The sequence below is a fragment of the Halorubellus salinus genome, assembly GCF_020567525.1.
GTDB classification, from domain to species: domain Archaea; phylum Halobacteriota; class Halobacteria; order Halobacteriales; family Natrialbaceae; genus Halorubellus; species Halorubellus salinus.
Genome location: NZ_JAJCVI010000003.1, coordinates 454,871 through 566,166 on the forward strand (window position 1 = coordinate 454,871; position 111,296 = coordinate 566,166).

General features: G+C 67.5%; 116 protein-coding genes (2 of these 116 running past the window's edge). 67 read left to right on the plus strand and 49 right to left on the minus strand.

The genetic code is table 11. From position 1 onward, the window contains the following. Positions 1-2,131 carry the 5' portion of a PAS domain S-box protein gene (locus tag LI336_RS10490; protein WP_227133079.1) on the minus strand. The gene continues 890 nt to the left of window position 1, outside the view, so 2,131 of the gene's 3,021 nt are visible here — the first part of the coding sequence; its start codon is at positions 2,129-2,131; the stop codon falls past the left edge of the window. 224 nt (positions 2,132-2,355) lie between these two features. Here LI336_RS10490 and LI336_RS10495 point away from each other — a divergent pair, with 224 nt between their 5' ends. The 3 genes from LI336_RS10495 (at position 2,356) to LI336_RS10505 (ending at position 3,894) form a co-directional block, all read left to right on the plus strand. Next, entirely contained in the window at positions 2,356-2,703 is a 348-nt protein-coding gene (locus tag LI336_RS10495) for a DUF7344 domain-containing protein (protein WP_227133080.1), read from the plus strand. Between the two features lie 216 nt (positions 2,704-2,919). Beyond that, complete coding sequence (locus LI336_RS10500) at positions 2,920-3,351, plus strand: universal stress protein (protein ID WP_227133081.1); 432 nt, start codon at positions 2,920-2,922, stop codon at positions 3,349-3,351. A gap of 96 nt (positions 3,352-3,447) precedes the next feature. After that, positions 3,448-3,894, plus strand: a complete 447-nt coding sequence (locus LI336_RS10505; protein WP_227133082.1) for a universal stress protein — start codon at positions 3,448-3,450, stop codon at positions 3,892-3,894. A 190-nt stretch (positions 3,895-4,084) separates the two neighbouring features. Here the strand turns inward: LI336_RS10505 and LI336_RS10510 are convergent, their stop codons facing one another. The 5 genes from LI336_RS10510 to LI336_RS10530 form a co-directional block, all read right to left on the minus strand. Next, positions 4,085-4,735 (minus strand): hypothetical protein, encoded by a 651-nt coding sequence (locus tag LI336_RS10510; protein WP_227133083.1) that lies wholly within the window; start codon positions 4,733-4,735, stop codon positions 4,085-4,087. A gap of 157 nt (positions 4,736-4,892) precedes the next feature. Beyond that, positions 4,893-5,042 carry a DUF7557 family protein gene (locus LI336_RS10515; RefSeq protein ID WP_227133084.1) on the minus strand — a complete coding sequence of 50 codons (150 nt, stop codon included), beginning with the start codon at positions 5,040-5,042 and terminating at the stop codon, positions 4,893-4,895. A gap of 81 nt (positions 5,043-5,123) precedes the next feature. Continuing rightward, entirely contained in the window at positions 5,124-5,513 is a 390-nt protein-coding gene (locus tag LI336_RS10520) for a DUF7344 domain-containing protein (RefSeq protein WP_227133085.1), read from the minus strand. A 223-nt stretch (positions 5,514-5,736) separates the two neighbouring features. Then, a complete protein-coding gene (locus tag LI336_RS10525) occupies positions 5,737-6,036 on the minus strand; it encodes a HalOD1 output domain-containing protein (protein ID WP_227133086.1) in 300 nt (99 codons plus the stop codon). Between the two features lie 204 nt (positions 6,037-6,240). Further along, positions 6,241-6,408 (minus strand): hypothetical protein, encoded by a 168-nt coding sequence (locus LI336_RS10530; protein ID WP_227133087.1) that lies wholly within the window; start codon positions 6,406-6,408, stop codon positions 6,241-6,243. Positions 6,409-6,571: 163 nt separating this feature from the next. Here LI336_RS10530 and LI336_RS10535 point away from each other — a divergent pair, with 163 nt between their 5' ends. After that, positions 6,572-7,543 (plus strand): transcription initiation factor IIB, encoded by a 972-nt coding sequence (locus LI336_RS10535; RefSeq protein WP_227133088.1) that lies wholly within the window; start codon positions 6,572-6,574, stop codon positions 7,541-7,543. A gap of 137 nt (positions 7,544-7,680) precedes the next feature. Next, positions 7,681-8,163, plus strand: a complete 483-nt coding sequence (locus LI336_RS10540) for an Lrp/AsnC family transcriptional regulator (protein ID WP_227133089.1) — start codon at positions 7,681-7,683, stop codon at positions 8,161-8,163. Positions 8,164-8,185: 22 nt separating this feature from the next. On the opposite strand, the gene LI336_RS10545 is transcribed toward LI336_RS10540, so the two are convergent. After that, a complete protein-coding gene (locus LI336_RS10545; protein ID WP_227133090.1) occupies positions 8,186-9,202 on the minus strand; it encodes an amidohydrolase family protein in 1,017 nt (338 codons plus the stop codon). 326 nt (positions 9,203-9,528) lie between these two features. Between LI336_RS10545 and LI336_RS10550 the strand changes: the two genes are divergently transcribed. The 5 genes from LI336_RS10550 (at position 9,529) to LI336_RS10570 (ending at position 16,161) form a co-directional block, all read left to right on the plus strand. After that, positions 9,529-11,016, plus strand: coding sequence for a proton-conducting transporter transmembrane domain-containing protein (locus tag LI336_RS10550; protein WP_227133091.1), 1,488 nt, complete (start codon positions 9,529-9,531; stop codon positions 11,014-11,016). Further along, positions 11,006-13,438 (plus strand): DUF2309 domain-containing protein, encoded by a 2,433-nt coding sequence (locus LI336_RS10555; RefSeq protein WP_227133092.1) that lies wholly within the window; start codon positions 11,006-11,008, stop codon positions 13,436-13,438. Before LI336_RS10550 ends, LI336_RS10555 begins: the two co-directional genes overlap by 11 nt. Positions 13,439-13,618: 180 nt before the next feature. Beyond that, positions 13,619-13,987, plus strand: coding sequence for a DUF7344 domain-containing protein (locus tag LI336_RS10560; protein ID WP_227133093.1), 369 nt, complete (start codon positions 13,619-13,621; stop codon positions 13,985-13,987). Positions 13,988-14,411: 424 nt separating this feature from the next. Then, positions 14,412-15,242: a TrmB family transcriptional regulator gene (locus tag LI336_RS10565; protein WP_227133094.1), complete on the plus strand. Its 831-nt coding sequence runs from the start codon at positions 14,412-14,414 to the stop codon at positions 15,240-15,242. A 322-nt stretch (positions 15,243-15,564) separates the two neighbouring features. Continuing rightward, positions 15,565-16,161 (plus strand): hypothetical protein, encoded by a 597-nt coding sequence (locus tag LI336_RS10570; protein WP_227133095.1) that lies wholly within the window; start codon positions 15,565-15,567, stop codon positions 16,159-16,161. 148 nt (positions 16,162-16,309) lie between these two features. Here the strand turns inward: LI336_RS10570 and LI336_RS10575 are convergent, their stop codons facing one another. Beyond that, positions 16,310-17,116 (minus strand): TrmB family transcriptional regulator, encoded by an 807-nt coding sequence (locus LI336_RS10575; RefSeq protein ID WP_227133096.1) that lies wholly within the window; start codon positions 17,114-17,116, stop codon positions 16,310-16,312. Positions 17,117-17,504: 388 nt separating this feature from the next. On the opposite strand from LI336_RS10575, the gene LI336_RS10580 reads away from it, so the two are divergent. After that, entirely contained in the window at positions 17,505-18,305 is an 801-nt protein-coding gene (locus tag LI336_RS10580) for a TrmB family transcriptional regulator (RefSeq protein WP_227133097.1), read from the plus strand. 351 nt (positions 18,306-18,656) lie between these two features. Here the strand turns inward: LI336_RS10580 and LI336_RS10585 are convergent, their stop codons facing one another. Then, on the minus strand, positions 18,657-19,985 hold the full coding sequence (locus LI336_RS10585; protein ID WP_227133098.1) for a metallophosphoesterase: 1,329 nt from the start codon (positions 19,983-19,985) through the stop codon (positions 18,657-18,659). A gap of 473 nt (positions 19,986-20,458) precedes the next feature. Between LI336_RS10585 and LI336_RS10590 the strand changes: the two genes are divergently transcribed. The 4 genes from LI336_RS10590 (at position 20,459) to LI336_RS10605 (ending at position 24,969) form a co-directional block, all read left to right on the plus strand. After that, a complete protein-coding gene (locus LI336_RS10590) occupies positions 20,459-20,929 on the plus strand; it encodes a DUF1269 domain-containing protein (protein WP_368408372.1) in 471 nt (156 codons plus the stop codon). A 101-nt stretch (positions 20,930-21,030) separates the two neighbouring features. Continuing rightward, positions 21,031-22,368, plus strand: coding sequence for a TIGR00341 family protein (locus tag LI336_RS10595; protein WP_227133100.1), 1,338 nt, complete (start codon positions 21,031-21,033; stop codon positions 22,366-22,368). Further along, positions 22,365-24,023 (plus strand): MFS transporter, encoded by a 1,659-nt coding sequence (locus tag LI336_RS10600; RefSeq protein WP_227133101.1) that lies wholly within the window; start codon positions 22,365-22,367, stop codon positions 24,021-24,023. The genes LI336_RS10595 and LI336_RS10600 overlap by 4 nt, the downstream gene beginning before the upstream one ends. Before the next feature lie 61 nt (positions 24,024-24,084). Continuing rightward, positions 24,085-24,969 (plus strand): mechanosensitive ion channel family protein, encoded by an 885-nt coding sequence (locus tag LI336_RS10605; protein ID WP_227133102.1) that lies wholly within the window; start codon positions 24,085-24,087, stop codon positions 24,967-24,969. 201 nt (positions 24,970-25,170) lie between these two features. Here LI336_RS10605 and LI336_RS10610 read toward each other — a convergent pair whose 3' ends face one another. Genes LI336_RS10610 through LI336_RS10620 form a run of 3 tightly spaced genes read right to left on the minus strand, consistent with a single transcriptional unit; the run spans position 25,171 to position 26,648 of the window. Next, the gene (locus tag LI336_RS10610; protein WP_227133103.1) at positions 25,171-25,839 is read right to left on the minus strand and encodes a DUF2238 domain-containing protein; all 669 of its coding nucleotides are present in this window, start codon (positions 25,837-25,839) and stop codon (positions 25,171-25,173) included. Beyond that, positions 25,836-26,441, minus strand: a complete 606-nt coding sequence (locus LI336_RS10615) for a hypothetical protein (RefSeq protein WP_227133104.1) — start codon at positions 26,439-26,441, stop codon at positions 25,836-25,838. The genes LI336_RS10610 and LI336_RS10615 overlap by 4 nt, the downstream gene beginning before the upstream one ends. 12 nt (positions 26,442-26,453) lie before the next feature. Next, on the minus strand, positions 26,454-26,648 hold the full coding sequence (locus LI336_RS10620; protein ID WP_227133105.1) for a hypothetical protein: 195 nt from the start codon (positions 26,646-26,648) through the stop codon (positions 26,454-26,456). Positions 26,649-27,099: 451 nt separating this feature from the next. Between LI336_RS10620 and LI336_RS10625 the strand changes: the two genes are divergently transcribed. Continuing rightward, on the plus strand, positions 27,100-27,387 hold the full coding sequence (locus tag LI336_RS10625; RefSeq protein ID WP_227133106.1) for a hypothetical protein: 288 nt from the start codon (positions 27,100-27,102) through the stop codon (positions 27,385-27,387). A gap of 3 nt (positions 27,388-27,390) precedes the next feature. Continuing rightward, on the plus strand, positions 27,391-27,912 hold the full coding sequence (locus LI336_RS10630) for a winged helix-turn-helix transcriptional regulator (RefSeq protein WP_227133107.1): 522 nt from the start codon (positions 27,391-27,393) through the stop codon (positions 27,910-27,912). On the opposite strand, the gene LI336_RS10635 is transcribed toward LI336_RS10630, so the two are convergent. The 4 genes from LI336_RS10635 to LI336_RS10650 are packed head-to-tail and all read right to left on the minus strand — an operon-like array spanning position 27,909 to position 29,917. Beyond that, on the minus strand, positions 27,909-28,451 hold the full coding sequence (locus tag LI336_RS10635) for a DUF8596 domain-containing protein (protein ID WP_227133108.1): 543 nt from the start codon (positions 28,449-28,451) through the stop codon (positions 27,909-27,911). The two genes, LI336_RS10630 and LI336_RS10635, sit on opposite strands and share 4 nt — an antisense overlap. Continuing rightward, entirely contained in the window at positions 28,451-28,738 is a 288-nt protein-coding gene (locus LI336_RS10640) for a thrombospondin type 3 repeat-containing protein (RefSeq protein ID WP_049934559.1), read from the minus strand. The genes LI336_RS10635 and LI336_RS10640 overlap by 1 nt, the downstream gene beginning before the upstream one ends. Then, positions 28,722-29,591 carry an FAD:protein FMN transferase gene (locus LI336_RS10645; RefSeq protein ID WP_227133109.1) on the minus strand — a complete coding sequence of 290 codons (870 nt, stop codon included), beginning with the start codon at positions 29,589-29,591 and terminating at the stop codon, positions 28,722-28,724. Before LI336_RS10645 ends, LI336_RS10640 begins: the two co-directional genes overlap by 17 nt. 5 nt (positions 29,592-29,596) lie before the next feature. Further along, on the minus strand, positions 29,597-29,917 hold the full coding sequence (locus LI336_RS10650) for a hypothetical protein (RefSeq protein WP_227133110.1): 321 nt from the start codon (positions 29,915-29,917) through the stop codon (positions 29,597-29,599). A 417-nt stretch (positions 29,918-30,334) separates the two neighbouring features. On the opposite strand from LI336_RS10650, the gene LI336_RS10655 reads away from it, so the two are divergent. The 7 genes from LI336_RS10655 (at position 30,335) to LI336_RS10685 (ending at position 37,844) form a co-directional block, all read left to right on the plus strand. Next, the gene (locus LI336_RS10655) at positions 30,335-30,934 is read left to right on the plus strand and encodes a hypothetical protein (protein WP_227133111.1); all 600 of its coding nucleotides are present in this window, start codon (positions 30,335-30,337) and stop codon (positions 30,932-30,934) included. An 89-nt stretch (positions 30,935-31,023) separates the two neighbouring features. Then, positions 31,024-32,742 carry a transposase gene (locus LI336_RS10660; protein WP_227133112.1) on the plus strand — a complete coding sequence of 573 codons (1,719 nt, stop codon included), beginning with the start codon at positions 31,024-31,026 and terminating at the stop codon, positions 32,740-32,742. A 415-nt stretch (positions 32,743-33,157) separates the two neighbouring features. After that, a complete protein-coding gene (locus LI336_RS10665) occupies positions 33,158-33,298 on the plus strand; it encodes a hypothetical protein (RefSeq protein WP_227133113.1) in 141 nt (46 codons plus the stop codon). A 439-nt stretch (positions 33,299-33,737) separates the two neighbouring features. Then, the gene (locus LI336_RS10670; RefSeq protein ID WP_227133114.1) at positions 33,738-34,391 is read left to right on the plus strand and encodes a hypothetical protein; all 654 of its coding nucleotides are present in this window, start codon (positions 33,738-33,740) and stop codon (positions 34,389-34,391) included. Positions 34,392-35,002: 611 nt separating this feature from the next. Further along, positions 35,003-36,607 (plus strand): transposase, encoded by a 1,605-nt coding sequence (locus LI336_RS10675; RefSeq protein ID WP_227133115.1) that lies wholly within the window; start codon positions 35,003-35,005, stop codon positions 36,605-36,607. Positions 36,608-37,114: 507 nt separating this feature from the next. Beyond that, complete coding sequence (locus LI336_RS10680; RefSeq protein ID WP_227133116.1) at positions 37,115-37,360, plus strand: BolA/IbaG family iron-sulfur metabolism protein; 246 nt, start codon at positions 37,115-37,117, stop codon at positions 37,358-37,360. Between the two features lie 142 nt (positions 37,361-37,502). Beyond that, on the plus strand, positions 37,503-37,844 hold the full coding sequence (locus LI336_RS10685; RefSeq protein WP_227133117.1) for a glutaredoxin family protein: 342 nt from the start codon (positions 37,503-37,505) through the stop codon (positions 37,842-37,844). 57 nt (positions 37,845-37,901) lie between these two features. Here the strand turns inward: LI336_RS10685 and LI336_RS10690 are convergent, their stop codons facing one another. The 3 genes from LI336_RS10690 to LI336_RS10700 form a co-directional block, all read right to left on the minus strand. Next, on the minus strand, positions 37,902-38,933 hold the full coding sequence (locus LI336_RS10690; RefSeq protein ID WP_227133118.1) for a histidine kinase N-terminal 7TM domain-containing protein: 1,032 nt from the start codon (positions 38,931-38,933) through the stop codon (positions 37,902-37,904). 117 nt (positions 38,934-39,050) lie between these two features. Further along, the gene (locus LI336_RS10695) at positions 39,051-40,061 is read right to left on the minus strand and encodes an NADP-dependent oxidoreductase (RefSeq protein ID WP_227133119.1); all 1,011 of its coding nucleotides are present in this window, start codon (positions 40,059-40,061) and stop codon (positions 39,051-39,053) included. Positions 40,062-40,148: 87 nt separating this feature from the next. Further along, on the minus strand, positions 40,149-40,385 hold the full coding sequence (locus LI336_RS10700; protein ID WP_227133120.1) for a hypothetical protein: 237 nt from the start codon (positions 40,383-40,385) through the stop codon (positions 40,149-40,151). A gap of 215 nt (positions 40,386-40,600) precedes the next feature. Between LI336_RS10700 and LI336_RS10705 the strand changes: the two genes are divergently transcribed. The 3 genes from LI336_RS10705 (at position 40,601) to LI336_RS10715 (ending at position 43,223) form a co-directional block, all read left to right on the plus strand. Beyond that, entirely contained in the window at positions 40,601-41,824 is a 1,224-nt protein-coding gene (locus LI336_RS10705) for a tyrosine-type recombinase/integrase (protein WP_227133121.1), read from the plus strand. A gap of 3 nt (positions 41,825-41,827) precedes the next feature. Then, positions 41,828-42,838, plus strand: a complete 1,011-nt coding sequence (locus LI336_RS10710; RefSeq protein ID WP_227133122.1) for a calcium/sodium antiporter — start codon at positions 41,828-41,830, stop codon at positions 42,836-42,838. Positions 42,839-43,025: 187 nt separating this feature from the next. Further along, entirely contained in the window at positions 43,026-43,223 is a 198-nt protein-coding gene (locus tag LI336_RS10715; protein ID WP_227133123.1) for a hypothetical protein, read from the plus strand. A gap of 29 nt (positions 43,224-43,252) precedes the next feature. Here the strand turns inward: LI336_RS10715 and LI336_RS10720 are convergent, their stop codons facing one another. From LI336_RS10720 to LI336_RS10755, 8 genes are all read right to left on the minus strand, one after another. Beyond that, positions 43,253-44,293: a hypothetical protein gene (locus LI336_RS10720; protein WP_227133124.1), complete on the minus strand. Its 1,041-nt coding sequence runs from the start codon at positions 44,291-44,293 to the stop codon at positions 43,253-43,255. A gap of 296 nt (positions 44,294-44,589) precedes the next feature. Further along, positions 44,590-45,168: a VIT1/CCC1 transporter family protein gene (locus tag LI336_RS10725; RefSeq protein WP_227133125.1), complete on the minus strand. Its 579-nt coding sequence runs from the start codon at positions 45,166-45,168 to the stop codon at positions 44,590-44,592. Positions 45,169-45,172: 4 nt separating this feature from the next. Further along, positions 45,173-45,466 carry a DUF211 domain-containing protein gene (locus tag LI336_RS10730; RefSeq protein WP_227133126.1) on the minus strand — a complete coding sequence of 98 codons (294 nt, stop codon included), beginning with the start codon at positions 45,464-45,466 and terminating at the stop codon, positions 45,173-45,175. Positions 45,467-45,537: 71 nt separating this feature from the next. Beyond that, on the minus strand, positions 45,538-46,455 hold the full coding sequence (locus LI336_RS10735) for an archaellin/type IV pilin N-terminal domain-containing protein (protein WP_227133127.1): 918 nt from the start codon (positions 46,453-46,455) through the stop codon (positions 45,538-45,540). Positions 46,456-46,556: 101 nt separating this feature from the next. Continuing rightward, complete coding sequence (locus LI336_RS10740) at positions 46,557-47,078, minus strand: hypothetical protein (protein ID WP_227133128.1); 522 nt, start codon at positions 47,076-47,078, stop codon at positions 46,557-46,559. A 187-nt stretch (positions 47,079-47,265) separates the two neighbouring features. Further along, complete coding sequence (locus LI336_RS10745) at positions 47,266-48,048, minus strand: helix-turn-helix transcriptional regulator (protein ID WP_227133129.1); 783 nt, start codon at positions 48,046-48,048, stop codon at positions 47,266-47,268. A gap of 61 nt (positions 48,049-48,109) precedes the next feature. Then, positions 48,110-48,313 (minus strand): hypothetical protein, encoded by a 204-nt coding sequence (locus tag LI336_RS10750; protein WP_227133130.1) that lies wholly within the window; start codon positions 48,311-48,313, stop codon positions 48,110-48,112. A 128-nt stretch (positions 48,314-48,441) separates the two neighbouring features. Then, complete coding sequence (locus tag LI336_RS10755) at positions 48,442-50,769, minus strand: DEAD/DEAH box helicase (protein ID WP_227133211.1); 2,328 nt, start codon at positions 50,767-50,769, stop codon at positions 48,442-48,444. 128 nt (positions 50,770-50,897) lie between these two features. On the opposite strand from LI336_RS10755, the gene LI336_RS10760 reads away from it, so the two are divergent. Both LI336_RS10760 and LI336_RS10765 read left to right on the plus strand, forming a co-directional pair. Continuing rightward, positions 50,898-52,058, plus strand: coding sequence for an AI-2E family transporter (locus LI336_RS10760; RefSeq protein WP_227133131.1), 1,161 nt, complete (start codon positions 50,898-50,900; stop codon positions 52,056-52,058). A 504-nt stretch (positions 52,059-52,562) separates the two neighbouring features. Beyond that, positions 52,563-53,075: a hypothetical protein gene (locus LI336_RS10765; RefSeq protein ID WP_227133132.1), complete on the plus strand. Its 513-nt coding sequence runs from the start codon at positions 52,563-52,565 to the stop codon at positions 53,073-53,075. Positions 53,076-53,317: 242 nt separating this feature from the next. On the opposite strand, the gene LI336_RS10770 is transcribed toward LI336_RS10765, so the two are convergent. Continuing rightward, a complete protein-coding gene (locus LI336_RS10770) occupies positions 53,318-54,451 on the minus strand; it encodes a site-2 protease family protein (RefSeq protein ID WP_227133133.1) in 1,134 nt (377 codons plus the stop codon). A gap of 115 nt (positions 54,452-54,566) precedes the next feature. Here LI336_RS10770 and LI336_RS10775 point away from each other — a divergent pair, with 115 nt between their 5' ends. Continuing rightward, the gene (locus LI336_RS10775; RefSeq protein WP_227133134.1) at positions 54,567-55,583 is read left to right on the plus strand and encodes a DHH family phosphoesterase; all 1,017 of its coding nucleotides are present in this window, start codon (positions 54,567-54,569) and stop codon (positions 55,581-55,583) included. Positions 55,584-55,707: 124 nt separating this feature from the next. On the opposite strand, the gene LI336_RS10780 is transcribed toward LI336_RS10775, so the two are convergent. From LI336_RS10780 to LI336_RS10795, 4 genes are all read right to left on the minus strand, one after another. Continuing rightward, positions 55,708-55,998: a HalOD1 output domain-containing protein gene (locus LI336_RS10780; RefSeq protein ID WP_227133135.1), complete on the minus strand. Its 291-nt coding sequence runs from the start codon at positions 55,996-55,998 to the stop codon at positions 55,708-55,710. Between the two features lie 238 nt (positions 55,999-56,236). Continuing rightward, a complete protein-coding gene (locus LI336_RS10785; RefSeq protein ID WP_227133136.1) occupies positions 56,237-56,725 on the minus strand; it encodes an HTH domain-containing protein in 489 nt (162 codons plus the stop codon). A gap of 299 nt (positions 56,726-57,024) precedes the next feature. Next, entirely contained in the window at positions 57,025-59,388 is a 2,364-nt protein-coding gene (locus LI336_RS10790) for an AAA family ATPase (protein ID WP_227133137.1), read from the minus strand. 174 nt (positions 59,389-59,562) lie between these two features. Beyond that, positions 59,563-60,762: a sugar phosphate nucleotidyltransferase gene (locus tag LI336_RS10795; RefSeq protein WP_227133138.1), complete on the minus strand. Its 1,200-nt coding sequence runs from the start codon at positions 60,760-60,762 to the stop codon at positions 59,563-59,565. A gap of 339 nt (positions 60,763-61,101) precedes the next feature. On the opposite strand from LI336_RS10795, the gene LI336_RS10800 reads away from it, so the two are divergent. The 3 genes from LI336_RS10800 to LI336_RS10810 all read left to right on the plus strand — a co-directional run bounded on the left by LI336_RS10800 (position 61,102) and on the right by LI336_RS10810 (position 62,751). Then, positions 61,102-61,386, plus strand: coding sequence for a DUF7967 family protein (locus LI336_RS10800; protein ID WP_227133139.1), 285 nt, complete (start codon positions 61,102-61,104; stop codon positions 61,384-61,386). A gap of 124 nt (positions 61,387-61,510) precedes the next feature. Beyond that, positions 61,511-61,744 carry a hypothetical protein gene (locus LI336_RS10805; protein ID WP_227133140.1) on the plus strand — a complete coding sequence of 78 codons (234 nt, stop codon included), beginning with the start codon at positions 61,511-61,513 and terminating at the stop codon, positions 61,742-61,744. Further along, positions 61,744-62,751: a hypothetical protein gene (locus LI336_RS10810; RefSeq protein ID WP_227133141.1), complete on the plus strand. Its 1,008-nt coding sequence runs from the start codon at positions 61,744-61,746 to the stop codon at positions 62,749-62,751. The genes LI336_RS10805 and LI336_RS10810 overlap by 1 nt, the downstream gene beginning before the upstream one ends. Before the next feature lie 85 nt (positions 62,752-62,836). Here the strand turns inward: LI336_RS10810 and LI336_RS10815 are convergent, their stop codons facing one another. Together LI336_RS10815 and LI336_RS10820 are read right to left on the minus strand one after the other, a co-directional pair. Beyond that, entirely contained in the window at positions 62,837-64,399 is a 1,563-nt protein-coding gene (locus LI336_RS10815; RefSeq protein WP_227133142.1) for a hypothetical protein, read from the minus strand. A gap of 164 nt (positions 64,400-64,563) precedes the next feature. Further along, a complete protein-coding gene (locus LI336_RS10820; protein WP_227133143.1) occupies positions 64,564-64,968 on the minus strand; it encodes a CBS domain-containing protein in 405 nt (134 codons plus the stop codon). A 147-nt stretch (positions 64,969-65,115) separates the two neighbouring features. On the opposite strand from LI336_RS10820, the gene LI336_RS10825 reads away from it, so the two are divergent. The 4 genes from LI336_RS10825 (at position 65,116) to LI336_RS10840 (ending at position 70,717) form a co-directional block, all read left to right on the plus strand. After that, positions 65,116-65,664 carry an SRPBCC family protein gene (locus LI336_RS10825; RefSeq protein WP_227133144.1) on the plus strand — a complete coding sequence of 183 codons (549 nt, stop codon included), beginning with the start codon at positions 65,116-65,118 and terminating at the stop codon, positions 65,662-65,664. Positions 65,665-65,760: 96 nt separating this feature from the next. Then, positions 65,761-68,424, plus strand: coding sequence for a DNA mismatch repair protein MutS (gene mutS, locus LI336_RS10830; protein WP_227133145.1), 2,664 nt, complete (start codon positions 65,761-65,763; stop codon positions 68,422-68,424). Positions 68,425-68,718: 294 nt separating this feature from the next. Beyond that, positions 68,719-69,741 carry a transcription initiation factor IIB gene (locus tag LI336_RS10835; RefSeq protein WP_227133146.1) on the plus strand — a complete coding sequence of 341 codons (1,023 nt, stop codon included), beginning with the start codon at positions 68,719-68,721 and terminating at the stop codon, positions 69,739-69,741. A 148-nt stretch (positions 69,742-69,889) separates the two neighbouring features. Continuing rightward, the gene (locus tag LI336_RS10840; RefSeq protein ID WP_227133147.1) at positions 69,890-70,717 is read left to right on the plus strand and encodes a TrmB family transcriptional regulator; all 828 of its coding nucleotides are present in this window, start codon (positions 69,890-69,892) and stop codon (positions 70,715-70,717) included. A gap of 51 nt (positions 70,718-70,768) precedes the next feature. Here LI336_RS10840 and LI336_RS10845 read toward each other — a convergent pair whose 3' ends face one another. The 3 genes from LI336_RS10845 to LI336_RS20400 all read right to left on the minus strand — a co-directional run bounded on the left by LI336_RS10845 (position 70,769) and on the right by LI336_RS20400 (position 72,654). After that, positions 70,769-71,233 carry a cupin domain-containing protein gene (locus LI336_RS10845; protein WP_227133148.1) on the minus strand — a complete coding sequence of 155 codons (465 nt, stop codon included), beginning with the start codon at positions 71,231-71,233 and terminating at the stop codon, positions 70,769-70,771. Positions 71,234-71,351: 118 nt separating this feature from the next. Continuing rightward, complete coding sequence (gene nucS / locus LI336_RS10850) at positions 71,352-72,089, minus strand: endonuclease NucS (protein WP_227133149.1); 738 nt, start codon at positions 72,087-72,089, stop codon at positions 71,352-71,354. Between the two features lie 25 nt (positions 72,090-72,114). Continuing rightward, entirely contained in the window at positions 72,115-72,654 is a 540-nt protein-coding gene (locus tag LI336_RS20400; RefSeq protein WP_227133150.1) for a DUF6735 family protein, read from the minus strand. Between the two features lie 186 nt (positions 72,655-72,840). Between LI336_RS20400 and LI336_RS10860 the strand changes: the two genes are divergently transcribed. The 3 genes from LI336_RS10860 to LI336_RS10870 all read left to right on the plus strand — a co-directional run bounded on the left by LI336_RS10860 (position 72,841) and on the right by LI336_RS10870 (position 76,019). Then, positions 72,841-74,493 carry an outer membrane protein assembly factor BamB family protein gene (locus tag LI336_RS10860; RefSeq protein WP_227133151.1) on the plus strand — a complete coding sequence of 551 codons (1,653 nt, stop codon included), beginning with the start codon at positions 72,841-72,843 and terminating at the stop codon, positions 74,491-74,493. Positions 74,494-74,578: 85 nt separating this feature from the next. Next, entirely contained in the window at positions 74,579-75,511 is a 933-nt protein-coding gene (gene hutG, locus LI336_RS10865; RefSeq protein WP_227133152.1) for a formimidoylglutamase, read from the plus strand. Between the two features lie 85 nt (positions 75,512-75,596). Beyond that, a complete protein-coding gene (locus LI336_RS10870; protein WP_227133153.1) occupies positions 75,597-76,019 on the plus strand; it encodes a PaaI family thioesterase in 423 nt (140 codons plus the stop codon). A gap of 40 nt (positions 76,020-76,059) precedes the next feature. Here LI336_RS10870 and LI336_RS10875 read toward each other — a convergent pair whose 3' ends face one another. Continuing rightward, positions 76,060-79,593, minus strand: coding sequence for a tetratricopeptide repeat protein (locus LI336_RS10875; protein ID WP_227133154.1), 3,534 nt, complete (start codon positions 79,591-79,593; stop codon positions 76,060-76,062). A gap of 334 nt (positions 79,594-79,927) precedes the next feature. Beyond that, entirely contained in the window at positions 79,928-81,331 is a 1,404-nt protein-coding gene (locus tag LI336_RS10880; protein WP_227133212.1) for an MATE family efflux transporter, read from the minus strand. 287 nt (positions 81,332-81,618) lie between these two features. On the opposite strand from LI336_RS10880, the gene LI336_RS10885 reads away from it, so the two are divergent. From LI336_RS10885 to LI336_RS10895, 3 genes are all read left to right on the plus strand, one after another. After that, on the plus strand, positions 81,619-82,395 hold the full coding sequence (locus tag LI336_RS10885) for a hypothetical protein (protein WP_227133155.1): 777 nt from the start codon (positions 81,619-81,621) through the stop codon (positions 82,393-82,395). Between the two features lie 174 nt (positions 82,396-82,569). Beyond that, positions 82,570-83,322, plus strand: a complete 753-nt coding sequence (locus tag LI336_RS10890) for a DNA-directed RNA polymerase subunit epsilon (protein WP_227133156.1) — start codon at positions 82,570-82,572, stop codon at positions 83,320-83,322. Positions 83,323-83,440: 118 nt separating this feature from the next. Next, on the plus strand, positions 83,441-84,424 hold the full coding sequence (locus LI336_RS10895) for a ZIP family metal transporter (protein ID WP_227133157.1): 984 nt from the start codon (positions 83,441-83,443) through the stop codon (positions 84,422-84,424). Between the two features lie 62 nt (positions 84,425-84,486). Here the strand turns inward: LI336_RS10895 and LI336_RS10900 are convergent, their stop codons facing one another. Beyond that, the gene (locus LI336_RS10900) at positions 84,487-85,269 is read right to left on the minus strand and encodes a response regulator (protein ID WP_227133158.1); all 783 of its coding nucleotides are present in this window, start codon (positions 85,267-85,269) and stop codon (positions 84,487-84,489) included. Positions 85,270-85,434: 165 nt separating this feature from the next. On the opposite strand from LI336_RS10900, the gene LI336_RS10905 reads away from it, so the two are divergent. Continuing rightward, entirely contained in the window at positions 85,435-86,760 is a 1,326-nt protein-coding gene (locus tag LI336_RS10905) for an MFS transporter (protein WP_227133159.1), read from the plus strand. Between the two features lie 70 nt (positions 86,761-86,830). Here the strand turns inward: LI336_RS10905 and LI336_RS10910 are convergent, their stop codons facing one another. Beyond that, positions 86,831-87,310 carry an NAD-binding protein gene (locus LI336_RS10910; RefSeq protein ID WP_227133160.1) on the minus strand — a complete coding sequence of 160 codons (480 nt, stop codon included), beginning with the start codon at positions 87,308-87,310 and terminating at the stop codon, positions 86,831-86,833. 153 nt (positions 87,311-87,463) lie between these two features. Here LI336_RS10910 and LI336_RS10915 point away from each other — a divergent pair, with 153 nt between their 5' ends. From LI336_RS10915 to LI336_RS10985, 15 genes are all read left to right on the plus strand, one after another. Continuing rightward, complete coding sequence (locus LI336_RS10915; RefSeq protein ID WP_227133161.1) at positions 87,464-88,462, plus strand: Na+/H+ antiporter subunit E; 999 nt, start codon at positions 87,464-87,466, stop codon at positions 88,460-88,462. Next, complete coding sequence (locus LI336_RS10920) at positions 88,459-88,740, plus strand: cation:proton antiporter (RefSeq protein WP_227133162.1); 282 nt, start codon at positions 88,459-88,461, stop codon at positions 88,738-88,740. Before LI336_RS10915 ends, LI336_RS10920 begins: the two co-directional genes overlap by 4 nt. Further along, positions 88,740-89,192: a monovalent cation/H(+) antiporter subunit G gene (gene mnhG, locus LI336_RS10925; RefSeq protein ID WP_368408367.1), complete on the plus strand. Its 453-nt coding sequence runs from the start codon at positions 88,740-88,742 to the stop codon at positions 89,190-89,192. Before LI336_RS10920 ends, mnhG begins: the two co-directional genes overlap by 1 nt. Continuing rightward, complete coding sequence (locus tag LI336_RS10930; protein ID WP_227133163.1) at positions 89,189-89,758, plus strand: DUF4040 domain-containing protein; 570 nt, start codon at positions 89,189-89,191, stop codon at positions 89,756-89,758. The genes mnhG and LI336_RS10930 overlap by 4 nt, the downstream gene beginning before the upstream one ends. Beyond that, positions 89,755-90,309 (plus strand): MnhB domain-containing protein, encoded by a 555-nt coding sequence (locus LI336_RS10935; RefSeq protein ID WP_227133164.1) that lies wholly within the window; start codon positions 89,755-89,757, stop codon positions 90,307-90,309. The genes LI336_RS10930 and LI336_RS10935 overlap by 4 nt, the downstream gene beginning before the upstream one ends. Continuing rightward, positions 90,302-90,709 (plus strand): cation:proton antiporter subunit C, encoded by a 408-nt coding sequence (locus LI336_RS10940; protein ID WP_227133165.1) that lies wholly within the window; start codon positions 90,302-90,304, stop codon positions 90,707-90,709. Before LI336_RS10935 ends, LI336_RS10940 begins: the two co-directional genes overlap by 8 nt. Then, positions 90,706-92,202, plus strand: a complete 1,497-nt coding sequence (locus tag LI336_RS10945; RefSeq protein WP_227133166.1) for a proton-conducting transporter transmembrane domain-containing protein — start codon at positions 90,706-90,708, stop codon at positions 92,200-92,202. Before LI336_RS10940 ends, LI336_RS10945 begins: the two co-directional genes overlap by 4 nt. Continuing rightward, positions 92,199-93,791, plus strand: coding sequence for a proton-conducting transporter transmembrane domain-containing protein (locus tag LI336_RS10950; RefSeq protein ID WP_227133167.1), 1,593 nt, complete (start codon positions 92,199-92,201; stop codon positions 93,789-93,791). Before LI336_RS10945 ends, LI336_RS10950 begins: the two co-directional genes overlap by 4 nt. Then, positions 93,791-95,500, plus strand: a complete 1,710-nt coding sequence (locus tag LI336_RS10955; protein ID WP_227133168.1) for a proton-conducting transporter transmembrane domain-containing protein — start codon at positions 93,791-93,793, stop codon at positions 95,498-95,500. The genes LI336_RS10950 and LI336_RS10955 overlap by 1 nt, the downstream gene beginning before the upstream one ends. Positions 95,501-95,531: 31 nt before the next feature. Then, positions 95,532-95,951, plus strand: coding sequence for a DUF7522 family protein (locus LI336_RS10960; RefSeq protein WP_227133169.1), 420 nt, complete (start codon positions 95,532-95,534; stop codon positions 95,949-95,951). Next, positions 95,948-96,421, plus strand: coding sequence for an Lrp/AsnC family transcriptional regulator (locus LI336_RS10965; RefSeq protein ID WP_227133170.1), 474 nt, complete (start codon positions 95,948-95,950; stop codon positions 96,419-96,421). The genes LI336_RS10960 and LI336_RS10965 overlap by 4 nt, the downstream gene beginning before the upstream one ends. 144 nt (positions 96,422-96,565) lie before the next feature. Next, complete coding sequence (locus LI336_RS10970) at positions 96,566-97,147, plus strand: biotin transporter BioY (protein WP_227133171.1); 582 nt, start codon at positions 96,566-96,568, stop codon at positions 97,145-97,147. A 28-nt stretch (positions 97,148-97,175) separates the two neighbouring features. Next, positions 97,176-97,874, plus strand: a complete 699-nt coding sequence (locus LI336_RS10975; protein WP_227133172.1) for an energy-coupling factor ABC transporter ATP-binding protein — start codon at positions 97,176-97,178, stop codon at positions 97,872-97,874. A gap of 6 nt (positions 97,875-97,880) precedes the next feature. After that, positions 97,881-98,585: an energy-coupling factor transporter transmembrane component T family protein gene (locus LI336_RS10980; protein WP_227133173.1), complete on the plus strand. Its 705-nt coding sequence runs from the start codon at positions 97,881-97,883 to the stop codon at positions 98,583-98,585. 83 nt (positions 98,586-98,668) lie between these two features. Continuing rightward, positions 98,669-99,274 carry a class I SAM-dependent methyltransferase gene (locus tag LI336_RS10985; RefSeq protein ID WP_227133174.1) on the plus strand — a complete coding sequence of 202 codons (606 nt, stop codon included), beginning with the start codon at positions 98,669-98,671 and terminating at the stop codon, positions 99,272-99,274. Between the two features lie 11 nt (positions 99,275-99,285). Here the strand turns inward: LI336_RS10985 and LI336_RS10990 are convergent, their stop codons facing one another. Further along, the gene (locus LI336_RS10990; RefSeq protein WP_227133175.1) at positions 99,286-100,284 is read right to left on the minus strand and encodes an aldo/keto reductase; all 999 of its coding nucleotides are present in this window, start codon (positions 100,282-100,284) and stop codon (positions 99,286-99,288) included. 140 nt (positions 100,285-100,424) lie between these two features. After that, the gene (locus LI336_RS10995; RefSeq protein WP_227133176.1) at positions 100,425-100,721 is read right to left on the minus strand and encodes a hypothetical protein; all 297 of its coding nucleotides are present in this window, start codon (positions 100,719-100,721) and stop codon (positions 100,425-100,427) included. Between the two features lie 326 nt (positions 100,722-101,047). On the opposite strand from LI336_RS10995, the gene LI336_RS11000 reads away from it, so the two are divergent. Beyond that, a complete protein-coding gene (locus LI336_RS11000; RefSeq protein WP_227133177.1) occupies positions 101,048-101,344 on the plus strand; it encodes a DUF8152 family protein in 297 nt (98 codons plus the stop codon). Between the two features lie 5 nt (positions 101,345-101,349). Here the strand turns inward: LI336_RS11000 and LI336_RS11005 are convergent, their stop codons facing one another. Beyond that, positions 101,350-101,904, minus strand: a complete 555-nt coding sequence (locus LI336_RS11005; RefSeq protein WP_227133178.1) for an NUDIX hydrolase — start codon at positions 101,902-101,904, stop codon at positions 101,350-101,352. A gap of 297 nt (positions 101,905-102,201) precedes the next feature. Between LI336_RS11005 and hutH the strand changes: the two genes are divergently transcribed. After that, positions 102,202-103,797, plus strand: a complete 1,596-nt coding sequence (hutH, locus tag LI336_RS11010; protein ID WP_368408368.1) for a histidine ammonia-lyase — start codon at positions 102,202-102,204, stop codon at positions 103,795-103,797. Between the two features lie 45 nt (positions 103,798-103,842). On the opposite strand, the gene LI336_RS11015 is transcribed toward hutH, so the two are convergent. From LI336_RS11015 to LI336_RS11025, 3 genes are all read right to left on the minus strand, one after another. Continuing rightward, positions 103,843-103,989: a hypothetical protein gene (locus tag LI336_RS11015; protein WP_227133179.1), complete on the minus strand. Its 147-nt coding sequence runs from the start codon at positions 103,987-103,989 to the stop codon at positions 103,843-103,845. A gap of 194 nt (positions 103,990-104,183) precedes the next feature. Continuing rightward, positions 104,184-104,846 (minus strand): HAD family hydrolase, encoded by a 663-nt coding sequence (locus LI336_RS11020; protein ID WP_227133180.1) that lies wholly within the window; start codon positions 104,844-104,846, stop codon positions 104,184-104,186. A 135-nt stretch (positions 104,847-104,981) separates the two neighbouring features. Then, entirely contained in the window at positions 104,982-105,308 is a 327-nt protein-coding gene (locus LI336_RS11025) for a NifU family protein (protein ID WP_227133181.1), read from the minus strand. A 283-nt stretch (positions 105,309-105,591) separates the two neighbouring features. Between LI336_RS11025 and LI336_RS11030 the strand changes: the two genes are divergently transcribed. The 3 genes from LI336_RS11030 to LI336_RS11040 are packed head-to-tail and all read left to right on the plus strand — an operon-like array spanning position 105,592 to position 108,025. Further along, positions 105,592-106,434, plus strand: a complete 843-nt coding sequence (locus LI336_RS11030) for a DUF7260 family protein (protein WP_438267277.1) — start codon at positions 105,592-105,594, stop codon at positions 106,432-106,434. Positions 106,435-106,464: 30 nt separating this feature from the next. Then, positions 106,465-106,923 (plus strand): metal-dependent transcriptional regulator, encoded by a 459-nt coding sequence (locus LI336_RS11035; protein ID WP_227133183.1) that lies wholly within the window; start codon positions 106,465-106,467, stop codon positions 106,921-106,923. A gap of 40 nt (positions 106,924-106,963) precedes the next feature. Next, positions 106,964-108,025 (plus strand): zinc-dependent alcohol dehydrogenase family protein, encoded by a 1,062-nt coding sequence (locus LI336_RS11040; protein ID WP_227133184.1) that lies wholly within the window; start codon positions 106,964-106,966, stop codon positions 108,023-108,025. 36 nt (positions 108,026-108,061) lie between these two features. On the opposite strand, the gene LI336_RS11045 is transcribed toward LI336_RS11040, so the two are convergent. Both LI336_RS11045 and LI336_RS11050 read right to left on the minus strand, forming a co-directional pair. Next, positions 108,062-108,766: a 5-formyltetrahydrofolate cyclo-ligase gene (locus LI336_RS11045; RefSeq protein WP_227133185.1), complete on the minus strand. Its 705-nt coding sequence runs from the start codon at positions 108,764-108,766 to the stop codon at positions 108,062-108,064. Between the two features lie 137 nt (positions 108,767-108,903). Beyond that, on the minus strand, positions 108,904-110,001 hold the full coding sequence (locus LI336_RS11050; RefSeq protein ID WP_227133186.1) for a prepilin peptidase: 1,098 nt from the start codon (positions 109,999-110,001) through the stop codon (positions 108,904-108,906). 191 nt (positions 110,002-110,192) lie between these two features. Between LI336_RS11050 and LI336_RS11055 the strand changes: the two genes are divergently transcribed. The 3 genes from LI336_RS11055 to LI336_RS11065 all read left to right on the plus strand — a co-directional run. Then, complete coding sequence (locus LI336_RS11055) at positions 110,193-110,441, plus strand: hypothetical protein (protein WP_227133187.1); 249 nt, start codon at positions 110,193-110,195, stop codon at positions 110,439-110,441. A gap of 67 nt (positions 110,442-110,508) precedes the next feature. Further along, a complete protein-coding gene (locus LI336_RS11060; protein WP_227133188.1) occupies positions 110,509-111,186 on the plus strand; it encodes an HAD family hydrolase in 678 nt (225 codons plus the stop codon). Then, positions 111,183-111,296, plus strand: partial view of a phosphotransferase family protein gene (locus LI336_RS11065; RefSeq protein WP_227133189.1) — the start only. 843 nt of this gene lie beyond the right edge of the window; 114 of the gene's 957 nt are visible here — the first part of the coding sequence; its start codon is at positions 111,183-111,185; the stop codon falls past the right edge of the window. The genes LI336_RS11060 and LI336_RS11065 overlap by 4 nt, the downstream gene beginning before the upstream one ends.

Here is a 111,296-nt window from a genome sequence, read left to right on the forward strand (position 1 = left end):
GTCCGAGCCACGGCTCGTATCGCGGGTCGCTCGCCGCGTCCTGCACGGTCTGCACGGTGCGTTCGCGGAACGCACGCCCGACCGGGCCGTGACTCCGCGGGTCCGACGGGTCCGTCGTGACCGTCACCCCGGACAGGTAGCCCTCGACGCCCGCCTCGGTCCGGAGCGTGACCGTGCCGTCGTACGACTCCACGCCACCGATCCACGCGAACGAGTACGACGACGAGGCGGCGAGTTCCTCGCAGACGAGTGCCTCGATGTCCTCGCGCGTCGACCCCTCGACGGCCGCGGACGCGACGTCCCGAACGAGCGCGTTCATCTCGTTCAACGCCTCGAGTCTCGCACGCTGACTCTCGATCTTGCGCTCGCGGTTCACGCGCTCGGTGACGTCCCGGAGCACGCCGACGCGACCGCAGCCGTCCTCGAACCCGAACGCGGACACCTGGACGTCGGCAACGAACGTCTCGTCGGTCGTCGCACGAACCGTCCCCTCGAACCGGCCCGTGTCGCGGTCGCCGTCGTCCGTCGAGGCGAGCGCACGCTCGGCTTTCTCGACGAACGCGTCGTGAAGGACGTCCCGTGCCGACGCTCCGACGACGTCGTCCACGGAGACCCCGAGGAGGGACGCGAACGCCTCGTTCACGAACCTGAACCGGTTCTCGTCGTCGAGCACGTAGATGCCGTCCTCGACCGTCTCGACGATCCGCTCGTACGTCTCGAGCTCGCGCTCTCGCTCCCAGCGGTCGGAGATGTCCCGGAGGACGCCCGCGGTCCCGGTCATCCGTCCGTCGTCGTCCGTGAGCACCGCGAACCGGTTCTCGACGGGATACGGGTCGCCGCCCTTCGGCTGCACCTCGTACTCGGCGCGTAGTCGCCCGGGTTCGTCCGCGTCCAGCACGTCGGCGAGCTGCTGGGCGACGGTCGCGACCGCGTCGTCGCTCATCCCGATGGAGACGTGCGACCCGAGGAGCTCCGCCCGAGAGTACCCGGACGCTTCCACGGCCGCGTCGTTCACGAACGTGAAATCACCGTGTTCGTCGAGCTCGTAGACCGGTTCGCCGAGCGCGTCGACGAGGCTCGCGTACCGGCGAAGCTCGCGCTCGCGAACCACGTGGTCCGTGACGTCCCGGAGGTGGACGGCGACCCCGTGGTCGGTCGGGACGGCTTCGAGGTCGAACCACCTGTCGTCGAACCCGATTGCCTCCTCGACGCTGACCGTGGTCTCGGTGTCGAGGCACTCCGTCACTGCTTGCTTCGCCTCGGGCGTCTCGGCGAACGCCGTGTCGACGTGCTGGTCGAAGAGCACGGTCCGCTCGCCCTCGACGCCGCAGACGATCCGCGCGAACCGGTCGCCGACGTCCACGACGTACCCGGTCGCGTCCACGGTCGCGAACCCGTCGACGGCGCGCGACCGGAACGCGGCGAGCTCCTGCTCGGCGGCCGCGTACGCGTTCGACAGCTCGGACTCCCAGTCGACCTGTCGCGTCACGTCGCGCGTCGTCGCGACCACGCCGCCCGCCGCCGTCGGGCGGACGGTGACCGCCAGCCACCGCTCGGCGTCCTCGACGCGGACGCGACGCTGCCCGTCTCGAACGTCCGTCCAGACGTCACCGACCGGGTCTTCAACGCGTTCGTTCCCCTCGCTCACGAGCGCGACGCGTTCGAGGGTCTCGCGCGTCGGGTTCGAGCTCGGGTCCGCGTCCTCGAACCCGAGGTGCGAGCGGAACGTCGCGGACGCGAACCCGACGCGTCCGTCCCCGCTGAACGTCAGGATGCCGACCGACGCGTCGTCGACCGCGGCGTCGAGCGACGGCCCGGGGACCGTCGATTCCGACGCCGACTCGACCGCAACCGTCCCCGTCTCTCCGACGCCGGAGTCACTCGCAGCCGCATCGTCGACACCCGTCGCTGTCGAGGTCTGGTCCGTTGCTCGCGCCGTCCACCAGATTCGAGCGCTCGCCCCGACGGACTTCGTCCGGACGTGCCCGGCGTCGCTCAACCTGTCCAGTCGGTCGTACGTGCTTCGCCGACCGACGCCGAGCTCGTCGCTCACTTCGGTCGTCGAAAGCGGTTCCCCGGCCCCCTCGAGGACCGAGAGCGTCTCCGCGAGCGCCGGCGTGATGGAAGGCATATCGCTATCACGCCCCGTATCCACTTCAACACTCCGCCGGCGGAGGCAACCGTCCGTGGACAACTGGCTATAATCTGGTAACCGACTAGAATGCAACCCTCAGCACGCACTTGCGGCACCTCCGCATCACTCTCCGCCGACGGACCTACAATGTTCTAGGCGAGACTTAGCAACGCCGGTAGTAATACTGGATTATAGGGGGGAGTCGACCCGCCTGAACGACTATGACCGACAACTCATACGGATGGTCGCGTGACCGTGCCCACGACGGTACGTTCCTCGGACATCTCGGACCCGACGAACGGCACTCCCTGCTCTCGAACTCGGACCGACGGGCACTGATCGGGGTACTCGCCGACAGGACCACCCCGATACACCTGTCGGAACTCGCCAGCGAGGTCGCACTGGCGTGCGCGCCGACGACCGTCGACGCGGACGCGCACCGGCGTGCGTTCGAGATCGAACTCCATCACCATCACCTGCCGCGGCTCGAGGACGCCGGCATCGTAGAGTACGACGCGACGACGAACCGCGTCGACCCCGTCCGGAACTCGACCGCGCTCTCGCCGTAACCGCTGGCATCAGCCGTCGGCCGCCGAGACGGTCGTCGAGCGAACCGACCGCGTCAACGAGGCCAGGGGCAGCAACGTCGACGGGCCCGAGAGGACCGCCGCGGACGCGGTCGCTCCGCGACCGGACGTATAGGTCAACAATACGACGCGGTAGTGGTATACTGTGCACTGGAACCGTCGGTTACAGTTAGGTCCGCGAGTGCCCTACGTGGCGGCATGTCCACAGTATTGCTAGCCGTCGACGGGAGCGAGCACGGGCACCACGCCGCCAACCGCGCGCTCGAGGAGGCAAGAGCGCGCGATGGGACCCTCCACTGTCTCTGCGTCGTCGACCGTCGAGTGCACGCCGAACCCGGGCTGAGTACCGGCGAGCTGTCGACCATCGAGGCGGAGGACCGCGGGCACCGGTTCGTCGACGACGTCGCGGAAACCGCACGGGAGCGGGACGTCCCCGTCGAGACCGCGGTGAAGCACGGCGTTCCCGTGGACGTCATCCTCGACTACGCGGACGACGTCGGCGCTGACGTCGTCTTCGTGGGCGAACACGGTGACCACGACCACCACCTCGGTGGCGTCGGCCGCCGCGTCGCGGACGCCGCCGACTGCGAGGTCGTCGTCGCCACCGAACCCGTCGACAGCACCCCCTGACCGAGTTCGACGGAAGCGCTCGCGTCGAGTACTGGTCGTTCTCACCGACTGGTAGGCACGCGCAACATTATGGCCTCTGCCGTCGTTCTTACAGGTATGCGATTCCTCATCGCGACCGACGGGTCGGCAGCCGGTGACAGAGCGATCGAATACGCGGCGTCGCTCGTCGACGCCGACCGCGACCACGTGACGCTCGTGCACGTCGTGGACCCCGACGTGTACGCGAGCACCGCCAGCGAACCACTCTCGGACGTGAGCGAAGCGGACGACCTCCTCGTCTCGACCGTTCGCGACGCCGAGGACCGCGGCGCGCGCATCCTCGAGGAGTCCATGGCCGAAGCCGAAGCCCTCGGGCTCTCGGTCGACACGGAACTCCTCTACGGGAACCCCGCCTCGGAGGTCGCGTCCTACGCCGCGGACGTGGACGCCGACGGCGTCTTCGTCGGCACGACCGGGAAGAGCGAACGCGCCGAGCGCGTCCTCGGGAGCGTCGCGAAGAACCTCGTCGAGCGCGCGTCCTGCCCGGTCACCGTCGTCCGCTGACCGGCAACCACTCGCTCACTTCCTCACCTACTACCTCGCTTACCTGGCCACTTACTCATCCACTAACTCACTCGCTCACTAATTCACTTACTCGCGCACTCGCTCGTCTTTCGACTGCGCGTGGTTCTCGCTCTGCCCGCCCCGTCACCGCGACGGCTCTCGACGGGGCGTCGATTGCAGGCAACGCGCCTCATTCCGTCCAGAGGACTCGCATCCCGCCGACGAGTAGTCTGTCGGCGCCCCAGGTGGCGGCGGCGTACGACACGAAGAACGTGGCGAGGGTCACGACGTCCAGCGCGACGACCCCGGCCACGTCGAACGTTGCGAGCGCGCGCACCGCGTCGGGGAGCGTCGCCATCGCGGCCGTGAACGTGGACGCTGCGAGCGCTCCGCCGACCACGACGGCCAGCGACGCCACGGTCGCCTCCGTCTCCGAGGGGATGCGAGCCCAGAGGGTCTCGTCGGTTCGCCCCCTGAACGCCGCGACCTGTCGACCGACCTGGTCGACGACGGTCAGCCCGAGGGCGACCCAGATGAGCGCAGCCAGTCCGAACGTCACCGTGCTCTGGCTGATCCCGGGGAACGCGTCGGTCACGACGTCGACGACTGCCGGCGTCACGCGTTCGACCACGACGTAGAACAGCACGTAGCCGAGCACGGCATCGACCGGCCCGTACGCCGGATGGAAGACGCCCCCGGCCGCGGCCGCAGACGCTTCACTGTTCGTCGCAGTACGTTCTTCGCGGTCCGTCGCAGTACGTTCTTCGCGGTTCGCCGAGCCGTGCGCTCCACGGCGGCGGTCGCCGTCGGTTCGCTCGGGTGCGTCGGCATTCCCGCTCATATGCTCCTAGACGCGGTTAGGGCGTATCAAGCAGGGCGTTGAATCTCGCGCGTCGAGAGTGGCGAGCGGCTCCGGGCGCGAACACCTGGGGGTGAACGGGAACGAGGGGGCGTGGCGGCCCGTGACCTGACGTGGTCGACGCATGGAGCCCTCCGCGTCACTCGCTGTATCCTTCCTGGAGGAATGTCCCATCCGTCTCGTACATCGAGACGAGTTCGGCGATGAGCTCGGGGATGGTCTCGTCCTCCTCGAGGTGTCTGTCGAGTCGTTCGGCCAGTTCGTCGTCGAGTTCTATCGTTCGTGGCATGGTACCAACCAACGAGAGATACGGTCGGCGAGGAGAAATAAGTTCAGTCGCCTCCGGCCTGCTGTCCCGAACCCGCGCGAGTCAGTCGTCGTCCTCGTGGTCGGTCGCCTGACGGACGGCGCGCACCACCGCGTCGTCGACGGGTTCCGGCGAGACGATACCGTCCTCGGGGTCGTACGAGAGCAGGCCCGCGTCGTCGAGCCGCGGCAGGTGGTCGTGATGGAGGACGAGCAGGAGGTGGTCTCGGCTCGGTGGCTGCGCGGACGCTCCCGTCGCGGTCCGGTCCCACTCGACGAGCTCCGTCGCGAGTTCTCCCCGCGACCACTCGCGTGGGTCGTCGAGGACGAGGTCGAGGACGCGGCGTCTCACTGTCGACCCGAGCGCGCGATGCGTCTCGGCGTCGAGACCGCCGCTCGGTGAGCACCCTCCGCTCCCGCCGGTCTGTGGGGTGTCGGAGTCGTCCTCATCCATACCAGCACACACGCAACCAATGGTAATAAATCGGTGTCCTCGTTCAAGCGAACGACGGCGCGGAGACGCGAGGACGTCGGCCCGAGCGTCCACTCCACGCCCGTTCACCCGAACCGCCTGGAACCAGACGACGTGCCGGAACAGACGCCGAGAGACAGATGGACTCACGCCCCGCTGGCGGCCGCGACCACCAGTCGCTCGCGGGACGTCGGCGTTCAGTCGCTCACTGTACGTCGACGATGATAGAGCGGTCGCTGGCGATCGTCACCGTCGTTCCCGCGTACTGGAAAGAGACGTAGACGACGGATACCGAAGGTGCCGTGAGGAGGTCGTCGAGCGCATCCGCTTCGATGGACTCCTGTAGCGGCGGGAGGTCGAGCTGCGAGCGGTCGGTCGCCGCGGCGACGGTCTCCACGACCGCCATGCTGGGGACCTTCCGCCACTCGGTCCCGGCCGTCAGCGAACTCGGTTCGTCGACGGCGTCTACGGTCCAGCCCTTCTCTTCGTTGGTGTAGTGATACACGGTATTGCAATCTCCCTACGACACGCGATCCGAACACTCGGACCGCGTCGCTCGAGCCCAGTCGACGAGTCGCCCTCGTCACCGGTCGATGCTCTCGTTAGACGGTGAGAGGAGGCTGTATCCTGGTATAAGTATACGGCGACTATCCGAGCTAGTGCCTGGAGAGCACATCGTATCGGACTACGTACCACCACTACGGCTGGGTCAGGGTTGCAGCGATTCGCGGAGGGACTGGGACGTCCGGTCGTCAGGTAACGACGATGCGTCGGCCTCGCGGAGCCCCGGTCCCCGTGGGTGGTGCGGGATGGTGCGAGCGTGCGCGTCGACGACGAACCCGAGAACGAACGTGACGAGTACCGGTTCGGGCGTCACGTACCACGTCCGGGTGCCGCCGGAGCGACCGACGCGCGCCCGACGACGCGGACGGCTCGTCAAGTCCGAGGGACGAGTTCGCACCTGGCGCTCGCCGGCCCGACCGCAGCGGTCACGCCCACACATATAAATGTCGCGAACGGCTAGACGGCAACAGAATCCGATGGCTCGTCTGAATCGAGAACGAGGAACAAAGGAATCAGTCGCCAGTTCGGACGAGCAACAAACCGACGAGTCGGAGACGGAGACGTGCCCAGAGTGCAACTCCGAGCGACTCGTCACGAGCGGGGACGGAGACGAACTCGTCTGCGACGACTGCGGGCTGGTTCTGGAAGAGGACATGATAGACCGTGGCCCGGAGTGGCGCGCGTTCAATCACGGTGAACGAGAGAGCAAGAGCCGCGTCGGCGCCCCGACAACGCAGACGATGCACGACAAGGGGTTGACGACGCAGATCGACTGGAAGGACAAGGACGCCTACGGGCGCTCCATCTCCTCGGAGAAACGCAGCCAGATGCAGCGTTTGCGGAAGTGGCAGGAGCGCATCCGGACGAAGGACGCGGGCGAGCGCAACCTCCAGTTCGCGCTCAGCGAGGTCGACCGGATGGCGAGCGCGCTCGGCGTCCCACGGTCGGTCCGGGAGGTCGCGTCCGTCATCTACCGCCGAGCGCTCAGCGAGGACCTCATCCGCGGGCGCTCCATCGAGGGCGTCGCGACCGCGTGCCTGTACGCCGCGTGCCGACAGGAGGGCATCCCCCGGAGTCTCGAAGAGGTCGCGGAGGTGTCCCGCGTCGAGCAGAAGGAGATCGGTCGCACGTACCGGTACGTCTCCAAGGAACTCGGGTTGAAGATGGAGCCGGTCGACCCGAAGGAGTACGTGCCGCGGTTCTGCTCGGAGCTCGAGGTGAGCGAGGAGGTGAAGATGAAGGCCAACGAGATAATCGACGTCACCACCGAGAAGGGCCTGCTCTCGGGGAAGTCGCCGACGGGGTTCGCCGCGGCAGCCATCTACGCCGCGAGCCTGCTCTGTAACGAGAAGAAGACCCAGCGCGAGGTCGCCGACGTCGCACAGGTCACCGAGGTCACCATCCGGAACCGCTACCAGGAGCAGATCGAAGCGATGGGCATCCACTAGCGCCCGCCGGGTCGGCCGCCGCGGGCAGTGGTCGCTGTCGGATCTACTGACGAGAGCCGTCCTCTGGGTCGGCGTTGCGGGCGAGCCGACTCGCGTAATGTCGAAGAATAAAGGACCCCTGTCTCGGAGTCACGGGTATGGACGACGTGGACATCGACGACGTTGACAGAGCGATCCTGCACGCCCTCCAGGAGGATGCGCGGAACATGTCCTCGGGGGACATCGCGGAGCGGACGGGGACGTCGGACAGCACGGTCCGAAAGCGCATCCAGCGCCTCGAGTCCAGCGGCGTCGTCAAGGGGTACGAGGCGAAGGTCGACTACCAGAAGTCGGGGCATCCACTCAGGATGCTGTTGTTCTGTACTGCGTCGATACCCGAGCGAGGCGGTCTCATCGGGGACATCCTGGAGATAGAAGGGGTTGTGTCCGTGCAGGAGCTGGTGACTGGCGAGCAGAACCTCCTCGTCACTGCGGTCGGCGAGTCCGATAGCGACATCACGCCGGTCGCGCAGGAGCTCCTGGAGATGGGGTTGACGGTCGCGGACGAGGTGCTGGTTCGGAGTCACGAGACGACGCCGTTCGGTCGGTTCGATACGGACCCTGGCGGAGAGGAATCCTAGCGGCTACTGGTTCGACGGCGGTCTAGAGGAGGACGCGGTCGACGTCGCGTTCGGTCGCGCGTCGCACGACCGCGGACAGTGGGTCGGTGGTTCCGGCGAGGTTGTCGGAGTCGCCGTCGAGGACGAGGAGTGCGGCGCGGCGGCCGGGTTCGACGACGCCGCAGTCGAGGTCGGCGATCTCGGCGCCGGCCGTCGTCGCCATCTCGAGGATCGCTCGGTCGGGGACGTCGAAGCGCTTCGCGGCGTACGCCATCTCGCGGAACATCGACGGCGCGTTCAGCATGACGTTGTCCGTGCCGAGGGCGACCGTGGTGTGGGCGCGGAGGTCGGGGAGCGGTGCTTCGCCGACGTCGAGGACGGCGTTCGCTCGTGGACAGACGACGATGGGGACGGACTGGTCGGCGACGCGGTCGAGGTGTTCGTCCTCGGCGTGCACCATGTGTACGAGGAGGTCGGGGTCGAGGTCGAGCGCCGGGTGGATGTCGGTCGCGTCGGGTTCGCCGGCGTGGATGGCGAACGGACGGTCGCGTTCGCGGCAGGCGTCGCGTTCGGCGGCGAAGTCGTCGTCGTTCGCGCCGGAGGCACCGTAGCCGTCGGCGACGTCGAGGACGGACGGGTCGTCGCTGCCGAAGACGAACGCGTGGACGTCGAGCGGGTCGGCTGCTTCGCGGAGGGCGCGTGCGCCGGGGACGCCGTTCTCGCGGAAGTCGAGCGTGGCGGCCGTCCCGGTGTCGCGCATGAACCGGAGCGTCCGTCGCATCGCGGTGACGAGTTCGTCGTGGTCGGCGGCGGCCAGTCGACGGTGTTTGCGGCTCTCTGGGGGGGCGACGGCTTCCTCGAGCGAGAGGCCGACGGCGGCGTCCTTCGCGACCGAGTCGCCCAGGTGCGTGTGCGCGTTGACGAACGCGGGGACGACTATGTCCGTCGAGTCGGTGTCGGTCTCCTCGACGGCTTCGATGCGGTCGTCGTCGACGACGACTCGGCCGCGTATCGGTTCGAACGTTTCGCCAGCGAGGATCGTCCCCGTGAGTTCTTCCATGCACACCCCTCGCCCTTCTTCACGAAATGGTTTTTGGACGGCGAATAGCGAACGATTCGGTAGTACTATGATGGTCTGGAGAGGGATTCAGGGCAAGGAGTGGTGTCGGTGCACCCGCGTTCCGGGGGCCGTGGGCGCCTCCTGCCGGCGTTCCGAGGGGCCACCTCGCTCTTTCGGTGAAAACGTAATGTTCTTTCGTGAGGATATTGCGAACGTTTTGGGAATATAGATAGATTTAATAGACAATTCGTTTCATAGTGCTCCAAGAACGACCGGTTCGGTCGCCGGGGCTGCTCCGACGCCCGGGCCGGTCGTCACCACGAACGATGGCAGGATCTAACTCGCGGACGACGGTCGGAGCGCTCCCGGACACGACGGCCGATTCGCCGCTCGTGCCCGTCGCAGCAACGTGGCTCGTCTGGGCACTGTTCGCGGCGAGCGTCGGCGCGCTCGTCGCCTGGATCCGACTCGACGGCGCCTGGGAGCTCGGCGGGCTCGTCGCCGTGGACGGGCTGACCGTCCTCATGTGGGTCGTCGTCACGTTCTTCAGCGGCGTCGTCCACAGCTACTCGCGGCGCTACATGGCCGGGAGCCATCACGAGTCGACGTTCTTCGCGACCGTGTTCGCGTTCACGCTGGTCGTGATGGCGCTCGTCGCGGCCGACCACGTCGTCCTGTTCGGCGGCCTCTGGCTTGCGATGGGCCTCCTGATGGCGGCGCTCATCGGGACCGTCGACGGCTGGCCGCAGGCCCAGGCCGCGGCCGCGGTCGCTCGCCGGTACTTCCTCGCCAGCAGCGCACTCCTCGGCGTCGCACTCGCGGCGCTCTGGTGGACGACCGACGCGACCACCATCACCGGCATCACCGACGCCACCGCCGCCATGAGCGGTCCCGCGTGGCTGCTCGCCGCCGGCGCGCTCGTGCTCGCCGCGATGATACAGTCCGCGCTCGTCCCCTTCCAGAAGTGGCTGCTGTCGTCGATGACCGCACCGACGCCCGCGTCCGCGCTCATGCACGCCGGGTTCGTCAACGCCGGCGGCATCCTCCTCGTCCGGTTCGCGCCCGTCCTGACGGTCGAGGCCGCCGTGATGTACGCCATCGTCGCCGTCGGCGGCGCGAGCGCCATCGCCGGGAAGCTCCTGAAGTCCGTCCAGCCGGACGTCAAGGGCAAGCTCGGGAGTTCGACGGTCGGCCAGATGGGGTTCATGCTCATGCAGGTCGGGCTCGGGTTCTTCGCCGCCGCCATAACGCACCTCGTGCTCCACGGCTTCTACAAGGCCTACCAGTTCCTCAGCGCCGGCGAACAGGTCGAGCACACCACGCCCAGCGAGGCGACGCCGCACACCGTCGGCCGGCTCCCGAGCGTCGTCGGCGCGACCGTCGCCATCCTGACCGGTCTCGCCGGCGGCGCGCTCTTCGCGGTCCTCACCGGGAAGGGCACCGCGGTCGACAGCGGCCTCCTGCTGACGTTCTTCGTCACGTTCACCACGCTGCACGCCGCCCGCAGCGCCGTGAACCACGCGTCGCTCTCGCCGACGGCGCGCTACGCGGCCGTCCCGCTCGTGTTCTTCCCCGCCATCCTCGTATACACCGTCGTCTACGAGGCGATCTCGGGGCTCCTCGCCATCGGCGCCGTGACGACCGAACTGACCGCGATCCACGTCGTCATCGCCGTTCTCTTCGTCGGCATCTACGTCGGCATCGAGACCGGCGTCCACGAGCACAGTCGCCGGCTCTACGTCGCGCTCCTGAACGCCACCCAACCGGACTCGGACACCCTGCTCACCGCAACGGAGGATTATAATGAGTACTGACAGCACCATCCAGGACCGCATCGACGACGCCGCGGACGTGGTCGGCTCCCTGTGGCCGATCCACTCGTTCGTCACCGCGAACCCGCTCGCCGGGTTCGAGAACCAGCCGTTCGAGGACGCCGTCGCGCAAGCAGCGACGCTCCTCGGCGGCCGCGGGTACCCGAGCGCCGATACCTTCCGGCGGGCGCTCGACGCCGGCCAGATAGACCGCGAGCGCCTGGAATCGGCGCTCGCCGACGCCGGCTACGACGCCGACCCCGAGGCGTTGCTCGACCGCATGACCGAGGAGACGGCTCGCGTGACCGACGGCGGCGAGGACGGCACCGCGGCGGGTACGACGGATGCGGCCGACGCGTCGGCGCGCGTCGACCGCGTGCTGTCGAAGTGGCTGTCGGCGTTCCTCGAGGAGGGGAGCGCGCACTGGTCGATGCCGAACCGCGACGCCGGGTTCTACAGCGCGTTCCGCGGGGTCGTCGCGCACGACGGCGCCGTCCCGGACGACGGCATCGTCACCGACCTCCCGGCGGACCCCATCGAGACCATCGCGGCCGTCCTGGAGCCGTACCCGGAGAGCCAGTGGCCGGTCGTCTTCGAGGAGCAACTCGCCGCACTCCCCGGCTGGACGGGGTTCGTCAAGCACCGCGCCGAGCGCGGCAGCGAGTGGCAGGAGGCGCACCCGATATCTCTCGAGGGCTACCTCGCGGCGCGCCTCGCGCTCCACGACGCGTTCGGGAACGATGTCGAACCCACCGTCGAGCGCGCCGAGACGCATCCCACGGACGGGATCGCGCAGGCGTTCCTCGAGGCGTGGGAGGCGACGTACCGCGGCGAGGTCGTCGATTCGGTCGCCGCCGCGAGCGAATCCATGGCCGACGCCGACCCGACGGGCCGCCCGGACGCACAGCTCGTGTTCTGTATCGACACGCGCTCGGAGGTCGTGCGTCGCCACGTCGAAGCCGCCGGCGACTACGAGACCCACGGGTACGCCGGGTTCTTCGGGGTCCCGATGCGGTACGAGGGGTACGACGCCGACGTCGCCGTCGACGCGTGCCCGCCGATCCTCGACCCGCAGCATCACGTCACGGACCACGCGACCGACGACGACGCACGCGACCGGTACGAGGGCCTGACGGGGCTGTGCGCGGCCGCCGACGAGGTCGTCGAGACGCTCGAGGCGAACGCCGCGACCGCGTACGGGTACGTCGAGTCCGCCGGGAGCGGCTACGGGCTCGCGCTCGCCGCGCGGACGCTCGTCCCGCACCGCGTCCGCGACGCGTTCGGCGCGCTCGCTGACCGCGTCCCGGACGTCCACGAGTTCACCGACCCCGTCGTCGACCACCAGCACACGTACGCGGGCGACCTCCCCGTGGGGCTGACGCCCGACGAGAAGGTCGAGTACGCCGCCGGCGCGTTCGAGCTCATGGGCTGGGAGGAGTTCGCTCGCCTCGTCGTGTTCACGGGGCACGCGAGCGAGACGGCGAACAACCCGCACGCGGCGAGTCTCGACTGTGGCGCGTGCGCCGGGAACCCGGGTGGGCCGAACGCGCGCGTCCTCGCCGCCAGCTGCAACGACCCCGAGGTCAAGGTGGCGCTCCGCGACCGCGGGTTTGACGTCCCCGACGACACCGTGTTCGTCGCGGCCGAGCACAACACGACGACCGACGAGATAACGCTCTACGACGCCGCCGTCCCCGAGAGTCATGCCGAGGACCTCGCCGCGCTACGCGCCGACCTCGAGGTCGCGCGCGAGGGCGCCGCGGCCGAACGCGTCGCGTCGATGGGCACCAACGGTGGCGTCCGCGAGACCGAGCGTCGCGCCGCAAACTGGGCGGAGACCCGCCCAGAGTGGGGGCTCGCCGGGAACGCCTCGTTCGTCGTCGGGCCGCGCGACCTCACGAGCGACGTCGACCTCGACGGGCGCGCGTTCCTGCACTCCTACGACCACTCGACCGACCCGGACGGCGACGCGCTCGAGAGCATCCTCACCGGCCCGATGGTCGTCACCCAGTGGATCAACACCCAGTACTACTTCTCGACCGTCGACAACGCCGTCTACGGCAGCGGGTCGAAGGTCACGCAGAACCCCGTCGGGAACGTCGGCGTCTACCAGGGCAACGGCGGCGACCTCATGACGGGCCTCCCGCTCCAGTCGCTGCTGGCCGCGGACGACGTCCCGCACCATCAGCCGCTCCGCCTGTCGGTGGTCGTCCACGCGCCAGTCGACCGCGTCACGAGCGTGCTCGCCGCGCACGAGCACCTCCAGGGGCTCCTGGACGACGACTGGCTGTCGCTGTCGGTCGTCGACCCCACGCAGGACCACCGCGCGTTCCACTACGACGAGGCCCTGGAGTGGACCGAGCCGTTCGAGGACGCCTCGACGGTCGACGCGCGCCCGGACGCGTCCGCGGTCGCAGACGACTGACGGGCATCACTCGCGTCCGCCCGCTCCGCCCCACCGCCTCGGCCGTCGACGCCCGTTCTCGCGACGCGGACGCGCCCTTTGAGAATCCGGGTTAAAAGCAAATATATTCCCCAGGGAGCGCTATCGTGGAGCGTATGTTCTACAACTCCTGGTCTCCGTCCGTCCATCGGAGAGTGCCCGATGCCTGACTCGAGTTCGGACCTCCCCACCGAGGCGGCACTTCGACTACTCCTCAAGGAGGAGCGACGACGGGTCATCCGAACGCTGGCAGAACGCCAGCGCGAGACGACCGTCGACCAGCTCGCGGCGGCACTCTGCGAATCACCGGCGGCGACTCCGCGTGGGAGTCGAACGGTCGACGAGGGAGACCTCGACGATGCCGTCCTCGACCTCCTGCACGTCCACATCCCCGTGTTACGGGACGGCGACGTGATAGTCTACGACCCCCAGCAGGAGACGGTCCGCCGCGGAGAGCAGTTCCGGCCCGTCCGCAACCTGCTCGCAGCCATCGACGCGCACCGCGACGGCGCCTTGACCGACACCGCTTGACTACGGCACATTACTTGACGACCACCGACGCGCGGCGTGCAGCGCGAGGCACGTCCTGCCGACTTCGTCCAGAATGCGAGCGCGTTCCGGTTCCGTAGCGCTTCCGTGCGCGCGACGGTCGTTTCGGCGAGTTAGCACGTCTGCGGCGTCGAAAAACCACCGGAATCGGTGGTTTCCGGCGTGCAGCGACAGAGAGGTTGGGACCAATTCTGCGCCTGCACGCCACCGTATCATCTGTCCTACCCCCACATAGAAGTACTGTGATGAAGTGAGTAAACTCTGCTTGGGGTTCGCGCGCTGAAAGCGGCCGAGACGGCAATCTGGTCGCTATTTTGTGATTACTAGAGTGACAACGCGCGTTCTCGGTGCGACGTACTAAACACCCAGGGGGAGAAAGGTGGTGTTGTAGTCGAGGTTGGGACCAATGGACGACGTATCAAACCAAGGACAGGCGATCGAACTACTCCAACAGCTCGGACTCAAGGAGTACGAGGCAAAGTCGTTCGTCGCACTCACGCGCCGACACCACGGGACAGCCAAGGAGATCAGCGAGACCTCCGACGTCCCCCGGACGCGCGTGTACGACGCGATCCGCGTACTGGAATCGAAGGGGCTCGTCGTGACGCAGCACTCGAACCCACAGGTGTTCCGCGCCGTGACCATCGACGAGGCCGTCAACACGCTCCAGTCGGAGTACGTCGAACGGACCGAGACCCTCCGGAGTGCGTTGAGCGGCCTCGAACCGACAGACGGCGACGACGAAACCGAGGTCACGCACGAGGTGTGGTCGATAACGGGTGGGAACGGTATCACGAGTCGCACACAGCAACTACTCGAGGGCGCGACCGACGAGATACTCCTCGTCATCGGGCACGAGAGCATCCTCACGGACGCGCTCGTCGAACGACTCCAGGAGGCCCGGGACCGCGGCGTCGACGTCGTCGTCGGCACCGCCGACGAGGCGATCCGCGGCAAGATCCAGCAGGTGCTCCCGGCGGTGGAGGTGTTCGTCTCGGAACTGGAGTGGTTGAGTCGGTCCCCGCTCCCCTCGGACACCACCGAGATCAGTCGGCTGCTACTGGTCGACCGCGAAGCGATACTGGTCAGTTCGTTCACCGAATCGTCGACCGACAGTCGAGAGCACGAACAGGGCGTGTTCGGCCGGGGGTTCGACAACGGTCTCGTCGCGATCGTTCGGCGATTGATGGCGACGGGGTCGCTGTTCAAGGACGAACCCAGAAACTCCGAACCGTGACGGCGCCAGGGACCGGCGAACGATGAACGTGTACGGAGCCGCATACCCGTAGGTGTCCCCGACCGTGGCGAGTGCCGCGGCGGCCACCAGCGTCACCGCCGCTTCGAGCGGCAGCACTGCCACGACCGTGACGAGGTCCTCGCCGGCGGGCTCGGAGACACTACGACCCTGCTGGATGGCGCCGAGTCCGGCGACGACCCCGACGAGCAGGGTCGCCCGGGTCACCGACAGCGCGTTCCAGCCAGCCGGTTTCGCTCGGGAGACGCGACCGCGAACGCCACCTATCGATGCACGCAAACGTACGCCCGGTCTGTCTCCTCGTATGCACTGGCTGACTGTGCTCTTTCGGCCCTTCGACCGATATGCCGATGCGCTCTCCGCTCGGACGCACGGTGCCGTCGCGGTCGTCTCGTTCGTCACCTTCGTCGGCACCATCGCTCTCGGGTTCGTTCCGGTGACTCGCCGCATCGAGACGTCCGGTTACTCCACTACGGACCTGCAGGCCGCGACGAGTCGGGCGGAGGTCGACGCGATACTCCAGGCGTTCGAACCGGTCATCGACGCCGTGGTACTGCTGTCGGTCCTCGACTACGTCTTCATCCTCGCCGGGTTCCTCCTGTTCTTCTCGCTGCATTCGCTCTCGATGAAGACGCTGGCAGCCTACGACACGCTCGTCCTGGTACCGAAGCTCGGGATGAGCTTGACGGTCCTCTCTCGACTCCTCGACGCCCTGGAGAACCTCTTCGTCATCCTCATCTACACGAATCCCGACGACTACGCGACCGTCCTCATCGACCTCACGAACGCCGCCGAGACGCTGAAGTGGACGGTCGTCAGCGTCGAATACCCGACGCTCGGCATCGCCATCGCGCTGGCACTCCTGACACGGTACACCGCGCTCCTCGACGGTCGCTCGTAGAACCCCTCGTAGCTGCGCTCGGAATACCCAACCGGGTACGCGCTTGGAACAACAGCCGGATACAGCGCGCGGTGCGGCGCTCTCGCCCGCCACGTTCAGCAGGCCCCGTAGCATCCTCTCCCACGGCGTTCGAGGGACCAGGCTCTCTTCAATCCTGCTTCGGGTCGCGTTGAGAGAGCAAGCCCTGGGCCAGCAACCGCCGGGAGATCACGATCAGGCCGTTGCGGAATCCTCCACCGAAGATCGCCTGCTCCTCGCGACTGCTGGGAACGATCGTGCTGACGAGAATCGTCGACCGATCGACGAGCAGGAGCCGACCGATCGCCAGGTTCTCGCCCGGGCCCTCGACGCTGCGCAGCCACTCGAGTCCCGAAAGGAACGTCGTCGCATCCGGAACTGCGTCGTGGATCTGTCCCTCGAGGGACTCGGTCACGGCGCCGATCAGTAGTTCGACGTCCGAGTCGAGTCCGTTCAGGGTGTCGACCAACTCCTCGGTCAGCAGCGAGCTATCGCCGAGGACCAGTACGACCTCCTCGGTCGCATCCCTGATGAGCTGGTTCGATCGGTTCGCGATCGCGTCCGTCCCGGACATCGACCAGACCTCCTGGACCGCGTCCTCGTCCGTCGCTTCGACCGGGTCAGCTCGTTCGAGCGCGTTCGCGAGCCGGTCGACGCGTGCCTCGTACTGGTCGCGGAGGGTCTGGGTCGCCTCCTCGATGGGGACGGCCCGGAATCGCTGCGGGCTCGTGTGCTGGACCTCGACGAGTCCCTGCGCTTCCAGCAACCGGACGGCGTCGTAGACTCGCGTCCGAGGCACGTCCGTTATCTCGCTGAGCTGTTTCGCCGTTCCGGTCGAGATGCGTGACAGCCCGACGAAACACTTTGCCTCGTACTCTTTCAAGCCGAGTTCCTGGAGTACCTCGATCGCCGCTTCCGATGTCTCATCTGTGCTCATGTGTCCCAACTCGTAACCCGGGTAGCCCGGAGTTGCGTGAAAGTTCGACCGCTGGCCGGATAGGTATTGTCACCTCTCACTCGTGACAATTAACCGAATGGAACTCGCTATACTCGCCTAACCGGCGGCCAGTAACCCTGCAGAACCGGTCCTACTCTTGCTGTTACTCCCTCACTCACAACTCTTGGACTATCCAAACCCTGGACTGTCGTCCGACCAGCAGCGCATTCTCGCGATTAACTCAGTTAATCACAAAAGGACTATACTGGCCAGCCCCGTACGGTTCACCCGGCACGAACCTCGGAACTAGTGTCCCAACCACGACCCGAAGCGTGCCGCCCCCGGCCACCTCACCGTGGCTGGGTTTCCGGAACACGCACCCTTCATCATGAGTATCGACCCGACCGACGACCCGCACGCGGCCGCCATCGAACAGCTCGAACAGTTCGGACTCAGTGCGTACGCTGCGCGGACGTTCGTCGCCCTCCTCACCCTGGGCACGGGCACTGCCAAGGACGTAAGTGGGGTCTCGGACGTCCCACGAACCCGGGTCTACGATGCGGTCGAGGAACTCCACGACCTCGGTCTGGTCGACGTGCAGCAGTCCTCTCCAAAGGAGTTCTGGGCCATCTCACCCGAAACCACCTCTCGCAAATTCGAGAAGGAGCTGGACCACCGACTGTCGACGCTGACGACAGCGCTCGACGAACTCGAACCCGCTCGACGGAGCGAGGAGCAAACCGGCGTCTGGACGGTCGACGGCCAGGGGACGGTCACGGACCGCGTGATAGAGTTCATCGACGGTGCGGAGGACGAGATCGTCTACATGACCGTCGAGGACCTGTTGACCGACGCCATCGTCGACGCGTTACGTGACGCTGCAGCGCGCGACGTGACGATCAGTCTCGGTGGCGTCTCCACGCCCGTCCAGGACGAGATCCAGACCGAGATTCCCGACGCCGAACTGTTCGAATCGCTGTGGGTCTGGTCTGACACGCCCGCGGGACGACTCATGCTGGTCGACGGGACGCAGACGCTCGTGAGCGCACTCGTCAACGGGAGCGATGCCGCTCCGACGGAGCCACCGTCGGAGACGGCCATCTGGGGGAGCGGTGAGACGAACAGTCTCGTGGTCGTGCTGAAGGCGATCTTCACGTGGCGGCTGGAGCACGCCGACCCGCCCCAGTAGGCACCCCGGTACTCGACGAGCACGAGCCTGCGACATCCTTCGAACTGCGGTATCGTCCATCCCGACGGTAGCTGATTGGTTCACACTGTCGAAGACGGAATCGGGTGGTAGCCAGAGCACCACTCCCCGTTCGTTCACGCGGTATCCGAGTGGCGACGCCGCCAGCTGTCCGCGACCGGCCACGGGATGGTCAGTCCGACGATGGAGACGTTCGTGATCGTCGTGTCGCTGCTTGTTCCGGTTTCGCACAGATGGATCTTGCTCCTCGATCTCTCGGAGGATCGTCCGTCAGATCGTGGTTCTCGCCATCGCGTATGGGGACCGGACGCACGAGGGGCATTGATGCGTCACTTACTCCGTACCCTCCGACTCGTCCAGTTGCGAATCCCGCTCTCGGGGACGGTTCACCACTGTCCGGTCTGGGAGTTCCCGTCGTCGTCGCGGTGACCGGGTGAGCAACCGCTGGAGCAACGTCTCGTCGTCCGGGTCCCGTTTCTCGATCACCTCGTACTCGACGAGGACGTCGCCGTCATCGGCCGCGGAGAGACGAAAGTAGTTGAGCTGGTAGGAGGCGTAGTAGACCGGCGGGAGAACCCCGAGGAGCGGGTCGACCCGTTGGAGGCGTTTCAGCCACGTCCCGGTGTTGACGACGAGCCGGCCGTCGACTTCGGTCGCCGACGGGCGGTGCGTGTGCCCGTACACGTACACAGCGACCCTCGGTTCGGACGCGAACACGTCCCTGGCCCTGCCGAGGTATTTCTCGACGGGTTCCCGGTCAGTTGGTGATCGCACGAGTCCGAATCGTCGGAGCGTTCTCCGAGCGTCCCACACGAAGACGGCGAGCGGGACGGAGATCGCCAGCAACAGCACGATGATGACCAGATTCACCCCGAGGACGAGTTCGACGAGTCGCCCGGCCGGCCCGAACGAGCCGAGTAGTTCCTCGACCAGTGTGAGTGGCAGCGACCACACGTCGAACCAGTCGAGCGCGAATAACGCGACGTACAGCACGCCCACGTTGAACAGGAGGAGGAACGGCACGACCGAGAAACGCAGCCACGAACTCATCTCCCGGTAGAAGTAGTTCGATATGAGCCAGTCGGGGATCTCGGTCATCGGCGTCACGGCCTGGATGTCCTTCAGCCAGTTGTACTTCCCACGACCGGAGAGCTGTCCCGCGCGACTCGTTATCTGTCGGTTCACGAAGTAACCCGGTGGGTTCGCGTATGGATTCCCGAAGTCCGGAATCCGGTTGTTCGGGTCCTCTTGCATGCCGTGTTCGACGTGAACGAGTGACTCGCCCACCGGTCGTTCGATCGATACCGTTTGCTCCAGCGTCACGTTGTACTCGGCGAGTCGCTCCACGTACTCCGGGTACGCGGCGAGTTCGTAGTCGTGGTTTCCAGGGATGAGCGTGATCTCGATCTCCCGGCCGGTTCTTTCGAACTGCTCGAACAGTTCGGGGTAGCGTTCGAGGAGCGCGTCGAACTTCTCCGGCCCCTCGACTTCGGTGAACTCCCACAACCCGAACGCGTCGCCGTTGATTATCAGTTCGGCATCCTCGTCGCGCTCTTCGAGCGCGTCGAGGAACGCGAGCAGTTCGTCCAGGAAGTCCACCTGTTCGAGCTGTTCGTCACCGCCGACGTGGAGGTCGCTGACGAAGTAATACACGTCCGCCATGTCGCTACTTCGAGTCCGGGTTCATGCAGGGGCGACCGCGTCGTTCGGCCTGTGCGTCTCCGACGCGTCGAACGGCCGATCGCAGCCCTCCGAATCGCGGTGTGGTAGTCGGGTGCCAGCTGGCGACGCGAGCCCTGGAATCGAGCATGCCGATAGCTAGAGGTCATCCTACTAAGTTATCGACTTGTTACAAAAATTAATCTCTAATAAACGATAGATAAATCACGTGTACGAGCAGGGGAACGGTGAACGACGTCGAGGCAACCGTACTGATAGACCGCTTTCTGGATTGGGCGTCTGAATCATCCTCGAAGTACCTGTGAACGTCACGTAGGCTTCTGGTATGACCGACCGCTATCGACAAACGCGAGGAAAGGTAACGACGCCATTTTCTATCATTGAGAGTGGTTAACAAAGACCGCTGCAGCGCTGGTACAGGTATGAGTTCACTTGTTGTACTCAGATTCGGCGACATGGACGGTGCTGAAGCCATGCGCGACAGGATGTACGACCTACAGAAGCGAGAGCTGATCAAGATCGAGGACGCAGCGGTCGTCGTCCGGAACGAGAAAGGGCGTGCGAAGGTCAAGCAGGCGCACAGCCTCGTCGGTGCGGGCGCATTGGGCGGCGCCTTCTGGGGCATGCTCATCGGATTGCTGTTCTTCGCCCCGTGGCTCGGCCTACTGGCCGGCGCAGCCGGCGGTGCACTCTCCGGGAAACTCGGCGATATCGGCATCGACGACGACTTCATCGAGGACGTGCGGGACGCGATCGAGCCCGGGAACTCCGCCCTGTTCCTGCTGGCCCGCGAGGGGAACACCGACCGCATCAAGGAAGAGCTGTCGGACTTCGAGCACGACTTCCAGATCATGGACACGAACCTCGCCCCGGAAGACGAGGAGCGCCTCCGTGAGACCTTCGCCGCGGAGGAAGTTGCCGGGTGAATCCATCGGGACCTCGTCGTCGACGAACCCCGACGTAACGGAGCGGAAACCGCACGCACTGAGAGTATAGCACGCTCGGACGACCGGTCACCCAGTATCACATGCGACTCGTCCAGGTTCTGATCCCCGAGGGCGCACGACCTGCCGTCCTCGACGCGCTCGACGACCAGGGTATCGATTACGCCGTGTTCGACGAGGTCGGCCGTGGTGACTTCGAGGCGATGGTTCAGTTTCCCATCCCGCCAAGCGGCGTCGAACCGGTGATGGACGACCTGATCGAGGCCGGTATCCGGGAGGACGCGTACACTATCGTCCTCTCGACCGAAACCGTCGTCTCACAGCGTCTGGCTGCACTCACCGAACGGTTCCCCGGCCTCCGGATCTCGCGCGAGGAGCTGTACGCACGGGCGCAGGATCTGGCGCCGGCGAACTCCACCTTCTTCGCGTTCCTCGTCCTGAGCACCGTCATCGCGACGACGGGCCTGCTCCTCGACTCCGCGGCGACGATTATCGGCGCGATGGTCGTCGCACCGCTGATGGGACCAGCCGTCTCCGCGTCCGTCGGCACGATCCTCGACGATCCCGGGATGACCAGACGTGGCATCAGACTACAGGTCCTCGGACTCGTCGCTGCCATCGCGACGGCGGCGGTCATGGGCTGGCTCCTCCAGCAGACCGTTCTCATCCCGCCAGGACTCGACATTCAGACGATCCCCCAGATCGCCGAGCGGACGAGCCCGAACTTCCTGTCGCTCTTCCTCGCGCTCGGGTCGGGGATCGCTGGATCGCTCAGTATCATGCGTGGCTCCGGGTCGACCCTCGTCGGCGTCGCCATCGCCGTCGCGCTCGTTCCTCCCGCCGCAACCTCCGGCCTCGGTATCGCGTTCGGCTTACCGGGGGTCGCCATCGCGGGCGCCGTGCTCGTGGTCGTGAACCTGCTCGCGATCAACGTCTCCGCCCTGACCCTGTTCTGGGTAGCAGGGTTCAAGCCACTCGACGCAGGTGCCTTCGAGGGGGTTCGCGCGTCCATCCTCTCGCGCATCGTCGTGATCGTCGTCGCCATCGCACTGCTCTCTATCGTCCTCGGTGCGGTCACCTGGACGACGTTTCAGACGCAGGCCTTCGAGCAGCAGACGCGGACCGAACTCCAGCAACAGTTCGACGAAGCAGACATCGAGGGGGTCGAGCTCGTCACCGTGACCGTCGACTACGAACCGATCGATCTGCTCCTCGGAAACGAACCGCGGGTGAACGTCCTCATCGGCGTTCCACGGGACCAGGAGGTACCGCCGGACCTCGCTCAACGCTGGGACGACCAGTTAACCGCGGAGTTCAATCGGGACGTCGTCGTTCGCGTCGGATTCCTCGAGACACAGGTATCCGACGGGAGAACGCGGGAACGACCCGAGCGACTGGTCTCCCCTGGAGTGTCTCGATGAGTTCTGATGCGGGAGGACCCAGGGGAGGAGTCGATGCCCCGGAACGACAGGAGGGGACGCTGGCGTACTGGGGGCCGGCTATCGCGGTGAGCCTCTCGATGTTCATCGCGGTCATCGATTCGACCCTGATGAACGTCGCTATCCCGGCTATCGTGTCCGATCTGGATACCACGGTTCCAGTCGTCCAGGGCGCGATAGCGGTCTACTCGCTCGTGATGGCGGCGCTGATGCTCCCCGGGGGCAAGCTTCCGGCGATGTACGGCGTCCGGCGGCTCATGCAGGGTACGCTCGTCGTCTACGCCGCCGGGACGCTGCTGGCGGCCGTCGCCTGGAGCCCCGCTGTCCTGTACTTCGGCTGGTCCCTCGTCGAAGGTGCTGCGGCCGCCGTGTTGATGCCGCTGACGTTCACCGTCCTCATCGTCACCTACGATGGGAAAGACCGCGCGAGAGCTCTCGGGGTGCTGGCGGGCGTGAGCGCGGCGGGCGCGGCTGTCGGACCGATATTCGGTGGGGCGTTGACGACCTTCGCCAGCTGGCGGTGGGGGTTCGCCCTCGAGGCGGTCGTCGTCGTCGTCGCGCTGGTGTTCGTTCGCTACGTGAGCGCCGCCCCGCTGACGGCCGACCCAGACCCACTCGACGTCGGGGGGACTGCGCTCTCCATCGCCGGCGCGACGTCGCTCGTCGTCGGCTTCATCCTCGCCGGCAAGTTCGGGTGGTTGCTCGCGACGCGCCCGTTCGTCGCCTTCGGCGTCCAGTTCAATCCCTTCGGGACGTCGCCGGCGCTCTGGACCATCGGCCTAGGACTGCTCGCGTTCGCGGCGTTCGTCCAGTACGAGTACCGCCTCGAGCGCGCCGGCCGCTCGCCGCTCGTTCCGATGGAGATGCTCTCGAACCGCTCGTTCACCACGGGCTCGCTGACCTTCGGCGCTCGAGCGCTCGTCATGGCCGGGTTCATCTTCATCATCCCGGTGTACCTCCAGTCCGGCCTCGGCTACACCGCCTTCGAGGCCGGGGTCGCGATGCTTCCGTTCTCCGTCGGGACGCTGCTCGTCTCGACGTTCACCACCGGCTGGCGCGCGTACGTGGCACCGAAAACCCTCGTCCAGGTCGGGGCCGTGCTGATGACCGTCGGCCTCCTGTTGCTGTTCCAGGACACGAACCCGGACCAGACGGTGCGGAGCATGGCCGTCCCGATGGCGGTCGTCGGCGTCGGCATCGGACTCATGACGCCACAGCTCGTCAACTCGACGCTCTCGGCGGTCCCCCAGGCGAACTCCTCGGAGGCCTCGGGCGTCATGAACGCGACCGGGATGCTCGCGTACGCGCTCGGGACGGCCATCGTCGGCGCCTTCCTCCTCGGGCAGTTCTACCGGGGAGTGATAGACGGCACGTTCCGGGCGACCGGCGCCACAGTGTCGGTGCCCCGACGCGACGAACTCGCCCTGGCACTGCAACAGGCCGCAGAGACGGCAACCGAGGCGACCCGGCAGGCGTTCCTCGCCGGGTTGACCCCCACAGAGCGGGCACTGCTCGGAGGGATCTTCGAGACCGCATTCGTCGGCGCCCAGCGCGCGACGCTGCTACTCCTCGTCGTATTCGCGGCGCTCACGCTCGCCATTTCGGCGTTCTTACCGCGCAACTCCGATAATCCATGACGCGCCGATCGCTCGTACGCTGTCAATTACTTAGCGCCATCGGCACCACCCGGTAGCTGGTATGTTCCCACTCCAGCAGGAGCCACCGTTCGACTTCCAGCAGTACGTCCCGCCACTCGTCGACACGATAACGACGATCCTGACGTTCGCCATCGTGTTCTTCCTCGTCTACCAGATCGGACGATCTGTCTCGGTTCGGGCAGTGGAGAACAGCCTGCAACGTCGGGGTTTCGACGAGACGCTCATCGGGTTCGCCGTGAGTATGACCGTCCTCGTCACGACGGTGTTCGCAATCGCGATCGCTGCAACGATAGCAGGGTTCGGTACCGTGCTCGCCGCGTTCGCGACCCTGGGTGGTGCGATCACGCTCGCGGTCGGGTTCGCCGCACAGGACCTCATCTCGAACTTCGTCGCCGGCGTGTTCATCATCCAGGACAAACCGTTCACAGTCGGCGACTGGATCGAGTGGGACGGGAAGGACGGCGTCGTTCGAGAGATCCAGATGCGGGTGACGAAGCTGGACACGTTCGACAACGAACTGGTGACGGTTCCGAACAGCGACCTCGCCAACGCGGCAGTCGTCAACAACGTCGCGAACGATCGACGTCGAGTGTCGGTCGGGTTCGGCATCGGATACGACGACGACATCGAGCAGGCACGGAGCGTCATCGTCGAGGAGGGAACCAGCATCGACGGCGTCCTCGAGGATCCCGAAGCGACGGCGCCCGTCACGGAACTGGGTGACTCGGCGGTCGTCCTCTCGGGACGAATCTGGATCGATCCGTCAGAGCACAGCTACGGGGTGATCCGGTCGCAGTTCGTCGAAGCGGTCAAGGAACGCTTCGACGATGAGGGTATCGACATACCGTACCCCAATACGGAACTCTCGGGCGGTGTGGAGGTCACGAACGACTCTGCGGGAGAGGGAGGCGTTGCTGGAGACTGACCGAGTGGTGCTTCGAGACCCCTTCGCGGGTTCGTCGTCCCATCACCGGGTAGGGAGGCCGAAAACACTCGCGGCATCACGTAGGGGGACGCCTCGAAGTCGACGGTGACTGCGTTCGATTCGGCATCGACTCGGGGCTTCCGTTCGAAAGACGGCCGAAGATCGGTACCCCCACCGGCACTCCCGGATGTGACGCGCGAGTCAGCGGTCCGCTGCCCTCGAATCGAGCCGGGCCCGCAACTGGTCGGAGAGACCGGTCAGGTACGTCGTCCCGAAGATGGCGACCAGCAGACCACCCATCGTGTTGTAGACGAGGTCGAGGAGGGTGTCCTCGAGGCCGTACTGGGTGAGCACTTGCGGGACACCGAACGATTCTGCGCCCACAGCGATGTAGAACTCGAGGAGTTCCCAGAACACACCGAACGCCATCACGAACACCAGCAGGTACGCGAACGTGAACTTCGGACCTATGTGGATGTACTCGGTGTGTTCCTGGAGCGCTCGCGTCAGCGCGTAGGCCGACCCGACGACCAGCGACGAGGACAGCGCGTGGGTCATATGATCCCACCACCACGTCGAGCCGTACAGAGTCGCGAAGTCGGGACCGAGGAGTGGCACCGTCCCGAGCGCGTGCAGGAACATCGCCAGCGTGACCCAGAGGACGAGCCCCACGTTCATGGTGATCTGGTATCTCCGCTCCAGCACTGCCGGTAACTGCGTGACGATGAGCCCAACTACGGCGTTGACCGCGATCCCGGCGTTGCCGGTGTACAGCCCGATACCGAGAATGGCGACCATCACAGCCTGGAGGAACCTGACGAGCCCCGCTTGGGTTCGCCCGGAGAGACGTATGCGGTTCTGGAAACTCATAGCGCACTCACCCCCTCTCCGCCGATGCGGTCGCGATTAGCCCGGAGCCGTCGCCGGAAGTACACACGGAAGAGACCGCCGGCGACGAACCCTGCGAGCGTCGCGGCGGTGAAGATCGTCATCAGGTCCTCGTTGGTCTCGACGAACCCCGTTCCGAGATACTGAGCAGAAACCGCCGAGCCGACCGCCCAGAAGCCCGCGGTCGCCATCGTGGCGAGCACCACGAAGACCACGGCGAAGTTCGGCGTCATTCGCACCGTCCTGGTCAACTGGAGGGAGACGACGACCAGCATCCCCAGCGCGGCGATGCTGAGACCGGTGACGAAGTCGGCGAAGAAGCTACTTCCGAGTCCCCCTACCGACAGGGGGATCGCACAGAGCAGCAACAGCGGCCACGGCACTGTCCGGGTCCACGTTCTACTGACGAGTGCCGGGGCGAAAGCGACGAGCGCCGCGAGGGCCGCCAGTGCCATCTGGACGAGCAGGAACTCCAGGAACGCGGTTATCGCCACCGTAACGAGCGCGCCGACGAGCACCCACGCGATGGCTGCGTTGATTCGCGTGTCCGTGACGAACCAATCTTCAGGAAGTTGTTGACCCATGCTCGATCTCGCTTATCGAACCGCCAGTCGCGATTCGTGCTGTCGACTCGTCGCGAGGGCGAGGACCGGGTTCGCGATGAACGTGATTCCCGCGAAGGCGTAGAGAACGGCGAGTATCGCCTGCCCGAGCACGTTCCCGAGCGCCCCTGCCGAGGAGACGTTCGCGGCGTGCACGAGCGCGCCGACGACGAGAACTACGCCGAGCAAAACTGACACAGAGCTCTCCGTGGTCAGGGGGAAAACTACTGCGAGGAGTCCGAGCATCGCGATGATAACTCTGGCGACCGTCGCGGAGCGGCCCCCAATGAGGTTCGGTTCGACATCGACTGATGTGCTAGATTGCATCGCTTATAGACTCTGTAACTCCGCCTGAGAGCATAAGTCGGTTAGACCGTTCAGTCGAATTTCTCGCGCACTCGAACTCCCTATTCGCTGGTAAGTGTACCCCAATGGCACCGTCTAGATTATCATTCATCGATTCGTCCCCATCCAGTCAGGTACTGAACTTCACCGAAACCCCAGTAGTTGAGACTGGTCGTCTCAATGCATAAGATTGGATTCGACGGTTGAACGCCAATCGTTTTCCCCGCTACCCCCTTCGATTGAATTGTACCGATCGCCGAGCACGTCGCACCGGCTATGAGTACAGGAAGCACGTATGCCACTCGCTCAACTCCTCGAACAGTACGTCAGTCTCGGTATCTTCGTCCTCGCCGCGGGGCTCAGCATCCTCAGCTTCCTCGCGTGGCGACGGGAACGCGATGGCCGCATGCGAATCGTTACGCTCGGGTACGCGATGTTCGCCGTCTACGGACTCATCGTGTTCCTCGAGTACCCACTGCTCCCGTACTTCCCGTACGCGACGCTGGAATTGCTCGAACACGGGAGTGCAATCCTGATCCTCGGTGGCCTCCTGGCGTTTTTCGTCGCTTTGACGCGACACTGAGCAATGTCGGACCCGGATCTCGAATTGGCCTCTCGGCGGGAAATCTACCAGCGGATAGCCGATACGCCCGGAATTCACTTTCGCGCGCTCCTCGACGATCTTGAGTACGCACAAGGGACGCTCCAGTACCAGCTCAGGTGGCTCGTCGATGAGGACCTGATCGACGTCTCGGACGACGGCAAGTACACGCGGTACTATCCGGCTGCCGAGTTCGACGAAGCCGATCGAATAGTGATGAACGCGCTGCGCCGGGAATACAGTCGCCGCATCCTCGCACATCTTCTCACGGACGGTCCGCTCTCGACAACCGAACTCAGCGACCGCCTCGACAAGGCACAATCGACCGTCTCGTGGCATCTTTCGAAGCTCGCCGAGGCTGACCTCGTCACGAAAGAACGCGACGGCCGAAGTGTGGTCTACGAGGTCAGCGATCCTGACCAAGTCAGATACCTCTATACGGTTCACCAGCGCTCGTTCACTGACAAAGTCGTCGACCGGATTCTGGGGCTCTGGGACAGCTACTAACTCGGGGTCGCGTTCGACGGAATCCCTCGAAGCACTAACAGACGCAACAGGAGCACGTACACGAGAAACGCCACTGAGGGTCCCAGGAGAGGACGGATGAGTCCCGTCAGATCAGTCCCGATTGCGGCCGCGTGAATTGTCCCGAAGGTGAACCCAGCATACGCGAATGAGTGGACGACGCGTGGGCCCCAGGGGCGCTGGAAGCGTTTTGCGTCAGTAAAGCCGAGCACCGCGACGACGAGCATGAGCAGTGCCCCCGCACCTACGGCGATGCCGCCGAGAAAGTACGGTATCGAGTATGCCGGCTCTGGAACCTGTCCGGTGACGACGAACCACGCATCAAGGACACCGAGTCCCGCGTGTAGCAACGTGACGATCATCGCGAACACGGATAATTCGATATGGATTCGTTGAGCGGCCTCGTGGAGCATTCCAAACGACTCCGTGTTGTAGAGGATTCCCGTGAGAACTGCCAGATACAACGCCGGATACGTGACGAGTGCGGCACCTCGGTCGAGGAGCCAGACGAGCTGTGACATCACGATGCCCCCGTCGTTTCGACGACATCGGGACAGCCGTCCGCGTCCTGGAACCCGTTTTTCGTTTCCGGTCGTGTCGGACACGTATCCGCGGAGTCGTTGATGCCATCACCATCGTAATCGGCTGGGGCCTGTCGCGTCGAAACAGTCTGGTCGACGAGGTCGCTTTGTTTTTGTTCGGTCGCTTGGGCGGCACGCACGTCTCCGATCTGCCAAAGAGCAGGGACAGCCACCACTAAGACGACCATCGCCACGACGGTGATTCGTTGCTTATGTGTCCAAGACATGTGTCTCAAAGCCATCTGTCGTATGGAAGACGCCATCGTGGATGATGAGCGCCTCTAGACCCTCCCATTCCGATGCTAATTCGCGTGCCTTGGCAAGTGGGAGTGCCGCGAGGGTCGTCGCCAGGGCGTCGGCTTCCATACAGTCTCGGCGCGCCACGACGGTGACCGATTCATGCCGAGAGCCGAGCGATTCGGCGGTCGGATCGTAGATGTGGTCAGTGCCGTTTCGCGACCGTCGGTATCCGCCGGATGTTGCGACGTACCAGTCCGTGTCGAGGACCTTCAGCGGTGTGTTGTCACCGTACGGGCTCTCGATGGCGACCGGTCCCGTCGGTGGGGACATGTCACCGCCACCACTGACGAACCCACGTCGGCCGACGCCGTCGAGTGCTTCGCTGGCCCGATCAACGATGTACCCTTTTGCAAGGCCATTCAGGTCGAGTTCGACGTCGGTCGTGATGTGAGATTCGCTGATTTGGACAGTTCCGGCATCAAACTCTGTTGGTAGCGTTTCACTGTCACCGCGCAGGAATGTTTTGAGGTCGTGTTCGACGCGGCCCTGATGAATATCGAACACCCTCTCGGTCCGGTCGTTGTATTCCAGCCCACGGCGAACGATTCGGGCAACGTGTTCGTTCCTGACTTCTCCTTTACCGTTGAGCTGGCTAACGGCACTCGCCGCATCGAAGGCGTTCAGCTGGGCTTCGAGTGATTCAGCCGTTTTTCGGGCCGCAGTAGCCCCAGCCTCAGCCCGAACGCCCGTCGCCTGAATCCGAAACGTCGTGTCACAACACTCGAACTCGCGGTGGGTGTCCCCGAACCGTTCGTAGACCGATGCGAGCGATCCCATCATCTCGGTCACTCGTCCTCTTCGTGTTCTTCGTCCTCGTGTTCCTCTTTGTCTTCATCCTCGTCGTCCTCTCCATACTCCTCGTGTTCTTCGTCCTCGTATCCGGACTGTGTCTGGACTGCTGGGGTGAACTCCTGATTCGGCGTCGGCGCATCCGCAGTAACCTGTTGGGAGGCGTCTGACGCGGGCGTATCTGGTGAGTTAGGTTGCTCGCCAGCCTGCGCGAGGCCGCCACCGGGCAGCGCGAGGGCCCCGGCGACACCAGCTGTGAGGAGCGCACCGACGAGCGTGAAGGCGACGAGTTTGTTTTTCGGGACGGGAACGCGCATGATTAGCTACCCCTCGGTTCAGAACCACTATCTTCGACGTGTCGGTCGTTGCGTTCTGCCATTGCAAATAGAGGGTTGAGACAGCCTTGGTAAGGCGTTCGCGTCCAACCATCGAATTTTCGTACAGCTATCGAATCGGTTCAGAGCGCGAGGTGGATTCTGAGTATGTCTGTGACTTCGTTATCGAGCAGCTGGTACTACTGGCGGTCTCTCTGTTTGCTCTGCGTACGGAATGATTCGGCGGTTGTACGAGGATTCGATAGATGGACGCGAACGAACTTTTCGGCGTTGTATCTACGTATTTCTATGCAGACTCGTTTACAGCGAGCAAGTCTGGTCGTTGTACTCCTGCTAGTCGTTAGTGGAGTCGGCACTGTTCAAGCGGGGGCATCACCAGTAGGTGGTGATCATATAGTCGTGAAAAATCTCGACGCAACAGAACAGTCACTCTCCCCTGTTTCGGACATGGGTGAATTGGATGGTGAGGAAGAGGAAGGTGAAGATGCAGAGGATACGGACGAAGATGAGACAGGCGCGAGTCTGATTGGAGATTGGTGGGGCCTTGGTGGCGAAGTGAATGAGGCTCCGTACATTGGTGTGGTTGAAGCTGGCGTTGTCTTTCTCGTCCTCGGTGTCCTCGAGTACAGTATTGTAAAGCGAAAGCGATTGCTGCCGGTGCAATACCGGCGGTATCAGTTACAAACACACCAGTGGGTCGTTCTCATCGGGACGGCACTAACGCTGCCACATTTCATTGCTGTCGAAGAGTGGGAAGGCTTCGGTCTCGCAGTTGCTGTCTTACTCGGTGTAGAGGTGGTGAGTGGCCTGTATGGTCGATATCTACATCGACACGTCGTCCGGCTTGGACGAGGCGATGAGACACCGTCAGTCGTTGGCCGTGTGCTGACCGTCACCAAAGAGACTCTCTTTTCACGATGGCGACGAGTACACGTCTTGCTGACTGTTGTCACTGCCATCATCCTCGTCCTCCACATTATCACCGCTATCGGTGACTGACCTTCCCGTGGTCTCGACTCAGCCTGATAGTAGAGGAATGACAGCAAAGTTGGAATTGGCCCGTTTCGGATAGTGCCGCACATCTTTCGATGGAGATGAGTCCGTACACGAGTCAGGGGTATGGAGTTCTAGTGGTCCCGAGTGACACTTCCCGCCGTGATGTCTTTCGACGAATCGCTCAACGCCCACACGTCGATTGGCCGGCCTACGACTCGACGCCACTGTACGACCAAAGTTCACTGACAGCGCTCACAGAGGATATCCGGACCGTCTCGGGGATCTGGTTCGAACACAGCGCTCACAACTCGGCCGAGGGGTTCGTCTGTCAGTATCCACTATCATACGTGGAGTTCAATCCCCACGACCAGTACTCTGGTCCGACTCGATACGAGATGCCACAGCTCTTCAGGGCGTTCCTGCTGAAAGAGATACACGGCTGGAGCCACGAAACCGCGCTTGTCGAGTATCTCCGGCAGCACCCGGGACCCCGTCACTCGCTCGGGTTCGACTCCCTCCCCGACCAGTCGACACTCTGGCGCAGTTGGAACAAGCGCTTCAGTGCTGACTTCCGTGAGGCAGTCGAGAGGACGGCGCGGACGATTCTCATCAACGCACAGAATGCCGGTGTTGCGATTCCTCGTGACCCAGAACGGAAGCTCCAGTACCACAACGACGAATCTAGTGCGACCGATCCGGACGAACAGACTGTTTTGGAAGAAGCAGCGAAGATCAGCGATCACGTCAGTCGCGTCGTCTTTCCTGCATTCTCGCTGGACCGTGGTGAGAGCTGTGAAATCCACGAGAACGCGTACTGGGATTTACAAACGTATCTCGGACTTCGCGAGCGATTGGCTGCAAACGAAGGGGCTCGCAGTTTCGTCTACGAATCGACTCGAGGTCGGACGCCGTTGGGGCACGCCCATCGCGAGCACATCCGCGACCTCTCGATTGAACAGGTGCGAGAGATATACCGGCAGGCCATCACTCGGCTCCTGAACGAAGTTGCGGAGACAGAGCAGTTCTTTCGAGCGGGGATCGTCGCAATCGACATTACCGAAGCTGACCCGTTCACCGGCGATAGAACTGGTCACGAAGACGAGATCATCGGCACGAAGGAGAAGACCGACGAGTACGCTTACCAGTGGGCGACAGTCCAATTAGTCGGCAACGCTGTCCCGATCGTGCTTGACGCGCGGCCAGTTCGGAAGGGTGAGTCTCGCTTAGAAATCGTCGAGGATCTCTTGGATTCGGCTGAAGACCTTGTTCACGTCGACAACGTGCTGATGGGCCGGGAGTTCGATAGCCAGCACGTCCTGGAGACGATCAGCCAGCGTGGACTCTCATACGTCGTCCCAAAACGGATGCAGACGAGCGAGAAAGCCCAGGCGAAACGGTTGCTCCAGCGAGACCAAGACCGATACGAGACCTCCCGGAAGCTCCACCTCGGCAAGAATGAGTGGCACGAAACGACGCTGATCTACCGCCGGAAAGAAGACTCCGAGCACGACGACCACCGGCAGTACTCGGTGTTCATGACGAATTGCGGGAGTGGGCACCTTACTGAGTACGGGTATCGATGGGAGATCGAGAGCGGCTACAGGTCGATAAAGCGGTTCATGGGGGCGACGACGTCGAAGGATTTCGGGCTTCGATTCTTCTACTTCGCCTTTGCCTGTCTGCTGTACTCGATCTGGCGAGCAGTCGATTTGCTAGTACAGGTCGAGTTGACCGATGAATATGGACATTCGCCGATCGTGACGGCCGACAACACGCTCACGCTGTTGAAGAAGGAAACCGGAATCGGATAGCGAGGATCTCCATCCGTGGTAGCGCGGCGTCTGAGTGGCTACACTACCCGCGGTCTCGGGGACGCTCCGAATTGGCTGGTAATCCAACAATAATGCCCAGTCAGGAAGCGATCTGAATCAGTTTCTGCTCATCGATTCAGCTGAAACTACGCATCACAGCCCTGCTAAACCTGGTGTAGTCTCAACTTCACAGCCTCGGAGGATGGTATCGATGCGTGCCTTCTGTTTTCTGCGATCCAATAAACCCGGTCAAGAGCCACCATATCAATATAGAGATTCGCATCAGGAACAATCAGCAAATCCTCACGCTCACTCGATAGTTACGTCCGAATCCGTTCGTGATCGACTGTTGATTGGTGAACAGCACCACGAGTCAACGGATATTCGACCCACAACTAGCCTATCCTCCGAAACTGTGGACTCCACGAGTAGACTCGGGCATCTGTTCGAGGCGGACCGTCAGCACCTCGAGAGCATCTTCGGCGAGGAGTGTCAGGACCACATCACGCCCTACGGCGCGAACAAGCCCCTATCGACGCTCGCTGACGCACGATAAGATCGACCGGAGCCGATCGAGGACAGCGAGCCGTACCCGGTGTGCGGCGATTTAATCGTGAACCGGTATGAGGTAATGCAGTGGTTCGACGGCGAGTCCCAGGAGGCATAGAAGGTCTGTGCAGTCCACTTCCGAGACCACTCAGTCGTGCCCTTCGATGATGACTGCGTCGAGAACCCCGGTGAGGCCGATGGCGAGTAACGGCGTCTACCAGTCGACGCTGGACACAGTCGGAGTCATGCGGAACGTGACTCCTAGGACTCGCAAATCTCTCCCGGTCGTGACGGTGTTCACGGTTGCAGTGATGTTTGTCGAGTACCACCAGTGATTCACAGCCGTACTATCGCAATCTTCCGTATCTGTCCCCTGGAATGTATGAACACCAATAGAAATTACCAAAAGGTATATTAGGTGGGGTGCGTGTGGTACTAATGCAGTTATGACAAACGAGAATACAAATAACGAAAACAGAAATAGCAACGATGGAGAAAATGCTAATAGTGCAATTTCAAGGAGGTCGGCTCTGAGAAAGGCAGGTGGTTTAGCAGTCGGACTCGGAATCCTGGGCACTCAGAAGACAAAGGCGCTTGAACAAGATCGGCAATATTCGGTCCCAGAAAACAATACGAGCACTATAACAACTACAGAATCATCACTACCAGATGGTGATGGTGACGGCTCTGGGGGCGTGAGCACAGAAGCGATGACAAGTGCTTCGAGTAAATTTAGCCCGTATTCGATTACAACGTCAGAAACTGCAGTTTTGAACAGTACGTGGGAGTTCGCCAGTCCGGTCCCAGGGAACAACTATCAATTAGACATTATTATCCACGCAAACCATATCTATCCTCCCCAAACCGTGTCAACGAATTTGGGAGCGGGGGGCATCAACAAGGATTGGGAGTACCGCTCAAGCAGCCCGATCGGCCCTGCATTCCATTGGCAGTGGAAAGGATGGGTGGCAGACGGGATGGGGGCAAGCAGATATGTTGATGCAGAAATAACACCCTTAGAAGCTGGAGAAGTTCAGGCGAACACGGGAACGTTCTGGCCATATCAAGACTGGGCGGTTGGATATTTGACAATAGAATGAAGGCTGTTCGAGCCTGATAATATTATCATGCCCACTCTAAGCCTCACTCAAAGACGACTGCGAATACTGCAAGGAACCGCGCTAATCTTCTCCGTCATCGGGATGACCGTATTCGTCTCAAACGGAAAGCCTATCTTCGCAGTAGTAGTTGGAGGAATCGGATTCGGTATCCTTTCGTTCATCCCAATCGGAATCATACTGCTCCTCTACTGGGCAGTGAGCGAACCGAAACCGACACCATCCCCAAAATAGTTGGCATAGGTAATCGAGGGCTCTGAAACGGTTGACCCCGAATTCTCCACTTCCTCTGTGGTGAGCGACAGCCGGTACGCTAAGAAGCTCGTCGCGAGTGACGTCGTCGGCTTCCTCGTTGCACTCGTAACCACGAATACGTTCGTACACTCTCCGATATCAGAGTGCCCGTCCTCGCCGTCTCCACTATAGCCGTGAAGAAAGGGGTGCGTAATCGTTGAGTTCGTACTCCATATCGATGGTCTGTAGAGTAGGGGTGTGAAGGCAATCGTCGGCCCAACCCATCCTCTCCAGTGATTGCGGTCGCTGTGGGAACCCAAAACACGTGATTTGTCTGATTGGCTTGTTGGATGGCGATTATGACCTGTCCTGAACGACTGTTGACCGATGCGTACATTGTCGGGGTGAAGCTCAGAACTGCACTCGACAGTGACCAATCACTTTGGACCGCCCTTCGACAGTTGGCGGGGCCGTTCGATTTACTGGATGACGGCTATCCAGAGTGGCACCCCGCACCCCACTCCTTCGAGGGGATGCTGCGGTTGTTTCTCTACCGTGAGCTCACAGGCGAGAGCTATCGCGGGCTATCAAAGTATCCTGAACTTGCCAGCGTGTTCGGCCTCGAGAAGATTCCCGATGAATCGGTACTCTCGAGAACTTGGCGTAACCGCTTCGACGACGCCACCAGGGAGTTCGTCACCACAGCCGCACACTACGTAATCAAAGAGATCCACGACCGCGACATCCTCGTGCCCGAGGCCCGACGCAAAGCGGAGGTCGTGACCCCAGACAAAGACCCGAGTGCGCTCCCGGACGAGCCGGCCGAGGACGACCCACGCGAGTTCACTACCGAGCAGATCCAGCGGACAACCCGACTCGCTCGTGACCACGGCTTCGACGGATTCGACTCCGGTCGTGCTGGGAACGCCACCTACGAGGACACCCGATTCTTCGAGTTACAAACGTTCATGGGGATGGTCGGCTGTGGCACGCCCCAGGGCGCCAACCGGTTTCAATATCGTCACAGATCGGTGGACAGTCCTCATGGCGACACGCACCTCAGAGCAGTCAAACAGTTCGACCCCGAGACGTTGATAGAGGGGTTCGACACGGCAATCGAGCGACTCATCTCGGTCATCGAGTCTGAAGCGTCGTTCCGCCGGCCTGTGACGGCCGCGATTGATATCACGACTATCCCGTACTACGGCGACGTCGAGGGAATGTCGATGGTCAGCGGCACGAAAGAAACTGACGTCAGGGCGTTCAAATTCGCGACGTTGTCGATTATCGGCCAGAACATCCCGCTGGTCTTGGGAGTAGAGCCGATTCGGGAGAGCTCGGAGTGGGATAAGAATCCGCCAAACAAGATTCATCGTGTCGTCCGACGTCTGGTAAAACGAGCCCAGGAACACGTCCCAATCGAGAGCGTGCTGTGTGACCGTGAATTCGACTCACAGCGCGTGTTTCAAACGCTGTCGAACCTCGGCGTGAACTACCTCATCCCAAAGCGAATCAACAGCGCCGAAGGGGAGGTCATCGAGACGATGGAAACAGATGGCGAAGCGGTCGCTGTTGAGACAGCTTCCGTCCACGTCGAAGCTGGAAACCACCAGATACGGTTCCTGTACGTACCCTCAACGAAAGGCGATGGCACAGCTGTCTTCGCGACGAATCTCAGGGTGGGCCCAGATGAAGCAGAAACGGTCTGTCGACGATACAGTCGGCGCTGGCAGATCGAGAACGAGTACAAATCGATCAAGCACGACTTCCTCGCGAAGACTTCCTCGAAGGATTACAGGGTGCGGCTGTTCTACTTCGTGTTCGCCGTGCTGCTGTACAATATCTGGCGACTCACCGATTTCCTGCTGAAAGCGGATGTTGATGGCCCGATGGACTACGCACCCGTTTTAACTGCAAGCGAATGTGTCGAAATCGTCGTCTCAGTGCTGATTCCACCCGACTGACGGACTCAACCCAGCTGGGTCCGCTCTCCCGGAGTGGGAACACTGTTCAGCACTCTCAAAACCCAGCTGCTATCTCACACTCTTTCGACAGGTGTCTTCAAGAGCATTCAATCCGCTGGTAATATGCCGAAGAGAATTACATACTGGCGGAGATTTTAGCGGAAACTAGACTATACTCCGAAACTCTGCAACTTCCACAAACCCGATTTGCTATCGCATTATATGGTTTATACACTACCGCATCCGCGGAATACGGCCGCTACGAGGTCTCTGGTGGCCATTCCCTGGATTCGACTGCCACTTTCGCTTTGTACAGAAAGAGCAAGTGATTAACGTGGTGTGGTCGCCTGCTGGCACCGCGATTCGCTTCGCTCCCGGAGAACCGGGCTTCCAGCCGGGTGCGCGACGATTCTCGCCTGGGCATGGCCCACCGTCGGGTCCGCTTGACGGCGAATCGGCCCGAGCCGTTCGGAAAGGTCTATGGGAGCGCCGACCCAGGCAACTGGCATGGACGAACGCGACATCGCGGAGCTCATCGAGGCCGGTATCCCCGAAGCGAGCGCGTCCGTGACGCGACCACGTGGGCCCGACGACGACGACCACTTCGCCGCCACCGTCGTCTCCCCGGCGTTCGAGGGGGAGACCGTGGTCGCCCAACACGAGATGGTGTACGATGCCCTCGGCGAGCACATGACGACCGACATCCACGCTATCGAACTGACGACGCGCACGCCCGACCAGGTCGAGGACTGACCGGCGTCGAACGCACCGCCAGTCCTCGCAGCGACCGCTTCGAGCCAGTCCGCCCTCTACGCGGCTCGAATCGGGCTTCCACGCTCTTTCGGTCGATTCCAGCGACGCAAGCCATATGGGTCCGGCAGCCCGATGGTCAGGTATGCCATTCGACCCCGAGACGGACCTGGCGCCCGAGGACGTGCAAGCGACCGTCGACGACGCCATCGCGGAGAACGACGTGGTGCTGTTCATGAAGGGGAACGAGTTGATGCCCCAGTGCGGGTACTCGAAGAAGGCGCTCGCGTTGATCCAGCGTCATCGCGACGAGTACGAGACCGTCGACGTCCTCCCGGCGCTCGACGAGTTCCGCGAGGCGCTCGAATCTCACAGTGGCTGGGAGACGATCCCGCAGACGTTCGTCGACGGCGAGTTCGTCGGCGGGAGCGACGTCCTGGAGCAACTCGAGGACGACGGTGACCTCGCGGCGACGCTCGACGCGTAACTGCAACCAGTCTTTTCTATCGCTCTCCTCGTTCGACGTCCGCCAGCGAGAGCATCGTCACTGCTGTGGATCGAGCACGAAGAGCGTGCCGCCTCGGGCGGCTCCGGGAGCGTCCACGCGTTCGACGCTAACGACGTAGTCGGTTCCCGTGAGCGGGTCGTCGAGGGTGAGGCCTTCGGCGGCTTCCGGGTTGCGTTCGTAGCGGTCCCGAAGCGACGACTGCTCGGCGAACGCGTCGTCGACGTCGGTTCCGGGTGCCTGGTCGGCGTCGACGCCGAGGACGGCGGCGGCCGGGACGTTCAGGGCGACGAGCGTGTCGGTGTCGTCGACGAGGAACGCCGGGTCCTCGCGGTCGCCGAGGCCGACCTCGGCGGCGAGGGGGCTGTCGTCGACGAGCGAGTACCGGTACGCGCCGACGACGATGGCGACGGCACTCACCGCGAACATGATCGGCGTCAGGTCCAGCGAGAGGATGCCTCCGGCGCTCAGTGCGAGGTAGGCGGCGTTCCCGACGGTCGGGACGACGACGGCGACGAGCATCGAGACGACCTGCCCGCGGTGGGCGGTGGACGCACCGAACAGGCCCTTGAGGACGAGGCCGGCGCCGACGAACAGGATGAGGTACGCGAACGCGGCGTGCGCGAAGAACCCGACGCCCCACGCGCCGAACTCGATGACCTCGGAGCCGGTGCCGGTCGCGCCCGTCCGTTCGACGGACGTCCAGATGAGGTCAGTGCGGAACCACGCGATGGCGTTCACGGCGACCGCTTCGAGGAAGAGGACGGCGAGCAGCGGGCGTCGGATCCAGTGCTCTCGCCCGGTGTACTCGAGCGCGAACAGGAACCACCCGATGGGAACGAACGTGATACCGACGTACGTGAGCTTCGACGCGACGAGCGCCACCTCGAAGCTGAAGGAGACGGTGTAGACGAACGTGACGACGAGCCACACGAGCGAGGCACCGAGCAGGAGCAGTAGTGGTCGGCCGCCCGGGCGACTTGCCCGGTCGAGGACGACGTAGAGCGCACCCATGGTCGCGAGTATCGCGACGACGAGCGTGACCTGGTAGGCGAGCGTCGGGATGAGCATGGACTTTCATGCTGTTTACTCTTTGAAAACCACTATGGCCGAATCGGACGCTCATTCAAGTGGGTCGCGTCGGGATTCGGTCGACGCGGCGGTCGACGCGAGCGCTCGCGGTGGTCGCTACTCGTCGACGGCGACGAGCTGTTTCCCGACGTTGTCGCCGTCGAAGAGGCCGAGGAACGCGTCGGGTGCGTTCTCGAGCCCCTCCGTCACGGTCTCGCGGTACTGGATGGTGCCGTCGCCGACCCAGCCGGCGAGCTGTCGGGTCGCTTGCTCGAAGCGCGCCTGGAAGTCGTTCACGAGGAAACCCTCGACCTGCGCGCGGGACTCGATGAGCGCGGGGAGCTTGCGCGGCCCGGTCGGTATCTCGGTGGCGTTGTAGAGCGATATCTGGCCGCAGACGGCGACCCGTGCGTCGACGTTCAGTCGCTGGAAGACGGCGTCCGTGATAGGGCCGCCGACGTTGTCGAAGTACGCGTCCACGCCGCCGGGTGCGGCGTCGTCGAGCGCTTCGCGATAGTCGTCGGTCTGCTTGTAGTTGATGGCGGCGTCGAACCCGAGGTCGTCCTCGAGGAACGCGACCTTCTCGTCGCTTCCGGCGAACCCGACGACGCGAGCCCCGGCTTCCTTCGCTATCTGGCCGGCGACGCTCCCGACGGCGCCGGCGGCGCCGGTGACGACGAACGTGTCACCGGGTTTGACGTTCGCGACCTCGCGCGTCCCGAAGTACGCGGTGCGGCCGGGCATCCCGAGGACGCCGAGCGCGGTCGAGACCGGGCCGAGGTCCGGGTCGACCTGCGTCAGGGAGGCGGCGTTCGCGACCGTGTAGTCGGCCCATTCGAGGTTCCCGACGACCACGTCGCCTTCCTCGTACCCCGTGCCGTTCTCGGCGACGACGTCGCCGACGACGCCGCCCTGGAGGGGGTCGCCGACGTCCCACGCTTCGGCGTACGAGTCGCCGGCGTTCATCCGGTCGCGCATGTAGGGGTCGACTGAGAGGTAGCGCGTCTCGACGACGACCTCGCCCGGGCCGGGTTCGGGGACGTCGGTCTCGACGAGTTCGAACGTGTCGCGGTCGGGGACGCCGGTCGGTCGCTTCGCGAGGACGAACTGGCGGTTGGTGTCTGTCACGGCTGTCGCTCGGGGCTGGTGCCGTAATGCGATTGGGGTCGCGGAAGGTCGCTCGGAGAGTGGAGGTCGGTCGGGGAGCTATCGTGGTTACTCGTCTCGCGGCAGGTCGAACGTGCCGGTTCGGTCTGCGGCTCTCGTCGACGCGTCGCGCACGTCGTCGACGAGGTACGGGAGGACGTCCTCGTCGTCGACGTCGTCCTCGTCGTAGAACTCGACGTCCTCGTCGTCGCGGAGTGCATCGACGTCCGCCTTCAGCACGCGGAGTTCGGCTTCGCGCGCGTCCCGCAGGCCCTTCTTCTCGCGGCCTCGTTTGGTATCTGCCATTACGATAGCGCATAGGCGTTGTGTCGTGATAACTATTACCACTAGACTGGTGGCCGTTCGGCGTCGCGTCCGCTCCCGTCGTGGCGGGTCGTCGCGTCGAGGGACCGTCATGGAACGCCGTGCAGGTCGTCGCGTCGAGGGACCGTCACGGAACGTCGGGCGAGTCGCGTCGAGAGGTGGTTTCTTGAGGACGGGGGGCGACGGTCCCCGTAACGATGGGCGACGACGGGACGGCGACGCCACTCGAGGACGCGGTGGCGGCACGCGTTCGACGACTGGAGGCCGGGAACTATCGCCGGAACAACGAGCTCGTGCTCGACGCGTTCGTCGCGTTCCAGCGAGCGCGTGGCGTGGAGACGCTCGAAGCCGTCAGCGCGACCGACTGCCGCCGGTACGCACAGCACCTCGCGGACCGCGTGCGCGACGACGACCTGGCGGCGAGCAGCGCGAACACGTACTACGACGTCGTCCGCGCGTTCCTCGGGTGGTGCGTGCGCGACGGTCGCATCCCGGAGAATCCCGCGGACACCCTCCGCGCGACCGAGGACCTCCCGACCGACTCCGGGGACGCGGACCGCCAGTACTGGTGGCCCGAGGAGCGCGAGGCGATGTTCGCGGCGCTCGACGCGGCCGTCGACGAGGCGAACGACGCCGCGGGAGATGCGGCCGGGACCGACGGTTCGAGGCGTGCGACGTGGGATCAGTTGAAGGCCCAGCGCGACCGCGCGCTGTTCTACACGCTCGGGCTCTCGGGTGCCCGCGGCGCGGAGGTCCTCCGCGACCCCGACGACGCGCGCCGGAACGGCATCACGTGGGGTGACGTGGACTTCGACGCGGGCGTCGTCCGCGTGTTCGGGAAGACCCGCGAGCACCAGACGATGCAGGTGATGACGCCGGCACTCGAGCGCCTGGAGCGATTCCGCGCGCTGCTCGCGCCGCCGAGTGCGGACTGGCCGGTGTTCGTCTCGCTACATCGACCGTCGCTGTACGCGACCCTCCGCGAGGAGCTGGGCGCGCGCGGCTGGCGCGAGGACCGCATCGAGGACCGTCTCGACGCGGACGGTCCGCTCGCGCTCGCGCGAAAGGAGGACGTGACGCCACGAGCCATCTCCCTCCAGGGTGCGCGCTCGATGATGCAGCGACGGTGCGAGGCCGCGGACGTCGACGTCGACGGCGAGTACCTCAAACCCCACGGCGGTCGACGCGGCCTCGGGCACCAGCTGTACTCGGAGAAGGCCGAACTCGCCCAGGAGGTCCTCCGGCACGAGAGCGTGACGACCACGCACGAGAGCTACCGCGAGGTGCAAGCCGAACAGCTCCGCGAGGACGCCGAAGCCGTGCTCTACGGCGACGACAGCGACGGAACGACCACTGGAACGACCGACGGTGCTCGAAGCGGGGCCGAGACGACCGACGGTGCTCGACGGGGCGACGACTGACCGATGCCGTCCCTCGCCGTCAGCATCGCGGTCTTCGTCGGGTCGCTCGTCGTCCTCCTCGGCGCGTCGGAGGTGTTCACGAGCGCGGCCGAACGCATCGGGCTCGCGCTCGGCGTCAGTCCGTTCGTCGTCGGTGCGACGGTCGTCGCAGCCGGGACGTCCCTCCCCGAGCTGTCGGCGTCGCTGCTCGCGCAGGTCGCCGGCGAACCCGGTATCGTCGTGGGGAACGTCGTCGGGTCGAACGTCGCGAACGTCCTCCTCGTCCTTGGCACGACCGCGGCGGTCGGTGGCCGCATCGCCGTCGACCGGGAACTCATGCGTGTCGACCTCCCGCTCCTCACCGCGTCCGCGGGCTTCCTCTGGCTCGCGGTCTGGGACGGCGTGTTCGCCTGGTACGAGGGCGTCCTCGCACTCGTCGGACTCACGATCTACCTCGAGTTCGTCGTCTCCGACGTCCACCGCCTCGAGGAGACCCTCGAGAGCGTGCTCTCGGAGGTCCGCGACGAGGACGTCGACGTCGACCCGGACGCCCCACGCGAACCGAAGGAACTCACCGAGGGCGTCACTGCCGGCGCGAAGACCGCCGTCGTCGCGGTCCTCTCGCTCGTCGCGGTGTTCGTCGCCGCGAACTTCCTCGTCGAGTCCATCCTCGACGTCGCAGCGACCGTCGGCGTCGGCTCGGAGGTCGTCGCCATCACGGCCGTCGCCGTCGGCACGTCCCTCCCCGAGATCGGCGTGAGCGTCGCCGCGGTCCGCCGCGGGAACGCCGACATCGCCATCGGGAACGTCCTCGGGTCGAACGTCTTCAACACGTTCGGCGTCATGGGCGTCCCCAGCCTCCTCGGTGTCATCACCGTCCCGGCGAGCGTCCGCGAGTTCGCGCTCCCCGCGATGCTCATCGCGACCGTCCTCTACTTCTTCATCGCGCAAGACCAGGAGATCACGCGCTACGACGGGTTCGCGCTCCTCCTCCTGTACGCGGTGTTCGTCGTGAACCTCTTCTCGTTCACCTGACCTCCTGACTTGGGTGACGAACCGGTAGAGTGCCCGAAGCGATGTGGTCGCGCGACACCGCGAATCGGGCATCCGTGACCGTCCTCGGCACTGTCACGGAGCACGCCGTAGGCGGCCCTGGCTCGCACGTCACCACTAACCGTCACTAACCGGCTACTTTACGTGCCCTAGCGTCAGTACGGTACGAATGCAATCCCGGTTCCATCCGCGGACCCCTTCGGTCTCGCGCCCGCTCATCCTCGTCTGTCTCACGGCGTGGGTGACGGTACTCGGTGCGTCCCTCGGTGGCGTCCTCGCACTGTCGGTGTCCGAGTTGAGTTCGTTCACCGTCGCGTCGACGGTGGTGTTCGCTGCTCTCGCGATCGCGTACGAACTCGGGTACTGAAAGCGCCGAAAATAGCTATCCCGAGGGATTCAGGCGGCGTCAGCCCCGGAGTCGCCCGTGACGCCACTCGACGAGCCCTCGTTGACCGCGGTGACGACGAACTTCGCGTTCGTCACCAGGATTCCGACGTGGTTGCTCGCGTTGTTCCGAAGTGCGGCGTACGTGATCCCCGCTCCGTCCGCGAAGTTCGGCCCGAACTTCTTGTTCCCATCCTCGCCGTTCATCACGATCTTCGAGTTCCCGGCGTCGATGTCCGACACCTCCAGCCAGTCGAGTTCGTCCGCTGCTTTCTGCTTCTTGGCACCGTCGCTGGACAGTCCCGAGAAGTCGACGAGGTACGAGAGCTGGCTGAGGTTCGGGCGCTGGAGCTCGAACGTGTACCGGAGGTAGACGTTCGTCCCCGCTGAGGTCCCGTCTGCCTCGTTGTCGAGAGCGCTGGTGTCCGCGGCTGCGCCGTAGTAGCCCGCGTCGATGTCGTGGTAGTTGTTCTGGTGGCCGCCCTCGTGTTCACCGGGGTAGTCGCTCGCGCTCCCGATGCTCACACCGTTCAGGAACGACTGGAGGTCGACGCCGCCGGGGAACGACAGACCCGCGTAGTCCGGTTTCCCTTGCTCGTCCGCGACGACGAGCGGGCTCGCCGAGGAGTTCGGTGGGTTGCCGTCGTTGAACCGCGGGTCCTGGTTCAGCGCGGCGGCGAGGTCCGTCTTGATTCGGTACCGGCCGGTCGTCCCTGGCTCCTGACGCAGGTGGCCGTTGTTGACCGACTCACCGATCCACGGCGTGGCGCGGAAGATGGGCTGCCAGCTCCCGCCGTCGCCGACCTTCGCCTCGACGAGGTAGAACACCTTCCCGACCGCGTCGTCGAGGTTCTCCCAGTGCAGGTCGAAGTCCGGGTTCGCGGTCACGGCCGTGACGTCCCCGCGGTCGTTCGAGATGCTCGCAGGGTTGGACGCCGTGATGTTCACCGACGAGGCCGCAGCGCCTCCCGCGAACGAGATGACGCCCGCGCCGCCGACCGCAGTTATCGCGCCGATGCCTCCCGCCTTCTTGAGTAGTTCGCGTCGTTCCATGTGTAATCGCCGGGTGGTCCCCCGACGACCGCACCGTCGACCCAACCTGCGTTTGTTATCCACCTCATTTCGTTTCGTAAACACCCGTGGTGGGGCGATAGCCAGCCTGTACCCGCTCCGTCGTCGTTCGGTGACTAGGTACGTGCCAGTTGGAATGCACTACCTTCGGTTGGGTCGACGGACGCTCGCCTCGAGGGGTGGAGGACGGCGTTCAGACGCACCGCTATCGTGTTGGCAGAAGAGACCGTAACGGTTCGATGCCGGGCGCAGGTGAGGGCTGTACCGGGCGCGAGCGGTCAGATTCCGAGCACGAGGTTCAGTGCGGCGACGACGACGCCCGCGAGGCCCATGCGCGCACCGGCGACGACCCACGACTGGTCGGAGATCGACCCGAGGTACGCGCCGAACGTGAACAACAGCGAGACGCCGAGCGCGACCGCGAGCGCGGTCGCGGCGAACGGGCTGAACGTCTCGTCGGCGGCGAGGAACGGGAGGAGCGGGACGAACACGCCAACGACTGGCCCGATACCGCTCATCGTCGCACTCACCGCTCGCGCCGTCCGGTTCCGGCGCGCGATGACGGTGTCGTCGAGGTCGCGGAGCATCGCCGCCTCCACGCGCAACCGGTCGGCCTTGGTCTCCGCGCGCTCTATCTCCCAGACGCTCCACACGCCGGACGTACCGAGACCGACCGCGCCCCCGGCACCGATCGCGAACACGGTCGCGCCGTCGGTGATGCCGGAGAGGTACGCGCCGACGACGACGCCGACGCTCGTCAACGTCCCGTCGAACCCGTTCGAGACGAAGTACCGGCGGGAGAGCGCGCGGACGTCCTCGTCGGCGAGCACGGCCCGCAGGCGCGTTCTACGAGACATCCGTCTAGTGGGTGTCCTGTGGCGTCGTGCTCTGCTCGACGAGTACGTCGCCAGTCACGACCTCGTCGATGGAGTGCACGGTCCCGCCGAGGTCGTCGATGGCGGCTTCGACCGCGTCGTCCGCGATCGCCTGCCCTTCGACGGTGAGTTTGACGTTCTGGACCTCGCGGTCGGTCTCGACGAGGACGGCGTTGACGCCCGCGACGCCGTCGCAGCGCGCGGCCGCGGCCGCGAACTCGCGGATGTCCGGGTCGTGGGGCTTGAGGACGTCGAGAACCAGCCGTTTCAGTTCGACCATGGCGGGCTTTCGACCGGTCACCGTTTCAAACTTCTGTGGGTGTCACCGCGACGAAGCCGGTCCCGCGACGATCATGCGCCGTCTCCGGTCGGGACGACCATCGTGTACGTCTGGGTCGTCCCGTCGGACAGTTCGACGTTGATGGTCACGGTCGCCCCCGCCATGTCCGCAGGGTCGCCGTTCACGTCGGTGAACCTGAACAGCGATATCCACGCCGTGGTGCCGTCACTGATCGTCGGCTCCGCTCTGTACGCGCCGCTGCTGGAGAAGTCGACGGTGACGCCGCCGCGGACGTCGAGGTCGGTTCCCGGAGTGAACCCGACGTAGCCGTCCGGAGGGTCGTAGTAGTCGAAGTCGCCGTCGGCGTCGACGTAGACAGCGACGGACTGCGAGGTCTCGGTGAGGTGTTCGGCGCCGTCGGTCCGGATGGTCATCTCCTCGATCGTGAGGTCGCCAGGCCCGTAGTTCGTGAGGTTGAACGCCATCCAGCCCGGGTCGCCGTTGTACTGGTACTGCGTGCTCGCACACTGGTACTCCAGGCCCCGGTGAGCGGTCTCCTCGGCGCTCCGCTCGACGGTCGCCAGCACGGCCTGGGACGCCTCGTGGACCAACCGGAGCGTCACGCGCTCGCCGGTCGTGGAACGCTGACAGTACCGCCAGGTCTCGCCGGCAGTGTATGCGCGGTCGGTCCCGTCGAGGCGGCCGTCCGCGAACGGCACGCGCTTGGTCTCGTCGGCCGTCTCCACGACGAGCTCGAGTTCGCTGCCGTTCACGCTCCCGCCACCGCGGTGGGTGAACCGGACCTCGTCGTCGAGGACGGTGGCCGAGACGCTCATCTGCGGGGCGGGTTCGGTGAGCGCGCCGTCGAGGTCGAGGACGAACGTCGCGGTCGCCCCGACGAGAACCACCGCGAGCGCGACCAGGAGCACGGTCGCTATCGCCGAGGACACGCCGCGTCTGCCGGGCGCCCGGAGGACTGGAGGCCGCATCGCGATTGCATTGGTGTGTCCGGGAATAAACCTGCTGGCCCCTTCTACCGGCCGATTCCGGGTCTCCGAGTGGGTTCGGTTTCGAGGCGGGTCGCCGATGGTCAGGCGTCGGCGGGTGCGTCCGCATCACGTCGGCGCGCGGCGACCGTCCGGGCGAGCGCTGCCGTCAGGAGTGCGAGGGTCGGGACGAGGAAGAACCACCCGATGCTGAACACGCCGATCACGGTCACGACACCGCAGAGGACGGTTGTGGCCCACGTCACTCCGATTCGTCCGGTCCACGCGCTCGCGGCGCCGACGGCGACGAGGGCGAGGAGCGCGACCGACCAGAAGAACAGCACGGGTGCGTTCCCGCCGGCCCCGAACAGGTAGTCGATGCCGGCGGTGCAGCCGCGGGTGACCGTCGTCGTCCCGTCGCTGGTCGAACTCGTCGACCGCCAGCACGAGACCGGCCCGAACGCGCCGAGCATGTAGAGCGCGCCACCGACGCCAGCAACCGTTGCGCCGCCCGCGCTCGCTCTCGCCAGCCGGTCGAGCGGCCCGCGCGCCGAGTCGCCCTCCCGACCGTCGTCGCGTCCCGTCGAACGGTCAGCCGCCGGGTCGTGGCTGGAGGATGCCGTCATATCTCGACGGACGACCGCACAGGGGTTTACGATACCGTCCGTCGCTCGCGACAGCGACTGTCGTCCGTCACACCCCGTCGGTCCAACGGGTGGTCCTCGCGGGCAGTCGGTGGGTTCTCGCGGGCAGTCAGTGGGTTCTCGCGGGCAGTCGGTGGGTTCTCGCGGGCAGCCGGTCGGGAGTCGGCTGTCAGGCGTGATGTGGGTGGACGCGTTCGCCGCTGTCGCGGTGGCGGTCGTAGCGGTCGGTCGCCCAGTCGCGCACGCGGTCGTCGGTCGAGTCGACGCAGGCGACGAGCTGGCCGTCGTCGTCGTACGCGCAGAGGAGCACGCGGTCGTCGGCGAGGGTCACCCCGACGGCCACGTCGACGGGCGTCCTGTAGAGGTCGAGGACGCCGAGGCCGAGGACGGCACGGAACTCGAGTGGGTTCTCGTCGCGCGCTCGCTCGACGGCCTCGGTCGGGAGCACCAGTTCGGTGTGCGTGCCGTCGGCCGCGAGTCGAGCGTGCGCGTCGTGATAGAGGCGACTGAGGACGGGCGAGAGCATCCGAACGCGGTCGGTGTCGAGCGCGCGGACGCGGTCGACGTAGAACCCGACGGGCCCCTGGGGGTCTTCGCGCGTGGCGGTTCGGACGGTCGCGTCGTCGAGCCAGTCGGGGTCGAGGGCTGCGGCGTCCGCCGGGAGCGCCGCGTAGAACGCTTCGAGTCGGTCGATCCGCCGGAGGTCCTCGAGGTAGTCGGCGTGCGTTCGCGCGACGACTCGCCCGGTGGTCGTCAGGTGGTACGCGCCGTCGCGTTTCTCGACCCAGCCGCGGTCGTCGAACGCGGCGAGATGTCGCTGGACGGTTCGGTGGGAGGCGTCGACGGTGTCGGCGAGCGCGGCGGGTGCAGCGGAGGCGTCTCGCAGCGCGGCGAGCACGCGCCAGCGCTCGGGCGCGCCGGCGAGGAACGTCGCGTCGTCGAGAGCGGTCACGATTCCGACGGTTCCACGCCCAGCCTCAAGGCGTTTTCCTCGCGGTCGTTCCCGGAGCGGTCTACGCCGAGGACTCCGTTTGCTGCTCCTGTTCGACGGCCATCTCGAGTATCTTCGGCGTGACGACGGCGTCGACCACCGCTATGGCGTACACGACGTACCGGATGGGCGGTTCGAGGAACAGGGTGCCGACGACGACGAGGGCGAGCGCGCCGCTGATTCCGATGCCGTGGCGGAGTATCGGGTTCTCCAGGGGACTGCTCATGTCGACGACGATACCGAGGTCGATAATCAATCTGTCCGTTTCCGAACATCCGGCGAACCTGTCGCGGGCGAGATACCATCGCCGCCCCGGTCGAACCCGCGACCGACGGGAGGGGTCTCGGTCGCCCGTCAGTCGGCGTCGGTGAGTGCGTCCAGCAGGTGCATCGCGCCGGCCTTGTCTAGGGGGTCGTTCGCGTTCCCGCAGTGCGGGCTCTGGACGCACGCCGGACAGCCGTCCTCGCACGAGCACGCGTCGAGCATGTCGAGCGTGCGCGCAGAGAGCGCGTGGACGTCCTCGTACGCGGTCCGCGCCAGCCCGACGCCGCCCGGGTGGCCGTCGTAGACGAACACCGTCGGCGCGCCCGTGTGCGGATGCAGCGGCGTCGACAGCCCGCCGATGTCGCGGCGGTCGCAGAGCACGGTCGTGGGGAACATCGAGATCTGGGCGTGCTCGGCGGCGTGGATGGCGCCCGGGAAGTCGTACTCGGCCGTGATGGCGGTCTGGACGTCGCTGGGCACCGTGTAGTAGAGTGCGCGCGTCGAGAGCGACGTCTCCGGGAGGTCGAGCGGGACCTCGCCGAGGGTCTCGCCGGACTGAGCGTCCTTGCGCTCGAAGCCCGTTATCCGCTTTCGCATCTCGACCGTCGCGAACCGACAGGGGACGTCCTCGCGCGCGAACGGCGCCGTCTCGTCGAGGTCGGCGTGCACCTCGATGGTCTTCTCGTGGAGCGTTCGCGTGTAGTAGTCCGCCCACGTCGGACTGCAGACCGCGACGTCGCGGTCCAGGTCGAGTTCGCGGACCTCGTACTTCTCGCCCTGATGGTAGTAGACCGCGCCCTCGTGGGCGTCCCGTAGCGCGTCCGCGAACGAGAGCGTCGCGAACACGTCGTTCGACCGCTCGTCGACGAGGTCGACCTCGCGGTCGTCGACGGTCCGGAGGCTCGTCTCGTGCTGGGGGCTGCCGCCGCCCGAGTACGTCCATCGCGTCCCACGGTCGGTGTCGCGGCGTTCGAGCGTCCCGTCGCGAACGAGGTCGCCGACGACGTCGTCGAGCGTCTCGCCGAAGTACGCGCGGTCGCGCTCGGCGAGCCAGTTCTCCTGGGCGGCGCTCGCGACGTGCGCGGGCAGCAACTGGTCGTTCTCCGGGTTCGAGACCGCGCGCTCGGGCGGCGAATCGAACAGACTCGCGGGGTCACCCATCACGTACTGGTCGAGCTGGTCCTCGCCGGCGACCAGGCACACGAGCGCCGGGTCCTCGCCGCGGCCCGCGCGGCCCGCGCGCTGGAACGTGCTCATCCGCGTCCCGGGGTAGCCGTCGAGGATGACGGCGTCGAGGCCGCCGACGTCCACGCCGAGTTCGAGCGCGCTCGTCGACCAGACGCCGACGAGGTCGCCGTCGTGCAACCGGGATTCGATGGCCTCGCGCTTCCTGTCGCGGAGCGCCGCCTGGTACGCCGCGACGCGGTCGCTCTTGTCGGTCTCGCCGCGCTTCCGGAGTTCGGTCGCGCACTCCTGGGCGTACCGCTCGGCGATCTGGCGCGACCCCGTGAACACGACCGTCTGGAGGTCTCGCTGCACGAGGTCACAGAACAGGTGCTTCGACTCCACGTGCGGAGACCGGCGTCGGCCGCCGTCGTCGCCCCAGCCGTCGTCGGCGTCGTACTCGGGCGGGTTCCAGAGCAGCCAGCGTCGCGGCCCGGTCGCGCTCTGGTCCGCGTCGACGAGCGAGAACCCGGCCTCGTCGCGGCCGACGACCGTCGCGGCGTGCTCGACGGGGTTCCCGATGGTCGCGGAACAACACACGAACTCCGGGTCGGCGTCGAACCGGTCGCAGAGGCGCTGGAGGCGACGCAGCACGAGCGCGACGTGACTCCCGAACACGCCACGGTACGCGTGCACTTCGTCTATCACGACGGTCTCCAGGCGTTCGAAGAACCACTGCCAGAGCCGGTGGGCGTGCGGGAGGATGCCGTAGTGGAGCATGTCCGGCGTCGTCGCGAGCACCGTCGGCTGGCGGTCCCTGACCGCGCGCTTCTCGCTGGTCGAGAGCTGGCCCGTGTACTGCGCGACGTTCACGCCGCTCCCGAACGGCAGGCCGGCGGCGAGGTCCGAGAGCGTCTCCGTCTGGTCGTTGATGAGCGCGACCTGCGGGGCGACGTACAGCGTCGTCGCGCGGTCCTCGAGCGCGCGCTCGAACGCCGGGATCGTGTACGCGAGGCTCTTCCCGCTCGCCGTCGGCGTCGCCAGCACGACGTCGTCGCCCTCGCGGACGGCGTCGACGGCGCGCGCCTGGTGGGCGTAGACGTCCTCGATGCCGGCTCCGAGGAGCGCGCTCGCGACGCGCGAATCCACGTCCACGTCCGCGAACGTCGCGTCGCGACCCGGCGTCGTCCGGTCGTAGACCACCTGCCCGTCGTAGTACGGTCGCCCCCGGAGCCACTCCACGACCGAATCCATCGGCGCTGTCACTACCCAGCCCTTCGACGCCCGCGGGTGAAAACCACTCGGTGCCGGTGCGTGCACTCCCCGGGCGGGGTCGAACGGGACCCCATCGTTCTAAGATGCCAGCCGTGGTAGAGGCGCACATGTCTTGGCTCGATGACAGGCGACATCGGCTCGGTGTCGTGTTCGTCGTCGTCTCCATCGTCTCCGTGTACGTCCTCTGGCAGATCGTGTGGACGGTGTTCTTCGCGTTGACGTTCGTGTACGTCCTCCAGCCGTGGCGTGCGGAACTCGTCGACCGGGGCCTGCGGCCGCGATTCGCCGCGGCCGCCCTCACGGTCGTCGCGTTCCTCGGCGTCCTCGGGTTGTTCGTCCCGGTGCTCCTCGTCATCTACCAGCGACGGAAACCCATCCTGGACTTCTTCCGGGACGCGCCGGAGGTCATGGAGCTCGCGTTCGGCGGGTTCACGTACACGGTCGAACTCCAGTCGCTCGTCCCGGTCGTCCGCGACACGCTCTCCTCGGTCGCGGTCGGCGTCGCCAGTGCCGCGCCCGTGCTCGCGATGAAGGTGTTCCTGTTCGTGTTCCTCGTGTACGCGCTCCTCTACAAGCCGGGTGGCGTGCGGTCGCTCGTCTTCCGGACGGTCGACGGCGAGGTGCAGGAGGAACTCCTCGCGTACCACGACCGGGTCCGGGAGACGCTGTACGGGTTGTACTTCGTGCAGGCGGCGACGGGCGTCCTGACGTTCATCATCGCGCTCCCGGTGTTCGCGCTCGCGGGGTACGGGGCGTACTTCTCGCTCGCGGTCGTCGCCGGTATCTTCCAGTTCATCCCCGTGCTGGGGCCGTCGGTGGTCGTCGTCGCGCTCGCGGCCGTGGAAGCGGCTGGTGGGGACGTCCCGCAAGCGGTGCTCGTCCTCGTCCTCGGCTTGAGTCTCGTCGCGTTCCTCCCGGACGCCGTCCTCCGGCCCCGCCTCGCGAAGTACAGCGCGGGAATGCCCGCGAGCCTGTACTTCGTCGGGTTCGTCGGCGGCATCTTCACCGTCGGCCCCATCGGCATCATCGCCGGCCCGCTCGCGCTCAGCCTCCTCGTCGAGACGTTCGAACTCGTCGCCGACGGCGTCGAAGAACGCACCCACCTCCCGCTCGAAGCAGCTGACCCCCCGCCCGACGACGACACCGACCCAGGCCCCGGTGACGGCACCGACACGACGGACCCACAGCTCGGCGACGACGCCGACCCCGTCAGCGACGGCGGAATAGACGAAGAAGCCGACACCGACGAGACGGCATCTGGGTCGTGAGGCCTAGATCGGTCACACAAGTTCCGGGCAGTGTGCTCGAAACGTCCCTCGCCTGCGAATACAACTGGTTTCGTGCGTCCCACCTCCTCTTTATTTGACCAATTTCGAACCCGGTACCGGGTGAGTTCGCCTACGCGAACTACCGCTAATCGGGTTCGTACACCAGAATTTAGCACTCTTCGCGTGAAAGCACCTAACCCACTATTTGTGTCGGGATATTGTGGTTTAGTTGCAGATGAAGTCAAAACACGACCAGTTCCAGCAAGAAGGTGAGACCAATGAGTAATTCAGGAGAAGCCTTCGAGGCTATCGGCGGGCTAATCCTCGCTGGCATCATGCTGACGCTTTTAGCGCCCGCACTAAATTCGGTTACAACGATCAACCTGACCCTCTGAGCCGGGCTGTTCATGCTCGTCGGCGTCGTCTCTGGTGTCGCAATCGTCGTAGCATTCATCAATAGCAACCTCTAATACGAGTTACAGAATCATAGCCGCTTATTTGATAATGACAGGTAAACAGGTTTCAGATGAAGGGATTTTGAACGTCTTCCGGATGTCTTCCAGACCGTTCCTTCGAACCGCAGACGTAGTCGACCAAGGCCCGATTAAAAGGCGAGGGGTCCAGAAGCGTCTAAACAAGCTTGAGCAGGAAGGCCGTATCGAGTACGAAGAGGTCGGACAGGCTCATGTCTGGTGGCTTGCTGAAAATGAACCCACAAAACCAGTAGGCGAGTCCGGTGCTCGACTTCTGAGAATCAGTTCTTGGTGTGACTGGCTGGCCAATGGGACGAAGGTATACACAGGAATCTGCTTCGGAGGAGCCAGTTTCCTGATGGTTCTCTATCTCTTCATAGCCGAAATCCCGGATTCTGCAATACCTCTCCTCACTAAACAGAAGGTAGTTGAGATCGCGCTGTCGGCAGCACTTTTGGGTTCGCTGTTTGCAGTCTCGTGGGCCGTTTTTCAGCTCGCTGGTTTCTTACTACCCAAATTAGCAGCACGAAGGAAATCTAACTGAACAATAACCACTGGCGGCTAGCGCATATTTTGTATCCGTCCTCCCGGGTCAACCTCAAATGAACCCGAAAGGGGGTTGCATACTGGTTATCGTGTTCACAAGTGAATATTGGAGAGCGATGATTCGGCACTTTCAGGGGTTTTGGACGCTTCTACACCGGTTTATGCGAGGAAATTACGTGTTCTTCCCTTGATTGAGCCTGGTTTCGGTGTTCGTGTTCACGGAATCGTATCGACCGTGGTTTATTGCGCGAATCGGTCGCGTTGGCTGAGGCCGGTGAGTTCGAGGAGGGAGGCGAAGTCGTCGCGTTCGACGATGCCGACGATCTCGGTGCCGTCGGTGACGAACGCGTACTCGGTCTTGTCCATCTCGCGGAGGGCGTCGAACGCGCCCGTGGAGAGGTCGACGCTGGGGAGGTCGGTTTCGGCGACGTCGCCGACGAGGGTGCCGGTGTCGCGGCCGTGTTCGCGGAGGGCGTCGAGGCCGACGAGGCCGACGACGCGGCCGCTGCGGTCCACGACGACGTGGTGGTCGATTCGGTCGTCGAGCACGCGCTGCGCGAACGCGTCCAGCGAGAGGTCGGCGTCGACGGTCGGACGGTCAGCGTCGTAGACGTCCTTCACCATGAACCCCTCGAGCATGCCTTCGAGCGCGACGACGCGGGATTCGCCGTTCGCGGCGCTGTACACGAACAGCGCGAGCAAGAGCAGCATCGGCGCGCCACCGAAGAGCCCGACGAGCGCGAACAGGATGGCGAATACGACGCCGACCCTGGCGGCGAGGCGCGTCGCGTCCACGTACGGGCGGTTCCGCGCGAGGAACGCGCGCAGGACGCGCCCGCCGTCCATCGGGAACGCCGGCAGGAGGTTGAACACCGTGAGCGTGAGGTTCGTGATCGCGAGGAACCCGAGGACGAACACGACGCTCGGCGCGGACGCGGGCACGACGAAGAGCACGGCGTAGCACGCGACGCCCGTGACGACGCTCGCCGCGGGACCGGCGAGCGCGATGACGAGCTCGCGACCCGGTTCCTTCGGGAGGCGTTCGAGGCTCGCGAGCCCGCCGAGGATCCAGAGCGTGATGGCGCTCGTCTCGATCCCGTATCGACGTGCGGCCGCAGCGTGCCCGAGCTCGTGGACGGTGACGCTCGCGAACAGACCGATGGCGGCGGCCCCGCCGAGCACCAGCCCGTTGTTCCCCGCCTGGAGCGTCTCGACGTCCAGCGGGACGCCCGCCAGGGCCTCGACCAGGCCAGCGTACAGCGTGATCTGGTTGGTGCCGCCGATGATCCACGCGAGCACGGGGAGGAACACCACCAGCGAGATGTTCACCTTGATGGGGATCCCCCAGACCGTGGCGATCCGATAGTTGTACATGGAAGCCCGAACGAGCGCTTCGCTTATAAACGACGGGCCTGTGGGGGGTCGCCCGCAGCGGGTTCGCGTCGCCGACCGCCCGAACGCCCTTGTGGTGCCGGGCCGTCCCCCCGGTATGGACGCGCGCGCCCTGTTCGACCTGCTCGGGGACAGCGACACGCTCACCGTCGTCTGTCACAACAACCCGGACCCGGACTGTCTCGCGAGCGCACTCGCACTCGGCCGCATCGCCGTCGCCGCCGGCATCGACGAGTACGACATCTACTACAGCGGCGAGATAAGCCACCAGCAGAACCGCGCGTTCGTGAACCTCCTCGACATCGACCTGTCGCGGTTCGACGAGGCGGCGGTCCGCGACCGCGACCCCGGCGACCTGCTCGCGTTCGTCGACCACTCGAAACCCGGCGCGAACAACGAGGTCCCCGACGACGTCGCCGTCGACATCGTCTTCGACCATCACCCCGCCGAGGACGTCCAGGCGCGGTTCGTCGACCACCGCGAGGACGTCGGCGCGACCGCCACCATCCTCACCGAGTACGTCCGCGAGCTCGACGTCGAGGTGGACGAGACGCTCGCCACCGGCCTCCTGTTCGCGATACGGCGAGAGACGCTCGGGTTCCTGCGCGGCGTCACCGTCGAGGAGTACGACGCCGCCGCGTACCTCCACGAATGCGTCGACGAGGATCTCCTGCATCGACTCTCCGTTCCCTCCATCAGCAGTGCGACCGTCGACGCCATCGCGGACGCGATCGCGAACCGGAGCGTCACCGGGTCGCTGCTCGTCTCGCACGTCGGGCGGACGAGCGAGCGCGACGCGCTCCCGCAGGCTGCGGACTACCTCGCGACGCTCGAGGGCGTCGACACCGCCATCGTGTTCGGGATCGTCGACGACGACATCCACCTGAGTGCGCGTACCACGGACGCTCGCGTGAACGTCGGCGAGGTGCTGGAGGCGGCGTTCGATGACGTCGGGAGCGCGGGCGGACACAGCGAGATGGCGGGTGGCGAGATACCGCTCGGTATCTTCGCGGATTACGCCGACGACGGCCCGCCGCTCGTCGACATCGTCGAGCGCGTGGTCACCCACCGGCTGTACGACGCGTTGAACGTCGACGAGGAAGACGACCGCTAGGCCGACGACCGGACCGGTCCGCGGTCCAAGAACGAGCGCCAGTATGGCTTCAGGGCGACAGGTAGCTTCAGGGCGACAGGTTGCGGTGGCTCGAGCGCGACAGGTTATGATGCCCCGAGTGCGATTACTCGGGTTCGATGCTGAGGTGGCCGTTCCGGCCGAGGCGGACGCGCGCGTTCGCGTACTCGAACTCGATGGTGACCGGGGCGGCGTGCGCGCTGGTGAGGATCGCTTCGAGGCCGTCCACGTCGACGGCGTTCTGCAGTGGTTCGAGGTCCAGTGCATCACAGCACATGACGTGAGCGACGGCCTCTACGACGACGATACCGGGACCTGGGACTGCTCGCCAGTCGCACTCCAGGTGGTACCGGCCATCGTCGGGGTCGAACGTCGGCTCCACGTCGAAGTGCGTCATGTGGGGGTACCTTGGATTCGAGTCACCGTGCTGTAGGACACGCAGGCATATATCTGTATGCGTGTTCCAGCAGTGCGGGGAGTGGTCGGTCCGTCGTCGTTCCTCGCCGGTGATGGCCGTGACGTCCCGTCGAACCCCGCATTCGAGGTGTCGGTCCTACTTCGACCGCCGCCGTCGCGGTTCGACGAATCCACGTCCCCGGGGTCTGACGACGCCTCGTCGTCGATGCCGAGTCAACTCACGTTCTTGCACGAGCGTGCTGCGCGCTCACCGTTTGTTCCAGGTCCTCGATGCAGTCCGTGACGGTGTACGTGGTGTCGGTCTCCGCGTCCGTCGAGGGCGCCACCTCGACGAGGGTGCCGTCGGCGTACACGGCGACGCACAGCACGGGGAACGTGATGACCTCGTAGCTGTCGTCGGAGATCATCGAGGTGACGGTACGCGTCCCGAACCCGGGTTCGAGCGTGCGGTCGTGCTCGCGCGCCCACGTCCAGAACCGCGAGTACGTCGCGCGCGCCTCCTCGCACCAGTCGTCGTCCGCTTCGGGCATGAGTTCGTGCGCCCACGCTTGCCGCTGGACACGGTCGACGTCGCCGCGCTCGACGAGCGATTCGAGCCGACCGATGACGTGTCGTTGCTGCTCGTGCGTGCCGTGCATCGACGCGCAATGGAAGACGTCGATGTGGACGTCGTCCGCGCTCGAAAGGTCTGTGTGCTCTATGGCCATGGTTCGTGTCGTCCACCGCGGGCCGCGAACCCCACCTGGAGTCGGTGCCGTCGTCGCGACCCCGCGTGCGGCGTCTGTCGGGACCCAAGCGGGCGACAGGGAAGGTTATACGCGTGGTATCCGCGAGTAATCTTTCAAGAGGTTTCACGTTCCCCGGTAGGCATCCGTTATCGACGGTACACGGCGATTACTCGTGCTAATCTGGATGGTTCACGGCGTGCATCCGGCGTCTGGCACGACGGTGCTCGACCCGGGGAGTCCTCGCCCGGTGGGTGAAGTCCTCGCTCGACTCGCGGGCGTCACTGGAAGCCCGCGGGCGAGCTGGCGTCGACGGGCTGTTGCTCGTGACGGGTCTCGTAGTGCTCGTAGCGCTCGCGGACGTCCGCTGGCACGCTCGGGTCGACGTCGGCGAACGCCGCTTCGAAGTCCGCGTGCGAGACGATGGGTCCGGGGCCGGTCTCGGGGTCGACGTCGTCGCCGACGGTCTCGAGGTACGCGCGCGTCGCTCGCGTCGCCGCTTCCCGGCAGATCGCTTCGATGTCCGCGCCGACGTACCCGTCGGTGCGTCCGACGAACGCGTCCAGGTCGACGTCCGCGGAGAGCGGCGCGTCCGCGGTCTGCACCTCGAATATCTCGCGTCGCGCGCTCGCGTCCGGCACGGGGACGTGGACCTGGCGTTCGAGGCGCCCGGGGCGCAGGAGCGCGCCGTCGATGAGCTCCGGGCGGTTCGTGGTCGCGACGACGAGGACGTCCTCCAGTCCGCCGATGCCGTCGAGTTCGGTGAGCAGCTGGCCGACCATGCGCTCGCCGACGCCGGAGCCGTTGGCCTGGCCGCGCTCGCCCGCGATGGCGTCTATCTCGTCGAACAGGACGACCGCGGGCGCGTTGTCGCGGGCGCGCTGGAAGACCTCGCGGAGCCGCGACTCGGATTCCCCGACCCACTTCGAGAGCAGTTCCGGGCCCTGGATGGACAGCAGGTTGCACTCGGATTCGGTCGCGACGGCCTTCGCGAGCATCGTCTTCCCCGTCCCCGGCGGGCCGTAGAGGAGCACGCCGCTCCCGGTATCGAGCCCCGCTTTCTCGAGGACGTTCGGGTACTTCAATGGCCATTCGACGGCCTCGCGGAGCGTGCGTTTCGCGGCGCCGAGCCCGCCGACGTCGTCCCAGGCGACCGCGGGCACCTCGACGTGCATGTCCCGGAGCGCGGACGGGTCGGCGTCCTCGAGGGCCGCTTCGAAGTCCGCGCTCGTGACGACGGGTGCTTCGCGTATCGACGCGCTCGCGGTGTCGGTGTGTGCGCGCTGGAGTGCTCGCATCGCGGCCTCCTGGACGACGCTCGCGAGGTCCGCGCCGACGAACCCGTGCGTGCGGTCAGCGATAGCGTCCACGTCGACGTCGTCAGCGAGCGGGACGTCGCGCGTGTGGATGCCGAGGACCTCGGCGCGGCCGTCGCGGTCGGGGATGCCGACCTCGACCTCGCGGTCGAAGCGCCCGCCGCGACGCAAGGCGGGGTCGATGGCGTCGGCGCGGTTCGTCGCGGCGATGACGACGACGCGGTCGGTCTGGTCGAGGCCGTCCATGAGCGTGAGCAGTTGCGCGACGACGCGCCGTTCGACGTCGCCGGCGGCGTCCGAGCGCTCGGGCGTGATGGCGTCGACCTCGTCGATGAAGATGATCGCGGGCGCGTTCTCCTGGGCTTCCTCGAAGACCTCGCGGAGGTACTCCTCGCTCTCCCCGTAGTACCGCGACATCACTTCGGCGGCGGGTAGCGACACGAACGTCGCGTCGACCTCGTTCGCGACCGCTCGCGCGAGCAGCGTCTTCCCCGTCCCCGGCGGGCCGTGGAGGAGGACGCCGGCGGGCGGGTCGACGCCGAGCTCCTCGAAGAGGTCCGGTCGTTCGAAGGGAAGTTCGACGAGCTCGCGGACGCGACCGAGGGCGTCGTCGAGGCCGCCGACGTCCGCGTACGTCGTCTCGGGTCGACGCACGCTGACGGCGCTCGCGTCCTGCTGGGACTGTACTTGCGCTTCCCCGCCGTCGCTCCGCGCTTCCCGAGGACTTTCGCCGTCCGCGTTCACGTGCCCGTCGGCGCCGTCGTCGGCAGCGTCCTCGCCGTCGTCGGCGGGGTCGGTGGACGCAGCGGGACGGTTCGCTTCGCCGGCGTGCGCGTACGCTCGCACCTCCAGGTCGGTCCCTGGCGTGACGCGTACGACGCCGTCGGGACGGGCGGCGGCGACGGCGACCGGGATCGAGCTCCGGTCGGGTGCGCCCTTGAATCTCGTGGCGACCGTGCAACCGGGGGCGAGCACGCACCCTTCGAGGTCGGCGAGCAGCGAGTGTTTGAACGACGTGAGGCTCGCGAAGGGCTCCTCGACGCCGACGAGCAGCGCTTCGGCGTCCACGGGCGTGGTCGCTGCGACGTCGACGACGTCACCGATCTCGACGTTCAGCTGCTCGCGGAGTGTCGCGTCGATGCGGACGATGCCGGCGCCTTCGTCGTCGGGGTATCCCGGCCAGACGCGCCGGAGGATCGAGTCGTCGCCGTTCGTGAGTTCGACGAACTCACCGCTCAAGAGGTCAAGGTGGGACATCGCGGCGATGTCGACCGCCGCGAGGCCGTTTCCGACGTTCTCCTCGCGGAGCGGATGTACGGTAAGTTCCATGGTGTGTGTGATGGCCGGTTCGAGACCGGCTCGACGCTAGTATTGGACACTCGTTCGTCCGTTAGTTACACTCCGCCTAGCACACCATGGGAGGGAGTAGCGTGGGACTGTTCCGACGGTAGGTTCGGAGAGACGCGGCCGTATACGGTCTGTACGGCGACGGACGGCTGGCGGTCAGCGGCCGTCGCTGGCGCGAAGTCGGGTTCCGGTGTCGACGGACGCGTACCGGGGAACGACGACGCCGGGGTCGACGTGGACGTCGTCGCCGAGGGTCGCGCTCTCGCCGACCACGACGCCGAAATCGGGTTCGGGCGTCGACCGCGGTCCGACGGTCGCCTCGGCGTCGAGCGCGTCGGGGACTTGCGTCGGTCCGACGACGTGCGTTCGCGCGCCGATGTCCGCGTCCGGCCCGACGACGCTGTCGGCGAGCGCGGACATCGACCCGATGGTGGCGCCGGACAGGAGGATGCACGACGACACCTCCGTCCCGTGTCCGACGACGACCTTCGGGCCGACGTACGAGTACGGTCGCACGTACGCGTCCGCTTCGATGCGAGCGCCGGCGGCGACGATCGCGGGACCCTCGACGACGGCGCCGTACGCGACGGACGCGCCCGGTTCGACGCGCACCGGACCGTGGAGGCGCGCCATCTCGTGGACCGAGCCCTCCACGAGCTGTCCGGGGGACCGTTCGGCCCACTCGTCGAACGCGCGTCGGTTCGCGGCGAGCAGGTCGCCGGGGGAATCCACGTCGACGTGGTCGTCGACGACGACCGGCCGGAGGTCGTGGCCGGCAGCGGTTCGCTCGACGACAGCGGCGAGGTCGCGTTCCCCGGCGTCGTTCGTCGGCGGCCGCGTCCACTGCTTCGCTTCGGCGGGCAGCGAGCACGCGCCAGCGTCGACGTAGGCGCCGCTTTCGTCGTCGTCGAGGCGTTCGACCTCGAGCGGGCCGCCGTCGCCGACGACGACGGGGTCGGTCGCGGGCTCGTCTCGGGCACGGACGCCGACCGTCGGGACGTTCGCGTAGATCGACGCGAGTGCCGCGTCGTCGTAGAGCGCGTCACCGGGCAGCACCACGAAGTCGCCGTCGAGGTGGTTGCGTGCGACGACGAGCGCGTTCGCGGTCCCCATCGGTCGTGGCTGGACGGCGTACGTCACGGGGACGCCGTCAACGGCGTCGCCGAGCGCTCGCGCGAACGGCTGATAGTACGGCGGGACGACCACGACCAGGGCCGACGCGCCCGCGGCGACCGCGCGGCGCGCGACGTGAACGAGGAGGGGGTCGCCGCCGACGGGGACGAGCGGCTTCGGGACGCTCGCGGACAGCGGTTCGAGGCGTTCCCCGTCGCCTGCGGCGAGCAATACTGTCTGCATGGACGGCTACTCTCGACTACGAGCGCTTTGCTATGCGTCGACTACCCATGCGAACCATTTGCTGTACGGTGGCCCGTCCGCGCTCGTGGACCCCTCAGCGCACCGGCATCATCGGGTACTGGCGCGACTCTCGTCTCTCGCGGGAGTCACCCCCGTCTGCCCTGCGTCGAGGACGACGCTACGAACGGGACCTCGACAGGATGATAGTCGATGCGGGCAGCGGGCGGTAGGTTGTGCCTGTCGTCCGGTCGCGCTCGTCAGGACCCCGCGTCGAGACCCCCTGCAGCGCTCGCTCGAAGCCCCGACGAATTGAACCCGCAGGCGCGCGAAGACCAAGATATGTCGAGCACCGAAAGCGACACCGTGCGGACCTGGCTCGTCGAGCGAACGTACTCCGACGACGAGCTGAACCTCGTCATCCTCACGTACGCCACCCCGGACGGCGAGCGCTACTTCCGGAAGGAGCGCGCGTTGACGTCGTTCACGAACGCGCCAGAGACGCAGGTCTCCGTCGAAGCCGACCCGGTGAACCTCGGTGCGGTCGACGACCCCGAGACCGTCGAGTGGTATCGCACGGAGGCGACGCGGATGGCCGCCGAACACGACGTCGACGACGTCCTCTAGCATCGCGCTGCTGGTCGTGGATACCGTATTGGGTGGACGCGTTCCCATCCGACGCTACGCGTCGCCATCGGGACGCTTCTGAAGGTATCGTGCTTAAGACAGTACAGCACCTATCAATATACATATGATAGCTGAGATACGCCGCGCGAACCGCGACACGCGAGCGCAGTACGCGCTCATGATCCTGTTCGGAGGGCTCTGCATCCTCGCAGCGTTCGCCCCACTCGGAGAGACCACCCGCATCGTGACCGTCGGAACGCTGTTCGGGTTCACCGCCGGCCTCTGGGTCTCGCACCTCCTCCAGGTGCTCCGACGCGCCGTCGACGAGCGCGCGAGCGCCCGCCAGGTGAGAGCGTGATGGCCGTGCACGACGAACCGTCGGTCGACCGCGACGCCGGCACTGACCGCGAAGGCTCGACAGACGAGACCGCTCACCCGGACTCGTCGACACGGCGCGAGGCGTCCGAGGACGGGTTCCTGGGGAACGTCGAGTTCCTCACCGGCCCGGACCCGAACCTCGGGTCGTTCCTCCTCGTCGTCGGCATGGTGAGCATCGTGTTCATCGCGCTATTCCAGTTGACGCTCCCGACGACCGTCGCGTACCTCCTCACCGCCGGCGTCCTGTTCGTCACCGTCATCAGCGCGCTGTTCGCGTTCCTCCTCGACGCCTTCGGGTACTTCGACACGCCCGAGGAGGCGTCCAAGGACGCACGCCAGCAGCGGAGCCCCGACGCCAAACCGTGGGTGCCCGCCGCCAGCCCCTCGAAGCCGCTCCCCCCGCTGCTGAACTTCGACGCCGACCTCCGCGCGTACCACGCCATGTTCGACGGCGACCTCCCGGCCGCGTTCGACCCGTTCCTCGAGGACTACCGGCGCCTGAAGACGAACACGCGGAACCGGCCGAGCATCGCGAGCGACCTCCGCGCCGACCTGAACCCCATCGGGACGCTGTTCCAACCCGGTACCGAAGGGGACCGGCTCTACGAGGACATCTCCGCGCGGCTCTTCCGGTACATCGACGCGGACCGCGAGCTCGCGACCGTCGACCGCGTGACCTTCCACGACGACGACGGCGCGGAGACCGGCGTCGCGGCGCTCGCAGGTGGCCTCGGCCGCATCGAACTCGTCGTCGGCAACGAGGGCGAGGCCGTCGACGCGACCGTCGTCGTCGAGTTCCGGGACGCGACCGGGGCTGTCGTCGCGAGCCGAACGTGCGACGCCGGCTACGTCGCTCCCGGCGCCAGTCGCACCGTCGACGTGGACGTCTTCGTCCCCACGGAGGCCGTCCGCGCGACCACCCGACTCCAGAGCACCGAGGTGCAGCGACCCGACGCCGGCAGCAGCCGTCGCATCGTCGAACCCTGACCGGCGAGCGAACGGACCGTGCTACTGATTCTCGACGCGCGAGATCAACTGTCACGCGGAGCGCCCGCTACGCGGCGGTTCACCGTCACGGAGCCCTCAGATGCGACGCCGTCCTCTCCCACGCGAACTCGTACGCGTCGCCCTCGAACCGGAACGTCGCCGCGGTCGCCTCGTAGCCGGTGACGCGTTCGGCCCAGCGATCCGTGGTGTCGAGCACGACCCGGTCGGCGTCGTCGACGAACCCGAGCGTGTTCCGGAGGGCGCGGTAGTAGCGACGCATCACCTGCTCGGGGACGTACCGGGTGGCCTCGGGCGCGGCGTCGACGCGTTCCAGCGTGGCCGTCACGCGCTCGGTCCCCTCGAAGTCGGCGTCCGGCGGCTCGGTCCGCACGGTGACGACGTCGCCGTCGACGGTCGCGGTCGCGTCGTCCGTCGGGACGACCGACCGCTGCGGGCCCGCGAGTTCGACGAGCGCCGCGCCGTCGCCACCGTCCGGCCCGTAGCCCGCGACCACCCCGTACGTTCCGCCGCCGAGCCACCCGACGCTCCCACCCGGCCCGTAGTACTCGATATCCGGCAGTGCCTCGCCGTGGTACGCGTTCAGCACGTACCGCTTCCCGGTGCCCGGCGCGAGGGCGCGACAGTCCGCGGTGTGGTACAGCGGCGCGACGTGGAACCACTCGCCGCCGTCGAGCTTGAACAGGTTCCAGTGCCCGCATTGGGCGGTCTCGCGCGACCGGTTCGCGGCGACGAACCGCACCTGGACCGGGAGCCGCGCCGCTTCGACGTCCGGCTCCACGACGACGGGCGTCGTCGCGTCCGCCTCGTGGTACCACGTCGGCGCGCTGTCACCGGGCATCGACGGCACCGCTCGACCCTCGAACTTCGAGGCCGCGATGCGGCCGGGGCGACCGGTCTCCCACGTCGCGAGCCCGAACCCGAACTCGTGCCCGTCGAACTCGTACACCCCGCGTCGCGGGAACGCCGCCGTCCGGTCCGGATGCCCGACGACGTGGTACTCGCCGAACGCGAACTCGCCGGGCGCCAGTCGCCGCACGCCCAGGCGCCAGTCATCCATCCGCGTCGCCGTCCATCGGCCGTCGTCGGCGCGCTCGACGGCAGGGGGGTCCCCGAACGCGGGATGGTTGGGCGTCGGCACCAGGAACCGTCGTCGCTCCCAGTTCGAGCCGAGGTGCTCCCGCGGCCGCCCGACCGCGTGCGGCACGTCGCTCTCGGTGCGGCCGAAGGCAGGAAGCGCCGAGAGGTCGAACGGCTGCTCGTACTCGCGCTCGTTCACCAACCACACGCGGAGGGTCGCGGGCGACGACGCCGTCCCAGTCCCCGCGAACGAGACGAGGAATCGCCCGCCGTCGTCCGTCCGCGTCCAGTGGTCCGACAGACACCACGTCTCCGGTGCCACGTCGAGTTCCACGAACGCCTCCAGCGACCCGGGCGGCTCGGGGGCGGCGTCCCCGTCCGTCGCAGTCGCCTCACTCGGGTCGTCTGTCGTCGTCCCGCTGACGGACGGCTCCCCGTCGGTGAGGGTGCCGTCGGCCGTGGTCGCGTCGGTCGTCGCGTCGTCGGTCGTGGAGGCACAGCCCGCGACCGTGGTCGTGGCCAGGGCTGCGAGGAGGGCGCGGCGTCTCACACGTGCCGCGTCCGCTTGCGCCGACAAGGGCTTTCTGGAGAGTGCAACGACGATTACAGCCACCGGTATCGACGCGGCTGCCCGCCGGTATGGACGCGGACACCCACCGGTATCGAACCGGAACGCGACTGCGTCGAGAACGAAGGTGGCGCCTTCGACCGTCGTCAGGCCGGGCTCGGGTTCCGCACCGAGGAGACGTACGCCGCGAGGTCCGTCGTCGTGACGATACCCATCGGGACGCCGTCGTCGCCGACGACCGGGAGGTGGTGGATGCCGGCCTCGATGAGGCGGTCGGCGACCTGCTCGATGGGTTCCTGCGCGTCCGTCGTCAGGACGTCCGTGCTCATGTACTCCGAGACGGGCGTCTGGTCCTTGGGCTGACGTTCGGCGACGATCTGCACGAAGTCAGTCGTCGTGAGGATACCCAGGAGGGCGTCGTCGTCGTCGACGACGAGCACGCTCCCGATGCCCGCCTCGAGCATCATGTTCGCGGCGTCCTCGACGAGCGTGTCGGGGGATACGGTCTTCGGGTCTGACGTCATCAGTTGCGCGACGAAAACGTCGTCCATACCGACGCGTACACGACACCCGCTGAAAAACCGTGCGGAACCGACCGGCGGTCGAGGGTCGACGACGCAGTACGGCGGCCGCGAACGGTGCCCGACCCGTTCTGGTTGCGAGTAAGGTTCATGTCGGCGCCGTCCTTGCCTTCGTTCGTGACTGTCATCGAGGTGTCCACCACGGTCGACGTGCCGCCCGCGGAGGCGTACGCGTTCGTGCTCGACTTCGAGGGGCACGCGGACTACAGCGAGTTCGTCAGGGACGTCGTCCGCCGTGGCGACGGGAGCGTCGGCACGCGTTTCGACATCGAGCTGTCGTGGTGGAAGCTCTCCTACACGTTCCCGACGCAGGTGACGGCCATCGACGAACCGAGCCGCATCGGGTGGCGGACCCCGAACGGCCTGCACGCCCGCGGCGAGTGGGCGTTCGACCCCGTCGAATCCGGGACCGACGGCGGCGCGACGACGACCGACGACACCGCTGGTGGAGACGCGGTCGCGTCGTCGACGCGCGTGACGCTCCGCGCGGAGTACGACCGCTCGCGGTCGCGACTCCCACGCCTCCCACCGCTCGTGTCGGTCGACGACGTCCTCTCGCGACTGAAACCGGTGGTGCGTCGGGAGGCCACGAAGGTCTTCGAGCACGCCATCGCGGACCTCGAAGGCGAACGCCGCCGCGTCACGCTCGACGTGGACGTGTACTGACCGGGCGGCGTCGACGACCCCGTGGATACCGGCCACGGTCGAGGTGCTCGCCGTGGTTCCGTGAGGTTCTTCCCGCCCGGTACCGGAGTCGCGTGCATGGAATCGGCGCTGGGGCCGCCGGCGGAGATGGCGGAGATAGCCGACGAGTTGACGCCGATGATGAGCCAGTACTTCGAGTTGACCGACCGGTACGACGACGCGCTGGTGCTCTTCCAGGTCGGGGACTTCTACGAGGCGTTCTGCGACGCGGCGCGCGCGGTCTCGCGGACGTGCGAGGTGACGCTCACGAAGCGCGAGGACAACACGGGCCGGTACCCGATGGCGGGGATCCCCATCGACAACGCCGAGAGTTACATCGAGCGCCTGCTCGACGCCGGGTATCGCGTCGCGGTCGCGGACCAGGTGCAGGACCCCGAGGAGACGACGGGGGTCGTCGACCGCGCCGTGACGCGCGTCGTCACGCCGGGGACGCTCACGGAGGACGAACTCTTAGGTGGGGCGGACAACAACTTCGTCGCCGCGCTCGCGTCCGGGTACGGGCTCGCGGTGCTCGACGTGTCGACGGGCGACTTCTACGCGACGAACCCGACGTCGCCCGCCGCGGTCGCCGACGAGATCGGGCGGTTCGGGCCCGCGGAGGCGATCGTCGGCCCGGACGTGTCCGCTGACGCGTTCGACGCGGACTGCATGGTGTCGCCGTACGACGAGACGGCGTTCGAGCGCGAGCGCGCCGCCGACCGCGTCCGCGAGTACTTCGGCGACCCGGACGCCCACGGGTTGACCGACGCGGAGGTCCGTGCGTGCGGTGCGTTGCTCTCGTATGCGGAGTACACGCGCGGCGGCGGCGCGGCGGCGACCGGCGAGATACCCGCGGACCCGAGCGAGGCCGACGAACGCGAGCGCCTCGGGTACCTGAATCACCTGACGCACTACGACCCACGCGAGTACGTCGTGCTCGACCCGACCGCGCTCGAGTCGCTCGAACTGTTCGAGCGCCGGAGCGTCCGCGGCGTCGAGGGCGCGACGCTCGCGGGCGTGCTCGACGAGACCGCGAACGCACTCGGTCGCCGTCGCCTCACCGAATGGCTCCGCCGGCCGCTCCTCGACCCCGACCGCATCGAGCGCCGGCACGACGCCGTCGCGGAACTCAAGCACGACGTCGTCACGCGCGAAGCGCTCCACGACGCGCTCCGGGACGTCTACGACCTGGAACGCCTCATCTCTCGGGTCTCGCGGGGGCGAGCGAACGCCCGCGACCTCCGGTCGCTGAAGGAGACGCTCGACGTCGTCCCCGAACTGAAGTCCACGCTCGCCGACGCCGACAGCCCGCTCCTCGTCGACGTCCGCGAGGGACTCGACGAACTCGCGGACGTCCGGGACCTCGTCGGGAGCGCCATCCGCGAGGAACCGCCGATCGAGGTGACCGAGGGCGGCGTCGTCCGCGAAGGGTACGACGCGGACCTCGACGAGTTGCGAGCGACGGAACGCGACGGCAAGCAGTGGATCGACGACCTGCAGGCCCGCGAGCGCGAGCGAACGGGCATCGACTCGCTGAAGGTCGGGAAGAACCAGGTGCACGGGTACTACATCGAGGTGACGAACCCGAACCTTGACGCCGTCCCCGAGGACTACCAGCGACGGCAGACGCTGAAGAACTCCGAGCGGTTCTACACGCCGGCGCTGAAGGAGCGCGAGGACGAGATCCTGTCGGCTGCCGAGCGTGCCGACGCCCTCGAGTACGAGCTGTTCCGGGACGTGCGGGCGACGGTCGGCGAGGAGACCGAGCGCGTCCAGGGGGTCGCGGACCGGGTCGCGCGCCTCGACGTGCTCGTGTCGTTCGCGGACGTCGCGGCGCGGTACGATTACTGTCGCCCGTCGTTCTCGGAGACCGGTATCGACGTCGAGGCGGGTCGGCATCCGGTCGTCGAGCGAACCCAGGAGTCGTTCGTTCCGAACGACGTGCACCTCGACCGCGAGGAGTTCCTCGCGGTCGTCACCGGCCCGAACATGAGCGGGAAGTCGACGTACATGCGGCAGGTTGCGTGCATCTGTATCATGGCGCAGGCGGGGAGTTTCGTACCGGCGGCGTCCGCGGACCTCCGCGTGGTCGACCGCGTGTTCACGCGCGTGGGCGCGAGCGACGACATCGCTGGCGGGCAGTCGACGTTCATGGTGGAGATGACCGAGCTCGCGGACATCCTCGCGGAGGCGACGCGGGACTCGCTCGTACTCCTCGACGAGGTGGGTCGGGGAACGAGCACGACGGATGGGCTCGCTATCGCGCAGGCGGCGACGGAGTACGTCCACGACGAGGTGGCGGCGGTGACGTTGTTCGCGACGCATCACCACGAGTTGACCGCGGTCGCCGAGGACCTCTCGGGCGCGTTCAACCTGCACTTCGCGGCGACGGAGACGAGCGACGAGGTCCGGTTCGATCACGCCGTGTCGCGGGGTGCGGCGACGGCGTCGTACGGCGTCGAGGTCGCGCAGGCGGCTGGCGTCCCGGAGCCCGTTCTGGAACGCTCGCGCGAGCTGCTCGCGGCGAGCGAATCGGTCGACGAGGACGAGGTCCCTGCGGTCGGTACGGACGCGGCGGGTGCGCCGGAGGATGGCGCGCACGCGACGCTCGACGAGTTCGCGTCGGGGTCGTCGGGGTCTGAGGCGGTGGCGCGGCGACTTCGCGAGGTGAACGTCGCCGACACGACGCCGATGGAGGCGCTCGCGCTACTCGACGAGCTCAAGCGCGAACTCGGCGACTGACGCAGGGTACCCAACTGGTTGGGTGCAGTCCACTTTTCCGATGGCACTGTACGAGTAGTTGCATCACCCACCAGGGCAACGATGCACACTCCGGCCGACCGGTGAGTGGAGCCGCGTCGCCGGCGGACTGCCGGACGGTCGGGGTGCCCACCTCGGCCGAACCCGGTGGACGTGACTCCGGTACCCCGCCAACGTAGTGTGTTACTATCTTCGTAGTCGCCAGCCGATACTATTATAGTAGTACAGATTCTACGTGGTAGTACACAACGGGCCCGGCCGCCCGGAGCTATACCGATGACAGAAACGACGTTCACGACGCTGACCGAGCGGGGTCGTACCGAGCGCGAGGGTGCCACCCGGCGACGCGAAGAGGGGACCCAACGCGAGACCACCGACGAGGCCGTCGACGAGGAGACCTGCCCGGAGTGCGACGGCAAACTCCAGGCCGACGAGACCCACGGCGAGACGACGTGCCGCGACTGCGGACTCGTCGTGGACGAGAACGAGGTCGACCGCGGCCCCGAGTGGCGCGCGTTCGACAGCCAGGAGAAGAACGAGAAGTCCCGCGTGGGCGCGCCGACGACGAACCTCATGCACGACAAGGGGCTCTCGTCGGTCATCGACTGGCAGAACAAGGACGCCTACGGCGGGCAGCTCTCGGCGCGCAAGCGCCAGCAGATGCAGCGCCTCCGCACGTGGGACGAGCGCTTCCGCGCGAAGAGCGCGAAGGACCGCAACCTCAAGCAAGCGCTCGGCGAGATCGAGCGGATGTCGAGCGCGCTCGACCTCCCGGACACCGTCGCGGAGACGGCCGGCGTCATCTACCGGCGCGCACTCGAGGAGGACCTCCTCCCGGGTCGCTCCATCGAGGCGGTCGCCACGGCGTCCGTGTACGCGGCCGCACGCCAGTCCGACGTCCCGCGGAGTCTCGACGAGTTCGAGCCCGTGAGTCGCGTCGACCGCCGCGAGTTCGCTCGCGCGTACCGGTACGTCGCCCGCGAGCTCGAACTCGCGATGGAGCCGACGAACCCCGACGACTTCCTGCCGCGGTTCTGCTCCGAACTCGGCGCGAGCGAGGAACTCAAGCGTCGCGCGACGGACCTCCTGTCGGCTGGGAAGCGCGCGCACGTCCACAGCGGCAAGAGTCCCTCCGGGCTCGCCGCAGCCGCGATCTACGCGGCGAGTCGCCTCCTCGACCAGGAGTTCACACAGGAGGAGGTCGCCGAGGTCGCGGACGTCAGCGCCGTCACCATCCGGAGTCGCTACCGCGAGCTGCTCCGGGCTGCGGACGACCAGCACTACGCGACCGCCGACTGAGCTCCCCCGCGGACCGACTGCTCCCGCGACCACCTGCTCCCACAGGCCGCAGCAGTCGGGCCACGCACCACGGGCGGCCGTCGAGTAACGACTTTCAGTACGCGATTGTAACCACCGAGAAAGCAATGGACCGAACGAGATGGCAACCATGACCGAGTACGGCACCGTCGACGCCGTCCCCGAGACCGAGGAACTCCTAGAGGCGCTCGGGTTCACGGAGTACGAGGCGAAGTGCTTCGTGGCGGCGACGCGCGTCGGCACAGGCACCGCAAAGGAGGTGAGCGAGGTCGCGGACGTTCCGCGGGCTCGCGTCTACGACTGCATGGATTCGCTCGCCGAACGCGGGCTCGTCGACGTGCAGGAGGCGAACCCGAAGAAGTATCGTGCGGTGCGACCGGAGACCGCGGTCGCGACGCTCCACCGGGCGTTCGAGACGCGGTTCGACCGGTTGAACGAGCTGTTACCGGAGTTGCACGCGACGGCGCGCGAGTCCGAGGACGACGACGTCTGGGTCATCGAGGGCGGTGCGGACGTCGCGGAACGCATGGTGGCGTTGATCGATGACGCCGACGAGTCGGTCGTCGTCGCCATCGGTGCGGAAGGACTGCTCAGCGAGGAGCTGGTGGCCGCGCTCGTCGCGGCGACCGAACGCGGCGTGTCGGTGACGGTCGGGTCTCCAGGGGAACCGATCCGCGACCGGGTGATGGCGGCGCTCCCGGACGCGACGGTGCAGGAGACGTGGACGTGGTGGAAGTCCTTCCCCATCCGACCCGGTGCGGTGTCGAGCGTCCTGCTCGTGGACGGCCGGGCGCTCCTCGTGAGTAGCGACGACCCGGGGTCGCTCCCCGGCCGCGAGGGCCATCGCGCGGTGTGGACGGACGGCGCGAACACGCCGCTGGTCGGATTGCTTCGACCGCTCCTGGAACGAGCGGTCCGCGGCGAGGCACAGACGACGGGCGAACCGTCGCCCGTCTAGGACGACCCCTCGCTCGTGTAGGAAGAACCGGTTCTGGCGACGAACCTGGTTTCAGTCCATCTCGACGACGTTCCCGCACTCGGGGCACTCGAGGTGCTGGCCGTCGCTCGTCATCACGAACTGGAGCGAGTCGGCGTCCCCGCAGTCGCGGCACTCCATGGGGACGCGAACGTCCGTGCTCCCCTTCGGGGCGCCGAGTGCCAGCACGACGGCGTCCGCGTCGCCCTGGTTCTCGCTCGTCTGGTACTCGCCGGGCGCGAACCGGATGGCTTCGTCCGGACCGACCGCGTGCTCGCCGTCTGGCGTCTGGAACGTCACCGTGCCGTCGACGACGTAGAACACCTCCTCCTGATCCATGTGCGCGTGCATCCCGCCCGAGAGCGATTGCTCGGGTTCGAGTCGGTAGTAGTTGATCGCGAGGTCGGTCGCGTTCAGTTCGTCGGTGAGTGCGCGCCGGTCGACGTCCTCGCCGGCGAAGAACCGCGGTTCGACGTCGTCGATGTCGACGTGCTCCATGCCGACGGCTACTGGACTCTCCCGTGAATCGTTTCCGGTCCACCGCAACTGCTTCCGGTTCCGGCCCCGGACCGAGCGCCGCTACCGGACCGCCGACGCGACGCCGATTCGGTCCACGTCACTCGCCTGGTGGGTCGACGGCGGCGAAGTCCAGGTCGTGATCGTCGAGGAGGCGTCTCGCACGCGGCGTGAGTCCGGGTGCGACGAGGACGCCGCGCGGGGTGGCGTCGCCGTGGAGGTCGGTCGCGAGCGCGTCCACGTAGCGAGCGAGCTGCGAGACGGCGGCCGGCCCGGCTCGTTCGCGCTTGAGTTCGAGCACCACCGGCTGCCCGTCCGCGGCTTCGGCGTACACGTCGACGGGGCCGGCTGGCGTGTCGCGCTCCGTCGCGAGCGGACGCAGTCCGGGTTCGACGAGCTCGGGCTGCTCGAGAATCCGGTCCTTGAGGTCGGCTTCGGTCCCGCTCGGCGCGCCGGTCGCGTGCTCGTCGACGTGGAACGCGGTCGCGAGGTCGATGGCGTCGAACGTGACGACGAGCTGGTCGTCGCCCGCGACCGGTCCGGCGGCGAGGACGAGCGCGTCCGCGTCGTCGTCGAGTGTCACGTCGATGCGTTCGCCGTCCGGTTGCGGGTGAAGCGGTCGATGGCCACCGGGGCCGTGCACGAGGGCGGTTCCATCCGGCTTGCAGGTGGCGTGCCGACGCGCCCGCGGGTGCTCGCGGCTGGCGCGTGTCGTCGACGCGACGGTGCACGCGCCGACGAGCGTGACGTACCGGCCCGCGTCGAGCGCGTCCTCGACGAACGACGTCGCTCTCGACGTGGTCGGGTCCCGGAGCGTCCGGACGGCCTCGTCTGACACGACCGGTCGTTGTCGCGGCCGATGGTTAAGCCTCTCGCGTCCGCGGCGGTATCCGCTCGACGCGTCGTCCGTCCACGTCCGCAACGAGCGCGTCGTAGAGGCGTCGATGCGCTCGCGCTCGCTCAGCGTCGTCGACGGTCGCGTCCGTACTCGGAAGTCCGGTCGCGCTCGCGCCGCGCCGCCACGCTCGCAGCTCCCGGGCATCGACGCTCGGGTCGCGTTCTCGGCGGAGCGACACCAGCGCGCCACCGTACGCGGCCGTCGGAGCGTCACGCCAGAACGCGAGGGGTTCGAACGCGCGAACGCAGTACGTCTCACTGACGACGAAGACCGCCTCGTGCGCGATCGGGTCGACGTACTCGGCGGCCAACGCGCCGAGGTCCTCGGCCACGCCGAGCGGTCCCGGCCTGACCCGGGACGGGCCGTTGTCGCTGCGCACGCCGCCCAGCGGCGTCGAGTCGGTGATCGCTTCCAGCAACCGGTAGCCGCAGGCACCCCACTGCGAGTACCGGACGGTGAAGCCGCCGGTCGGTCGTTCGTACCCGACGAGCGCTCGATGCCCCACTATCGCTCCCTCCGAGCGTGCATGGCGACCGTGGCCGCGTCCTCGTACTTGAACGAACGCCCGGTCGAACCGTCGGCCGCCGTCGGCAGCGTCGACACGCCGGTTCGCGCTGCCGTACCCCTCGTTCAGCCGACGCGAGGCTGTAACGTATTTGTGTGTTCGCTGCCTGGGTGGTTTCCAACGGGTATGTCCAGCGAGACGAACGTGGACGACGGGGTGGCGTCGTGGGAGTCCGAACAGGGGGCTGACGCCGAGGAACCGACGGACGGAACGAACGACGAACCGGGTACGGGTGACCGTTCGGTCGCCGAGTACACGGAACCGACGAGACGCGCGGTGCTCGCGGCGACGTCGGGGGTGGTCGGCGCGTTCGGTCTCACCAGTGCGACCGCGACTGCACGTGCTGGGGCGAGGACCGCACAGCGATCTTCGACGGACGACGGCGTGGACACGCCGACGGAATGGCTGATGAACGGATTCGACCTCCGGAACACGCGGTTCCCGAGGAACGCGACCGCGCCGACGGGGTCCATCGAGGAACGCTGGTCGTTCGACGTGAGCGTCGACCACGTGAACGGCGGGTCCTACAAGACCGGTCGCGTCGAGTACGCCCCACCCATCGTCGTCGACGGGATGGTCCTCGTCGGCGACGGGTCGCTGCGCTCCGACCGGAACTACCTGCACGCCATCGACAAGGACTCCGGGGAGCACGTCTGGCGCAGACGGATGCCCGAGATGAACACCTCGCCGGCCGTCGGCGAGGGGCGCGTGTTCGCGGCAGGGAACGCGTCGTTCGTCGTCGGCCTCGACCTCGAGACGGGGAGAGAACAGTGGAAGTGGGGGACTGGCGACGTCGTTCGGTCGTCCCCGAAGTACCACGAGGGGAGCGTGTACGTGGGGAGCGACGACGGGACGTTCTACGCGCTCGACCCCGGCAAGGGCTTCAGTCAGTGGGAGCACGACACCACGGACGACGCCAGCAACCTGCGGATGTACGGCAGTCAGCCGATCCACGACGGACTGGTGTACGTGAACACGTGGGCGCCACAGGGCGGGCCGTCGTTCCTGTACGCGCTCGACGTCGAGGACGGCGGCGAGGAGTGGACGCACCAGCTCTCGACAAACGGTGGTGGAGCGGCCCCGCCCGCAGTCGGCGACGACTATCTGTTCGTCCCGAACGGAGGACGGAACCGGATGGTGGCGTTCGAACTCGGGAGTCACGACCCCGTCTGGGAGAAGGGTGACTTCGACTTCGGCCCGCGGAACGGCGCGGCGGTCGCTGACTGCCGGGTGTTCGTCGGGTCCCAGGGCGGGCACGTGACGGCGATGGACGTGGAGACCGGCGAGTGGGCGTGGCGGTCGGATACGCGCGCGGCGGTCGAGATGCCGGTGATGGTGGCGAACGGGACGGTGTACGCGGTCGACCAGGAGGGCTGGCTGTACGGGTTCGCGGTACAGGGTGGCGGGAAGCGCTTCGAGTACGAGATCGGGGAGCAGGCGTCGACGACGCCGCGGGCGGTCGACGGCGACCTGTTCGTGGCCTCGAACAAGGACGTGCAGCGCTTGACCGGGGACGCTGGGTCGTTCTCCATCGACCCGGTATGCGAGGTCGAGCAGCGGACGACGTCTACGACGAACGCGCAGACGGGGGAACCGACGGCGACGTCGACGACGGCACCGACGGGGACGACCGGTGCGGACGATACGGACGCGGCCGAGACGACGACGTCGGGGAGCGGTGGGCTGCCCGGGTTCGGGCTTGCTGCCGGGGCGAGTGCGCTCGCAGCGGCTGCCGGTGTCGCGCTACGGCGTGCTCGACGCGAGGACGACGTCGAGTGAGGCGACGCGGACGGTCCCGACTCGGAGTGAGCGATAGTCGACCGAAAGCCGGCCCTTGAAGAGCGCTGCGGGCGAACCGGGAGCTATGGCTGTATTCACGGACCCGCCGGCGTGGCGACCGACGAGCGAGGACCCGGTCGACAACCAGTTCGGGCACGTCGTCGAGGGGACGACGCTCGACGACGCGGACGCGTTCGACGCGGTGCTCGTCGGCGTCCCGTACGACGGCGCCGTCATCTCGCGGCAGGGAGCGAGCGAGGGCCCGAGCGCGATCCGCGGGGCGCTCGCGAGCACGAAGACGCATCACTTCGACGCCGGTCCCGTGACTTCGGTGGGCGACCTCGGGGACGTTGGCGTCCCGCAGGGGCCGACGGCGATGGTGCAGTCCGCGATCGCGGACACGACCCGCGACGTCCACGAACTGGATGCGACGCCGGTGTTCCTCGGGGGCGACAACTCGACGACGTACGCGAACGCCAGCCCGTTGCTCGACGCGGCCGTCGGCGCGGAGAGCGAGTCCCTGGGGGTCGTGAGCTTCGACGCGCACCTGGACTGCCGGCAGGTCCGCGGCGACCCGACGAGCGGGTCGCCGTACCGGCAGCTGCACGACGACGGCATGGACGCACTCGCCGTCGTCGGCGCCCGGCACTTCGAGACGTCGACCGGCTACCACGACTTCGTGCGCGACAACGACTACGAGATCGTGACCGCCGAGGAGGTCGGCGACGACGACGTCGAGGCCGCCGACCGTGCGCTCGACTCGCTCGGCGACGTCGACCAGATATACGTCAGCGTCGACATCGACGTCCTCGACGCCCCCTACCAGGGGTCGAGTGCGCCCACGCCCGGCGGCATCACGACGCGCGAGCTGTTCCGGATGGTGCGCATCGCCGCGAGCGACGACCGCGTCGCCGGGTTCGAGGTCGTCGAGACCGCACCGCCGCTCGAGGAGTCCGGTCGAACGGTCGACGCGGCCGCACGGACGGTCGCGCACTTCCTCGCCGGCCACGGAACCTGAAACGACCATCGTTCCAGCCCCGACGGACCACGCCGTTCCCGCGACGCCGGGTAAGTTTCAAGTCCCTGATGCACGTCGCTCGGGCATGGACGTCATCGAACGTTTCAACGACCGGTACCCGTTCGGCCAGCACCTCGGCATCGAGATCACGGACGCCGAGGACGGCGTGGCGCGCGGGAAGATCGAACTCGACGACCATCACTCGCTCTCGGAGTCGACGCGCCTCGCGCACGGCGCGGTTCCCTTCGCGCTCGCGGACTCGCTCTCGGCTGCCGCGCTGGCGAGCGTCGAGGGGAATCCCGGGCCGACGCTGGACGTCCGCATCGACTACCTGCGGCCCGCGACCGGCGACGTCCACGGTGAAGCGGTCGTCGACCGGTACGGGAACGAGACGGGCGTCGTCGAAGCGGAACTGCACGACGCCGACGGGAATCCCATCGCGAAGACCCGAGGGGTCTACAAGACGAACATGGTCGAGGGGAAGAACCCGTTCGTGGACTCGGACTGACCGTGGACTCGGACTGACATAGTCACTCCACTCGACCCGGTCAGTCGTCCACGGGCGGCGGTGCCGCGTCGTTCCCGAGCGTCGCTCTGGCGTCGGTCGCGACTCGTTCGGCCCCGACCTCCTCGGCGAGGTCCAGTGCGGCCCTGGCGTGCTCGATAGCGCTCGGCTCGTCGCCGATGCGTCTCGCGGACGCACCAAGTCGCTGATAGACGACCGCCTGCACGTACGGGTCCGAGACCTCGTCGACGACCGATTCCGCGGCGGCGAAGCACTCGCGGGCGCGCTCGTTGTCGCCTCGCCGCTCGCTGATGCGGCCGCGGACGCACGACAGTAGCGCGGTCGGCGCGACGCTCCCTTCCGCGTCCAGCAAGCCCTCGGCGGCCGACGCGTGCTTGGCGGCCGCCTCGAGCGCGCCCGCCGCCAGCTCCACGCGAGCGAGATTGATGCGCGCCTTCAACCGCCAGGGGTCCACGCTGATGTCGCGGAACGTCTCCAAAGCCGCCACAAGCTCTTCGCGGGCAGTCTCGTGGTCCTCTCGCGCCAGCGCGAGCTGCCCGAAGCGCGTGCGTATCGTCGCCTCGACGCGCTCGACGCCGGCCTCCAGTGCCTCGTCGAGCGCCCGTTCGGCGTGGGAATCTGCCGCATCGAGGTCGCCGCGGCGCCGCGCCACCTCCGCGAGCGTCTCGTTCCTGATCGCGTCGTACATCGGTTCGCCGACCGACTCGTTGTGAGCAGCCGCCCGAGCGAAGTACGCCTCGGCCTCGTCGAGCCGCCCCAGGAGCATTGCGACGTTCCCCAAGTTATTCAGGGCGATCACGCGCCACCGTTCGGTCCCAGCGGTGTCCGCGGCGAGCAGCGACTGCCGGTGGTGCGTCATCGCGTCCTCGTACCGGCCACGTCGCTCCGCGATGCGACCGAGGGTCATATAACAGCTGGCGATCCCGTAGTTCGATCCGATGTCGTCCCGAAGGTCGAGCGTTCGTCGCGCGTACGTCTCCGCCGAGTCGTGCTCGCCCATGTGGAACTTGTCGACAGCGATGGACTCCAGGCACCTGGCCTTCCGTCGCAGGTCCCCGAGGTCGTCGAACATCGACGCGCCGACCTCCTCGTATTCCGTCGCTCGCTGGTAGTTCCCTCGCCGGAACTCGATCTGGCCGAGTCCCAGGTGACAGCGAGCGATGCCGGGCTCGTGGTCGTTCTCGCGGTGGATCTCGAGCGCGCGTTCGACGTGGTCCTCGTAGGCGTCGAGGTCGCCCTTCCGGCCTAGGACCGAGCCGAGGACGAGCAGGCAGTTCGCTCGCTGTCGGTCGAACCGCGACGGGTCGTCGTGCGCGTCGATGGCGTCGAGGACGGACCGGAACGCTGCGGCGGCGGCGTCGAGGTCGCCCGCGTCCGATAGCCGTTCGGCGCGTCGGTGCCCGCACTCGAACACGGTCGACTCGGAGCACGCGTCGCGGAGGTCGAACGTCGGGTTCTCGAACGTCCCGTAGTACGGCGCCAGCTCCAGCGAGCCCTCGCTCGCCGCGAAGAGCTGGTCCGCGAGGTCGTCCGCCCAGGCCGTCGGATTTGCCGCGATACGCTGGAGGACCGGCGAGTTCCGCGTGCGGACGTCCAGCGCCGCACGCGCGTCGGCGTTCGTCAGGTCGAAGACGTTCGCGAGCGCGTCGCCGAGTCGCTCGGGCGCGTCCACGAGGACCTCGAGCGCCTCCATCAGGAACGCGAGCGCCCACTGGTTGTGCGGCGTCCTGAGGCCGCCTCGGTCGTCGTCGACGACGAGCTGACGGCCGGTCAGCGCCGACAGGACGGCGTCCGTGGTGACGTCCGCGTCGACGGTCTGAGCCTGGACGAACTCCTCGTGGACCGGGAGCTCCGCGACCGTCAGGAACTGCGTCAGGAGTGCCGTCGACATCGTGACGTCCGAGGCGTCCTGCTGGAGCGCCCTGATGCGCTGCTGGACGTCTTCGACGAGCGGCGTCGGCGTCACGTCGTCGGCCGTCGACACCGGGTCGGCGCGGAGACAGATGTGGTGTGCGAGCAGGAACATCCCGCCGGACACGGACGTCGCGTCGCCGACGCTGTCGCGGAGTTCCTCGCCGGTCACGTCGAGCGTCGTCCCGGTCGCCGCCTCGTACCGGTCGAGGAGTCGCCTGCACTCGGACGCGTCCGGCGCCGAGACCGACGTGACGGCGACCCCGTCGTTCTTGTAGTCGCGGACGGCCGCGTCGACGGGGAGGAGTCGCGTCTCGCTCCAGTCCGAATCGCGGGCGTCGAGGAGGAACTGGACGTCGTCGGTGGACGCGTACTCCGCGGCGACCTCCAGGACCGCGTTCGCCTCCGAGCGGACCGCGTCCTCGACGACGACGAGCACGTCGTCAGTTCGTTCGCGCAGGAACCCCCTGAGGCTCGCCACGGACTCGACTGGCTGCCGTTGCCCTGACGCCCGGTAGATGGCGGTTCCGTGGCCGCTGTCGTTCCACTCGCAGGCGACGGCCTTGCAGACCGTGCTCTTCCCGGCCCCCGGTTTGCCGACGACCGCGACGTCCTCGCCCGCGTCCAGGCGTTCGAGGAGCGCCTCGGTGAGCGACCCCGACGCCGACTCGTCCGGCGCGTGTCGCTCGATGGCGAGCCCGTCCCTGACGTCCGCGAGCGTCAACCCCGTCCGGAGTGCCGTCGCCAGGTCCCGCGACTCGTGGGTCTCGAAGTACGACGCCGAGAGCAACACGAACCCTTCCGCTTCGAGCACGCGCGGGAGTGACGTCGAAGGCCCCCCGCGCTTTCTCGTCCCCGGTCCGACCGTCGGCGCCGACTCGAACGCATCACCGACGGCTTCCGCGGTCGTCCGACCCGACTCGACGAGCGCGTTCGCCCACTCCATCGCCGCCGCCGAGTCGTTCCGGACCAGACCGAACCCGCAAGCGTCCTCGTCGTACAGCAACGCGTGCACGGCCTCGACGCCGTCGTCCCTGGCCAGCACCAGCGTGAACGACGGCGTGTCGCCCGCGAGCACGTCCACGCCCTGTTCGGCGAGCCAGGAGAGCGACCGATGCTCGTTCCGAACCGACTCGTAGAGCGATTCGTCGAGGACGACGGTCGCGTCCGGTACGCCGACGAGCGCGTTCTGCCAGTGATCGAGCGCCGGGAGCGCGCGCTCGCTCGCGACGACGACCTCGACCACGTCGGCGTCGTCGATGGACTCGCGGACGCGTTCGAAGTTCGCGTACGTCCCGGCGTCGGCCGCCGAGAACCGCGCTGCATCCCGGAGGAACTCGGGCGCGACCGCCGCGTCGTGGTCGAGTCCAGCGAGCATCGGCGTCGCCTCGAGGACGTCCGTCTCCGTGGCCACGAACTCGTGGTACGCCTCCACGGCGAGCGTCGCCGCGAGCGTCGGTTCGTGGCCCGCGGACGCGTCCCTGACCAGGCCGGCGTCCTCCAGTTCGCCGACCGCGCGATTCACCGTCGCTCGCGAGTACCCGAGTTCCGCGGTCAGTTCGCGCTTCTCGAGCGGCTGGTCGGCGAGTGCGGTGATGAAGTCCGCGCGTTTGACGACGAGCGAGAGGGCGTCGGGACCGAGCATCTGATGACGACTCCTGATACGGTGCTCAGGAGACAGTGACACTAATGTCTTTAGGCGGATGGCATCCCGTCACGGAACTATCAGCGAGCGCACCTTCTCGGTCGGTGAGAAGCTGCGTCAGGCGTTGAGTAAATCCGTCCACATCGGTTCCCTTGGGGTGGGTTGGAAGTCGCCCGCTTCCGAACCCAAGAGGGAGTGTCGCGGCGGCCCGCTGGGGGATTGAACTGGTTGAAAGCGCCAGTGGGCCGCCCGCCTCGACTGCCGTCTGCCACGGTGTCCCGCTCGCATCGGAGGCCTGGGGGGTCTTCGACGTGCACCGTCTCGTCGACGTCGCTCAGTCGTCGGCTACTGGCGCGTCCGGCCCGTACTCCTGACTGATGGCCTTCCACTTCCCCGAGCGGTACCGCCAGAAGTTGATGACGGCTGGGACGAGCGCTTCGCCCAGGAACGACAGGTAGAGTCCGGCGATACCGACGGCGGGGACGACCGCGCCGACGTACGCGAGCGGGATGGCGAACCCGACCATCCCGACGACCTGACTGTAGAACGTGACGTTCGTGTCGCCAGAGGCGTCGAGTGGCCCTGCAGCCGTGCCCTTGACGCTCTGGGCGAGCACGGCGACGCACGCGGCGTACGTGAGTCCGACCGCGGTCGGGACCGTTCTCGGGTCGGCGTCCGCGCCGACGAACAACTCGACTATCGGTTGGGCGAACGCGGCGACGACCACCGCGAACACGGCGTACGTCGCGAGCGAGAACACGAGGATGTCGTTCGCGTACGCTTCCGCGTCCGCTTCGTCGCCCTCGCCGAGTTCCTGGCCGACGAGGCTGGATGCGGCGAGCGCGAACCCCCAGCCGGGCGTGTTCATCAACCCCATGATGCGGCGGACGATGACGTACGCGGCGACGACGCTCGGCCCGAACAGCGCGACGATCGCGAGCATCGGGAACTTCGCTATCGTCCACACGGAGTTCCGGCCGACCACGGGGAGCCCGATCTCGAAGACGTCCGTGATGGTGTCGCGGTGGAGGTACGTCCCGAAGGGGTCGACCTGCACGGGGAGGTCGCCGACGCCGGGGATGTGGCCGGCGAGGAGTGCGAGGACGAACGTCGCGGTGACGAGGACGTTCGCGAGCACGGTCCCGAGCGCGGCTCCCGTGACGCCCATGTCGAGCACGAAGATGAAGACGGCGTTCGCGAGGATGTTCACGATGGCGCCGCCGCCGCGGACGAGCATCGGCGTCCATGCGTCGTCCGCACCGATGAAGACGCGGCTCCCGACGAGGTTCAGGCCCGCGAACGGGACGCCGAACGCGACGACGCGGAGGTAGTCCGCGCCGGCGCGCGTCGTCGCCGCGTCGTTCGCGATGAGCGCGACGAGGTCGTGGGGGACGGACGCGAACAGCGCGGCGACGGGCAGGGTGAGCGCGAGCACGATGACGGCACTCGACCGGATCGCTTGCCCGATCTCGTCGTGTGCGTTCGCGCCGAAGCCCTGCGAGACGAGCGCGATGGTGCCTGCCGCGAACCCGCCGCCGAGCGAGAACGCGATACCCCAGAACGGCCCGGCGAACCCGACGCCAGCGATGGCGACCTCGCCGACGGCGATGCCGACCATCGCCACGTCGACGGCGTTCTTCGACATCCGCGCGAGTCCGGTGACGATGCGCGGCCAGGAGAGGTCCGTCGTCCGCACCACGTGCTCGCGGCGCACCAGCCCCAGGCGGGCGAGCAGCATGCCGACGCCGAGCAGCAGCAAGCGGACTGGATTCTGGTACCGGACCACTACGAGATAGTATTTCGATTCGAAAACATAGGGGTTTCCTTCGCGGTACGCCACGGTACGCGCTCGTGCGGTGGATGCTCGCACGGCGCCCGGTCGTGTGCGGGCAGCGTTCGGGAACGTGCCCGAGAACTGTGGCGACGGTGCGCTGGACGACGAGGGTGACGCCGGCGAGGACGGGGAACGCTGCGACCGGGAGGACTCACAGCAACGTTGATATGACCAGTTACCGTCTCGAAGTCATGAAACGAACGCTCCTCCTGTGCTGTGTCGTCGCGATGGTCGCGCTCGCCGGCTGTAGCGGCGGTGGTGGCGACGACGCCGCGGCCGCGACCAGCGACCCGTCCGGAGACGACGCGCCGGCCGGTGGCGGCACGGACGACGGCGATACTGGTGACGACTCGGCGGGCGGCGACGCCGGAGCCGATGGCGACGGCGGCGAGGCAGCCGTCGACCGACCCGAGATAGCGATGCTCGAGTTCGACCGCTCGGAACGCTACGAGTACCAGACGTACGCGTACGGCGAGAACGCGACCACCGTCGTCGACGTCGTCGTCGACGGGGACGACGCCGAGTTGACCATCTCGCACACGTCCGACGCTCGCGACGTGACGAACACGTTCGCCGCGTCGGCGAACGACCCGGAGAGCGTCATCGACGTGCTGTCAGAGAACATGGACCAGGGCGGCGTCGTGTTCGTCGCGCAATCACAGGACGTGTCCGGCATCTTCGTCCAGAACGACGTGCCCTTCGAGCTCGGCGCCGAGTTCGAGAACGAGGTCGGCAACGTCACCGTCACCGGCCGGGACACCATCGGTGGCGTCGAATGCCTGACCTACGACTTCTACTTCGGGGACGAACTGGTGGAGACGGGCTGTCTGTCGCCCGAACTCGAGATCCCCGTGCAGTGGGCGAAGGCCGACGGCGACGGTGGCGTGCGGATGTCGATAGAGTTCGTCTCGTACGAGACCGGTGACGCGCGGTTCGTCGGGCACTCCATCTCGACGATCGACGGCTGACCGGACGACGGGCCGGGGTCTCCCAGAGACCGACCACCAGTCCTTCATTTAAGTCATTCTGGTCGTAATGGGTTAGAGTGAGGAGGTTCACGCCGGGCGTCGGCGTCTCGCGCGGTTCGTTCTATCGTCTGTGGTCCCACGGTTTAAGTACCGGCGGGGTCGTAGCGTCTGCGTATGACCGAGCGGTCTGCCACGCCCGTCGACGACCCGAGGGACGTGGACGACGGGTTCGAGCGCCGGGACGTGAGCGCGGGACCGGGAGACGGGTCGCTGTCGCGCGTGGACGCGGTGAAGGACGAACGGTTCCGACGGTGGGACGTGGCGACGCCAGCGGCGACCATCATCGGTCGTGCGGAGTCCCCCGATGGGGACGTCGGCGAGAACCTGCGCCGGTTGCACGACGAGCAGCATCCGGCGATGGCCGGGCATAGCGCTCGCATGCATCGGCTGGAGAAGGCTCGCATCACGCACGCGTACGCGTCGGCGCTCGACGTGACGCCGTGGGAGCGCGATCGCGCGATGGGTATCATGACCGACCTCGACCTGACGGTGTTCGGCCAGCAGCGCGCCATCGAGAAGGTGTCGCTGGTCGTCCTGAAGTACGTCGTCGACGACGAGCGCGAGCGCCGGCTCGGGTTGCAGGACCAGGAGTTCGTCGCGGGCCTGAATCCCGACGAGATGTCGTCGCTGTACGACCGCTACGAGTCCCTGGCCGACGAGGAGCGCTTCCAGGAACTCGTGGACGCACAGGGACTGGACGTGACGAAGGTCAATAGACTGGAACGAACGCTCCGCGAGCAGGTCGTCGAGCAGGACCTGGAGGGTGCCGTGCTGGGTCGGTCCCCGTACCGCGACCCGGCGATGCCGGACGTCCGCGACGACGGGGACGCGTCGGACGTCCCCGCGAGTGGCGTGGACTCGACGTGAGCGCGGTGGCGGCTGGCGTGCGTACTTCTTCCGTGTCTTCGGTGCACCTAGCACCTAGGCCGACCAAAACCTACCAGAAAGATGAAAGTTTTATCGTTCTGCCGGTCCGAGACCCGATATGGTCGACCTCGCCGCGCTCGCGTTCGTCTTCCTCGCCGGACTCGTCACGGCCATCGCCACCGGACTCGGCGCGATCCCGTTCTTCCTCTTCGACGACGTCAGCGACCGCTGGAACGTCGCCCTCTGGGGGGTCGCCTCCGGCATCATGCTCTCCGCGTCACTCTTCGGGCTCGTCAACGAAGGCCTCGCAGCGTCGGCCGGGACCGGCGTCCCGTGGCTCCTCGTCCTCGGTCTCCTGGCCGGCGTCGCACTCGTCGTCGTCGCGAACCGCGTCCTCGAAGGCGTCCACGTCGGCGGGACCGAACCCACGCCGGACGGCGGGGAACGCGTCGCCGACGTCCACCACGACGACCACGGTGACGGACACGACGCGGACGAGCACGACCACCACGATGCCGGAGCCACCCACGACCACGGACACGACGGAGACGACCACGGGCACGACGGAGACGACCACGGGTTCGACCCGGCGGCGTTCGCGGAAGCCGACCTGAAGAAGCTCGTGCTCATCCTCGGCGTGCTCACCGTGCACTCGTTCCCCGAGGGCGTCGCCATCGGCGTCTCCTTCGCGGAACTCGGCTTCGAGGGCGGCGTCCCGATGTTCGGCCTCGTCGTGCCCGTCCTCGCGATCTTCATGACGGTCGCGATCAGCATCCACAACATCCCGGAAGGGCTGGCGATCTCCATCCCGCTGCGTGCGATGGACGTCAGCGAGTGGCGGATGGTCGGCGCCGCCATCTTCTCCAGTCTCCCACAACCCATCGGTGCCGTCATCGCGTTCGCGTTCGTTCGCGTCGCCGAGGAGTTCCTTCCCTTCGGGTTCGGGTTCGCCGCCGGCGCGATGGTGTACCTCGTCCTCACCGAGTTCGTCCCGGAGGCGCTCGAAGCCGGTGCGTCCCTCGAGGGCAAGGGGTACCGCGAACTCGCAGCGGGACTGCTCGGTGGGTTCGCGGTGATGGTCCCGCTCCTGTACGTCGGGTGAACGACGGCCGCTCGCGTCGCCGGATGCGAGAGGAGGTGTCGCGTCGCCCGATCCCGTCGAGCTCAGTCGACGTACTGATCGATCTCATCGCTCGTCGCGAACACCACGACGACGCGCTCGACGGTCCCGTCCTCGCCGACGAGCGGCTCGGCGTTCAGGACGATCTCCTCGCGTACGTCCTCGACCTCGACGACGTACCGTTCGCCCCTGAGCTCCTCGCCGTTCGCGAGGACGCGCGCCACGGGGAGCTCCGCGGCGGCGAGACGCGTCCCGTCCGGCGCGCAGAGCACCCAGTCGCTCGTATCGTACGCCCGAACGTGTAGCGACTCGGTCGGCATCCGGAGGAGTTCGCGAGCGCGCCGGTTCGCGACCACGACGTCCCCGTCCTGGTCGTGGACGACGATGTCGACGGGCGTCATCTCGACGATGCGTTCGACGAGCGTTCGCTCCCGTTCCAGGTCCCGGTTCGCGTGATACCGGTCGATGGCGTTCAGGACGCGGTTCGAGAGCACCTCGTACTGGCTGGCGTCCGTGGACTTCTGGAGGTACTCGGTGACGCCCTTCGAGATGGCGTCGCTCGCCACGTCCTCGCTCCCCTTCCCCGTGAACAGCACGAACGGGAGGTCTGGGTGGCGGTCGCGGACGGTCTCCAGGAACTCGAGGCCGGTCATCCCCGGCATGTCGTAGTCGCTGACGACGCAATCGGCGCTCTCGAGATGGGGCAGTGCTTCGTTCGGGTCGGAGAATCCCGTGGCGGTGACGTCACCGTGACGCTCCAGTTGCGTCGCCGTCAGGTCGGCGAACGCCGGTTCGTCGTCGACGCACACCACCCGGTGGGGTGCCATGGATACCGGAACGCGTTCCAGCATCAAGGTGATTGTGCTTTGGTACCAAGTTTTTCGACTGTCCCGACGGACGCCATCTTCGTACCGGGTCGTCGAGGAGCGGTGGCGGCAAGGTCGCGGCGATTCCACGTGCTTGAAGCAACTGCAGGGGTAAGGCTCCCGAGAATGGTACTTGGGACGGACAATCGCGTGTTCGCGCTCGCGATGGCGCGGCTCGCGGATTCGCTCGGGAACTCCTTCCTCGTCATCGTCCTCCCGCTGTACATCGCGAGCGGTGAGGTGTCGCTCGCGGGTCTGGAGGGGTTCTCGACGGAGTTACTCATCGGCGTCGTCCTCTCGTTGTTCGGGCTCCTGAACAGTTCGCTCCAGCAGTTCACCGGACGAGCCAGCGACCGCGCCGGGAAGCGGAAGGTGTTCATCCTCGCCGGCCTCGTCGTCTTCGGCGTCGCGAGCGCGCTCTACCCGTTCGCGTCGTCGTACTGGGGTATCGTGGGGTTGCGGGCGTTCCAGGGCATCGGTGCGGCGTTGACCGTTCCGGTCACCATCGCGCTCGTGAACGAGTACTCGACGGACGCGAGCCAGCGCGGCGGGAACTTCGGCGTGTTCAACACGTTCCGCCTCATCGGGTTCGGGTTCGGCCCTATCATCGCGGGCATCCTCATCACGGGCGGGTTCTCGTCGAACGAGGTCGTCACGTACCAGGTCGCGGGTGCGGCGATCTCCGGGTTCGATGCGGCGTTCGCGGTGGCGGTCGTCGGCGCGGTGGTGTCGTTCGCGCTCGTCTCGTACCTCGTCGACGACCCGGAGACGGACGGCGGCGCGGCGACCGACGACCTCTCCGTGGCGATATTCGGTCGCAACCAGCTGTTCGACCCGGTGTTCGTCGTCGGCGTCGGCACGTTCTTCATGGCGACGGGGATCGCGATCTACGCGACGCTCCAGGAGGTCGTGAATACCGCACTCGGGCAGGGGCCGTTCCTGTTCAGCGTGCAGTTCGCGGCGGTCGTCATCGCGAACGTCATCTTCCAGGTGCCCATCGGGCGAGCGAGCGACCGGTACGGTCGACGGCCGTTCCTCGTCGCGGGGTTCGCGCTCCTCGTCCCGAGCGTCCTCGCACAGGGGTACGTGCCGGCGGCCCAGAGCGTGCTCCCGGCGACGGTCTTCGGCGTGAACGCCGCGGCGATCCTGATGATCCTACTGCGGCTCCTCCAGGGCGTCTCGGTGGCGATGGTGTTCGCGCCCGGGTTGGCGCTCGCGGGCGACCTGGCGCGGCGCGGGCAGTCCGGGACGACGCTGTCGGTCCTGACGACAGCGTTCGGGTTCGGTGTCGCGCTCGGGCCGCTCGCGGCCGGCTACCTCATCCGGTTCGGGTTCGCGGTGCCGTTCGCGTTCGTCGCGGTGCTCGCGGCGCTCGCGTTCCTACTGACGTACTCGCAGGTGTACGAGACGGCGTTCCTCGCGGAGGACGCCGGTCGGTCGTCCGCGGACTGACCGCGGTCCGGTCTGGTACGCGGGACCGCCGACGGGTGTCGGGTGCCCGGTGTCCGGTGGCTGGTGGCGGTCAGTCGTCGCGGGGAACGGCCGTTCGAGCGGTAGCGATGGCGGCGGCGATGGCGTCGCCCGGGCAGACGACCTCGACGTCGGGGATCGCGAACGCGGATGCGTTCCGTGGGTCCTGGAGGACGGCGTAGATTCGCTCGAACGCCCCGGTCGTCCGGAGTCGTTGGACGAGCAGGAGCGTTCGAGCGTCCGACGGTGCGAGGACGACGATGGGGTCGGTGGGGGCGGCGTGCGCGGTGACCTGTGCGACGAGCGCTGCCTCGTTGGGGACGTGCGTGGCGTCGTAGCTGGCGACGTCGGCGACGGCGTCGGGGTCGGTGTCGACGTGGACGACGGGGTGGTCACCGGCGAGGCTCTCAGCGAGAGCACGGCCGCGTCGGCCGCCGCCGACGACGAGGTATCGGTCCCCGACGTCGGGTTCGACCGGCGTTGCGGGTCGGTCGGTCCGCCGTGGGTCCGAATCCGGGAGTTGTGACTCCATAACACACCTAGTACGCTGGAGTATTTATGTATTGGCCATATTTTACCGGAACGGTAAATACCTCGTGGCTCTTTTATCAGAACGGTAAACTATGTTTCGGCTTCAGACGGTCACATGCAATCCGCGCCCCCGACGACGCGTCGGTGAGCGCTCGTGACGGATCTCGTCGCAGTACTCACCGACCGGGGGCGCGTCAGGGACGTCGTCTCGTACGCGCTACGAGAGGCGCGCGACGCGGACGACGGCACGAGCACGACGGTGCGTTTCAGCATCCCCGTCGGGAGAGCGGGTGATACGGTCCCATCGGCTACCGGCGAGATGCTCGCCGCACGCGTCACCGAACTCGTCGCCGCGAGCCCCTACGGCTCGCTCGACGTCGAGACGACCACGGTACGTGTCGACGGGGAGACCCCCGACGAGCGCGTGCGTGCGCTCGTCGAGTCGATTCCAGCGACCGCCACGGACCTCGTCGTGATGCCCGGCTTCAACGAGTTCACCGTCGCCGCCGTCACGGACGCGCTCGCGGCCGCCGGCCGCTCCGGCCTCGACGTCGAACGTGCTCTCGTCGACCGACGCATCGTGCGGTCGCCCATCGCGGTCACCTCCACCACCGCGCGACTGGTGGCGACGTTCGCCGTCGCGTACGCGTTCTACCTTTTGCTGGGCGACCCGACCAAGCCCTTCGACCTGGCGACCGGTGCGGTCAGCGCGGCCGTCGTCACGCTCGTCCTCGGCCGCGTCACGTTCGAGACCGAACCCTCGATAGCGGACGTCGGCCGGCTGCTCCGTGCGCTCGCGTTCCTCCCGTACCTCCTCTGGGCGGTCGTCCGCGCGAACCTCTCGATGGTCGCGGTCGTCCTCTCGCCGAAACTCCCCATCGAACCGAGCGTCGTCCGGATCCCCGCCCCGGAGGGCCGCATCGCGCGTGCGCTCCTCGCGAACAGCATCACGCTCACGCCGGGCACGCTCACGGTCGACGTCACCGACGACGAACTCGTCGTGCACGCGCTCACCGCAGCCACTCGCGACAGCCTCGAGGAGGGCTCGCTCGCTCGCGCCGTCGACTTCGTCGTTCACGGCCACGACGCCGACGCCCCGACTACCGGCGGTCGAGGTCCCGACCACGTCCCATCCGGAGGTGACCGGTCGTGACCTCGCCGCTCCTCGCGGGCGTCCTGCTCGCCGGCGCGACGGCGCTCGTCGCGCTCGCCGCCCTCGTCCTCGGCCGCGTCGTCCGCGGACCGACGACGCCCGACCGCGTCGTCGCCGTCAACGTCGTCGGCACCACCGCGGTCGTCGTCATCGCGCTCCTGAGCGCCGCGCTCGACGAACCGGGGTTCCTCGAGGTCGCCATCGTGTACGGCCTCCTGAACTTCCTGCTCTCGATCGGGCTCGCGAAGTTCACCATCGAACGCGGCGGGGTGCTCTGATGGCCCTCGCAGCGGCTCCCGCGATGGTCCCCGCCCAGCTCGCGTGGACGCCCACGGCGATAGTGGTCGCGGCGCTCGTCGCAGCGAGTGCGTTCTTCTCGTTCGTCGCCGTCGTCGGCTTCTACCGGCTCCCGGACGTGTACGCTCGCGCGCACGCCGCCTCGAAGAGCGAGACGCTCGGGGCACTCTTCGGGCTCGCCGCCGCCGGCGTCGTCGTCGGTACCACCGGCGAGCTGTTCAAGCTCGTGTTGCTCGCCCTGCTCGTGCTCGTCACGGGCCCGACCGCGGCACACGCCATCGTCAGGTCGGCGTACGACGCCGGCACCGAACCGTGGACGCACGACGACGAGGACGAAGCCGGCGGCACGGACGGCGACGCTACCGTCGCGACCGACGGCGGCCAGAGCGCCGACCACGCTAGCAGCGTCGACGACGCGGAGGTGTCGCGATGACGACGCTCCAGGTCGTCGCACCGACGCTCGAGGTCGCGGTGTCCGTGGCGCTGCTGTCGTTCGTCGTCGTCGTCGCAGTCCTCACCGCGGTCGTCCGGGACGTCCTGACGGCCGTGGTCGTGTTCGCGGCGTACAGCCTCGGGCTCGCCATCCTCTGGGTGCTCTTCCACGCGCCCGACGTCGGCCTCACCGAGGCCGCGGTCGGCGCTGGCGTGACGACCGCGCTCTTCCTGCTCGCCATCAGCCAGACCGTCCGGCCGGCCGGCGGCCGGACGCTCGTCGACCCGCGGACGGTCAAGCCGTCGTCCGTGGTGGTCGCCCTCGGCGTCACCGTCGGCCTCCTGTTGACGGTGCCGGCGCTCCCCCCGGTCGGCGCGGCGGACACGCCCGCGTTCGGACCCGTCAGCGACTTCTACCTCGCTGACGCCGCCGACCGTGGCGTCGACAACGCCGTCACGGCCGTGCTCGTCGTCTACCGCGGGTTCGACACGTTCGGCGAGATCGCGGTCGTGTTCGCCGCCGCCGTCGCCGTACTGGCCGCACTCGGCCGGGAGACCCTCGCATGAGCGACCGCAACCGCAGCGAGGGCGCGGACGACACGACGACGCGGACGCGCTCGGAGTTCACGGACAGCCCCGTCGTCACGACGACGGTACGACTGCTCGCGCCGTTCGTCCTCACGTACGGGCTGTTCACGCTGTTCCACGGGACCGCGAGCGTCGGCGGTGGCTTCCAGGGTGGCGTCGTCGGCGGCGCGATGGTCATCACGGTCGCGTTCGCGTTCGGCATCCGCCCGACCGCGGAGTGGCTCGACGAGCGCGCGCTCGTCGCACTCGTCGTCGCCGGCCCCGTCGTCTTCGGCGTCGTCGCGCTCGCAGGGCTCGCCTCGGGTGGCGCGTTCCTCCAGTTGGACGTCCTCCCCATCCCGAAGGCGACCGTGTACGCCACCGAAGCCATCGAGATCGGTATCGGTGCGACCGTCGCCGCCGTCATCGTCGTGCTCTTCCTCCGCATCGCGGACGGCTACCGCGAACCCACCGTGGAGACTCCCGCGGACCTGGAGGGCCCCGGCGACGCGGACCCCTCGGTCGGGGCTGGAGGTGCGAGCGATGACTGACCCGCTGTTCGGCGTCGGCGCGTGGTTCGCGCACGCCGTGTTCGCGGTCCTCGTCGGCGTCGGCCTGTTCGTGCTCGTCGACGACGACAACCTCGTGAAGAAGGTCATCGGGCTGAACATCTTCCAGACCGGCGTGTTCCTGTTCTTCGTCACGAGCGCGTACCGCGCCGACGGGAAGGCACCGCTGGTCACCGGCCCCGGGCCGTACGTGAACCCGCTCCCGCACGTCCTCATCCTGACCGCCATCGTCGTCGGCGTCGCGGTGACGGCGGTCGCGCTCGCGCTCGTCGTCCGCATCTACGGCGAGTACGGGACGCTCCGCGAGGACGTCATCCGCGAGGTCCGTGCCGCCGAGCGCGAGTCAGCCGCCGCCGAGGCGGCCGAGGAGGGGTCGCGATGACGCCCGCCGACCTCCTGCCGCTCCTGGTCGCGCTCCCGCTGCTCGCGGCGGTCCTCCCGTTGCTGGCTGCACGCGTCCGCCGGGACCTCGTGCGAGCGGTGACGGTCGCCGCGCTCCTCGCGCAGGTCGCACTCGCGCTCGCAGTGGCAGCGTTCGTCGCGACCGACGGCCCGCTCGCGACCGTCGTCGGCGACATCCCGGCCGCGTTCGGGATCGGGCTCGCGGTCGACGAACTCAGCGCGGTCGTCGTCGTCCTCGTCGCCGTCGTCGGCGTCGCCGCGTTCGCGCTCGCCGACCCCGACACGACCGGGCCCGAGGGGAGCCTCTGGCTCCTGCTCGTCGCCGGGTTCACGGGCGTCGCCGTGACAGCGGACGTGTTCAACCTGTACGTCTTCCTGGAGATATCGGGGCTCGCCGCGTACGCGCTCGTCGCGACCGGTCGCGGCGTCGACGCCGCGTTCGCCGCGTTCAAGTACCTCCTGGTCGGGACCGTCGGCGCGACCCTGTACCTCCTCGGCGTGGGGTACGCGTTCGTCGCGACCGGCACGCTCTCGATGGCCGACCTCGCCCCGGCGCTCGCCGCCGCGGGGTACGACTCGACGCTCGTCGTCACCGCGTACGCGCTCATCGCGGTCGGCCTCGGCGTGAAGCTCGCGCTCTTCCCGCTGCACGCGTGGAAGCCGGACGCGTACGCGGCCGCCCCGGGTTCGGTCGCCGTCGCGCTCGGCGCGCTCGGCTCGACCGTCGCCGGGTACGCGCTCGTCCGCATCACGTACGGCGTGTTCACCGCTGACTTCCTCGCGGCCGTCCCCGAGGTCCAATCCCTCATGGTCGCCGCCGGTGCGGTGAGCGTCGCCGCCGGCGGCGTCCTCGCACTGCGCGCGACCGACGTCCGACGGCTGCTCGCGTACTCGTCGGTCTCCCAGTTCGGCCTGTTCGCCGTCGGCGTCGCGCTCGCGCACCCCGTCGCGCTGACGGGCGCGCTCGTCGCGCTCGTCGGGCACGCCGTCGCGAAAGGCGGCCTGTTCGCCGCGACGGTCGCGGTCGAGGCACGCACCGGCGCGCGCAGCGTCGGCGAGTACGCGCGCCTCGCCGCCGCCCTCCCGGTGACCGCGGCGGTCGTCGCGGTCCTCGCGGCGAGCCTGGTCGGCCTCCCGCCGACCGTCGGCTTCGCGGGCAAGTGGTACCTCGCGCTCGGCGCCGTCGAGACGGGCGCGTGGGTCGCCGCGGCGGTCGTCGTCGCGAGCACGCTCCTCAGCCTCGGGTACGCCGGGCGCCTCGTCGAGCGCGCGTACCTCGCTCCGGAGTCGACCGATGACGCGGTCGCGACCGACGGTGGCGCCGACGCCGCCGTCGGTCCCGACGCCGAGGCTTCCCGGGCGACGACCGCGCTCGCCATCGCCGTCGCGGCCGCGGTCGTCGTGCTCGCAGTCGGCGTCGGCGCGGGCGCGCTCGCGGACTGGCTCGCGCCGGTCGTGGAGGGGTGGCTATGACGGACGTCGCCAGCGTCCTCCCGCTGCTCGCGGTCCTCGTGCCAGCGCTCGCCATCCCGCTGATACTCGCGTCCGGATTGCGACCGAACGTCCGCGAAGCGTGGACGGCGCTCGCCGGCGTCGGCACGTTCGCGGTCGTGCTCGCGATGGTCCAGTCGCCGGACACGCACGTCACGACCCTCGGGTCGTACCTCGGCGTCGAGTTCGCGCTGCGCGCGGACGCCGCCGGTCTCCTGTTCGCGCTCCTCGCGAGCACGCTCTGGCTCGCCACGAGCCTCTACAGCGTCGGCTACATGCGCGGGCTCGACGAGGGCGACCAGACGCGGTACTTCGCCGCGTTCGCCGCGTCCATCTCGGCCACGATGGGCGTCGCGCTCGCCGCCGACCTGCTCTCGCTGTTCGTGTTCTACGAACTGCTGACGCTCGCGACGTACCCGCTCGTCGTCCACGGGGGCGACACCGCGGCGAAGGCCGCCGGTCGCCGGTACCTCGCGTACACGCTCGGCGGTGGCGTGCTCGTCTTCGGCGGGCTCGTGCTCGTCGGCGCGCTCGCGGGCACCGTCACGCTCGCCGCCGGCGGCATCGCCGGGCTCGCGACCGCCGACCCGACGCTCGCACGCGCCGCGTTCGCGCTGCTCGTGACCGGGTTCGCCGTGAAGGCCGCGGTCGTCCCGCTGCACGCGTGGCTGCCCGCGGCCATGGTCGCGCCGACGCCCGTCTCCGGGCTCCTGCACGCCGTCGCCGTCGTCAAGAGCGGCGCGTTCGGCGTCACGCGCGCGGTCCTCTACGTCTTCGGCCCAGAGACCGCGAGCGACCTCGGCCTCGCGACCGCACTGGCCGTGTTCGCCGCTGCAACGATGATCCTCGCGGGCGTCGTCGGCGTCCGCCAGGACAACCTCAAGCGCGGGCTGGCGTTCTCCACCATCAGCCAGCTGTCGTACATCGTCCTCGGCGTCGCACTCCTGACGCCCCTGGCCGCGTTCGGCGCGCTCCTGCACGTCGTCGCCCACGCGTTCATGAAGATCACGCTGTTCTTCGTCGCCGGACTCGCGTACGTCGAGACCGGCGAGAAGTACGTCAGCGACCTCGCGGGCGTCGGTCGCCGGCTCCCGATAGCGATGACCGCGTTCGCCATCGCGGCAGCAGGCCTCGTCGGGTTCCCGCTCGTCGCCGGGTTCGTGAGCAAGTTCCACCTCGTGCTCGGGGCCGCCGACAGCGCGAACCCGTGGTTCGTCGCCGCGTTCCTGCTCGCGGGGCTCCTGAAGCTCATGTACTTCTGGCCGGTCGTCTACACGGCGTTCTACGGTGGTCGTGACGACGACACCGACGCCGGCACGCACCCGTTCGCGCCCGCCCACGACGAGCCGACGACCGACCGCGGTGAGGACGGTGGTGGCGAAGGAACGAACGTGCCGACCGCGACCGACGGCGGACATGCGTTCGCGCCCGTTCCGGGCCTGGAGACGTCGCCCGCGCTCCTCCTGCCCGTCCTGTTCACGGTCGGGATGGCGGTCTTCCTGGGCGTCGCCCCCACGGCGCTCCCGTTCTGGGAGCTCGCCGAGACCGCGGTCGCGGAGGTGTTCAACTGATGGACGCCCTGCTCGCGGTCCCGCCGTGGGTCGCGTTCCTCGTCGCCGCCGCGGTCGCGCTCGTCGCACCGCGGAAGGTCGGCTACCTCGTGGGCGTCCTCGCGACGCTCGCGACCGTCCCGTGGATACTCGCGTCCCCCACCGGGAGCGCGCTCGTCGTCGCCCCGCTCGGGTTCGAGCAGACGCTCGTCCGCGTCGACGCGCTCGCCCGCCCCGTCGCGGCCGTGTTCGGGTTCGTCGCCGCACTCGCCGTCGCGTACGCGTACGCGACCGACGCCGACGCCCGCACGAACGCCATCGCGCTCGCGTACATGGGCGCCGGCGTCGCCGCCGTGCTCGCCGGCGACTGGCTGACGCTCCTGCTCGCGTGGGAGCTCATGGCGGTCACCGCGACCGTGCTCGTCTGGCATCACGGCGGCGACGCCGTCCGGCCAGCGTTCCGGTACGCGGTCTACCACCTCGTCGGTGGGACCCTGCTGGTCGCCGCGGTCGCGCTCCACTACGTCGACGCCGGGACGTTCGCGTACGACGCCGGGTTCACCGCGGGCCTGCCGACCGCGCTCGCCATCCTCGGCGTCGGCGTGAACCTCGGGTTCGTCGGCGTCCACCACTGGGTGCCCGACACCTACCCGATGCCCCACGTCGCGTCGAGCGTCGTCCTCGCCGGGTTCACGACGAAGGTCGCCGTGTACGCCCTCGCTCGGTTCGCGCCCGACGGGAACGTCCTCGTCGCGTGGATGGGTGGCGCGATGGTGCTGTACGCGGTCTCCCAGGCCATCCTCCAGACGGACGTGCGCCGGCTGCTGTCGTACCACATCGTCTCCCAGGTGGGGTACATGGTCGCCGCGGTCGGCGTCGGCACCGCGGCCGGCACCGCCGGCGCGGTCGGGCACCTCGCGACGCACGTCCTCTACAAGGGCCTGCTGTTCATGGTCGCCGGCGCAATCATCTACCGCGTCGGCACCGGGTCACTGAAGCGACTCGGTGGCCTCGGCCGCCGGATGCCCCTGACGTTCGGGGCGTTCCTCGTCGCGGCGCTCGCCATCAGCGGCGTCCCCGGGTTCAGCGGGTTCGTCAGCAAGGGCCTCGTCGTGAAGGCCGTCGACAAGGCCGGTCCCGAACTCGCGTGGCTGCCCGTGGACGCGAACGTCCTCTGGTGGGCGCTCGTCCTCGGCGGCGTCGGCACCGTGCTGTCGTTCGCGAAGTTCGGCTACTACGCGTTCGTCCGCGACGCCCCTGAGGACCTCGCGGTTCGGCCGGCGCCGCGATGGCTGGCGGTCGTGCTCGTCGTCGCCGCCGTCCCGAGCGTCGCCTTCGGCGTCCTCCCCGACCTCCTGTACGGCGCACTCCCCGGTGACACCGGTGGGTTCGCGCCGTACGCAGCGAGCGAACTCGCGAAGGCCGCCGCCAGCACCGCGGTCGGCATCCTCGGGTTCCTCGCACTCCGCGGCCCCATCTCGCGGCTGCCGGTGGTCGACGTCGACCGCGTCCTCTACCCCGCCGGGAACCGCGTCGCGAACACCACGGCACGGGCGCTCGACACGCTCGGCGCTCGCGCCGACCACACCGTCTACCGCGCGTGGCGAGCGACCGTCGCCGCGATCGACAGCGAGGACCCACGCGACGTCCTCGGCGGCCCCGTCGGGCGCACGCTCGCCATCGTCGCCGCGACCCTCGCGCTCGCACTCCTCGTCGCCGGTATCGCCTGAGAACACGCAATCGAGACACTACAACACCACAATGACGACCGAACGAGACACCCGATTCGAAGCGAAGACCCCCGACTACGACGCGCTCGCCACCTGGCTCGAAGACCGCTACGACGACGACCTCCGATGGGTCGCGGACTTCCACACGCCCTCGTACAAGTACGACGTGCGGTACATCCGCGACGACCTCAAGACCGAACTCTCCACGCGACAACTGGACATCATCATCCACCGCACGATGGGGTTGTTCGATCGTGCGTACGTCGAGGAGGTGTACACGCACCTCGGCGACGCCTGCGCGCTCGTCCTCCAGCACGAGAAGGCGACCGCCGTCCACGTCTACCTCTCGGACACGGACGGGTTCGTCGTGAAGCTCCGCGCTGGGATCCCCGTCACGATCCCGGACGACGTCGACGCGTGGCTCGACGTGCTCTACGGAGGTGGGGAGTGACGCTGAACGGACTCGACGACCTCGACAGACACATCCTGTTCGCCCTGCAGCAGGACGCCCGGGAGTCGTCGTCGAACCAGATAGCCGAGCGGATGGGCGTGTCACCGAGCACGGTCCGCAAACGCATCGACCGGCTCGAGCGCGAGGGCGTCATCGACTCGTACCGCGCGGACGTGGACTACGCGAAAGCGGGGTTCGACCTCCAGATACAGATCGTCTGTACCGCGCCCATCCCCGAGCGCGAAGAGCTGACGGACGGCGCGCTGACGATATCGGGCGTGGTCAGCGTTCGCGAGATCGCGACGGGAGAAGCGAACGTGGTGGTGCGCGTGGTCGCGGAGGACAACGACGACCTGAATCGCATCGCGCGCGAGCTCTCGGATCTCGGACTGGCGGTGAGCGACGAACAGCTCATCCGGCGGGAGGAGGGCACGCCGTACGACGGGTTCGAGCAGGCTGGCGGCGTGTAGGCGACGCAGGATTCGAGCAGGCTTGTGGCGGACAGGCGACGTGCGGTCCGACGGCACACGCGGTCCGTAAACCAAAGTATTCTTGCAGGTTGACGAAGACGCGGTGAACATGAGACGTCCCTACGCAGCCAGCGAGTGGTCGCGATGAGCACGCACACCGAGAACGTCGACCTCGTGCCCAGCGACGTCGTCGTCAACCTCGCCCGAGCGGCGTTGCTGGCCGCGCTCGTCGGTGCGTTCGCGTACGTGAAGTTCCCGAACCCGGTCTCGCCCATCGAGGTGACGCTCCAGGTCCTCGGCGTGTTCCTCGCCGGCATCCTCCTCGGCCCGCTCTGGGGTGGCGCGTCGCTCGGCCTCTATCTGGCCGCTGGCGCGCTCGGCGCGCCGATATTCAGCGGCGGCGCGGCCGGGGTCGGGCACCTCGTCGGGCCGAGCGCCGGCTACCTCTGGTCGTACCCGATCGCGGCCGCACTGGTCGGGTTCCTCGCCCACGGCGGCGTCGAGACGCGCTCGCTCGAGGACCTCGCAGTGTGGCGCCTCGTCGCCGCGATGGTCGCCGGGACCACCGTCATCTACGCGCTCGGTATCGCCGGCCTGGTGGTCGTCGTCGGCTACGGCCTCGGGAAAGCGTTCGGCGTGGGCGCGGCCGCGTTCCTCCCCGCCGAAGCCGTGAAGATCGCCGCGGCGGTCGGCATCGTCCGGAGCGACGCCCTCCGAGTCGAATGACGCCGATTCGCGGGGGGAGTCGGACGACATGATCGTCGTCGACGACGTCTCGTACGCGCACGGCGACACTCGCGTCCTCGACGAGGTCTCGCTGTCGGTCGACGACGGCGAGTTCGTCGTGCTCGCCGGTGCGAACGGCGCCGGGAAGACGACGCTCGTCCGGCAGTTCAACGGCCTCCTCGAACCCGACGCGGGCAGCGTCCTCGTGAACGGGACGCCGGTCCACGCGGACCTGGTCGCCGCGCGGGCGGCGGTCGGGATGGTGTTCCAGGACCCCCGCGACCAGTTCGTCGCCGCCACGGTCGACGCGGACGTCGCGTTCGGCCCGGAGAACCTCGGGGTGTCGCGGGATGCAGTGTCGGCGCGCGTCGAGGACGCGCTCGCCGCGGTCGGCATGACGGGTCGGGGCGAGGAGCGCCTAGACGAACTGTCCGGCGGCGAGCAGTCCCGGGTCGCCATCGCGGGAGCGCTCGCGATGGACCCCGATTACCTCGTCCTCGACGAGCCGTTCGCGAGCCTCGACGCGCCCTCGCGGGAGTCGGTCCACGAGCACCTCGCGGCGCTTCACGCCGACGGGACGAGCGTCGTCGTCGTGACTCACGACGTCGGCGTGGTCGCGGACGTCGCGGACCGCGTCGTCGTGCTCGCCGACGGACGCGTCGTCCGCGAGGGCTCGCCGCCCGAGCTCCGCGGGGAACTGGGCGAGCACGCGGTCGCGACCTGGTGACCGTCGATGCGATACGAACCAGGGGAGTCGCTGCTGCACGCCCTCGACCCACGCTCGAAGCTCGCGCTCCAGGTGGCGTTCGCGGTCGCCGCGTTCGCGCACACCACCCCTCGCGGGCTCGCCGCGCTCACGCTGCTCGCCCTCGGCGTCCTCGCCGCCGCCCGACTGTCCCCGGTCGCGGTCGTCTCCGACCTCCGCGTCGTCCTCCCGTTCCTCGTGCTGGCGCCACTCGTCGAGGGCGCCCGACTCGGCGCGCCGTGGTTCGACGTCGCCGCCGCGCGGTTCCCGGCGCTTGCGGCGTACCGCGTCTTGCTCGTGCTCCTCGTCAGCGCCGCGTACGTCCACACCACCCGGACGCGTCAGTCCCGTGCGGCGGTCCAGTGGCTCGTCCCCGGCCGGGTCGGGCAGCTCCTCGGGATGGGCGTCGCGCTCGTCTTCCGGTTCGTTCCGGTACTCCTCGACGACGTCAGGCGGTCGCGCGCCGCGATGCGGGCGCGACTCGGGTCGGAACGACCGCTCCGCGACCGGATGCGTCTCGTCGCGACCAGTGGCCTGAACCGCGCGTTCGCCCGCGCCGACGCCCTCGCGGTCGCGCTCCAGGCGCGTTGTTTCGCCTACAATCCGACGCTGCCACCGCTCTCGTTCGACCGACGGGACTGGGTGGTGACGCTGTCCGCGTTCGCGCTCGCCGTCGGCGCGCTCGCGGTCTGAGCCTGGCGACGGCGACGTCGAACCGGACTCTCCGCAATCTTGTGGGGATAACACATTTCTGTCCCGGTCGAGTACCGGACTGCATGGAACCGTTCCAGAACACGAACCAACCGGACTGGGACTGGTGGTCGCGGCTCTGGCCGACGCCCGGCGCCACGCTCCGAGCGCTCGGCATCGACCGCGGCGACGCGCTCGCCGAGGTCGGCTGTGGCAACGGGTACTTCGCGCTCCCCGCGGCCCGCGTCGTCGACCCCGCCACCGTCCACGCCGTCGACCTCGACCGGACGCTCCTCGCTGAACTCGACGAACTCGCCGCACTCCACCACGTCGAGAACCTCGAGACCTCCCACGCCGACGCCCGCGAGATGGCCGACGTCCTCCCCGAAACCGTCGACGTCGTCCTGAACGCGAACACGTTCCACGGCGTCGACGACGTCGCCGCCTTCGTCACGAGCGCGCACGACGCCCTCGGACCCGACGGCGAGTTCGTCGTCGTGAACTGGCACGACACCCCACGCGAGGAGACCCGCATCCACGGCGCCGCCCGCGGCCCACCCACCGACCTCCGGCTCTCCCCCGCCGAGACCGAACGCGTCGTCACCGGCGCGGCCGCGTTCGACCCGGTCGAGACCGTGGAGTTACCGCCGTACCACTACGCCGTCCGCTTCGAGAAAGAACCGGGTGCCTGACCGGACTCGCCCTACCGGAGGTGCGAGAACGGGTCGCCCTTCGCGGCCGCGAGTCGGTCCACCTGCTCCTGGGTGAGCTCGACCTCGGCCGCGCGGAGGTTCTCCTCGAGTTGCTCGACGGTGCGGGCACCCACGATAGGCGCCGTGACGCCGTCGCGATGCAGGAGCCACGCGAGCGCCGTCTGCGCGACGGTCGCACCGACCTCGTCGGCCACCGCCTCGAGTTCGCCGAGCACGTCGAAGTTCTCCTCGGTGAGGTAGTTCTCGCGGAAGCGGTCACCGAGCCCCGCCTTCGTGTTCTCGGGATTCCGGTCGTCGCGTTCGTACTTCCCGGTCAGGAACCCCTGCCCGAGCGGGCTCCACGGGACGATACCCATCCCGTACGACTCGCACATCTCCTTGTAGCCGGCCTCGATCTCGCGGTCGACGAGGTTGTACCGCGGTTGCGTGACCGAGAACGGCTCCCAGCCCTCCCGTTCGGCGATCTCGTTCGCCTTCGCGATCTTCCAGGCGTCGGGCTCGAACGAACTCGCGCCGAGGTAGTGGACCTTCCCGTCCTCGACGAGCCCGTTCAGCGTTCGCATGAACTCGCGGACGGGCGTGTCGTCGTCGATGCGGTGCACGTAGAGGAGGTCGATGGCGTCGACGCCGAGTCGGTCGAGCATCTCGTCGATGCTCCGCCGGATGTGCTTGCGGTTCAGGCCACGGCCGTTCGGGCCGTCGCGGGTCGGCCAGTAGATCTTCGACGCGATGACGTAGTCCGCGCGGTCGCGGTCCGCGAGCCAGTCGCCGATCCACTCCTCGCTGTCGCCGCCGCCGTAGACGTCGGCGGTGTCGATGAAGTACCCGCCGGCGTCGTCGTACGCGTCGAGGAGGTCGAGCGCCGCGTCGCGGTCGATCTCGACGGAGCCGTCGGCGGCCTCGCGGCCGAATCGCCACGTGCCGAAGGGGAGTTCGCTGACGGTCAGTCCTGTCGAACCGAGGGAGACGTCGTCGATTGTTACGTCCATGATTGAGTCGTCGCCACCGCGAGTCATAAAAGCGTTCGATGCCCGCGGGCGTTTCCGGCTTCGACTCGGCGAGGGCGTGGCCGGGCGTCGGCCGCGTTCGCCGTCAGGAGTCCCGACCGAGTGCTCGACTACGTTCGCCGTCAGCAGTCGTCGAACGCCTCGCCGGTCACTGCGAGGTCGCCGTCGCTGGTGATGCGGATGACGATCCGGACGCAGCGCCTGTTCTCGGTGGCGTAGGACTCCAGGGACGCTTCGATGCGGTCCTCGCCGAGGGCAGCGTGGACGGTGTCGGCGGTACCGACGTCGACTGGCTCGTGGAAGACGCTGCTGTGGCCGGCCTCGACGACGACCGTCTCCGCGAACGCTTCCGAGGCGTCCTCGGCCGTGATTCGAATCGAGACGGCATGAGTGTCGTCGTCCTGGTTCTCGACCTCCACAGCGTCGAGGCGAACGCTGGGGCTGTTCGTCGACCACCGGGAGCTACACCCGGCAAGCGCGGCGATACCGGGGACGGTGGCTGCCAGGATTCGGCGACGCGAGAGACGACCGGTGGCGCGGAGTCGGGTCACTCGTCTGACGAGCGTACGCTCCACTGGCTCTTGAAAAACGTGCCTTGACTGTACGAACGGCTCGCGACTCATGGCCCTGGATTGGGTCGCTCCGAGGCCACGGCTGCGGTGACTCCGGTCGGTTGATGGTCTCGAACCAGCACGGGCACTCTGTCGGGACAACTGTTAACGTGCGACGGTTCATTTTGTCCGGTATGCCAACCGACGACGTGACCGACCTCGTCGCGACGCTGCACTCGCACCTCGAAGCGACCGGCGAACAACCGGTCGCCCCGAAGGAGAGCCGGTGGCTCGGCGAAGCGGAGGCCATCGCGGCGGACCTCCGGTACGCCGACGACCTGGCCCCGTCGACGGTCCGCGAGCGCGCGTCGAAGGTCGAGCGACTCCTCGCCGAGGTCGAGGACACGGGGAGTCCGGACGCCGACGAGCACGTCGCGGCCGCCCGTCGCTGTCTCGACCGTCTCGACGGCGCGCTCGAGGAAGCCGCCTGACGCGATCACGCGGTGTCGTCCACGCCGCCGACCGCGTCGACGGCGGCCTCGATGACGTCGACGACGCCCGGGACGAACGCGGACTCGCGAGCGGCAGCGTCGGTCGGCGTCGTCCACTCGACGACGTCCGCGTCGGTCTCCGGCTCGACGTCGCCCGTCGTCTCGCTCGCCGCGACGACGAACGTCGTCGAGAAGTTGTACCGCCCGAGCGGATGCCGTTTCACCGTGACGTCGAACAGTTCGAGTGCGTCCGGGTCGACCGCGAGGTTCGTCTCCTCGCGGAGCTCGCGCGCGGCCGTCTCCGCCGCCGACTCCGGGAGCTCCTGGTGGCCGCTCGGCAGGTCGAACTTCCCGGTCCGGTCGTGCTCGAACGCGAGCACCGTGCCAGCAGCGCGGTCGACGACTGCGACGCCGACCACGGGGACCGCGGCCCGCCAGTGAACGACGTCGCACTCGGGACACCAGCACCGGAGCCGCCCGTCGATGCGCTTCTCGTCGGTCTCGGTACCACAACGCGGACAGTACGCCGCCTCGTACGCGGACGGGGCGTCTCCGGTCATTGTCGAGACATCGACCCGGCAGGGGAAAGTGATACGCCCGGAACGACCGCGGTCGCTGAGAGCGCGGTCTGGCGTGGTCGCTATGGGTTCGCTCTGCGGTAGGCTGGCTGGTGGTCGCCGACCGCGACGCCGGAGAGTCGTGCACGGGGATGCGGAACAGTTCACCAGAGTACTTCGCCGTCCATTCCCCGGAGTGCTCGCGACGAAAGGTCGAAGGTGTGCGGCGTTCGATTCCTGCACCATGTCGAGGCCCCAACTCCCGGCGACGACCGTCGCCGTCGAACCGAGGTGCTGGCGGTGACCGTCGAACTCGATGGCGAAACGCTCGCACCCGAGGACGTCGTCGCCGTGGCCCGCGACGGCGAACGCGTCGCGCTCCCGGACGCCGCCCGGGAGCGCGTCCGCGAGTCCCGCGAGCGCGTCGCGGACGTCGTCGACTCCGGCGAGGCCGTCTACGGCCTCAACACGGGGTTCGGCGACCTCGTCACCGAACGCATCCCGCGCGAGGACGTCGAGACCCTCCAGACGAACCTCCTCCGGAGTCACGCCGCTGGCGCGGGCCGCGAGTGCACTCGCGAGGAGGTCCGCGCGATGCTCGTCACCCGAGTGAACGCGCTCGCGAAGGGCTACTCGGGGATCCGCGAGCGCGTCGTCGACAACCTCGTCGCGTTCCTCAACGAGGGCGTTCACCCGGTCGTGCGCTCGCGGGGGAGTCTCGGTGCGAGCGGCGACCTCGCGCCGCTCGCGCACCTCGCGCTCGTCCTGCTCGGCGAGGGCGAAGCCCACGTCGAATCGCCCGACGGTGGGCCGCCGAGCGACCGCGAGCGCGTGGACGGTGCGAGCGCGCTCGACGCGGCCGGCGTCGACCCCGTCTCGCTCGCGCCGAAGGAGGGGCTCGCGCTCATCAACGGCACCCAGTTGACGGTTGGCATCGCTGCGATGGCCGTCGTCGACGCCGAACGCATCCTCACCGCCGCGGACGTCGCCGGCGGACTGACGACGGAGGTGACGATGGGGACGACCGCGTCCTGCGACGCGGCCCTCCACTCGGTCCGCCCGCACGACGGCCAGCAGGCGAGCGCGAGGAACGTCCGCACCGCGACCGCCGGCAGCGAGATCGTCGAATCGCACCGGAACTGCGACCGCGTCCAGGACGCCTACGCCATCCGCTGCCTCCCGCAGGTCCACGGCGCAGTCCACGACGCCGTCGCGCACGTCCGCGAGGGCGTCGAGACGGAACTGAACAGCGCGACCGACAACCCGCTCGTGTTCGCCGCGGACGCGACGGACCCGCGAGCGAGCGGTACCGAGCACGCCGCCGTCCTCTCCGGCGGGAACTTCCACGGCGCGCCGCTCGCGCACCGCCTCGACTACCTCACGGCCGCGATGACGGACCTCGCCGCCATCAGCGAACGCCGCACCGACCGGCTCCTGAACCCGAAGCTCCAGGAGGACCACCTGCCGGCGTACCTCGCCGCCGACCCCGGCCTCGAATCTGGATACATGATCGCGCAGTACACGAGTGCGGCACTCGTCAACGAATGCCGGAGTCTCGGGCGTGCGGCGACCGACAACACGCCGGTCTCCGGCGGCCAGGAGGACCACGTGTCGATGAGTGCCGGCGCGGCGATGCACGCCCAGACCGCGATAGCGAACGCCGCGACCGTCGTCGGCGTGGAACTGCTCTGTGGCGCGCAGGCGCTCGAGTACGTCGACGAGGACATGTCGCCCGGCGTCGGAACCGGTGCTGCGGTCGACGCCGTCCGCGAGGTCGCGCCCGCGCTCGACGCGGACCGACAGTTGTCCCCGGAGATGGACGCCGCCGGCACGCTCGTGCGGTCTGGACTCCTCGCGGAGCGCGTCCGCGAGGCCGTGGAGGGCGACCTCGCCTGAGTCGCCGTCCGGCTCGCCGCGTCGCTCGACGACCGCTTCAGCGATTCAGAGGTCGTAGTGCGCGACGTCCGTCGACCCGCAACAGCCACAGGTGTCGGTCTCGTCGCGGAGACGCGTCCCGCACCGGCGACATTCGACGAACGAGGACTCGCGTGGCCTCCCGCTGAGCGCTTGCCGTAGTCGGTCGAACATACGCCGTCCCACTCACGGCTTGGGGATAAGTAGTGACCACGTACGGTGAAAGTGGAAACCGGATGCAGAGACTCCGATGGCAGTGATTACCACGAAGCGGCCTTTGAAGAGCAAGGTCGCGTCCGACGCGTCGAGAGCCGGGGCGTCGTCCGACGTCGACGGTCACGGACGCCGACGGTCACGGGCGTCGACCGTCACGCGCGTCGTCGTTCGTCGAGGACGGCTCGGAGTTCGTCGGGACCGTCGGCGACGACGTCCGCGTCCTCGAGCGTCGAGTCGGCGTTCGCAGTCGTCCGGTACGCGACGGCGGTCATCCCGGCTGCTCTGCCGGCGGCGAGCCCGTGTGCGGAGTCCTCGACGGCCACCGCCGCGTTCGGGTCGACGTCGACGCACGCTGCCGCGGTCTCGTACACGTCGGACGCGGGCTTCCCGGGGCCGTCGACGTCCCCGGCGCTGACAACGGCGTCGAACGCGTCGCGGAGCTCGAACCGGTCGAGGACGCGGTCGATCCACCGGTGCGGGGACGACGAGACGAGCGCCACCGCGACGTCGTCGCCGCGGAGGTCCGCGAGCAGCGAGTCGAACCCGGACATGAGTTCGACGCGCTCGTCGTAGAGTTCCCTCGCGGCGTCGTCGTAGGTCGCGAGGTAGCCGTCGACGTCGACGGTCGTGCCGTACTCGCGGTCCAGGTACGCGTACGCGTCGCGGACGTTCATCCCGGTGATCTCGCTCGCCGTGGGGCCTTCGCCTGATTGGGCGTCGACGACGTCGGGGAGGATGCGCTCGTTCTCCAGGGGCACCCAGTGGCGTTCCGAGTCGACGACGACGCCGTCCATGTCGAAGAAACAGCCGTCCATACCCGGCAGATCACTCGCCGACGGCAAACCCGTTGTCGATGTTCGGCGACAGCAGCCACCCGCTCGAGGGTGACTGCGGCCGTCGTCCGTCAAAAGTCGGATCGAACTCGTCGCGCGCGGAACGGCCCGGGGCCGTCAGAACGGCGGGCTGTAGTCCTCGTACTCGTCCATGTCATCCATCTCGTCGGTCTTGGAGGGCATGACGGCTGCGCGTGGGCCGCCGGCGCGGACGACCTCGACGTCCTCGATGCCGTCGACGTGCTCGGGGAGGCGCTTCTCGATCGCCTTCATCGTCATCGGGGCGATCCCGCAGCCGGAGCACGCGCCGCCGATGGCGACGGTCGCCGTGCCCGCCGCCTCGTCGACGTCGCGCACCTCGAAGGAGCCGCCGTGCTGCTGGATTTGCGGGACGTTGTTGCTCAGGTAGTTCCGGGTCTGCCGTTCGAGGCCTTGGGTACTCATACACGACCGACTCGGGGCCATAAGGTAATAAATCTGAGGGATTAGGGGTGCCTAAAAACGCCAGCTGTAGCGCCTGATACGTCTTATTCTGTATATCTCCGCCACTCGATGCACGTTCGCTGAAATTTTTCGTGTGGCCTAGAACTGGCCGTTCTTCCAATAGCGCGTCGCGACCCGGTCGCGGGCGATTCCGGGAGGTCCCGCTCGCGTGGACCGCACCCCCATTATTTAGGTTGGCCTAAATTCCGAAAGCCACTTATTCCTTTAGGTGAGCCTAAACCGCATGGAGGGCGCAGACGACAGCGGGGCGACCACCTGGCGACGCGCGAGAGAACGAGCCAGCGCCCCCGTCAGAGCCGCACGGCGACGAGCGACGATGGAGGAACGCAACCTGCGAGCGGAACGAACGGCCTACGACCGGTTCCGGACGACGGTCGCCGACCTCGACGTGGACGCGCCGACCACGGCCTCGAGCAGCGCCGCTACCGGCGGTCTCGCAACCGTCACCTCGATGCTCCCGTCAGTCGGCGGGTCCACGGCGACGTGCGAGGACGTTCGCGAAGCGTTCGCCGAGACCGTCCAGCCGCACAGCGTGGCGGACATCCAGGCCGACGAACCACTGATGGAGACGATCCGCGCTGAGCTCGGTGACGACCTCGCGGTCGCACTCGCACCGGGCACCGACGTCACGTTCGACCGCGCTCTCCGCTCGTCGGTCCTGGACACGGTGACCGACCGTCTCGCCGAGATCGACGCGGTCGTCGACGCGCTCGAACGCGAGGTGGCGTCCCTGAACGCGGTCGCGGACCACGTCGCCACGACGTTCGACTGGCTCGCCGCGGTCGACCGTGACCCACTCGATGCGCTCTCGTTCGACGCGCTCCGCGCACGCCACGCCGACGTCGCCGCGAAACGCGAGGCGACCGACGCCGTGGCCGCCGACCGACAGTCGTTCCTCCGCGCGCGCACCGGCGGCGGCGTCGACTGCGACGTCGCCCACGACGGCGTCAGCGAGTACCTCCACGGCACCGACACGTATCCGGCGCTCGACGCGCTCGCACGAACGAGCAGCGTCCTCGACGACTGCCAGCGAACCGTCAGAGCGCACCTGACGCGGAGGGCCTGAACCCGTGAGGTCGACGTCGGAGGCGACTCGATGAGCGGTCGCGCCCGGTACCTGCTCGCGATGTACGTCGTCGAATCCCGCGAGGACGCCCCGGTGTCGTCAGGCGAGGTCGCGGCGCTCCTCGACCGGTCGCCCGCAGCGGTCACGGAGGCTCTCGGGCGCCTCGACGACGCCGGCCTCGTCGAACTGGAACCGTACGAGGGCGCGACGCTCACCGAAGCGGGTCGCGACGCCGCCAGCGAACTCCACGAGTCCTACGTCCGGCTGTCGTGGTTCTTCAGGAGCGTCCTCGACCTCGACGACCACGAAGCGGAGGCCATGGAGCTCGCGGGCGCGGTGAGTCCCGACGTCGCCGCGAGACTCACCGACACCCTCCCCTACGACGACACCGACCAGGCGAGACCGCTCGACGGTCGCGACGGGTCCGACGACGACACCGACCAGGCAGGGGCGCTCGACGACCGCGGCGGGCCCGACGACGACTCCTGAGAGGCGTACCCCTATCACGCCGCGGGTCGTTCGAGCCGGTATGCGCGCCGCAGTGCTGGAGGCGTACGGCGAACCGTTACGTATCGAGTCGATCCCGCGCCCCGACCCCGACGCGCACGGCGTCGTCGTCGACGTCGAGGCGTGCGGGGTCTGTCGGAGCGACTGGCACTCCTGGATGGGCCACGGCGAGTGGGCGGACGACCAGGTCCCCATCGGGCAGGTGCTCGGGCACGAACCGGCGGGCGTCGTCGCCGACGTCGGCGAGCGCGTGGAGACGCTCGCGCCCGGGGACCGCGTCGCGGTCCCGTTCAACCTCGGCGACGGGTCGTGCTCGCAGTGCGTGAGCGGGCACGGGAACGTCTGCGAGGACGGGTACGCGCTCGGGTTCAAGGAAGCAGCCCCTGGTGCGTTCGCGGAAGCCGTGCACGTCCCGCACGCGGACTACAACGCGGTGTCGCTTCCGGACGACGTCGGGTTCGAGGAGATGGCGGCGCTCGGCTGCCGGTACGTCACCGCGTTCCACGCGCTCGCGCATCGCGTCGACGTGGACGCAGGTGACTGGGTGGCCGTCCACGGCTGCGGTGGCCTCGGGCTCGCGGCCGTCCAGGTCGCGTCCGCCCTCGGCGCGGGCGTCGTCGCCGTGGACGTCCGCGACGACCCGCTCGCGTTCGCCGTCGACGTCGGCGCGACCGAGACCGTCGACGCGAGCGATACCGACGACGTCCCGGGCGCTATCGAGACCCTCACCGACGGTGGCGCGCACGTCTCCATCGACGCGCTCGGCCGGGCGGAGACGTGCCGGAACAGCGTCGAGAGCCTGCGGTCGCGCGGCGACCACGTCCAGCTCGGCCTCACGACCGACGCGGAACGCGGCGAGGTGTCGCTCCCCATCGACGCGATGACGCGCTGGGACGTCTCCTTCCACGGGTCCCGCGGGATGCCGCCGACGCGGTACGACGAACTCCTGCGGACCCTCGAGGCGGGCCGACTGGACCCCGGCGCGCTCGTCTCGAACCGCGTCGCGCTCGAGGACGTCTCCGACCGACTCGCCGCCATGACCGAGTACGACACGAGCGGTATCGAGGTCGTCACCGAGTTCTGACCGAGGTGACGCCCGGCCGGTCGCGACCGGGCGCGTTCAGACGTACTCCTGGAGGACGGGGATCTCGTCGATGCGGTCGTCGTCGAGCAGGGTCGCGTCGACGCCGTGCGGTCGGTCGTACGACGTCTCCGTTCGGACGACGCGCTCGGGCGTGCAGACGAGGTCCATCGGAACGTCGTGTGCACCGGGAGCAGGCGTCTCGCGGACCTGACGTTCGTGGACGGTGGTCGCGACCGTCGTCGCGTCGTCGACGAGCCCACTCGCCGAGAGCACCGCCCACTCGAGGTCGCTGTATCCTTCGCCCTTCCCGACGCGAGCGCCCGCCTCGGAGACGGCGACGCTCCCGGAGAGCACGAGGTCGACGTGTCCGAGCGCGTCCACGCCGACGGTGTCGGCGTACCGGTCGACCTTCGACACCGTCGCCGCGGCGTCGTACTCGTCTGGGTCGAGGCGCTCGGGGTCGAGTTCGTAGAACGGTTCCTCGCTCGCGAGACGGGGCACCGCCATGTAGACCGTCTTCCCTTCACGGAGCGCGCGTCGACGAAGCGACAACTGGGGGGCGTCCGGGTTCGCCTTCACGACGTCGGCGTCCGCCCAGGCGTCCGTCGCCGCGAGCCGGTCGCCAGCGGCCTCGGCGCCGGCGAAGTTCGGGATGCGGCCGTGCGGCGGGAACGGGAACCGGGCGACGCCCGACGCCTCGAGCTCGTCCCACACCGCCTCGCGGAGGTCGTCCTTGTCCATACCGTCACCGCGGGCCGTGACCGACAAAACACTTGCAGTCCACGACACCAGGGGTGTCGGTGTCGTCGACGGCCCCGACCGCGACCGACTCGCGGTCGGTCCTCCGGAGCTGCGCTCGAAGGACGGACGTCGGCCTCTTAGAACAGCGAGATGCCCGCGGTGACGAGGTCGCCGACGGTGAGCGCGAGCACCAGCCCGACGAACATCGGGACGATGAACGGGATACCCGGCGACACCCAGACCCGCTCGGACGCGGCGAGCACGTCGAGCCCGGCGCGCAACGACTCCGGCGACGTCCCGTACGCGTCGCCCTCGACGTCCTCGAGGAACGCCTCGGCGCCCCAGGCGTCCTCGAACCCGTCGTCCTCCGCGTTCTCGTCGAGAGCATCGGCTTCGTCGACCGAGTCGGCCTCGTCGGAACCGGGCCGACCGTCCTTCGACGCGGACTCGTCGCGGTCCGATGCGACAGCAGGGTCGGACTCCTCCATGGACGCCTCGGCCGCCGACGCGTGTGCATCGAGGTTCCCGTCAGTGGGGTCGTTCGGGTCCGCGGGGAGCGTCGCCGGGTCGCGCAACTCGCTGGCGCGAGCGCGGACCGCGTCGAGGGACGCACCCCGCCAGCGCAGGTACATCCGGAGGGCGTCCAGGTCGAGAGTCCCCGCCGTCATCCCGTCGTTGCGGCCCATCAGCGTCCCGTACCGTTCGTCGACGCTCCCCGCGTCCACGCGCTTTCCGAGGAACATCGGGAGCGCGAACTCGCCGTTCGCCGCGTTCCGCGCGAACAACGCGAGCGGGTAGAGAACGCCCGCCAGGACCGTGTTCGTCAGGATGGTGAACGCGAAGCTCCCGAGCGGGTTCTCGTTCCCGGGGAGCGGCAGGACGACGCCGGCGACCTCGTAGACCGGATAGATGGGGAACAGCAGCGAGAGCACGAGCAGCGCCTTGGCGTCCGCGCCACCGAACCCCCCGAACAGCCAGAAGAGGTACGCGACGGGTGCGACCACGCCGAGGCTCACGATCGCCGCGGGGAGGACGTTCGACGCGAACGGGTACCCCGGTGCGAGGCCGCGCTGGACGGTGAGCGCGAGGAGGACGACGCCCCCGACGAACAGCGGCGGCCACACGCGGTTCGGGATGCGTCGGGTTCGAACGTCGGTGTAGGCTGCCCACGCGAAGAAGGGGACGACGAGGAGTCGTAGCAGGTCGAGGACGGAGTTCGCGTACGCGGAGGTCACGTGTCTGCCGGTCGTACCGCGAGCAAGGATAAAAACCTCCGCATCGAATCGGGCTTCGAGCCTGCGGTCGGTTCCGCGAGCGTCGCCGTCGGTTCCAGCGACGCGTGGACTGCGACGGTGCGGGCATCGAGCCGCGAGCCGACCCGGCGGTTTAAGTCGACGGGGACGGGAGTGTACGGCGAGAGACAGGCGTGTTCGGCCAGTTACTCCACATCGTCCGGTCCGGCAGTCCGCGGGAGCGAGCGACCGCCATCGCGGTGCTCCTCAGTACGACGGGTGCCATCGTGCTCGTCGTCGGGTCGTTCGCGTCCGTCGCCGCGTACTACCGGGGCGTCGTCGGGAACGCGTTCATGCTCGGCCTGCTGGCGTTCGCAGTGTTCTGGATGGCGTTCGTCCTCCTCGGGGACGCGGTCCTCACGCGCCTGTTCGCGGCCGAATGACCCGTCAGCCCCGTCCCGTCAACGCCGCGATGCGGGGACTTTTGTCCGTGTCAGCCCACGTACGGTCGTGAAGCCGTTCGATGCGGTGCTGTTCGACCTCGACGGAACGCTGTGCGAGCGCACGCAGGACACCGACGCGCTCTATCGCGGGGCGTTCGAACGGGTCGGGGTCGCCCCGTTCGGCGAACCAGAGGAACTCTGGGCGTCGCTGAGCGGCCCACCGGACCACGACGACCAGGTCGGCTACATCGGTGCCGGGTTCGCCAGGCTCGCCGCTCGCCACGGTCGCTCCGAGGTCGACCCGCTCGCGCTCGCAGCCGCCCTGACGGACCGCGTCGACGACCGACAGGTGGCGCTGGTCGACGGTGCTGACGCGGCACTCACCGCTGCGCGTGCGAACGGATCCGTGGGGTTGGTGACGAACGGACCGGAGCGCCGCCAGCGACCGAAGTTGGACGCGCTCGGTATCACGGACCGTTTCGACGTGCACGTGTACGCGTTCGACCTCGCGCGGCGCAAGCCCCACGCGGATCCGTTCGAGCGCGCGCTCGACGCGCTCGACGTCGTCCCCGAGCGGGCGCTCTACGTCGGCGATTCGTTGTCGTACGACGTCGCCGGAGCACACAACGCCGGGCTCGCCGCGGCCTGGCTCCGGTCGGACGCGGACGACCTGAACGGGTACGACCCGGAGTACGTCCTCGAAGCGCTCGGCGACCTCCGAGGACTCCTCGGGAGCGACCCGTGACCGCGTTCGACGACGCCTTCCCCGAGCCGGCGTTCCGCCGTGCCGGCGAGACGGCGCTCGCGGCGGCGACGAGCGACCGGCCGCGCGCCGTCGAATCGTTGGGTCGCGGG

What these genes read in the sequence shown, in the direction of transcription:
- LI336_RS10495 (WP_227133080.1), top strand. Translation starts at nt 2,356, where the DNA reads ATGACCGACAACTCATACGGATGGTCGCGTGACCGTGCCCACGACGGT.
- LI336_RS10500 (WP_227133081.1), top strand. Translation starts at nt 2,920, where the DNA reads ATGTCCACAGTATTGCTAGCCGTCGACGGGAGCGAGCACGGGCACCAC.
- LI336_RS10505 (WP_227133082.1), top strand. Translation starts at nt 3,448, where the DNA reads ATGCGATTCCTCATCGCGACCGACGGGTCGGCAGCCGGTGACAGAGCG.
- LI336_RS10510 (WP_227133083.1), bottom strand. Translation starts at nt 4,735, where the DNA reads ATGAGCGGGAATGCCGACGCACCCGAGCGAACCGACGGCGACCGCCGC.
- LI336_RS10515 (WP_227133084.1), bottom strand. Translation starts at nt 5,042, where the DNA reads ATGCCACGAACGATAGAACTCGACGACGAACTGGCCGAACGACTCGAC.
- LI336_RS10520 (WP_227133085.1), bottom strand. Translation starts at nt 5,513, where the DNA reads ATGGATGAGGACGACTCCGACACCCCACAGACCGGCGGGAGCGGAGGG.
- LI336_RS10535 (WP_227133088.1), top strand. Translation starts at nt 6,572, where the DNA reads ATGGCTCGTCTGAATCGAGAACGAGGAACAAAGGAATCAGTCGCCAGT.
- LI336_RS10540 (WP_227133089.1), top strand. Translation starts at nt 7,681, where the DNA reads ATGGACGACGTGGACATCGACGACGTTGACAGAGCGATCCTGCACGCC.
- LI336_RS10545 (WP_227133090.1), bottom strand. Translation starts at nt 9,202, where the DNA reads ATGGAAGAACTCACGGGGACGATCCTCGCTGGCGAAACGTTCGAACCG.
- LI336_RS10550 (WP_227133091.1), top strand. Translation starts at nt 9,529, where the DNA reads ATGGCAGGATCTAACTCGCGGACGACGGTCGGAGCGCTCCCGGACACG.
- LI336_RS10555 (WP_227133092.1), top strand. Translation starts at nt 11,006, where the DNA reads ATGAGTACTGACAGCACCATCCAGGACCGCATCGACGACGCCGCGGAC.
- LI336_RS10560 (WP_227133093.1), top strand. Translation starts at nt 13,619, where the DNA reads ATGCCTGACTCGAGTTCGGACCTCCCCACCGAGGCGGCACTTCGACTA.
- LI336_RS10565 (WP_227133094.1), top strand. Translation starts at nt 14,412, where the DNA reads ATGGACGACGTATCAAACCAAGGACAGGCGATCGAACTACTCCAACAG.
- LI336_RS10570 (WP_227133095.1), top strand. Translation starts at nt 15,565, where the DNA reads ATGCACTGGCTGACTGTGCTCTTTCGGCCCTTCGACCGATATGCCGAT.
- LI336_RS10575 (WP_227133096.1), bottom strand. Translation starts at nt 17,116, where the DNA reads ATGAGCACAGATGAGACATCGGAAGCGGCGATCGAGGTACTCCAGGAA.
- LI336_RS10580 (WP_227133097.1), top strand. Translation starts at nt 17,505, where the DNA reads ATGAGTATCGACCCGACCGACGACCCGCACGCGGCCGCCATCGAACAG.
- LI336_RS10585 (WP_227133098.1), bottom strand. Translation starts at nt 19,985, where the DNA reads ATGGCGGACGTGTATTACTTCGTCAGCGACCTCCACGTCGGCGGTGAC.
- LI336_RS10590 (WP_368408372.1), top strand. Translation starts at nt 20,459, where the DNA reads ATGGACGGTGCTGAAGCCATGCGCGACAGGATGTACGACCTACAGAAG.
- LI336_RS10595 (WP_227133100.1), top strand. Translation starts at nt 21,031, where the DNA reads ATGCGACTCGTCCAGGTTCTGATCCCCGAGGGCGCACGACCTGCCGTC.
- LI336_RS10600 (WP_227133101.1), top strand. Translation starts at nt 22,365, where the DNA reads ATGAGTTCTGATGCGGGAGGACCCAGGGGAGGAGTCGATGCCCCGGAA.
- LI336_RS10605 (WP_227133102.1), top strand. Translation starts at nt 24,085, where the DNA reads ATGTTCCCACTCCAGCAGGAGCCACCGTTCGACTTCCAGCAGTACGTC.
- LI336_RS10610 (WP_227133103.1), bottom strand. Translation starts at nt 25,839, where the DNA reads ATGAGTTTCCAGAACCGCATACGTCTCTCCGGGCGAACCCAAGCGGGG.
- LI336_RS10615 (WP_227133104.1), bottom strand. Translation starts at nt 26,441, where the DNA reads ATGGGTCAACAACTTCCTGAAGATTGGTTCGTCACGGACACGCGAATC.
- LI336_RS10625 (WP_227133106.1), top strand. Translation starts at nt 27,100, where the DNA reads ATGCCACTCGCTCAACTCCTCGAACAGTACGTCAGTCTCGGTATCTTC.
- LI336_RS10630 (WP_227133107.1), top strand. Translation starts at nt 27,391, where the DNA reads ATGTCGGACCCGGATCTCGAATTGGCCTCTCGGCGGGAAATCTACCAG.
- LI336_RS10635 (WP_227133108.1), bottom strand. Translation starts at nt 28,451, where the DNA reads ATGTCACAGCTCGTCTGGCTCCTCGACCGAGGTGCCGCACTCGTCACG.
- LI336_RS10640 (WP_049934559.1), bottom strand. Translation starts at nt 28,738, where the DNA reads ATGTCTTGGACACATAAGCAACGAATCACCGTCGTGGCGATGGTCGTC.
- LI336_RS10645 (WP_227133109.1), bottom strand. Translation starts at nt 29,591, where the DNA reads ATGATGGGATCGCTCGCATCGGTCTACGAACGGTTCGGGGACACCCAC.
- LI336_RS10650 (WP_227133110.1), bottom strand. Translation starts at nt 29,917, where the DNA reads ATGCGCGTTCCCGTCCCGAAAAACAAACTCGTCGCCTTCACGCTCGTC.
- LI336_RS10660 (WP_227133112.1), top strand. Translation starts at nt 31,024, where the DNA reads ATGGAGATGAGTCCGTACACGAGTCAGGGGTATGGAGTTCTAGTGGTC.
- LI336_RS10670 (WP_227133114.1), top strand. Translation starts at nt 33,738, where the DNA reads ATGACAAACGAGAATACAAATAACGAAAACAGAAATAGCAACGATGGA.
- LI336_RS10675 (WP_227133115.1), top strand. Translation starts at nt 35,003, where the DNA reads ATGACCTGTCCTGAACGACTGTTGACCGATGCGTACATTGTCGGGGTG.
- LI336_RS10680 (WP_227133116.1), top strand. Translation starts at nt 37,115, where the DNA reads ATGGACGAACGCGACATCGCGGAGCTCATCGAGGCCGGTATCCCCGAA.
- LI336_RS10685 (WP_227133117.1), top strand. Translation starts at nt 37,503, where the DNA reads ATGCCATTCGACCCCGAGACGGACCTGGCGCCCGAGGACGTGCAAGCG.
- LI336_RS10690 (WP_227133118.1), bottom strand. Translation starts at nt 38,933, where the DNA reads ATGCTCATCCCGACGCTCGCCTACCAGGTCACGCTCGTCGTCGCGATA.
- LI336_RS10700 (WP_227133120.1), bottom strand. Translation starts at nt 40,385, where the DNA reads ATGGCAGATACCAAACGAGGCCGCGAGAAGAAGGGCCTGCGGGACGCG.
- LI336_RS10705 (WP_227133121.1), top strand. Translation starts at nt 40,601, where the DNA reads ATGGGCGACGACGGGACGGCGACGCCACTCGAGGACGCGGTGGCGGCA.
- LI336_RS10710 (WP_227133122.1), top strand. Translation starts at nt 41,828, where the DNA reads ATGCCGTCCCTCGCCGTCAGCATCGCGGTCTTCGTCGGGTCGCTCGTC.
- LI336_RS10715 (WP_227133123.1), top strand. Translation starts at nt 43,026, where the DNA reads ATGCAATCCCGGTTCCATCCGCGGACCCCTTCGGTCTCGCGCCCGCTC.
- LI336_RS10720 (WP_227133124.1), bottom strand. Translation starts at nt 44,293, where the DNA reads ATGGAACGACGCGAACTACTCAAGAAGGCGGGAGGCATCGGCGCGATA.
- LI336_RS10725 (WP_227133125.1), bottom strand. Translation starts at nt 45,168, where the DNA reads ATGTCTCGTAGAACGCGCCTGCGGGCCGTGCTCGCCGACGAGGACGTC.
- LI336_RS10730 (WP_227133126.1), bottom strand. Translation starts at nt 45,466, where the DNA reads ATGGTCGAACTGAAACGGCTGGTTCTCGACGTCCTCAAGCCCCACGAC.
- LI336_RS10735 (WP_227133127.1), bottom strand. Translation starts at nt 46,455, where the DNA reads ATGCGGCCTCCAGTCCTCCGGGCGCCCGGCAGACGCGGCGTGTCCTCG.
- LI336_RS10740 (WP_227133128.1), bottom strand. Translation starts at nt 47,078, where the DNA reads ATGACGGCATCCTCCAGCCACGACCCGGCGGCTGACCGTTCGACGGGA.
- LI336_RS10750 (WP_227133130.1), bottom strand. Translation starts at nt 48,313, where the DNA reads ATGAGCAGTCCCCTGGAGAACCCGATACTCCGCCACGGCATCGGAATC.
- LI336_RS10755 (WP_227133211.1), bottom strand. Translation starts at nt 50,769, where the DNA reads ATGGATTCGGTCGTGGAGTGGCTCCGGGGGCGACCGTACTACGACGGG.
- LI336_RS10760 (WP_227133131.1), top strand. Translation starts at nt 50,898, where the DNA reads ATGTCTTGGCTCGATGACAGGCGACATCGGCTCGGTGTCGTGTTCGTC.
- LI336_RS10765 (WP_227133132.1), top strand. Translation starts at nt 52,563, where the DNA reads ATGACAGGTAAACAGGTTTCAGATGAAGGGATTTTGAACGTCTTCCGG.
- LI336_RS10770 (WP_227133133.1), bottom strand. Translation starts at nt 54,451, where the DNA reads ATGTACAACTATCGGATCGCCACGGTCTGGGGGATCCCCATCAAGGTG.
- LI336_RS10775 (WP_227133134.1), top strand. Translation starts at nt 54,567, where the DNA reads ATGGACGCGCGCGCCCTGTTCGACCTGCTCGGGGACAGCGACACGCTC.
- LI336_RS10780 (WP_227133135.1), bottom strand. Translation starts at nt 55,998, where the DNA reads ATGACGCACTTCGACGTGGAGCCGACGTTCGACCCCGACGATGGCCGG.
- LI336_RS10785 (WP_227133136.1), bottom strand. Translation starts at nt 56,725, where the DNA reads ATGGCCATAGAGCACACAGACCTTTCGAGCGCGGACGACGTCCACATC.
- LI336_RS10790 (WP_227133137.1), bottom strand. Translation starts at nt 59,388, where the DNA reads ATGGAACTTACCGTACATCCGCTCCGCGAGGAGAACGTCGGAAACGGC.
- LI336_RS10795 (WP_227133138.1), bottom strand. Translation starts at nt 60,762, where the DNA reads ATGCAGACAGTATTGCTCGCCGCAGGCGACGGGGAACGCCTCGAACCG.
- LI336_RS10800 (WP_227133139.1), top strand. Translation starts at nt 61,102, where the DNA reads ATGTCGAGCACCGAAAGCGACACCGTGCGGACCTGGCTCGTCGAGCGA.
- LI336_RS10805 (WP_227133140.1), top strand. Translation starts at nt 61,511, where the DNA reads ATGATAGCTGAGATACGCCGCGCGAACCGCGACACGCGAGCGCAGTAC.
- LI336_RS10810 (WP_227133141.1), top strand. Translation starts at nt 61,744, where the DNA reads ATGGCCGTGCACGACGAACCGTCGGTCGACCGCGACGCCGGCACTGAC.
- LI336_RS10820 (WP_227133143.1), bottom strand. Translation starts at nt 64,968, where the DNA reads ATGGACGACGTTTTCGTCGCGCAACTGATGACGTCAGACCCGAAGACC.
- mutS (WP_227133145.1), top strand. Translation starts at nt 65,761, where the DNA reads ATGGAATCGGCGCTGGGGCCGCCGGCGGAGATGGCGGAGATAGCCGAC.
- LI336_RS10835 (WP_227133146.1), top strand. Translation starts at nt 68,719, where the DNA reads ATGACAGAAACGACGTTCACGACGCTGACCGAGCGGGGTCGTACCGAG.
- LI336_RS10840 (WP_227133147.1), top strand. Translation starts at nt 69,890, where the DNA reads ATGACCGAGTACGGCACCGTCGACGCCGTCCCCGAGACCGAGGAACTC.
- LI336_RS10845 (WP_227133148.1), bottom strand. Translation starts at nt 71,233, where the DNA reads ATGGAGCACGTCGACATCGACGACGTCGAACCGCGGTTCTTCGCCGGC.
- LI336_RS10860 (WP_227133151.1), top strand. Translation starts at nt 72,841, where the DNA reads ATGTCCAGCGAGACGAACGTGGACGACGGGGTGGCGTCGTGGGAGTCC.
- hutG (WP_227133152.1), top strand. Translation starts at nt 74,579, where the DNA reads ATGGCTGTATTCACGGACCCGCCGGCGTGGCGACCGACGAGCGAGGAC.
- LI336_RS10870 (WP_227133153.1), top strand. Translation starts at nt 75,597, where the DNA reads ATGGACGTCATCGAACGTTTCAACGACCGGTACCCGTTCGGCCAGCAC.
- LI336_RS10875 (WP_227133154.1), bottom strand. Translation starts at nt 79,593, where the DNA reads ATGCTCGGTCCCGACGCCCTCTCGCTCGTCGTCAAACGCGCGGACTTC.
- LI336_RS10880 (WP_227133212.1), bottom strand. Translation starts at nt 81,331, where the DNA reads ATGCTGCTCGCCCGCCTGGGGCTGGTGCGCCGCGAGCACGTGGTGCGG.
- LI336_RS10885 (WP_227133155.1), top strand. Translation starts at nt 81,619, where the DNA reads ATGAAACGAACGCTCCTCCTGTGCTGTGTCGTCGCGATGGTCGCGCTC.
- LI336_RS10890 (WP_227133156.1), top strand. Translation starts at nt 82,570, where the DNA reads ATGACCGAGCGGTCTGCCACGCCCGTCGACGACCCGAGGGACGTGGAC.
- LI336_RS10895 (WP_227133157.1), top strand. Translation starts at nt 83,441, where the DNA reads ATGGTCGACCTCGCCGCGCTCGCGTTCGTCTTCCTCGCCGGACTCGTC.
- LI336_RS10900 (WP_227133158.1), bottom strand. Translation starts at nt 85,269, where the DNA reads ATGGCACCCCACCGGGTGGTGTGCGTCGACGACGAACCGGCGTTCGCC.
- LI336_RS10905 (WP_227133159.1), top strand. Translation starts at nt 85,435, where the DNA reads ATGGTACTTGGGACGGACAATCGCGTGTTCGCGCTCGCGATGGCGCGG.
- LI336_RS10910 (WP_227133160.1), bottom strand. Translation starts at nt 87,310, where the DNA reads ATGGAGTCACAACTCCCGGATTCGGACCCACGGCGGACCGACCGACCC.
- mnhG (WP_368408367.1), top strand. Translation starts at nt 88,740, where the DNA reads ATGGCCCTCGCAGCGGCTCCCGCGATGGTCCCCGCCCAGCTCGCGTGG.
- LI336_RS10930 (WP_227133163.1), top strand. Translation starts at nt 89,189, where the DNA reads ATGACGACGCTCCAGGTCGTCGCACCGACGCTCGAGGTCGCGGTGTCC.
- LI336_RS10935 (WP_227133164.1), top strand. Translation starts at nt 89,755, where the DNA reads ATGAGCGACCGCAACCGCAGCGAGGGCGCGGACGACACGACGACGCGG.
- LI336_RS10940 (WP_227133165.1), top strand. Translation starts at nt 90,302, where the DNA reads ATGACTGACCCGCTGTTCGGCGTCGGCGCGTGGTTCGCGCACGCCGTG.
- LI336_RS10945 (WP_227133166.1), top strand. Translation starts at nt 90,706, where the DNA reads ATGACGCCCGCCGACCTCCTGCCGCTCCTGGTCGCGCTCCCGCTGCTC.
- LI336_RS10950 (WP_227133167.1), top strand. Translation starts at nt 92,199, where the DNA reads ATGACGGACGTCGCCAGCGTCCTCCCGCTGCTCGCGGTCCTCGTGCCA.
- LI336_RS10955 (WP_227133168.1), top strand. Translation starts at nt 93,791, where the DNA reads ATGGACGCCCTGCTCGCGGTCCCGCCGTGGGTCGCGTTCCTCGTCGCC.
- LI336_RS10960 (WP_227133169.1), top strand. Translation starts at nt 95,532, where the DNA reads ATGACGACCGAACGAGACACCCGATTCGAAGCGAAGACCCCCGACTAC.
- LI336_RS10970 (WP_227133171.1), top strand. Translation starts at nt 96,566, where the DNA reads ATGAGCACGCACACCGAGAACGTCGACCTCGTGCCCAGCGACGTCGTC.
- LI336_RS10975 (WP_227133172.1), top strand. Translation starts at nt 97,176, where the DNA reads ATGATCGTCGTCGACGACGTCTCGTACGCGCACGGCGACACTCGCGTC.
- LI336_RS10980 (WP_227133173.1), top strand. Translation starts at nt 97,881, where the DNA reads ATGCGATACGAACCAGGGGAGTCGCTGCTGCACGCCCTCGACCCACGC.
- LI336_RS10985 (WP_227133174.1), top strand. Translation starts at nt 98,669, where the DNA reads ATGGAACCGTTCCAGAACACGAACCAACCGGACTGGGACTGGTGGTCG.
- LI336_RS10990 (WP_227133175.1), bottom strand. Translation starts at nt 100,284, where the DNA reads ATGGACGTAACAATCGACGACGTCTCCCTCGGTTCGACAGGACTGACC.
- LI336_RS11000 (WP_227133177.1), top strand. Translation starts at nt 101,048, where the DNA reads ATGCCAACCGACGACGTGACCGACCTCGTCGCGACGCTGCACTCGCAC.
- LI336_RS11005 (WP_227133178.1), bottom strand. Translation starts at nt 101,904, where the DNA reads ATGACCGGAGACGCCCCGTCCGCGTACGAGGCGGCGTACTGTCCGCGT.
- LI336_RS11015 (WP_227133179.1), bottom strand. Translation starts at nt 103,989, where the DNA reads ATGTTCGACCGACTACGGCAAGCGCTCAGCGGGAGGCCACGCGAGTCC.
- LI336_RS11020 (WP_227133180.1), bottom strand. Translation starts at nt 104,846, where the DNA reads ATGGACGGCTGTTTCTTCGACATGGACGGCGTCGTCGTCGACTCGGAA.
- LI336_RS11025 (WP_227133181.1), bottom strand. Translation starts at nt 105,308, where the DNA reads ATGAGTACCCAAGGCCTCGAACGGCAGACCCGGAACTACCTGAGCAAC.
- LI336_RS11030 (WP_438267277.1), top strand. Translation starts at nt 105,592, where the DNA reads ATGGAGGGCGCAGACGACAGCGGGGCGACCACCTGGCGACGCGCGAGA.
- LI336_RS11035 (WP_227133183.1), top strand. Translation starts at nt 106,465, where the DNA reads ATGAGCGGTCGCGCCCGGTACCTGCTCGCGATGTACGTCGTCGAATCC.
- LI336_RS11040 (WP_227133184.1), top strand. Translation starts at nt 106,964, where the DNA reads ATGCGCGCCGCAGTGCTGGAGGCGTACGGCGAACCGTTACGTATCGAG.
- LI336_RS11045 (WP_227133185.1), bottom strand. Translation starts at nt 108,766, where the DNA reads ATGGACAAGGACGACCTCCGCGAGGCGGTGTGGGACGAGCTCGAGGCG.